Raw genomic sequence first — 115,343 nt, 5'->3', positions numbered from 1 at the left:
TTTTTCTCCACTAGCATTGAATTTATTGCTGAAAAAGCTTCGCTTTCTGTATTACATATAACCACCCCTTTTCCTGCTGCAATTCCATTTGCTTTCACTACAAGTGGAAACTTTATTTTATTGCTACGTACAAAATCTTTAGCTAACCCTTCATCAACAAAACACTCGTACTTGGCAGTTGGTATACCATATCGTTTACATAGTCCCTTGGTGAAAGACTTCGATCCCTCAAGTTTTGCAGTTGCTTGACTTGGAGCAAAAACATTTATTCCCTCTGCAACTAAATCATCAGCAAGCCCATCAATTATTGGTTGTTCTGGACCAATAACAACCAACTCTATATTTTCTCTCTTGCAAAATTGTGTAACATCCACTGAATTTTGAATATTTACATCCACAAGAACTCCCACATTTTCCATGGCCTGGCGACCAGGAGTTACATATAACTCAGTCAAGATAGGAGATTTTTTTAGAGCCCAAAGTAGAGCGTGCTCACGCCCACCAGAACCTATAACCAGAACCTTCATCTTTATTTCCTCGCTTTTCTATATGTCAAAATTATTATTTGCTTATAACAGTATCATTACTCATGTATTTTTGCAACACGTTTGGTATTGCAATCGACCCGTCAGAATTTTGATAATTCTCCATTATGGCAATAATCGTTCTTCCTATAGCTAAAGCTGAGCCGTTTAAAGTGTGAACATATTTTTTTATCTTTTTATCAGTTTCTGAAGAGTATTTAGCGTTCATCCTTCTTGCTTGAAATGCACCACAATTTGAGCAGCTTGATATTTCTCTATATTTATTTTGCCCAGGTAACCATACCTCTATGTCATAAGTCCTTTGTGCAGCAAAACCCATATCGCCACTGCAAAGCAGCATTACTCTGTATGGCAATTCTAATTTTTTTAATATCTCTTCAGCAACACTCGTCATACGCTCAAGCTCATCATTTGATTGGTCTTCAGTTGTGATGCTTACCAACTCCACTTTACCAAATTGGTGTTGCCTTATCATGCCCCTGGTATCGCGACCTGCACTACCTGCTTCTTTACGAAAGCACTCCGAATATGCAGTAAAGCGAATAGGCAGTTCTTTTTCTTCCATTATTTTGTCAGCAACTAAATTTGTTAAAAACACTTCACTTGTGGGAATCAACCTCAATTCGTCGGTAGTTAAATACGAATCGTCAGAAAATTTCGGTAGCTGACCAACATTATACATAGCCTCGTTTTTCACCAAAGTCGGGTGGTACACCTCAGTATAGCCAAATTCATTAACATGCATTTCAAGCATAAAATTTATTAGCGCTCGTCCAAGCTTAGCTAACTGTCCTTTTAATATCGTAAATCTTGATCCGGAAATTCTCGCCGCTTGTTCGAAGTCCATTAAACCTAATTTTTCTCCGAGTTCATAATGAGATTCTGGTACAAAATCAAACTGTCTTTTTCCTCCATATCTTCTCACCTCTAAATTAGAGTTCTCATCTGCGCCTATTGGCACATCTTGCGCAGGAATATTCGGCAAGTTAGATAAAACATTCACTAACTTATCCTTTTCTGCTTGTTCTTTTAAGCTGATTGCCTCTATCTCATTTGTGATGCTTTTTGACAACTCTATTTGCTCTTCACAGGGGCTCTTGCTCATTTTAAGCTTTTTTATTTCCTCTGTGATTTCATTGCGCTGCCTATTCAAATCCTGCAGTTTAGTGGTTAATGATCTTTTTTCGTAATCGATTTCCAATATCTCTTTCGCAGTAAATTCTCTAATTCCCCTGCTTTTTATTACCTTCTCAAATTCTTCAAAGTTCTTACGTATATATTCTATATCGTGCATATATTGTGCTATTACTAACATTGTTACTGTACTCCAAAAGCTCTTAATATTCAATATATTCTCATACTACTAAAATTATTATGGTTGATTTTTTTGTTAGAATTTGTTAAAATTTAATTAACTTAGCGTTCATAGGGTGTAGTATGTTGGGCATTACAAAAAATAATCAGAAAGAGAGCACTTACTTTGCTGGTGAGGAATTCGTTATCTACGCTACTTGTGTATGCCTAGCAGCCACATTCGCTGCTGGCTGTTTAGGGGCGGTAATAGGATCCCCTCTATTGACCTTTCCACTTGCTATGCTCATCTCTAACCCCGTAGTTTGGGTTTTAATGGGAATAATTCTTACAGTAGCATACAAAATGGTTGTTGAACCTTTATTTTACTTAGCGAAGAACTATATTAATGGAAAAAGAGCTTCAAAGGGGGAAAAGAGTGAAGAAAAAGATACAGAACTACAAGATTTGCAAGGCAAGACTCCAGAAAAGCAAGCAAGACCGAAAACTCCTGATAGGGATAGTGGTATTTTTGACTGCAAAGAAAATAAGGATTCTTTTGTATATAAGACAAATAAAAAAGAAGATTATAAATTTTGGTTAAGTAATTTTGATATTGCAGAGATTGCAAAAAGTTACTATGGATGGATGCCATATCGTAAAAAAGGTCACAGGGAATTTTCCAAAGGAGTGTTCTTTTCTTGCCTCGATAATCTTACATCTTTTCTGGGGAACCGATTGCAAGAATATAAAGATAAAGTAAAAGGGGATAACAATTTAGTATTATCTTCAATTCTTAACTTAAATAACAATCATTGGGTAACATTGGTTATTTCTCATGATGAAAAGAGTAAAAAGTTTAGAGCATATTATTGCGATTCATTTGGTGAACCATTACCAGAAGAGGTATCAAGTGCGCTACAGAAAACTCTAGGAATAGACAATAGTAGTATTAGAAACTCAAAAGCTAAACAACAAGATGATAAGTATAATTGTGGAATATTTGCCTTAGAGAATGCTAAGAAAATTACAGATATGCTGAAAGCAGGCAAATCGTTTGATGAAATTGATGATCAGCTAAAATATGAACTTAGTTCAGAGCAATTAATAGAGAAGAGAAAAGAATTTGCAAAAGCGTTGAAAAAGGATGAACAAAGCAGGGCTGGCACGCCAAGCCCTGTATTAGGTGGTCCAGGAAATATAAGTCGTAAAGATAGCGGAGTAAGTTTAGATTCAGTAGAAAGTAAGCAAACAAAAATTGTTCAATATAATACTACAGGTGATGGCAACTGCTTTTTCCATGCGGTATTTGGTGATAATAGCTCTGGTCAATATAAAACTGAAAAAGCACAAGATATGAGAATGGAATGGCACAAATTTTTAAGTCAATTTAACTCTTTGAATGATCCAAGGATGCCTGAGTTATTGAAGGGACAGATGCAGAAAGTTTTTGGTGCATTCTTAGAAAATCCAAATCATTTGATTGGTATGTCGGACTCAATAAAAGATTTGGTTCAGCATACAAACAGACGGGTAGAGAAGATCACAAAAAAGACTAATAAATTAATAAAAAAGTTATGTTGTCTTACGACATTAAAAGAAAATGAAGTTATAGGTGATTTAAGAAGGATTAGTGCTAGTAATCTCAATATTAGTGAAAGAAAATATGATAGAAATTATAATAGTGATACTGCAGCAAATTCTTTTCTCAATGGCAAATCCATTTATAGATCTTATCTAGAGGCAATCAGCAGCCAAAGTTACCATGTTTTCATAGAAGAAATTTCTATCTTAGCTTCGCTGGCTAATATTGAAATTGACGTCTACTATAAAAATAATGGTAATGATGTAAATACATTGTTTCTGCCAAATGCGGGAATGATAAATGAAGGTTATCAGCAGAACAACGAGCTATGGGGAAATAAAGAACAAGAAACGGTATACTTGGCACCTGGTCATTATGAGAGAGCTGAGATAGTAGAGGTAGAGCCTTCTCTTATGGAAAAAGTAAGTTCGGCTATACAAAGTGTTGTAACAGTATGTGTAAATGCGCTAGGTTTGAACACATAGAATATATGTCCCTACAAGTAGGAAATTTGACAATTGATTCTCCAGTTATTTTAGCTCCAATGTCTGGAGTGACTGATTATCCGTTTAGAAGTATTGTGAAGAAACTTGGTGCAAGTTTGTTAGTTTCAGAGATGATTGCAAGCAGAGCTATGATTATGCAAACTCGCCAGAGTTTGCAAAAAGCAAAAGTCGATGCATTAACTGCTGTGCAGCTTGCTGGGTGTGAGCCAGATGTTATGGCGGAGGCTGCAAAATTAAACGAGGACATGGGAGCAAAAATTATAGACATAAACTTTGGTTGCCCTGTTAAAAAAGTTGTAAACGGTTATGCAGGATCAGCGCTAATGCGTGATGAGAAAAAAGCCGCTGAGATAATTGAAGCTGTGGTCAAGGCAGTGAATGTGCCAGTTACAGTGAAAATGCGCACCGGGTGGAACGATGAAAATCGCAATGCACCGAGACTTGCGAAAATTGCCGAAGACTTAGGAGCAAAGATGATTACTGTACATGGAAGAACAAGGGCACAGCTTTATAACGGTCAAGCAGATTGGAAATTCGTTAGAAATGTTAAAGAGCAAGTAAAAATCCCAGTTATAGTAAATGGCGATATTAAAAATTTAAATGATATTCAGAATGCTCTCAAAGAATCTGGAGCAGACGGAGTGATGATAGGTCGTGGTGCCTACGGTAAACCTTGGCTGATTAATCAAGCAATGAACTTTCTCAGTGGAAGTGAAACTTCTGAGCCAACAGCTTCAGAGAGATTAAGCATCATACTCGAGCATTACGACAATATTCTTGAGTACTATGGAAATGACACAGGAATAAAGATGGCCCGCAAACACATAGGTTGGTACAGTAGCGGGCTTCAAGGCTCATCTGAATTTCGTGTGAGAGTAAATAACATGACAGATAGCACAGAAGTGAAAGAAAATATTATTGGCTTTTTTGGTCAAGAGACACACTAGCTGTACTCAATTCGACTGATCGTATGCCACTACGCTCTCTTCCTCACCAGAGTGTAAATGACAACCATTATCCATCAACCATTCCTCGTCATAAGTTTCAATATCAAAATATTTTTCATATTTATCCACATTATCACAAAGTGAAAGTGCTCTGATCTTATTCATAATCAAACCTGTACCAGCAGGAATTAATCTTCCTACTATAACATTTTCTTTTAATCCACTTAAAGGATCACTCTTCCCGCAGAATGCTGCTTCTGTAAGTACTTTTGTTGTCTCTTGGAAAGAGGCAGCAGAAATAAAGGAGCTAGTTTCAAGACTTGCCCTAGTAATCCCCTGCAGAATAGGAAGATAATGAGTAGGCCGTTTGCCAGAGTTACTCATAGCATCATTTTCCCTATCAACTTCCAGCTTGTCAATGCTTTCGCCAACCAAGTACATAGTATCACCAGGATCAGTAATTTCCACTTTTTGTAGCATTTGTTTTAAGATCACCTCTAAATGCTTATTGTCTATACGAACACCCTGCAATCTATAAACTTGCTGTATTTCAGAAATCATATAGTGCGCTAAAGCTTCTAACCCAAGCACACGTAAAATATCATGGAGATCAGGGTCACCATCCATCAATAGATCACCTTTACGTACAAAATCACCTTCATTGACTATTACATGCTTACTTCTTGATACCAAATATTCAACTGGAGAAATTTGTTCATCTACAGGTTTAATTAATATACTGCGTTTTCCTCTACGGTCTTTTTCAGAAAACGCTACATAGCCATCTATCTCACTAACAATAGCATGCTCTTTAGGACGACGTGCTTCAAATAACTCTATAACCCTCGGTAAACCACCAGTAATATCACGAGTTTTAACTGACTCTCTTGGTGTTCTTGTAATAACATCACCTGCATGAACCTTCTGGCCATCTTGTACATTGAGCACTGCACCGATTGGTATAAAATAACATGCTTCAACGCCACTTGCGAGTGTCATTACTTTACCATTATCGTCAAGCAGCACAATACGAGGACGTAAATTAGCTCCACCAGAATGCAATTTCCAGTCTTTTACTACTTTGCTTGATATTCCTGTAGATTCATCCATCACTTCAGTGATCGAAATTCCATCTTTTAAGTCCTGATAAGACACTGTACCAGTCTTCTCCGTGATAATAGGCAATGTATAAGGATCCCATTCCGCAACTTTATCGCCAATTTTTACTGACCCACTCTCATCTACATAAAGCTTAGCGCCGTAAGGTACACTGTGCTTCAACTTCTCACTACCAAGGCTATCAATCAACACGACTTCACAGGAACGGCTTATCACAATTTTATTTCCGTTTCTATCTATAATTATATTACTATTGTTTAACTTTATTTTAGCATTAATAGAAGCTATAATATTCGAGGATTCAACGCCTCTAGTCATTACTCCACCTATATGAAAAGTACGCATCGTTAACTGAGTACCTGGCTCTCCAACAGATTGAGCAGCTATAACACCAACTGCTTCACCTATTGAAACAATTTTACCAGTTGCAAGGTCTCTTCCATAACATAAAGAACATACACCAGGACTTATTTCACAAGTTAAAGGCGATCTAATTTTTACAACATCAAGACCTGCAATGCTGATTTGCTTTACTTTATCCTCATCAATTAATTCCCCTGCTTTTACTAATAATTCTTTTGTCACTGGGTTATATATATCATTTGCAGCTGTTCTACCCAGCACAACACTCTCTAGAGATGCAACTATAGTACTTCCTTCAACTGTAGCTCTCACAACAAGACCATTTTTTGTTTTACAGTCATGCTTTGTAACTATGCAATTTTGAGATACATCAACTAAACGACGAGTTAAGTATCCAGAGTTTGCAGTTTTAAGTGCAGTGTCAGCTAAACCTTTACGCGCACCGTGAGTAGAATTAAAGTATTCAAATACGTTCAATCCTTCACGGAAATTAGAAATTATAGGTGTTTCTATAATCTCACCAGAAGGTTTGGTCATGAGCCCTCGCATTCCTGCTAGCTGTTTCATCTGTGAAGTAGAACCCCTTGCACCAGAGTTAACCATCATATACACTGAGTTGTACTTACTATTTCCATCATATATAGATATTGCTTTTAACATATCATTAGCTATCATATCCGTACACTTAGACCATTCATCTATAACCTTGTTATACCTCTCACTTCTAGTTATTAGCCCATCTTGATATTGCATAGAGAATTTCTTAATTTCACCCCTCGCGTGATCAACATGTGTAGCTTTAGTTTCAGGTATAACCATATCACAACGACCAAAAGAGACACCAGAAAATGTGGCATACTCAAAGCCAAGTACCATTAATTTATCAGAAAATGCCACTGTAGCACTTTGACCACAGTTACGATATACCAAATCAACTATACCAGTTATTTCCTTGACTGTTAATATCTGATTTATTAGATCGAAGCCTAGATTCTCATGCTTAGGAAAAATTTGCCATAATATTAAACGGCCAGGAGTTGTACAAACAGTTTTGTAGTGAGTTTCACCGCTGCTATTAATATACTCCATCCTATACTTTATACTAGAATGAATATGTAAAGTACCATCACTCAAGGAATGCTCAACTTCACAAAAAGCACCAAAAGATGGTAAATTATCTTCCTTAGGTTCTTGTAAAGTCAGATAATATATACCAAGTACTATATCTTTACTAGGAACTATAATCGGTCTGCCATTAGAAGGACTTAAAACGTTATTAGTGGACATCATCAACACCCTAGCTTCAAGCTGAGCTTCCAATGAAATTGGCACATGCACTGCCATTTGATCACCATCAAAATCAGCATTAAACGCCGTACAGACAAGCGGATGAAGCTGTATTGCTTTGCCTTCAATAAGGATTGGCTCAAAAGCCTGAATACCAAGTCTATGTAGCGTAGGCGCTCTATTCAACAAAACAGGATGCTCTTTTATTACCTCTTCAAGCATATCCCAAACTTCTGATTTTTCTGCTCTTATCAACTTACTAGCAAACTTAATAGTTGGAGCCATACCATACATCTTAAGCTTTGAGTAAACAAAAGGTTTGAATAGTTCAAGAGCCATTCTTTTTGGTAATCCACACTGATTTAGTTTCAAAGTTGGACCAACAACTATTACAGAACGTCCAGAGTAGTCTACCCTTTTTCCTAAGAGGTTCTGGCGAAAACGACCCTGTTTTCCTTTTAACATATCACTAATGGACTTTTTATATCCAACAGCACCAGCTTTATTTACCAAAGTATTACGACGACTATTATCAAAAAGAGAATCAACTGCTTCTTGTAACATCCTTTTTTCATTACGAATCATAATCTCAGGAGGATTTAAGCTCAACAATTTCCTCAACCTGTTATTTCTATTAATAATAGTCCTATAATGATGATTCAGATCAGAAACTGCAGGACGACCACTCTCAAGCGATACCAAAGGACGCAAATCAGGTGGTAAAATAGGTATAGTTGTAAGTATCATCCACTCAGGCCTATTTCCAGATTTAATGAAGTTTTCAACAATACGCAATCTCTTTATAATTTTCTTTCTTCTTATCTCAGAAGCAACAGATTCTAATTCTAGTCTTAAATCCTTCCTAATTTCATGTAAATCAAGGCACGTTAGCAACTCTCTTATAGCTTCAACACCTTGCATAGCTACAAAACTATCGATCCCATAGCTATCTTTAGCTTCATTATAAGCTTTTTCACTAATAATCTCACCTTTTTCAAAAGGCGAAACAAGAGGATCTATTACGATATAATTATCGCTATATAAAATATTCTCAATATCTCTGAGAGACATATCCAATAATGCTCCAATTCTTGAAGGAAGCGATTTCAAAAACCATATATGAGCAACAGGAGATGCAAGCTCTATATGACCCATCCTTTCTCTTCTTACTTTAGAAGATGTAACTTCTACTCCGCATTTTTCGCATATGCGACCTCTGTGTCTTCTTTTTTTGTATTTTCCACATAAACATTCATCGTCATTGACAGGGCCAAAAACCTTAGGGCAAAATAATCCACCTTTTTCAACTTTGAACGTACGATAATTTGCAGTTGAAACATCTTCTATCTCACCACAAGATATACGCTTAATACTTTCAGGGCTAGCAATCGATATGCTAACCTCATTAAAAGGTTGTGCAATGTTAGTGTGAGATATATCTTCAATCACTACATCATTTTGCTTTAAATCTACATTTAAACATAAAGAACGTAGTTCTTTTATCATCACATTAAAGGATTCAGGAATTCCACATTCAAAATTACTGTCACCTTTTATTATCGATTCATAAATCTTAACTCTACCATTAATATCATCAGACTTCACAGTTAACATTTCCTGCAAAGTATAAGCAGCACCATAGGCTTGTAATGCCCAACATTCCATTTCACCAAAACGCTGACCACCAAAATGAGATTTTCCTCCAAGAGGTTGTTGAGTAACCAAACTATAAGGCCCTACTGAACGCGCATGAATTTTACCATCAACCAAGTGGTGCAACTTAAGCATGTACATGTAACCAACTGTAACCTTGCGGTCGAATTTTTCACCACTGCAACCGTCATATAATACAGCTTGTCCAGAGTTATCTAAACCAGCAAGTTCAAATAATTTTGCTATTTGTTCATCTTTTGGACCCTCAAATACAGGTGCAGCAACAGGAACGCCATCACGTAATTTGCGTGCAAATTCAATGAGATTATTATCACTAATATTACGAATATCATTACAGATAGATACGTTACTGCCATAGCTATAAACCTCAATCAGGAAGTTACGTAAATTGCTGTATGAACTTTTACAAGAGTTCAAATAGTTCTCTACTAACTCATTCAACTCGTCATTTAGTGCATTCTTATTAGGTGTATTTAAAACAGAAGCCGTTATTTCATCATCATCAATATTTTCAATTTTTTTATTATCAAGGTATGCTACTGCAAATTGTGTAAAATTATCATCGTTAAGGGACCTAATTCCCTTGCAAAAAGCACTTTTGATCTTATTGATCTCATCGAGAATATTACTTACCTTTTCCCCTAATTTTCTACAAGCCCAACCTACATGCGTTTCCAGTATTTGCCCCACATTCATTCGTGAAGGAACACCAAGAGGGTTAAGAATAATATCAACAGGAGTACCATCTTCCAAATAAGGCATATCTTCCACTGGCACAACTCGAGAAATCACACCTTTATTTCCATGTCTACCAGCCATTTTATCCCCTGGTTGCAGACTATGTTTCACAGCAATGAAAACTTTTACTGACATCGACACACCTTGAGGCAGGTCATAACCTTCATGTAATTTTTCTACTTTTCGCTTAAACTGTGCTATTGCATGTGATACTTTTTCATCAAAATCTTTTTTTAAGCTCTTAACTTGCTCAGAAATGGATTGGTTTTTTAATCCTATACCCCACCATTGCTCACGTTCAATAGAGTCAAATTTTTCTCGATCTTGAGAACCAGAATTAATAAGAAGTTTCTTCAGTTCATCATAGAAATATTCACTAGTAACATTGATTATATAATCTCGCTCTTCCTCAAAGTCATTTATCTCTTTTTGTTTGATGAGTAATGCCCTTTCATTTTCTTCAACCCCCCTGCGTGTAAAGACTTGTACATCAATTACTGTCCCTTCAACATCTGGAGATGTATATAAAGAGGAATCCGCACAATCGAATGACTTTTCACCAAAAATTGTCATTAATAACTTCGTTTCAGGAGGCAATGAAAGAGAAGGTTTAGGTGTAACTTTACCTACCAGAATATAGCCTGGACCAACTCTTGTACCAATTTTCACTATACCACTATCATCCAAGTGATATAGATTTTCTTCATTAACACCAGGTATAGCACGAGTTATTTTTTCTGATCCTAAAGGGGTATCATGTACAACACAGTCAAATTCTTCTATATGAATAGAAGTAAAGAGATCTTTTTTAACAACTTCACTAGAAATAATAATAGAGTCTTCAAAATTATAACCTTGCCAAGACATAAAAGCGACTAGCAAATTTTTACCAAGCGCCAACTCACCACTGTTAATTGCAGGACCATCAGCTATTACATCACCCTTTTTAACATAATCACCTACGCACACTAGCGGTCTTTGATTAATACAAGTATTATGGTTAGAACGCTGAAATTTCCTTAGATGATAAATATCTACGTCCAAGTAGTTAACCCTTTCTTTATCAAAAGCACGTATAACTATAGAGTTACTATCAGAACTATCAACTATGCCATCGCGTTTTGCTAAAACTACAGCACCAGAGCCAGAAGCTACAAAAGACTCCATACCAGTAGCAACCAGAGGAGCGGTAGGCTTCAATAAAGGTACGGCCTGACGTTGCATATTTGAGCCCATTAATGCTCTATTAGCATCATCATTTTCTAAAAATGGAATCAAGGAAGCTGCAACTGATATTACCTGCTTAGGAGATACGTCAATGTAACTAACTTGGTCGCTACTTACCATGACGAAGCTACCAGCATATCTACAGTATAGCATATCATCAACAAAGCAATTATTTTCATCAAGCTTTACGCTAGTGTCAGCTATATGATGTGAGCCTTCGTCTATAGCAGAAAGATACTCAATTTGATCAGTAACAACCCTATTGACTACTTTTCTATAAGGGCTTTCAATGAAACCATATTTATTAATACGCGCGTATATAGCTAAGCTGTTGATTAACCCTATATTTTGCCCTTCAGGAGTCTCAATAGGGCAAATTCTTCCATAATGAGTTGGATGAACATCACGCACCTCAAATCCTGCCCGTTCTCTTGTTAAACCGCCAGGACCTAACGCGGATAACCTTCTTTTATGTGTTATTTCAGATAACGGATTAGTCTGATCCATAAATTGAGATAATTGAGAAGAATTGAAGAAATCTCTTAAGACATTAGTTAACACTTTTGGATTAATAAAATCAGATGGAGAAACTTTATCTAAACTAGAAGTGGACATAGAATCAACTATTGCGCGTTCCAATTTCAACAACCCAGTTCTAAATTGATTTTCTATAAACTCTCCAACTGATCTTACTCTTCTGTTTCCTAAATGATCAATATCATCTATAGATCCTTGACCGTCACGTAACAATACTATTTTTTTCACAATTTCAATAATATCTTCATGCGTTAAAACAGTTAAATCCTCATCATAATTTAATCCAAGGTAAGAGTTAAGCTTCAACCTACCAATGTTAGACAAATCATAATATTCCGGACTGAAGAAAAGATTACGGAAAAACTCTTCTACTATCTCTAAAACAGGAACTTCACCAGGACGCAAAACTCTATATATTTCATATAGTGCATCCTGATAAGACATGTTTTCATCTAAGAAAAGCGTATTTAATATATAAGGTCCAACAAACAAATTATCTATGTTCAACACTGATATTTCATCTACAGATAATAACTCAAGCTTCTTTATGTCTTCCAGCTTTATAGATTCACCAGCAGATAAAATTTTCCTAGAGCTAGCACTATCCATTAAATCTTCTGCGAGGAATAAACCACATATAGAATTAAAAGGAACCAGATACTCTTTCAATTCATTATCATATAGCTTTTTAGCTAGTCTTGAGGTAATACGAACGTTAGCTTTAAGCAGCACATTACCTTCAATATCCATTAAGTCGAAAGGCAGCCTCACTCCTTTAAATTTATCAGGAACAAAAGGCACTTTCCAACCATCTTTATGTTTTACATACTTTATTTTCTCATAAAATCTATCGAGTATATCATTATTTGATAGACCCAACGCCTTTAATAAAACTGAAATTGGCAATTTTCTTTTTCTATCAACACGAAAATACAAATGGTCTTTAACATCAAATTCAATATCAAGCCAAGAACCCCTATAAGGAATAATTCTAGCAGAATAGATCAATTTACCAGAATTGTAAGTTTTTCCCTTATCGCTATCAAAAAATACACCAGGAGACCTATGCATTTGTGAGACGATAACTTTTTCCACACCATTAATGATGAAAGTGCCCTTATCAGTCATCATAGGCAACCCACAAAAGTGGACTTTCTGCTCTTCTATAGATTTTACAATGGTTGCAAGTTTAGAATGATCTCCACTCTCTTTAATCGATTTATATTCATCAAGAGAAATACCATCCTGCATAACAACAAGACGTATAGAAGCAATAACCTGAGCAGAAAAAGTTACACCACGCTTTATACACTCAGATTCATCATACTTAGGATCATCTACCCTACAACTTATAAACTCAATAGTAGCCCTACGCAAAGGATCATTTATTGGAAAGATTGTATGAAAGATAACTTCAAGTCTTTCATTACCCTTATTCTTAGGAGTAAAAGAATCATATGATTCTTTTTGAACCTTAACCAAATCCAATAAAGAATCTTTTAAATCAATCGACCTAGAATAAGAAACTCTAGGAACAAAAGCACCAGAAGCGTACATATAAGAAGAATCAACCATTAAAATACCCCAAACTAATTAAAAGAGCTATATCAATATAAAATTAATACATTAAATATTATTCAAGCTCCACTTTAGTTGCTCCTGCTTCAATAAGTTTTTGCTTGATTTTTTCTGCTTCGTCTTTAGGAACATTAGCAGTCAAATCTTTAGGTAAAGATTCAACCAACTCTTTTGCTTCTTTTAAACCCAATGTAGAATTAACCTCTCTCACAGCTTTAATAACTCCTATTTTTTTACTCGCATCAATTTCTTTAATCACAACTTTATACTCAGCTTTTTCTTGAGCAGCAGGAGCAGCAGCATTATCACCAATAGGCGCACCAGCACCAACAGCTCCACCAAGAAAAGAACCAGCAGGCAACCCTATTTTCTCTTCTAAAACTTTTACAAGTTCAGAAGCCTCTAATAGGTTTAAAGATAATATTTTATCAACCAAATCACTTGTTACATTACTCATAATTACCACCTTACTTAACAACAAATTTATTTTTTAGAACTATAATAATCCAAAACTCTCATAAGCCTCATAGAAGATGAATTAATAGACAACGCTAACCGAGCAGGAATATCATAAGATATTAAACGCATAATTTTAACACGCAATTCATCCAGAGAAGGCAACTTAGCCAGTTTATTAACATCTTCCACTGTTAACAATTCATTTAAATGAGCTGCGCAAATCACAGACATTTTTTCTTTGTTAGCATTAGTAAAATCAACTATTAATTTTGCAGCTTCTACTATGCCACTAGAGTATATAATAGCAACAGGACCGGAAAATTTGCCTGATAAATAAGAGAATTTACCAGTCCTTTCCAAAGCCAAGCGCGCTAGAGTGTTTTTAACTACTAATACCCCACCTGCTATAGACTTCAGACTATTCCTCAGAGTTAATGAATCATTAGCATTTATAGATTTAAAATTTACTAATATCAAGAAATCATTATTTACAAATACGTTTATTGTGCTCTGTATAAATTCATCCTTATCTTTACGCTTCACGGTATCACTCCCTTAAATTATATCTTCCACTTTGCCTATCTTATAAGCTTTACCCATAGTTGAATTTAAAAAAACACCCTTAAAGTAAATTCCTTTCGCAGAAATAGGTTTATTATCTTTAATTACTTTAAGAAAGGCTTTTAAATTTTCTAGCAAGTCATCAATATCAAATTTAATATTTCCTAATTTACCATGAATAACACCATTTTTATCTGTTCTAAATTTTACCTGACCAGACTTAATGGTTTTAATAGCTTCTGCAATGTTAGAAGTCACAGTACCAAATTTAGGGTTAGGCATCAGCCCTTTAGCACCCAATACTTTTGCAATAGGAGTGATTTTTGCCATAAAATCAGGAGTAGTAATGCACCAATCAACATCTAACTTTCTACCTTTTTTTATTTCTTCAACTAAATCCTCTCCTCCTGCAATATCAGCACCAGCTTTTTCAGCTTCTAATAAATGTTTATCTTGAGCGAAAACAGCTACTTTAATATTCTTCCCGATACCTTTAGGCAAAACTACTGTACCACGCACCTGCTCTTCAGATTTACGTGAATCTACGCCTAAATTGACCGCAATATCAACTGATTCATTAAATTTTGCTGAAGCAGACTCAACAATCTTCTTCAAACACTGCTTAGGATTATCATTATATGTATTCATTTACCTAACCTTCCACAACTTCTATACCCATAGATTTTGCAGTGCCTACAACCATTTTCACTGCTGAATCTTCATTATCCACTTTCATATCAACCATCTTGCACTTTGCTACTTTAATTATAGCAGACATAGGTAATTTAGCCACTAATTCTTTACCAGGATTACCAGAACTTTTACTTAATTTAGCCTCCTGCTTAAGTAAATAAGCCACAGGCGGACCGCTGACAGTAAAATCATGAGAGCGATCATCCTTTATGGAAATTCGCACTGTTACTAAATCGCCTACTTTATAATTAGCGTTAGCAGCACTAGTAACTTTATTAAAAGCTTCACAAAACTTAGGAACAGGTATACCACGTGGACCAAGTACTGAAGCAATTTTCGGTCCTGGAACTGCTTTCCCAGCTTCCATAAGTAAGTTAATCTTAGCAACTATAACACTCATAATTAATCCTCTATTTTCTCTACTTGAGCCAGATCAAGCTCTATTATTGTCGGCTTACCTAAAATCGATACTTCCACATTAATAATTTTTTTCTCATCGTTTACCATATTTACCTTACCAGTAAAATTTTGAAAAAGACCATCATTAATTTTCACTTTTTCACCTTTTTCATAACCATAACCTAACTTCTTTGTCTCTTGAGCATTATAAAGTGCATTACACATTGAGTGAATCTCATCATCCAAAATCACCTTTGGAATATTACCGTTTTTCAAAAATCCATAAACCTTAAGAGATTTTGGTATATTATTGATAAAATTCAATACTTCATCGCATAAATTCACGTATAAAAAGACATAACCAGGAAAGCATTTCCTTCGTGTAGCAATTTTCTTAGATTTCAACTCTACTTCACTTAGCTCTTCATATGGAATAAAAACTTCCTTAAAGTAATCATTAACACCCAATCTCATAGAATTTTCCAATATATGTTGGCGCACTTTCTCTTCACAATTAGAAGCAACTCTCAAGATATACCATTTATACCTATTAAATTCTTTACACTTTAAACTTATCTCATCATCTAAAATCATCTCAAAATTACCAGATTCGCCACTGCAGAATCCAGGCGTTTGATTCAAAATATTTTTGCTTTCATCACACAGATGCATATATACATACACTTCACATAATTCTTTTATATCAGACTTTGAATTACATACCGTTTGATAAGGAATAAACACTTCCTTAAAATAAACAGCATTACTTACCAATTCGCGTATACCTTGCTCATATCCATAATCAACTTTAATGATATACCATTTATATTCACATTCCATAAATAATTCCAAATAAAGCCTTAATTACGTAAAGAGACATAAAATCCACAAAACAGAAGAAAATCGAAAAGCATAATATAACAATCATTACAACAAATAGAGATGACAACACCTCCTGTTTCTTTACCCAAGCAATTCTTCGTATTTCTTGCTTTATATCACAGAAAAAACCACACAAACTTTTTAACATTTCCACCACAAGATTAATGCAGGAGCGATAGGAATTGAACCTACAACCTCTGGTTTTGGAGACCAGCGCTCTACCAATTGAGCTACACTCCTATAACTCAAACTCTCACTCCAAAATTTCAGAAACAACACCAGAACCAACAGTTCTACCGCCTTCTCTTATCGCAAAACGCAATCCCTTATCCATTGCTATCGGTACTTGCAATTCTACTTCTACACTCACATTATCTCCTGGCATTACCATCTCCTTCCCATCTAGCAATTTTATGCTCCCAGTTACATCCGTTGTCCTTAAATAAAACTGTGGCTGGTAATTCGCAAAAAATGGTGTATGCCTTCCTCCTTCCTCTTTCTTTAATATATAAACCTCCGCCTTAAACTTTCTATGCGGCGTTATCGTCCCCGGTTTTGCCAATACTTGCCCTCTCTCTACTTCTTCTCTTTTTGTTCCTCTTAACAATACTCCTACATTGAGTCCTGCACTTCCCTTATCCAGCAACTTCTTAAACATTTCTACACCTGTGCATATCGTCTTTTGCGTTCCCTTCAGACCTATTATCTCTATCTCTTCTCCCGTCTTTATCTCTCCCTTCTCTATCCTTCCTGTTACCACCGTTCCTCGCCCCGATATCGAAAACACATCTTCGATTGGCAATAAAAATGGTAAATCCACAGGCCTTGGTGGAACCGCTACATATTCATCTAACTTTTCCATCAATTTGTCTATTGATTTCTTTCCATATTCGCTGCTGTCATCCTCCAGCGCCTTGAGTGCTGAACCAACCACCACAGGCACTTCATCCCCTGGAAATCCGTATTTACTCAGTAATTCCCTCACTTCCATTTCTACTAAATCTATCATATCAGCATCAGCAACATCAGCTTTATTTATATACACCACGATATATCCAACACCTACCTGCTTCGCCAGCAATATATGCTCTCTCGTTTGTGGCATTGGCCCATCAACCCCTGACACTACCAATATCGCCGCATCCATCTGTGCTGCACCTACTATCATGTTCTTTACATAGTCAGCGTGTCCAGGACAATCAACGTGTGCATAATGCCTTTTTTCCGTCTGATACTCAACATGCGCTGTTGCTATCGTTATCCCCCTCTTCCTTTCTTCTGGCGCTTTATCTATCTGATCGTACGCTACAAAATTTCCATAATGCTTCGTTATCGCCGCTGTTAACGTCGTCTTCCCATGATCCACATGTCCTATTGTTCCCACATTTACATGCGGCTTTCCAAATGCTTCCACTACTGCTGTCATAATTATTACCCTTAATTATACTCTAACTTTAACTCATCAACCACATATTGTGGCACTTGCTCATAACAAGAAAAATGCATACTATACTGCGCCCTTCCCTGAGATATAGAACGCAAAACGTTGATATAACCAAACATATTTGCAAGAGGTACCGAAGCAGTAATTATTTTACTATTATTACCTAAATCGAGCATATCAGCAACATTTCCTCTTCTACTATTTATATCACCCATAACATCACCCATATATTCTTCAGGAGTAATGATTTCAACTTTCATTATAGGCTCCAGCATTTTTGGACCAGATTTATTTGCCATCTCTTTAAAAGCACCTTTAGCAGCAAGTTCAAAAGCTAAAGGACTAGAATCAACCTCATGAAAAGCACCATCAAGAAGGGTAGCCTTAAAATCAATCAACGGAAATCCCGAAATTATACCACCTTCTTTTATCAACTCCAAGCCATTTTCTACCCCAGGAATATACTCTTTTGGAATAGCACCACCTACAATTTTACTTTCAAATTGAAACCCAGAACCAGGCTCAAGAGGTTCAAATTTTATTTTAACCTTAGCAAACTGACCAGCTCCACCAGATTGTTTTTTATGAGTGTAATCAATTTCAACAGATTTAGTGATAGTTTCACGATATGCAACCTGAGGAGCACCGACGTTAGCCTCAACGTTAAATTCGCGCTTCATTCTATCAACAATAATCTCAAGATGGAGCTCACCCATGCCTTTCAATATAGTCTGGCCACTTTCCACATTTACTGACATTCTCAAAGAAGGATCTTCTGCAACCAACCTATTTAGAGCAATACCTAATTTTTCCTGATCTGAAGTGGTTTTAGGTTCCACAGCAATTTCAATAACAGGCTCAGGAAATTCCATACGCTCCAATAATATAGGAAAATCAACAGAACATAAAGTATCTCCGGTGGTTGTTTTCTTTAGCCCAACTAAAGCAACTATATCTCCAGCCCTAGCCTCAGTTATATCTTCTCGGTTATTTGCATGCATAAGTAACATTCTGCCAATCCCTTCAGTTTCGTTTTTTAACGCATTTGAAACGGTAGATTTAGACTTTAATTTACCAGAATAAATACGGATAAACGTCAAGCTGCCTACAAATTTATCCGTCATCACTTTAAATGCAAGAGCAACAAATTTCTCTTTTTCTGAAGGTTTGACCTCAATTTTCTTTTCTGAATCTTTAGGATCAATTCCAACAATTACATCAACATCAATAGGAGAAGGTAAAAAGTCAACCACACCATCTAAAAGTGGTTGTACGCCTTTATTTTTAAAAGCTGATCCACATAACACAGGAACAAATTTTCCTTTAATGGTCGCATTTCTCACGCATTTTTTCAGTAAATCCACTGGCAGATCATTAGACTCAAAGTAAGTATTCATCGCTTCATCATCCATCTCAGCTGCAGCATCTAATAAAAGATTTCGATATTCTTGAGCCTTATCAAGCAAATCAGAAGGAATATCTTCATAAGAAAATTTAGCGCCCAACGTTTCTTCTTGCCATATAATGGCTTTCATAGAAATAAGGTCAATTATACCTTTGAAATCTTTCTCACTCCCTATTGGTAAATGAATAACTAAAGGTGCTGCACCAAGCTTCGTCTTTATCATATCAACACATCGATAAAAATTTGCCCCTATTCTATCCATCTTATTAACAAAGCAGATACGAGGAACGCTATATTTATCAGCTTGACGCCACACTGTCTCAGATTGAGGTTCAACTCCAGCAACTCCATCAAATACAGCAACTGCACCATCCAAAACCCTTAAAGATCTCTCAACTTCAATAGTGAAATCAACGTGACCAGGAGTGTCTATTATATTGACCCTATGATCATTCCAAAAACATGTTGTTGCAGCAGATGTGATTGTAATACCACGCTCTTTTTCCTGCTCCATCCAATCCATAGAAGCTGCACCATCGTGCACTTCACCAATTCTATTTTGCTTACCAGTATAAAATAAAATACGCTCTGTTGTGGTAGTCTTACCAGCATCTATGTGAGCCATTATCCCTATATTTCTGTATTTAGATATTCCAATTTCCATATCACAATTAATTAGCTAACATTAAAAACGAAGATGAGAAAATGCCTTATTAGCTTCAGCCATTTTATATTTTTCTTCGCACATCTTAAACGCACCACCGCGTTTATTATAAGCATCCAGTATTTCAGATTGCAAACAATCAACAGTGGTTTTTCCACTCTTTTTTCGAGCAGCAGAAGTTGCTTTAGCAATCCACCTTAACGCTAAAGAAACCGCCCTGTCTTGTCGAACTTCAACAGGTACTTGATAAGTTGCACCACCAATGCGTCGAGAACGCACTTCTATAGAAGGAGTAACATTTCCTACTGCTGTCTCAAAAATTGATAACCCACCTTCGCCTATTTTCTTTTCAGCTAAAGACAAAGCGTCATAGATAATCTTTTCTGCAGTAGATTTTTTACCACATTTCATGATTGTATTAATGAAACGCATCAGCAAAACACTGCCGTAACGCGAATCAGGACTTATTTCTCTTTTTTTTGCTTTATTCCGACGAGCCATAAACTTTAACCAGATTTCTTTACACCATATTTTGAACGAGCTTTCTTTCGATTTTGCACACCACGCAGATCAAGGGCACCTCTTATTATGTGATAACGCACACCTGGCAAATCTTTAACCCGCCCACCACGTATCAAAACAACAGAGTGTTCTTGTAAATTATGACCTTCACCAGGTATATAAGCCGTCACTTCACCATACCCACTAATTTTTACTCTGGCTACTTTACGGAGTGCTGAGTTAGGCTTTCTAGGAGTTGTAGTATACACCTTAGTGCAAACACCTCTCCTTTGAGGGTTGCTTTCTCCCAAAGCTGGTACCTTTTTCTTATGGGTCAATCCTAATCTACCCTTACGTATTAATTGATTTATCGTAGGCATATGTTATAAACTCAAGCTCATTAAAATAACTAAGTTTTTAGTTATAAAATAATAAACCTCAATAGTCAATATAAAAATAAACATTACTACTCTAATAATTAAGCTCAACTGCCTTGAAAGCCATCAGTAGACTTCTTGCACTACCTCCCAAGCCACAACTGTCATTCAGTAGAAACGAAAAAACTTACTTGACACCCTTCGCCAGCCCCATTATCATGGTACTGGAGGTATTCATTTATCTTCAATCTGTGCAGATTAAATGACAACAGTATTACGTAATTGGCGTCTTATTTTTAATTTTTTGCACTATGCACACTTTACGTCTTCACAACATTTCTGGGTTTTTACCTATATAAGCTGAAACGCGCTTATAAAGCGTTTAAGACAGTATAGTACGCCAATTTGCAGGATTAGAGAGTGACAACTAGCTAATACAGGATATCTTTTGCCTTTTTTTCTACTTAGTAAATTTCTTAAACATTTAAACTAAGGTGAGTTGCATTTAAAATGCAGCTAAATTGCAGTGTTTAAGACTTAAAAAACGCCAATACTGAAAATAGACAATGACTAGGGCTTCTTTTGCCTTTTTTTTGCTTGGTAAATTTCTTAATATTTATGGCAACATGAACTGGGCAGGAAGGTGTCATTCCAGTGCTTGACACTGGAATCCAGTTTTCCATATAATCTCATCGAAAATGTTGTAACCACTTTCTGTGCTAGTTTGCTTGCTTACAAGCAAACTTTTCTGGATCCCAGTGTCTGGGCACTGGGATGACAGGGGAGGGAGGCTACTTGGATGACACCATTCTTTTTCCTGGATCCAAGTAGTCAGGGCACTGGGATGACAGGAGAAGGTACTAGGATGACACCCTGACCTCGTCGTCCCGCTACGTGTTAGCGGAATCTAGAGATACCGTGACGGTTCGTGGCGGTATGACGTAAAGCTCGCGTTAGCTATACTTTTATGCTCACCAACTTAGCTGGATCCAAGTAGTCAAGCTACTTGAACCTGCAAATTGCAATATCCGTACAGATGTGTGCTTGACACTGGGATTTAGTGCAGCTACCCTAAATTGGAATTGCTATTCTTGGCTGAAAGGAACACATTTTTAGAATAATGAAAACAATCAGCACTTTAATTCAAGAAGGATCGGAGTTATTATCGTCACATAAAGTTGAATCACCACATTTGGATTGTGAAATCATCATGCAGCACGTACTTGGAGTGGAAAGATCATTCATAATTATGAACCATGCTGATCAAGTGCCGATGGAGAAAGAACTTTTATTTTGGAAATTAACAAAAAAAAGAGCGGAAAGATATCCAATATCACAAATAATAGGTAATCGTGAATTCTGGGGTAAAAATTTTATAGTTAACCAGCATGTTTTGGATCCAAGACCAGATAGTGAAACAATAATCCTAGCAGTGTTAAAATATTACCCAAACAAAAAACAGAAACTAAAAATTGCAGATTTTGGTACAGGCACAGGTTGTTTATTGATATCCGTACTTAGTGAGTATGAATATGCCGTTGGTATCGGCTTTGAAAAAAGCTTGGAAGCATACAAAGTTGCCTATCAGAACATAAAGAAACATAATCTCCTCAGCAGAGCCAAAATATTTCCAAGCTCATGGACAGAGTGCAGCGATTTATTTGATCTGATAATTAGCAATCCTCCATATATTAAAAGAAGCAAGTTGAAAGACTTGCAAGCCGAAGTGCAAAGGGAACCAAGAATTGCCCTTGATGGTAGTATTGATGGTTTGAGCTGTTATTTGAGTATTTTTCCAATATTGAGAAAGTGCCTTAAAAAAAATGGGTTTGCGATATTGGAGATAGGTGAAGATCAAAATGATGTTGACAAAATAATCCCCTCATACGAATTAGCTTTTCAGGAATATGTATATGACTTAGCGGGAATGAAGAGATGCATTGTTATGCAAAAAACATAGCTAATGTTTTCTTGTATTATCTCCTTCATCCCATATTATCCTATGTCATCCCAGTACCCTCTACCTCGTCATCCCAGTGCGTGACACTGGGATCTATATTTAACTAGATCCTATGGTCAAGCCATAGGATGACAGGAACGGTTTTATGCATTTTTTAAAGGGCAACATGTTTAAGCTTTACTAGCAAAGTGGAAAGTAAGGCCAGCCTCTATGCCGTGTGTATGAAAAAAGCCGTTCTGTATGGTAGTAGATACTTGATTATCACCTGTTTGTTCAGCCATTCCACCTTTTGGCTTACCTGGACCATTATCAAAGTTGGGATCCCATTTTAAGGTGTCTAGTTTATACTCACTGCTACCAATAGCACCAAAACCTCTATATCCGATATGCATATTTACATCTTCGTTTATGCGATAATCAAGGCCAGCTTTTAATTGACCTGCGGGTCTTATTGACGATTTTTCAAACATTGTCATTCTTGTTGCACCGACTCCAACCCCAACATAAGGAGAAAAAGAGAAACGGTCACTTTTCCAATGATGATAAACATTTGCCATTACAGATATGTTCTCAATTTGGTCATGATTAATAATTGATCCATATTTATCGCTGCCTTCTGTGTACGATATTGTCATCTGGCCGCTTGTTAAACCAATATTATCCACTTTTACAGAAGAATACATTCCTTCCAATTCAGCTCTGTAGCTATTGCCATTCAATTCCCCTGTATAACCCAATGCTACATTTGCAGCAAAAGGCGGATTATAATCTCCTTTATACTTACTTAGTAATTGACCTTCTGTATTCTGAGCATCCCTGTCATTTATAGATACCTTATTAGTATCTGCAGCATCCTTATCTCCAATTTTTGCTTTCAACTCACCCATGCCATTAAAAAATTGACCATAATACCCACTACCAAAGTAAAATCCTTCTGTTTCACTCGCAAAAGATTGTTGTGACAACAGCAAAGCAAGTGCTGTAACCGCTAATGTTTTTTTACTAATCATTACTACTCCCCTAGTTAAAATAGCTAATCTAATACTAATTAATTAAAAATGGCTTAATATGAAAAGCCTAATTATTTGCATAACTTGCACTTTTCTGAGCTAAAAATAGGCAAAGTTAACCTTACTTCTCGTCATTTTTTAATTTATCGTCAATATCCTCATCTTCAAATTCATCCTCCTCTTCTTCGTCATCAAACCCATCATCACTCCTATCCTCCTCTTCCTCGTCATCATCATCTTCAAACTTATCGTCGATATCTTCATCATCAATATCTTCGTCTGCAAATTCATCTGATTCATCATATACTGCATCTTCGGTTTTAGTTTCAGCAGGATAATCAACTGAATTAGGTCCCTCAAGAACATTATTCCCCTCGTTATTAACCTTATCTTTGCTCGCAGCGGCAGAAAGAACTTTGTTTGGGTCATATGGTTCTTGTGTAGGCACACGAGTTTGTTTGAGCAGCCTTCTTGTGAAGGTGGTATCACTGTAGTACAAAATTTTCTTTGATTTAATTGGGTAAGTCGATTCTATTAAAATTATCTGATCGTCACGTGGCAACATAATAACTTCTTGAGGCAATAGCAATGCTCTTTGTATTTCAGAGATATGTAATGACCTTGAAGCAGGATTTAAATCTAAAAATTTAGGCTTATTCAACGATTCTTGTTGTACAGTTTTGTTTCCTATAAGTTGCGATATTAAATTAGCTGTTTCAATATTATTGGCTGCAAAAGTTATTCTGTAAGTCGAGTTTGACAAAAAGGAGTTCATCCCTGCTTCTTCGTATATTCCTTTGAGCTGCTCAGTATCTTGAACAATTAAGAATAACCTAACTCGATAACCACGAAAATATGCAATACCTGTTTGAAATTGCTCCATTTTTCCAAGTGTAGGAAACTCATCCATTAAAAACAATACGCCATAAGGCTCGTCATCCGATGGCAATTTTCTACATAAAAACTCAGTTGCCTGTTGGTAAAAAACCTGCATTAAAGGCCTGAGCCTAGTCAAGTTGTCAGGAGTTAAACCAACATAAACTGTAATTTTCTTCTTTTTAAAATCTAGAATATTAAAATCACTTGACGCAGTTGCAGTATCAATCAATGGGTTTGCCCACAATTCAAGTGATGAGTTCATGGTTGATACAACACCTGACCTTTCTTTATCAGCTTTTTGTAAAAAAGCTGCAATATTCATATATGCTACAGGGTGTAGTATTTTACCCATTGTATCAAGAGCAACAGCAAGATTATAAACCACGTCATCACTACGCATCGTACGCACAACTTCACCAAAAGATTTAACTTTCTCTGGTGCAGCAAGTAAGTATAATACCACTCCAACAAATAAGCTTCTTGCTTCATTCTGCCAAAAGTCTTGTTCAGGCATGATTAGGTTAGCTATTTTCTGCACATCGTCAACCATCTGCCCAGGTTTTTCACTAATCCATTGTAATGGATTGTAACAGTGACTTATTCCATCTGGCTGCGCTGGATTCCATACGTATACTTTTTGTCCTTGTCGTTCTCGCCAACCACTTGTTATTTCATAGTTTTCTAATTTTATGTCGTGTACAATTACCGAGTCAGTCCAAAATAATAAATTAGGAATTACAAAGCCAACACCCTTACCAGAACCTGTAGGTGCAAATAACAATGCATGCTGAAACCCATCAGAAATGAAGTATCCTCTTTTATCTTTACCAAGCAATAATCCCTTTTTGCTTCTTAATCCTGCTTTTCGTATGTCTTTCTCTGATGCCCACTGCGAATCTCCATGAAGTGATTCTTTCTTTTTAAATGGTCGCCACTCAATTATCCTTTCTCTTAAATTCCACAAAATAATCATTAAAACAACGATAGGCAGTGCAGAAGATATAATTAATTTGATTTTGAGCTCACGGCTATATAACTCTGGATGATGCCAACAATATTGTATATGATCAAAGATTGTTGGCCAAAGAGCTTGAGGGAAAGGCGTCAAACTAGGATTAATTGCCTTAAAATCCACAGCATCCGGACCGTCAACTAATAGAAAGAACAATATACCAGATAGATAGAAGCAAAACTCAAGTACGCTAAAAGCTACTACACCTCCTATGAGAATATTACGTAGGTGATTTCCATTACTCATAAACTACTCTTCCTTAACTTATGTATAAATTTAAGCATTTTCGCTCGCAGATCTAGTAAATAATATCTCAGAAATGCTTCTTTTGCCCCCACCGGTTCTTTTTAGCTGAATAACAATATCAATCACATTTCTAATGTATGGTATAATTTGGTCTGGAGGAATGCCAAGATTTGCCTGCATAACCATCAATTTTATTTGCTCAAGGGCCATTGTTGGACTATCCCCATGAAGGGTTGATATTGATCCAGGGTGACCAGTATTTATCGCCCTAAGAAAACTAAAAGCTTCCGCTCCACGGAGCTCACCAACTATTATTCTGTCTGGCCTTAAACGTAAGCACGCTTCTATCAAATCTTGAGTGGTTACTTTTGCTCTGCCCTGCCCTCCTTTAGAGGCAATTAGATGGACTTTATTGGGATGATCGTTCAAAACGATTTCCCTTGCATCCTCAACAGTAATAATTCTTTCCTCAGCTGGAATAGCACGCAAAGTAGCATTAGTAAAAGTAGTCTTACCAGTGGAAGTTCCACCACTAATTATAATATTTTTCTTACTTATTACAGCGTATTCTAAAAACTCTTTTATTTTTTTTTGCCTTAACAATAAATCCAAATGACGGTCAACTGGATTATCAGTTGCTTCTGTAACAGTTTCAGAAAAAGCCCCCATTTTTTCGTAATCATCGAGTGCTAACTGCATGCTAGAAGGCTTACGAATCGACATGACTACTTTATCAGGTTCACATGCTGGCGGAAATACTATCTGTATACGATAACCATTTGATAATGTTCCCGAAAGTAACGGCGCTTCTTCGCTAAGTTTTTGTTCTGTAGCTTGAGCAATCAGTCTGCCAAGAGATTTCAAATGGTTAAGATCGAATACTTCTAATTTTTCACACCTTATTTCACCGCGATTTTCAATCCATACTTCCTTTGGCTTATTTATTGATATTTCATTTACGCCTTCTTCTTGAAATATGCCTTGTAATGGCTCCAAATATGTATCAAGTGCAGCATAGTTCATTTCATTGATTTAATATTGCCTGTGGAGGAAATACTATATCTTGGTTAACAAATACTTTCAATGCAGTGCCTTGATCAACATAAATAGTTGGTTTTTTATCTGTATATCTGCCCACTACATCTCGCATATCTTTAGAAAAATCCTCGATTGATTTCCCGATTGCTTCTTCATAGACAGATTTGCTCCCTTGTCTCCGCAATAATTCCTTTACATCTTCCAAAGTAATTTCATCAACCTTATTATCGTCAATTGAAACCAAACCTAGGTCTTTTACTACTTGCTTAAATATCTCAACTAAGCTCTTTTCATTAGACGCATTCTTAATTTTCCTAATAGCTCCAAGCCCAAGTTTCCACTTATCATTCTTTGCATCCTTTCCATCTTCCTCAGATATACTCTTCTTACCAATAATATCCTTAAGGGGAGAGATATCTATTTCAGTTGTAGTGATGGATCTCACCGCATCCATAGGAGTTAGCGTATCAATAAGATTAGAAGCCTTTTGCCCTATAACAGCAGAACCAATCGAAACACCAGCAAGTGTCACTGAAGAGAATAACGCACTTACTATTTTGTTATCAACTATTCCTGCTATCCCTGCTCTACCAAGCTCGTCAGTACCAAGTGATGAGATTGCAATATCTATTCCATGTGGCAGAATCACTCTATTCCAGTTTATACTTACACAAGATTTAGCAACATTCGAGTCAAATGAATAACTGCCTATCAATCTTGAGCCTTTAGGTATTAAAACTGTATCACCAGTTTCTGCATAAACATCTCTACTCACCATAGCACGCAGCATTCCTTGCAGATCAGAGTTTATTGCAGTTTCAAGAACAGCATCAATAATTTTACCTTGAGTAATCATTAAACCAAGCTTTCCTACCCTGGTAGCTTTGCTCGATTGTGCTGAAGTGTCGGATAAAATAGCATCAGCAGCCTTGTTCTCTCCACTACCACCTGAAATTGTTAACATTTGTGCACTACGTCTGTCTCTAGGATAACCGCCACCCCCTATTGTAGGAAATGAGGTAGGTAAATTGCCCATAACATTACTAGAAGGAAAATTTTGCTTTGGCAAAATAGGTATATTTGACACAGGAGTTTCTTTTGGTTTCTCTTCTTCTTTTTTCATCACTTCTTCTTTTCTAATTTGTTTTATTTCTGGTATGATTAGTGGTGTAGGAAGAGGAGGTAAGGATGGTAAGGGATCAGTTATTATTCTTTCAGGAACCATTACATTATCTGGAACTTGTTCCAACTTTCCTTTCAATTCTTGAACGTTTTGCTTTGTTTCCTCTTTTTTAATAACTTCTGAACCCTCTTTATGAGAAGGACTAAAATAGAGATAATACACTCCACCAACCAGAAGTACTAAAATAATGACCATCAATGCCCTATGACCTTGATTAGAGCCAACTGTTACTACCTTGTTCTCTATTTCTGACTCATCTTCTGAATTGTTACGCCTTTCTTTATTCATATTGCATGTACCACAGCTAAAGTGACCTATTTATAATTTCAACTTCACCATCCTCATAACGCATAAATAGCTTTTTATGTACCCCTTTTATTATAACATAATCATCAAATAACAGCCTTTTACAAGGTTTATCCTCCTCTTCTACAAAAATCTGAGGTATTTTATTATTATTTCTAAATTTTAAATAGGTTAAATAACCATCATCAAATAACTCAATCGGAACTATATCCGCATTACCACCTTCATCAATATATGTATAATTATACTTCGTATCATTTTCTTGTATTATTTTTTCTGGCTTGTCTGTAGTATATTGCATTTGAGTAGGTAAAGAAACCTCATCTAAATCAACATCAAATTCACCTTCTTCTTGAGGATAATAAAAACGTACTACGTAAGATATATCCTTTTCAGCAGAATAATCATGATCCACTTTTTTAGCATCAGTATCTGGGTATTTATCGTAATTTGGCCTTGAGATTAAATCAAAAATGTAATTTCTTTTTTTAGTTGTCGTAATAATCATGTTAGTGCGGCTACTAACTTCAAATGGCATGATAAGCAATTTATTGTCATAAGGATTAATTTTCCAACTTGATGCATCACCAACAGCGATATTTTTAACTTTTTCTCCTTCCGCAAATTCAATATAAGAATAGTAACCCTGACTAAAAACCACCGTAAATACTTCATTAGGGCTATACACAAAAGTCTTTATTCTACTATCTACAGAAATAGGTTCATTATAATTAATGGATGCGTTTAAATTGCTACTTACAAGTAAAACTAAAACTAATAATATTCTATACATATTCATCATCTACTCTATATGAAATAACTTGAAACCCTAATGGGTTAATATATCTTTGCTGATCATTCATTTCAAGCGATGCATATCTATATGACATAATAACTATCTTATTTTTTCTTGTGGAACTTCCATCTTTCCGTATAAATTCCACAAAAAACCTCACCTGAAGAGCATCGTTACCCAATTTTTGAATCGAGCGAATTTTAAATTCATTTTTGGTATCTGAATATAAATTAAAAAGATCATCCATATTCTGCGATCCTATATAATTTCTAAATTCATTATACACATTAGGCGAGGAAAACAACCTCACCTTTGTATAATAGTTATAATTATAATGATATGGATCAAAAACTTCCCTTGCTTTTATATACTCTGAAATAAAATAATTGTTCAGCGCTTCATCTGCAGAATACTGCTTTACTGTGACAGGATCAACCAATTGCACTATTCCTGATTTCTTGTCAATTTCTATAACAAATGGCTCAATAGTGCTACTTGTGCTAATTTTAAATATGACTAATATGCTGATAGAGATCGTTGCTAATAATATTAATGCAAATAAAAGTAGAATATTTCTTTGAGCAATAACTGTGCTGTAGCGGTTTGAATTCCAATTTATATCCTTATCTAAGGATTCAGTATTTTTTTCTCGTTTAAAAAATCTTAGCATTTTAGTATTCCTAAAAATCTTAACTTATGTTAATAAACATAGCAAATTAACAAAGTAGTTACAGCAAAAAAGCTAAAAAACTCTTAATCTATGGCCTAATTTACCAAATTTTGTCTCCATATATGAATCGTTATATTTATTACGTTCCACAATAAGTGGTAGACACTTTGTAACTCCTATACCACTACTTTCCAATTCTGATAATTTTCTATCATTGTTTGTAAGTAATTGGATTTTGTTAATGTTCAATTTCTTAAGCATTTTAGCTGCAACAGCAAAACTCCTTTCATCATCTTCAAAACCCAATGTTCTATTTGCATCAACAGTATCAAGATTATGTCCTCTTTGCATACTGTACGCTCTTAACTTATTAGTTAAACCAATGCCCCTTCCATCTTGCATCAAATACAATATAATACCACTTCCAGAGTCAGCTATCATTTGAATTGCTTGATGTAACTGACTTCTGCAATCGCATGACAAGCTATCTAACAAGTCACCCGTATAACACGAAGAATGAATTCTTACTAATGGTTCGCCATCTTTATCTGGATTGCCAATGATAATTGCATGATGTTCTCTTCCACCACTTTCGGTTCTATAAGATATGATATTTACTTCTTGAGTCTGTTTTAAAAATAATGATGTTTTGCACACTTCATATACATCCTGATTTTCTTGAAAATTATTTATGAATGACGTGTCCAGTGCAATAACGTCATTTTTCTCGCACCAATTTCGCATTTCATGATTATTCTCAAAAGTCATATCAGCCACTAACGCGTATGGCAATAATTCTGAGAACTTAAGCAAGGCAATAGCACATTCATCTATTGTCTTTGAGCATTGCAACTCTTTTATGCAATCTTCCTTTGAACAGTTTATTAAATGGAGCAGTTCATCAAAATTATTCACCAACAGACGTTTGCTGTTATGTTCTTTATTCTGAGATATGTATTTTACCTTACTTGAAGTTAAAGTAACATATACATTGCTTGATATAAGCTTGTATTGATTAAATAAATCTCTTTCTAAAGCCTCAGCAGCAGCAAACAATAGGTAATTACTTTCATCATATATTACAATTGGCCGACCGCGCCTGATTTCGCTGATAGCTCTTTCTACCTTATTGCTACTCTGATTTCCTATAAACATTTTTACCCATATTAAACAGCGATAAAAACTGGTGCGGCCGAGAAGACTTGAACTTCCAAGGCCTTATGAGCCACAGCGACCTCAACGCTGCGTGTCTACCAATTCCACCACGGCCGCACTATATTCTAGTTTTTATATAATTATTTTAAATTACTTAATCATTTTAGAATTTTTCATCTAGAGTGTCAATCTGATACTAGAATAATTTAGAAATTGTTTGTATAATTTGATTATGAATTTTGTGATTATAAATTTTAATCATTTAAGATAACCTTACTACTAATTTTTAACTTAGGTTTTTATACAAATGAATATAGCTAATATCTTTATTTTTTTAGCTCTCTCTCTTATAACTAGCTTTCATTTCGTCCATGCACAAATATTATACACATGGTCTCAAGTTATCCCAGAAAATAAACTAAGCATACGCGCAATTACGGACAATGACATGTGTCCCATTGTTTATGTTGATGGCGAGGAAACAGAAATGCTGAATCGCAGCTCAATTAATAATGGTGATCATAACGAAACAGTTTGTGAACTGACAGTACAAACAAGTGCCAAAAACATTAGTATTGAGGATCTACGGGTTCCTATATTACCAAAAAAGGTTAATAAAATTGCTTTCATTGGTGACACGGGCTGTAGAATAAATGTGTTATTTCAGCAGGAATGTAATTCGGTAGATAGCTGGCCTTTAAAAAAAAATTTAGATTCAATCGCCCTTCATAAACCAGATTTAATTATCCATGTTGGTGATTATCATTATAGACAAACAAAATGTAGAAATACAAAAAAGTGTGGCGATATTTATGGATATAATAAAGAAGTTTGGTACGCTGATTGGTTTGAGCCTGCAAAGGATATTTTATCACAATCCCCTTTCCTTTTTGTTCGTGGAAACCATGAGAGTTGTGATAGAGCTTATGAAGGATGGTTCAGGTATCTAGATTCATACCCCTTTTCGTCTGAAAAATGTGGAAACTTCCTTTCTAGTTGGTCCTTAGATGCTGGACCGATGAAATTTTTTATCTTCGACTCTTCATCCGGTGAGGATATTTTTACAACCCAAAGCACAATTGATGCTTTTGAGAGGCAATTTGATAAATTGATACAAAATAGTTCTGACAAGCCCATGTGGTTTTTAACTCATAAACCGCTTTGGAGATCTCCAAAAAAAGAATTTTTGACATTAAAAAGCCATGGTAATCTTACACAAATCGAAGCTTTTGGAGATAAATTTCCAAGCAATGTTACAACCATAGTTTCTGGCCACATTCATATAGCCCAGATTTTATTAATGGATAATGTTCCAGACCAAATTATAGTTGGAAACGGTGGTGCATCATTACACGCTCAAGATCAAGAATCTGTTTATCAAAATGTAGAATTTGACTATTCAAATGGTAAAAACTACTTAGCACACGAGGTTAGAAACTTTTTTGGCTTTGGCTTTGCAATACTAAATTTAGGTGATCACGAATTTACCTTCTATAATCAACACAATAAGGAAATGTATTCTGCGAAGCTAACAGAAGATTTTAAACTTAAACGGATTAAAACTATAGTCGATTCATTTTAGGATTTGTTATTAGCTATTTTAAAAACGCTACTTAAACATTTTTTTTAATCGATTGATTTCATCAGCAAATTTTGAGTCGGTCTTTATAAAATTTTCTACTTGTTTTACTGCATGTATAACAGTAGCATGGTCTCTGCCACCAAAGTTTCTCCCAATATCTGGTAGGCTTTTTTGCGTAAATTTTTTGGCAAAATACATAGCTATTTGTCTTGGCCTTGCAAGACTGCGAAGCCTTCTATTGGATTGCATATCTGCAACCTTTATATTGAAAAACTCAGCTACTTTCTTTTGTATTTCTTCTATTGTGACTGACCTATGATTTGACCTAAGAAGATCGATTAGGGTTTCACTAGCTGATTCTACCGTCATACTTCTTCCAATTAATGAGGTATGGGTAACCTTATTTAATGCTCCTTCTAATTCTCTTATATTAGATTTTATGTTCCTTGCTAAAAACTCTAGGACATCTTTCGGAACATACATATTCATCTGCTCCACTTTTGCCTGCAATATACCAAGCCTTAATTCAAAAGTTGTTTCATTAATATCTGCCACCAACCCCCAACCGAGTCGTGATTTTATTCTTTCTTCCACTCCATCAAGATCACTAGGAGACCTATCAGCTGATATAACCAATTGTTTATTTTGGTCTATCAATGCATTGAAAGTGTGAAAAAATTCTTCTTGTGTACTATCTTTACCACTGATAAATTGCACATCATCTACCATCAATACATCTACTGATCTAAATTGCTCTTTAAATAACATAATATCTTTGCTTCGCAGCGCTGTAATATATTGGTACATGAATTTCTCTGCTGATAAATACACCACTTTTCTTTTTGCTGATGGGGAATTGACTATGTGCCAAGCTATAGCATGCATTAGATGTGTTTTACCAAGTCCCACTCCACCATATAGAAACAAAGGATTGCTGCCTAATATTGGATCTATAGATTCTGCCACACGCTTTGCCGCCGTAAATGCTAATTCATTTGGCTTTCCCACTACAAAATTATCAAAGGTGAACCTTGGATCCAGCGGCGAACCAAGATTATGATTACTTTCCTCTCTGTTTTTTAGTATAACATTAAAATTTGAATTCCTCTCCTCAATTACTTGAATATCAATAGAACGTATACTTTTATCTTCGCTTTGCCATAATGATAATATTTTTTTCATGTAATGAACTGTAATCCACTCTTTTATAAACCTTGTTGACACGGATAAAAGAACTTCCCCATTTCTGCTACTGACAAATTTTAGTGAACTCAGCCAGCTATTATATGTTGCTTCTCCATAAAGATTATAAAGACAATTTTGGATTTTTTCCCAAGTAACATTGTGATCCGTTACTGTAATAATCTGATCAAAAAACATAGTAGAAACCTTAGGGCTAGTTAAGTTCATATACCACACCAAGAAAAAAGCAATAATTAGAAAAACATAAGATAATCAATAGCTTACTGCAAAATGAAAAGCTAATACTACTTAATACATACTAAAAATTATGGTGATTTTTTGATGGGTTGTAAAGGGTATAAAAACATTAAAATTGATCATTTTTATTTCAAAAAAATGAAAAATTTGTAAATGTCGCTTGTATCGAGGATTAGAAGCATGCTATTAAAAACAGTAATACATTATGTATAAATAAGATGTTAAATTTACTGGCAAATAAGTAAAGTATTGATATAAATATAGCTAACCTAATATAGATTTACTGAAACAAATTTATGATTATATTAAGTGATTTGAGTTGTTATGCTGTATTCGGTATTGAACTAGAGTTTTACATTGAAGGAATAGAAAAAGAATACTTATTTCTGAATAGCATCAAAAATAAAATAGCATCTCTTGAATTTTCTTGCGAGAAGGAGAATTCTACACATCAGTATGAGATAAAAAGTGGTTGTTATACGAACTCCGACAATTTAATTAAGCATTTTGAGTTAGCAAAACAATCACTTACTGAAACAGCACAAAAACTAGGTGGGAATATTTCTTTTAAAGCAAAGCCCTATTTGGATAGAGCAGGCAGTGCATTAAATGTGCATGTTAATCTCGTGAATTCAAATAACGATAACTTATTTTATATCAATGAGCAAAAGTACAGTGACTATCTGATTCACAGTATTGGTGGATTATGTGCAATGATGAAAAAACATATGTTGTTTTTCGCTCCAAATGATGATTCATATTTAAGATTTCAGTACCCGGATATTTATACTCCAACTACGATTAGTTGGGGGGTAAATAACAGAACTGCTGCGATAAGAATTCCCTATTTTGGCAACGATTCCAAAAGATGCCGCCTAGAGCACCGTGTTCCTGGAGCAGATTGTAACCTTGAAAAAGTACTCACAGCAATAATTGAAGGTATAGTTTTTGGTATAGAGAACAAAATTGCTCCGCCAAATAGAGTGTATGGCATTGCATCTGATCCTCAATATAAGATGGAGAGTTTGATATAGCAACTACATCTAAAACCCTAACCCGTTAAATGGCTGTTGGATAATTGGCTGTTTTAGCACTTCCCTCACATCATTATTTACATTCCCGCACTGTAATAGCCACTCTGCAGGAGATAGTTTTCTCTCAGGTTTAGATTCTATACTAATATTTGCACTTGGTCTTTCAGGAAGTGGATTACCAAGCGCATCCATGTGTTTAGGTAAAGGTTCCATAACAATATTTGTAGCACTAGAAACGGAATGACTATCTTTAGTATCAGCGCTTTTAGAAAGTGAATTACCTTTGAAATCCATATGTTTAGGTAGTCCATTTTTCATTTCTTCTTCTGCTCTTTTATTTTTTAATTCTTCTTCTAGCTCAGTTTCAGTTCTTTTTGGTTCTTTTACGGTATCTTTTTCTTCACCTTCATCAACACTGCTATACCCTTCATCTTCTGAAACTTTATCTCCTGAAACACGAGTAATTTCAGCTTTAGTTCTTATTTTATGAATCAGCGAAAGTAATAAGTAAGTAACTGCAGCGGCAGAAACGATAATGGCTATCTTTGCGGCAATGTGGATTGCTGTTAAAAATATTAAAGCTGATAAAGCTCCAGCTAATCCAGACACAATAACTTTATTTTTGCCCTTTGTTACATTTAGAATTGCCACCATAATAACCTCTCAAATACTGTTCTAGAATTATTATACAGGAATTTTCTTATACTTGCAATTTTGTGAAAATTTTAATTATTTGCATAAAGTTTTAAAGCTACACAAGGATTAATTAATATGCAATGTATCTCGACTATAATATTGTACAAACACACATATTCAGCTAACATTCAACATGCAGAGCTTACTCATAGAGCGAAACAGGGCGGTGGTATTATTACTTATAGTAATTTTTATCTTCGGTTCATACGTTTATGTAAAAATGCCAAGGGAAAGCAATCCTGATATACAGATTCCTATAATCAGCGTGTTTGTTGGACTTCCTGGGATTTCTGCTCAAGATAGTGAAAAGCTATTAGTGCTTCCTATAGAAAATGAACTAAGATCCATCGAAGGTGTAAGAGAATTGAGAGCTTTTGCAACTAATGATGGTGCTCACATGATACTCGAATTTGGAACAGAGTATGATAATAAAGAAGTGCTCGATAATGTCCGTTCAAAGCTTTCAAACATAAAATCGAAGTTACCTGTTGAAGCAGAATCTCCGATAATCAATGAAATAAACTTGAGCTTATTTCCGATACTCAATGTCGGCTTAATTGGTAATTTGCCAGAAAGAGCCTTAACTGAAATAGCACGCAAGCTAAAGAAAGAAATAGAATCTCTGCCAAATGTTCTCAAAGTTGAAGTGGCAGGTATGCGTAAAGAAACAGTGGAAGTGATAGTTGAGCCCACAGTTCTAACAAAATATAACATTCAATCAAACGAAATATTCCAAGCTATATCAAGCAATAACAGACTAGTGGGAGCTGGGTCACTGGAAAATGATACCGGTAAATATTCGATTAAAATATCAGGGTTATTAAAAGATATAGAAGATATTATGAATATTCCTATTAGATCTCAAGGCGATGCAGTTTTGAGAATCAAAGATATAGCAAAAGTATACCCTAGGTTTGAGGATCACCAAGGATTTGCTCGCATTAATGGATTACCTAGTGTCGTGCTAGAAATTTCAAAACGTAACGGAAAAAACATAATAGACACAGTAAATCAAGTAAAATACTTAATGGATAAGGCAAAAGATCAATTACCTGAAAATTTAAAAGTGGTGTACTTAAACGACCAGTCAAAAAACGTCCGCGATGTGCTTGATGACTTGGAAAACGGCATAATATTTGCTGTGTTGTTAATATTGATCATAATGATGCTTTCTATGGGAACAAGGATTGCTATTCTTGTGGCACTCTCGATACCCGGTTCCTTTCTCATTGGGATAATAGCTCTTTACTTTATGGGTATAACCTTAAATATCGTTGTGCTCTTCAGTTTAATTATGGCTGTTGGCATGCTGGTTGATGATGCAATTGTGATCAGCGAATATGCCGATAGAAAGATGATCTGCGGAATGGACAAAGTAGAAGCTTTTTACACTTCAGTTCGTGATATGTTTTATCCGGTTCTATCATCAACGTTAACTAAATTAGCAGTGTTTTTTCCTCTATTATTCTGGCCTGATACTGTTGGTAAATTCATGCAGTACATACCAATTACAATAATCCTAACTTTGACTGGATCGCTCATTATGGCTTTGGTTTTTATACCAACACTTGGTGCAATATTTGGTAAGCCTTCGATAACTTCAAAAAAAGAAATAAAAAAAATGAGTGCTATAGAAAGTGGTGAAATAAAAAATGCTGGGCCTATAATAAGAGCTTACGTACGCATGCTAGAGAAGGTTTTGGATCATCCTAAAAAATTCGTATGTGCTACTGTATTCGTTTTGTTTTCATTTAGTGTGCTGTACTTTACTTTTGGTCCTGGAGTAAAGTTTTTTCCGAAAGTGGATTCAGATAATATTTTAATCAGTGTTAAAGCAAAAGAAAGCTTATCAGCCAAAGAACGAGATCTGATACTCAAAGAAGTGGAAGAACGCATTTTGAGCATTGAAAAAGAAATTCATGTTTCTTATGCTAGATCAGGAGCATTTTCAGACAACGTTATCGCCAGAATACAACTAGAACTTATGGATTGGCGCTTCAGGCGCAAAGCTAAGCACATACTAAATGATATAAGGAGCAGTGTGCAAGACATGAAAGGAATAATAATTAATGTTCAAGAGGAAAAGCCAGGACCGTCGGCTGACAAGCCAATACAAATCAACCTCAGCGGGAGTGCATCCAGTTTGAATTTAGCAGCAGAGAAAATTCTAGAAATTATGAACCAACCTTCATCCGGGTTTATAAATATTCAAGATAGCAGATCAGCACCTGAAATAGAGTGGAATATGAGTGTTGATAAGAGTAAGGCTACAAGCTCTGAAGTAAGTGTTGCAACCATTGGCGATTTTATAAAGATGGTTACAAATGGAGTGTTGATTGGAAAATATAGACCAAATAACACGGATGAAGAAATCGATATTGTACTCCGTTTCCCCAGAAAGGACCGCAATATGAAGACTATAGACAATCTTTTTATCAATACAGTTAATGGCTCGTATCCTATGAGCAACATAGTAAAATATGCTCCCGAAAAAAAGGTAAACAAACTAAACAGGATTGATGGATTACGCACAGTGACAATCTCTGCTGACGTTGATACTGGCTATCTTGTTGATGAAAGAGTAAAGTTCATTCAGAATTCTATTGCCCAGGATTGGGACAAGGGAGTAAAAATTGATTTTAAAGGCGACAAAGAAGATCAACAAAAATCAGGAGCATTTTTGTTAAAGGCTTTTATATTAGCGATTACACTAATGATATTGGTATTAGTGACACAGTTTAATAATGTATACCATACATTTATCGTAATGACAGCAGTGTTTTTATCCACAACATGTGTGTTTTTTGTTTTCTTTCTTATCCAACAAGTTTTCGTAGTTGTTATGTGTGGAGTGGGGATAATTGCTTTGGCAGGAATTATAGTGAATAATAACATACTATTGCTTGATGCCTTTCATCATCAAATTAAGGTACACAAAAATGACATCAAGCGATGTGTAATAAACGCTGCAATTTCTCGCGTTAGGCCAATATTGCTTACCGTTGCAACCACAGTTCTTGGTTTAATACCGATGATTACCAGGTTAAATATCAATTTTTTTACGCTACAAATCACATATGATGCTCCATCAAGCCAGTGGTGGGTTGACATTTCAACAACCATAGCAAGTGGAATATTGGCTGCAACAGTTTTAACTTTATTCTTTACTCCTGCGTTGCTTGTTATGCAAAGACACGAAAAAACTTGACTTAAATTAGCAATTATTTAACATTTAGGATAGCGTTCTTTGCCCGTTGAAGCTATAATTATAACTAATTACATTGGATTTATTTATATGATTGCTAATCGTAAAAGCAGTGTTAAGCAGAAAAGTAACAAGAATAACATAGTTGGAAACCTTGATGTAATAAAAACAGCAGGAGAGCTTTCACTTCAAAAAGGTTTAGATTTTGATGTTGTAATAAAGGCACTGGAAAGTGCTATAGAAGCAGTGGCTCATCAAAAATATGGTAGCAAAAGTAAAATTGTAGTTGATATAGATAGAAACACAGGCAAAGTTACTTCATATAGAAAACTAAAAGTTATTGATGATGAATCAAATGAAAAAGAGAATACTGAGTGTGAATCAATTACGCTTACACAAGCTAAATTAATAAAAGGAGATGCAAAAGTTGGAGATACTGTTAGTGAATTGCTCTCTCTTAACACTGATCTTGCTTCAGCAAGAATTGCCCAGCAAAAGATTGCTCAAGTAATTAAAGATGAAGAGTCAAAAAAGCAATATGAGGAGTTTAAAGATAAAGTGGGAGAAATAAGGTATGGTATTGTTAAACAAGTAGAATATTCAGATCTTATTATAGACATAAATGGCACTAGGGCATATCTTCCATTGCGAAATTTAACTGGTGGTGAATCATTTCGTGAAGGTGATAAGGTTAAAGCTTACATACAGACTGTTAAGCGCTCTGATGATGGACGTCAAATTATTCTTTCTAGGACTCATGAAGGCTTTTTGGAGGCATTATTAAATCAAGAAATACCAGAAATTGCTGACGGATTAGTGACAATTAAAGGTATAGCTAGAGATGCTGGTTCAAGGTCTAAGGTTGCTGTTTTCTCTCCCGACAAGAACATTGATCCAGTAGGTGCTTGTGTTGGAGTTAAGGGAGATAGAATAAAAACTATTATACACGAATTAAATGGTGAAAAAATTGACGTTATAAATTACTCCTCAGATTTGGGTCAATTTGTTATTAAAGCCATTACTCCTGCAGAAGTATCAAAGGTTATTATTGATGAAAATGAAAATTGCATAGAGTTAATAGTTGCTGAAGATCAATTGAGTTTAGCGATAGGAAAAAAGGGCCAGAATGTAAGATTAGCTTCAGAGCTTGTTGGATGGAAAATTGAGATATTAAGCACTCAGCAAGAATCAGAAAGGCGAAGTAAAGAACTTAGTCAATGTTCAGCTTTATTTGCTGAAGCTTTAAACTTAGAAGAGATTATGGGTCAGCTATTGGTAACAGAAGGTTTTTCAAGTGTAGAAGACATATCTAGCGCTTCAATTAAAGAGCTTGCTTCAATAGAGGGCTTTAATGAAGATATTGCAAACGAACTTCACAATAGAGCAAATAAGTACCTGAAAGCAGAAAATGATAGAAAAATAGAAGAGCTAAAAAGTTTAGGTATGGAGGATGATGTAATCAATTTAACTTTATCAATAGACAATAAAATTGCTCTTAGTAAGCATGATATTAAGACTTTAGAGGACATAGCAGATTTATCAAGTTATGAGTTTTGCAGCATACTCTCTTCCTCATCCGATAGCAAAGAAGATCTAAAAGATACAGTAGATTCAATAATCATAGAAGCACGTAAAAAGCTTGGATTAATATAATAAAATAATATGAATAATGAAGATATCAGTGATAAAAAATTAACGCTCCAAGGTTTAAGCAAGCTTAAATTAGACCTCAATTTAAACTCTTCAGCTAGCCCAAGTACTGGAGCTACAGTAGTAAAAAAAAGAAGAAAAAAATCTCATGATGCAGAAGAACATAATTTATTTGACGAGAGTAAATTATGTTCTTTAACAGAGAAAGAACAAATTTTTCGCATTAATGCTGTGCAGAATGCTGCTTTGCTGAAAGAAAGAAATCAGAGAGAAGAAAAAGAGAAAACAGCAAAAGAAGACAGCAATAAAGAGATTGACGAGAAAAATGAAGCGGACGCTTTATCTAAGGAAATAAATAAGCAAGTTTTAAGTAATACCCACTTAGTTGAACCAAAAGAAGATAGTATTGACCATGAGGACAACGATAAAAAGTCTTTTAAAGTCAACAAAGATATATATTCTAAGCATTCTAAACTGGTAATTGCACAGGCAATAGATGAAAAAACTGAACAACCCCCTGTATTTAAGCAAAGGTTTGGTATAAGAGGTAGAAAGTCAAAGTTTACTAAGGGTAAAAATATATCAAGAGAAGTTATTATACCAGATAAAATAACTATCAGGGAGTTATCTATTCGCATGGCAGAAGATAGCAAGAGTGTGCTAAAAATGTTCAAAGAAGAAGTCGGTGAGAGTTATAGAGTAGATGATCTGGTGGATCCAGATATAGCATGTGAAATAGTGAAAAAATTTAATCATACGGCCAAACGAGTGAGCGATACCAACAGAGAAAAAGATTTATTTTTTATAGAAGGCAGAGAAAGCCTGCCTAAAAAACCTAAACCACCAATCGTCACTTTTATGGGACACGTCGATCATGGTAAAACCTCATTGCTCGATGCATTTCGTGAATCTAATGTTGCAGAAAGAGAGTCAGGTGGCATAACTCAACACATAGGTGCTTATCAAATAACGACAAAAGATAAGCAAAAAATTACCTTTATTGATACACCAGGACATGAAGCGTTCACTGCGATGCGTGCACGTGGTGCCAATATTACTAATATAGTTGTAATAGTAGTTGCAGCTGACGATGGAATCATGAAACAAACAGTTGAAGCAATAAATCATGCAAAAGCAGCAAATGTTTCTATTATAGTTGCTATTAATAAAATTGATAAATCTGAGCCTGGTGATGTAGAAAAAATAATTAATAGTTTGCCTCAATATGATCTCATTCCTGAAGAGCTTGGTGGTGATGTTATGATTATGCCAGTATCAGCAAAAAAGAAAACTAATTTAGATAAACTAGAAGAGGCGATTTTGTTAATCGCTGAATTAATGAAGCTAGAAGCAATAGAAGATTGTCGAGCACTTGGATGGGTAATAGAATCCAAAATAGATAAAGCGAAAGGAATATCAGCCACATTGATAGTTGAGGAAGGAACGTTAAAGGTTGGTGATATATTGGTAGTTGGTACAACATACAGCAAAGTACGTAGTATGGTTAATCACCTCGGTCAAAGAGAAAAAGCAGCACTACCCTCCGCTCCAATTGAAATTACTGGTCTAAATGGTGTGCCAAATGCTGGAGATAAATTTGTTGTTATAAATTCTGAAAAGCAGGCGCGTGAAATTGTTGAATACAGGCTAGAGTTAATCAAGAAAAAGAAAGAAGATTTGGGCGACAATAATTTAGATATATTCAGTCGTAATAACAGCGAAAAAGAAGAACTATCTGTAGTTTTAAAGTGCGATGTAACTGGTTCTATTGAAGCAATATCAAGTTCAATTGATAAACTCGGTAAAGACCAAGTGAAATTAAATATCCTACACAAAGCAGTAGGAGGGATAACAGATTCAGATGTGCTGCTTGCAGAAGCATCAAGTGCAGTAATTTTAGCTTTTAATGTAAAAGTGGACTCAAAAATAAGGGACTTGGCAAAACAAAAAGGTGTAGAAATACATACTTATAACATAATATACGAGCTCATTGACGACATGAGAATGTATTTAACTAAAATGTTAAAGCCTGTTACACGAGAGGTTCGTGTTGGCTTTGCATCTGTGAGGCAAATATTTAACGTATCTAAAGCTGGTAATATCATTGGATGTTACGTAAGTGATGGAGTCATAAGAAAAGATTCTTTAATTAAGGTAATGCGTGGCGGCAAATTGGTGCATGAAGGAAAGTTAAAAGCACTACGTAGATTTAAAGATGATGTTAAAGAAGTAGGTGTAAACTTTGAATGCGGAGTATCACTAGAGGGTAATATCGATATTAAAGTTGGAGATATTTTAGAAGCTTATCAATTAGTGCAAGAAGAAAGGGTGTTATAGTAGCTGGATATGAAAAAGGAAATTAGAAACCTAAAAATAGCATCGGTATTGCATAGAGCGATATCAAGAGTCCTAATGGAAGGTAAGGTGTTCAATAAAAATGTAGCGGTATCTGACGTAAAATTAAGTAAAGATTTGAAAAAAGCAGATGTATATATTGTGTTATCTTCATTGAATATTCAAGTAGCTGACTACTTAGATCCAGAAAAAAGACGCACTGGAGATCCTTCTGAGAATAATTGTGATATTAACACTGTTGTTAATGAAATGAACCAGTCTGCATGGTCAATACGTAAATCTATATTGTGTTATGTTGATTTGCGATTTATACCTGAGTTAGTTTTCAAGCCTGATTTAGCGTTCGATAATTTTGTTAATGTAAGCAAAATATTACATAATCACACTTAATTAATGTATTTCAACCATTACTTTTCATTAATGAGGTTGCACAGTTTAACAGGTTTGTGGCTTGTGCTATTTCCCAGTTTGAGCGGTATTCTTTTAGCCTCAACTTCTCTATCATATCAGGCTCTTTTTCTCCTTGTTTTGTTTACTATAGGTGCATTTTTAATGAGACCCGCAGGGTGCATAATCAATGATATCTTCGATAGAAAAATAGATGCGCACGTTGAACGAACAAAATATAGGCCACTTGCAAGTGGTACATTAAACATAAAGCAGGCTTTGGCTTTACTTTCACTGTTACTGTCTATTGCCCTGGTAATCTTATTATTAACTAATAAAACTACACTTATACTTGGAATAATCTCAATGTGTATGATAGCTACTTACCCTTTATTAAAGCGGTATGTTTGGTGGCCACAATTGTTCTTAGGGTTTACCTTCAATATGGGATCGCTCATGGGCTCAGCAGCAATAACAAACCAGATCAGTATAGAATCCTTGCTGTTTTATATAGGATGCGTCTTCTGGACACTTAGCTATGACACCATATACGCTCATCAAGATAAAAAAGATGATGAAAAACTCGGAATGAAATCTACCGCATTATATTTTGGTGATACAACAAAATCTTGGTTGAAAAGATTTTATTTAATATCTCTTATGACGTGGCTATATGCTGGTATCTTATCATCATTAAATAACATTTTTTATATTGCTCTACTTGCTGTAGGGTTCATATTTCACCGCCAATACAAAAATTTCAATCCTGACGATCCCAGTCAATGCATGTCCATATTTAAAAATAATTCCTACGTAGGGTTGCTTCTCTTTTTTGGCATCCTTTTAGATAGAATTATCACCTAGGTCTCAAGAGTTTTGGCTCTAATGAAGTCAATAAACTCAGGTACTCGCAGAAACGAAAAACTTGCTTGACACCCTTCGCCAGCCCTCTTATCATGAAACTGAAGCTATTTATTTATCTTCGCAATTTCTGCAGTGGATTAATGACAAAAAACTTAATGTATTTGGCGTAAATCATGCTTAATTTTTTGCACTATGTGCACCTCATGTCTTTATAAAACTTTTAGGTTTCTACCTATACAAGCCGAAACACGCTTATAAAGCGTTTAAGACAGTAAAAGACGTCAAATAGACAAGGGAGAATTTGAATACTAGCTACCCTAGGGTTTCTTTGCCTTTTTTTCCACTCAGTAAATTTCTTAACGTTTATAATTTAGGTTAATTGCGGCTTAAAAGCAGATGAATCGCGGTTACTAAGCGTTTAGAATAAAAAAACGCCATACTTGAAAGTATAATGTAAGTAATTAGCCAACCACGGGGCTTCTTTTGCCTTTTTCTCCGCTTGGTAAATTTCTTAATGTTTATAGCTAAAAGAGCCCAAGAGAGGTGTCATTCCAGTGCCCCTGTGATGTCATTCCAGCGCGTGACGCTGGAATCCCAAAAAAGGATGATGTCATCCCAGTCTGGGATCCAGAAAACTTAACTTTAAATAAGTGGCTGCATAATAAAGACTAGATTCCAGTGTCAAGCACTGGAATGACAGGAGAAGGAGGCTACTTTCATGACGCCATTCTTTTTTCTGGATCCCAGTGTCAGCTACTCGGATGACGAGAAAGGAGCACTGGAATGACATCATAGGGGCTTGTATCTTGTAAAAAGCATCTAATGTTTTAAGCTTAAGCATTAGATGGAGAAGGGAAGCACTCTGTAATGGGGCTTAGATATAAAATCTGTCAAGTAGATAAGAGCTCCCTTCTCAAAGGTATAGGCTGGACGGTATCGTAGAAAAACCTAAATGGTTCTCATTCTGTATTCACAAGGCTAGCCTTACTTTTCATTTTTAATGGTAACGTATGGGGTTATATATGATCAACAACTTTCTGGGCATAGATGTATCAAAAGATCGCTTTGATGTTTTTCTCTCATTTATAAGTAAAAAAGGAAAACGTGAAACTAGAAAAAGGAGTTTTAAAAATGATGATCATGGATTTCAAGGTCTGCTGAGTTTTCTACAAAAGCATAACGTAGAAGAAGTAAAAGCCTGCATGGAAGCTACCGGTTGTTATAGTGAAGCTCTGGCTGAATTTCTGCACAATGCTGGATATTTTGTTAGTGTTGTAAATCCTTATTGCATAAAATCTTACGCAAGGAGTAAGCTTGTACGACAAAAGAATGATCAGACCGATGCAGAAATTATTGCTGATTATTGCCAAAGACAGGAACCTGCTCGTTGCTTCTCCTGAACTGAAAAAATTAAGACATCTTTATCGTTGTTCGGCTGCGTTAAAAGATGAATTGACATTAGTAAATAACCACCTAGAAAAAAAAGAGAGACTGCCTAAAGAAGTTGCAAATGCTTGTCGCAATGAATATAGCTCAAAAAATAGAAATAATAAAAAACTCCATACGTGAACTATTAAAGCAACACAAAGAGTTGTTGGAAAATTTTCAACTTCTACTCAGGAATAGGAGAGAATAGCTATTTTAGCTCTGACATAAAAGCTTTTAGAGATGCCAGGCAATTGGCAGCATATGCAGGAGTTATACCGAGAAATATAACATCAGGTTCCTCTGTATATGCCAAACCCAGATTAAGTAAATCAAGTTCACGAACACTACGTAAGGCAATGTATTTTCCTGCTATAGTAGCTAAAAATCACAATCCTATTATTATGACTTTTTGCAAGAGATTAAAAGAAAAAGGCAAGCATAATATGGCCATTGTGGGAGCTGCGATGCGTAAGTTACTCCATATTGTTTTTGGTGTTCTAAGTTCAAAGAAGGCTTTTGATCCAGATCATATCAAAAACTACAGGGCAAAGCTGTTGGAGGAAGGTTTACTTAGCTGATTGTTAAAAAAAATACTTTCAATCTTATATGAAATATTGCCTTATTTTGTAATTTTCTTGTTGACTAACGAGACGGTATCTACTCGGATGACAAAAAAAAGGGCACTGTGACGGACTTAAATCACAATTATCAGTTAATACTAATCGCGGCATTACAAAAAACGCCAAACTTTTTTCTGCTTTTATGCAAGAAGCCTAGTCCATATATTCTTCCCACTTCTCCGTGACTTTTCTTACTATTTCCTCACTCATCCCAATTTTCTTTCCCCACTCTCGTTTGGTTTCAGGCGGAATTTTGTTTGTCGCATCAAATCCCATCTTACCTCCCAGGCCACTTTCAGGGGAAGCAAAGTCTAAATAATCAATAGGTGCATTTTCTATCATGATTGTGTCACGCACAGGGTCCATCCTTGTTGACATTGCCCACATCACTTCCTTCCAATCACGTATATTTATATCATCATCAACAACGATAATAAACTTCGTGTATAAAAACTGCTTTAGGAAAGAAAGTATGCCCATAACAATTCTTTTTGCCTGCCCTGGATAGGATTTTTTTATCGACACTACCGCTATTCTATATGAGCAACCTTCCGGCGGCAGATAAAAGTCCACTATCTCTGGAAATTGATTAATAAGAATGGGCACAAAGATTTCATTGAGTGCTTCACCAAGAATCGATGGTTCATCAGGTGGCTTGCCAGTGAAAGTGCTGAGATAAATTAGATTTTTGCGCATAGTAATTGCAGTAATATTAAATTCTGGAAATTGCTCAACAGAATTATAGTAGCCAGTGTGGTCTCCGTATGGCCCTTCGTCTTGATATCTATCCAAACTCACATAGCCTTCCAGAACGATTTCCGCGTGAGCTGGCACTTGAAGTGGAATAGTCTTACAATTTACAAGCTCAAGCGGCTTCTTTCGCAGTAGTCCAGCAAATTGGTATTCTGACAATGTTTCTGGCACTGGAGTTACTGCAGCAATAATCGTTGCAGGATCACTACCGATCACAGCAGCAGCAGGAAATTTCATATTTTGTTCCTTCTCTTTCCATCGTTTGTGGTGACCTGCACCACCACGATGTGCAAGCCAACGCATTAGAGTCGTTTTTTTATCTATGACCTGCATACGATATATTCCAAGATTGAAATTATCTTGTTTGTCTCTCGTGGGGCCTTTTGTTACCACAATCGGCCAGGTGATAAGTGGTGCAGGTTCATTTGGCCAGCATGTTTGAATGGGCAGTAGACTTAGGTCCACTTCATCTCCGGTTAGCACTACCTCTTGACATGGAGCCTTGCTCACGACTTTACTTCGCATCGATAACACGACTTTTAGCAGAGGAAACATCTTCATAGCATCTTTAAAGTTTTTTGGCGGCTCAGGTGATTGCAAAAATGCTAAAAGTTTACCAAGATCTCTTAGCTCACCAGGATTTATGTTCAGTCCCAAGGCAATTCTTTCAATAGTACCGAATAAATTCACTAAAACTGGAATCGAATTTTTGCCGTTTTCTGTGACAACATTTTCAAAGATGATAGCTGGTCCTTTGTTTGACAAAACTCTGCGGTGAATTTCTGTCATTTCAAGAACAGTTGAAACCTCCTCCTTAATCCTAATCAGATCTTTTTTTTCCTCTAAGGCTTTAATGAAGTCACGTAAGTTGTTGTACATATTACAGTTTTTAAAATTTTAAGTTTACATTTAGTTTTCAAGCACTTTATTGAAATTTGACCTATGCACTACTTTCCTGCCTAGCGAGCTTTCAGTTAATTTGAGATCAAATCCTCATATTGCTTACTAAGTTTGTATTTCCTTCCTCTATTGGAAAAATCTACAATCTTGATAAACCCCATTTCCACCCACTTTTTACAAAGTTGCGCACTGGTACGAGGCTTAAAATTAAATAGTTCGCCAACCTGACTAGCTGTAATAGCGGAAAACTCCTGGAAGAGCTCAAGAGCTTTGCGTTGTTTAGGATCAAGCTTACGTATAAGATCAGTCTGATCAGTGTGGTATTCTTCTTCATTTATACGTTGTAAAACGTTCTCAAATGAATTTGCCATACCTTCTACGAAATACTCCACCCACTTAGTGATATCTGCTTCAGCTCGTCCCATGTAATAATTGTGCGATGTTATTGCTTCATAATAAGCCCCTAGATTTTTAGCATAATATTCTTCCAATGAGTAAAGCCCTTTTAGGTCATATCCACCAAGGTGTAAAATTAATGTAGTCAACAATCTTGCAGTACGACCATTACCGTCATAGTAAGGGTGAATTGTTACAAATTGGTAATGAGCAATACCTGCAATAACTGGGCAAGGCACTTGCTCACTGTCACGAATCCAACCAATCATACTGCTCATGAGCTTTCTTTGCTTCAGGTGGCATATAAATTATTGCACGTGTACGGCTATCACGAATAACGTTTTGACCATCACGATAAGGGGTTGGCTTCACTTTAGATTTTCCACTCGCCATATGAAGCTTTTGAATGGCTTTCTCAGTAATAGGGATCATTCTCGCTGCCCATTGTTCAACTTGGGTTAAAGCTGCATAATATCCTTTAACCTCATTTTCATCTCTCCTATATTTTGGAAAGTGGCTTTTACCACTTAAAACCTCTTCAATCTGTTTAGGCTTAAGTCGATTTCCTTCAATCATAGTAGAATAGTGTGTGGTATAAAGCCGTGCAGTTTCACGAAGGGACGAGAGCATCGATACAGTGAGTGGCAAATGTAACACTTTTTCTTTTGCTGCTTCAATCTTCATAAGGCAATTAGCAATTTTAGAAGTAATCGTATAATTTGGCATCGGCATAATATCTGCATTACATTACTTCTATATTATGCTGATAAAATGCAGATAATACAACATTTACACGACGCCGACCATAAACAGCAATAAATTCGGCTGATTGAGAAAGAAGTTTGTCTTGTAGAATAGCTATTTCTTTTTCTCTACCAATTATTGGCTCGTTCATATGTTTATTCCGCGGAAAATTATACACAGCGGAAACAACTTAAATCTACGCTCCGCGCGCCTCTGCTACCAAGCCTTCTGATGAGCTTTTCAGTAATGTGCTTGAGTTTCATTGTACGTAAAGTTTGTACTTGCAGCAAAATTGGCTATAAAATACACTTGATATAAGTGTTTTCATACATTAATATTAGATGCTTCTTTTAATATACAGATAAATGTGTACTAAAAGTTTTATGTTGTAGGTTTTTAAATAAATTGTATGTCTAGAATATCGTTTTTATTGATCCTTATACTGGCAGTAGCAAGTTTACCAGTAATAAATAATTGGCTTTCAAATCGCAGCCAAATGCTAAGCGATGATTATATAGGTGAGAAATTAGATAATTATATAAGTAGAAATTTTGATAAGATCATAAAAACTCTCAAAGAGGAGTCGATTAAAAGTAGTTACGCTGCTCGAGATAATGTAACCAAAAGTAAAATTTCACAATACAAGGATCAAATATTTGACCTTACTTATCCTTACTCCGGAAATGAAAATAGTAATGTTATAGCTGCAGGCTTCCTTGACTATTCTTGTGGATATTGCAAAGCTATAAAGAATGATATAAAGCAGTTAATTAACGATGGTAAAATTAAGTATATCTTTAGGGATGCTCCAATACTTGGTAATGACTCTTTAAGGGCAGCAAAAAGCGCTTTAGCTGTTTACTTTATTGATAAAGAAAAATATTTCGACTTTCACTATTCTGCTTTAAGTCACAAAGGAGAATTTTCAGACGAAAGCATATTGGATATAGTGAAAAACATAGGGATTGATGAGGACGATTTTAATGATTCCATAAAAGATAACGCGGACAAAATTGAGCAAATGATAAACAACAGTAAGCTCCTAGTAAGAGATTTGGGAGTAGGCGGTACACCTTTTTTGATAATTGGAGATAGTCTGTTTGTAGGAGCAACTGATTTAAATATACTACGCAAAAAAGTAGATGAATTAAGTCACAAGCAAGGCTAGTTTCAATTTGCCATAAAATTTTATTTTTTTGCTTGACAACGCAAACGAATCTGAGTACAGTAATTATGAGTATGACAGCAGTTCAACTCAGTGGTCTCATCCACTTTCCATAGCGTCATTTGCTATATGAAACGCTTTCAAATTATAACATTTTCTTCAACCAAACTATTTTACTTTCATAGGAGGACATATGTCATTCACAGAAATTAGATTTCCAGAAAATATATCTTATAGTTCCGCTGGAGGACCGGAATTTTCCACTGACGTTGTAACAACTCATAACGGTTGTGAACAGCGCAACATCAATTGGTCTCATGCACGTACTAGATACAACATAGCTTACGGGGTCAGATCAAACGAGCAGCTAACAGAACTCATAACATTTTTTCATGCACGAAAAGGTAAAGCAATAGGGTTTCGTTTTAAGGATTGGTCGGATTTTATAGCCATTAATCAAGAGATTGGTATAGGAGATAACAAAAAAACGACTTTTCAGCTAATCAAAACTTATGTAAGTGGGGAAGATAAGCATATACGTATGATCAAAAAGCCAGTACATGGAACAGTAAAGATTTATTTAAATGGTAAAGAAGAGAGTGAATATTCAGTAAATTATTCAACGGGAGAAATAACATTTATGAAGCCACCAGTAAAAGATGCGATAATCACTGCGAGCTTCGAATTTGATGTGCCCGTACGCTTTGATACAGATTACTTAAACGCTTCGATTGATGACTATGGAAGCAATAGCTGGAATAATATCCCCTTGGTGGAAGTGAAATTTTAGTTATAAGCGAGCATAGATCCACATCATAGTAGGGCTACTAGTCACCATCAATTGAAAAAATTAAGCACCACTGAGGCTCTATATTTAAATGAGCCTTAGAACCTGTCTTGAAAGGAGTTAAGCAGCTAATTTAGTAAGCATAGAAGTAATCATATTAAATAAGATATTGTTTTTTGAAGTAAGAGGAGAATGCTCGTAATCCTTGCTCATGCGTCTAAAATTGGAAAGCCAAGCAAAGGTTCGTTCTACAATCCAACGTTTAGGAATAACCTGAAATCCTGTATCAACCAATTTCTTGGTAATCGTTAGCAAACATCCAGTTTCCAACAAACATCGATTTTGTAATTTACCTTTGTATCCTTGATCAGCAAAAAACTTACGTAATGTTGGAGCTTTGCATTTAGCTTGAATAAAAAGATTGGTAGCACCATCACGATCCTGAATGCTTGCGCTGTGTACCTCTGCAGTAATTACAAGACCTAGTGTATCTACAATAATATGGCGTTTTCTACCCTTTATTTTTTTACCGGCATCATATCCTCTTGATCCCCTTTTTGAGTCGTTTTCACTGATTGACTGTCAATTATACCTACTGAAGGTGTTTCATTTTTACCAACCATTTTTCTTACCTCTTTTACTAGCATGTCATGTATTTTTTTCAATTTTCCATTATTACGCCACCTGATAAAATAGTCATACACCGTTTTCCATGGGGGAAAATCCTTTGGTAGCATTCTCCACTGGCAACCACCCCTCATTATATACCTTATTGCATTAATAATTGTTCTGATGTTATGTTTTCTTGGTCGTCCTATCGCTCCTTGTGCAACATAGGGCTCTAAAATTTCCCATTCCTTGTCACTTATATCACTTGGATACAATTTACCCTCCTATTTTTTGCTTACCTCATCATACTCTTTTCTTTATTCCCTTTCAAGACAGGTTCTTAGTATATGCAATTATTTTAAACTTTATCACCAGCTATATACTACAATGTTGCTGAGCTTTGCTAACATTTACACTTGAAGCTTGGGGAGATTCTAACTCAGTGCTTTTTTCTTCCTGCAAAATAGAAAGCTTCAACAACTCCTTTAGAGTTGATTTTGCAAGTGTTGTATCATCTTTGTTTAAGATGTAGTCTAGCATGCCGTTTTTCTGTAAGAGATTAACAAAATATCTATCTCCCTCATTAAGAACCTCTATCTTGTTAATACAAGATAATACTAAATCCGAATTCTTTGTTGCTAAAATTCCATTCAAAAAGATATCTAATTTTGTTTTATCTTCAGTTAAGTCTTCAGCTAACCTATTTCTGATATTCTCATTGTCAAACACAATGTACTCGAGGTACGAGGAAGGCTCAATAAGTATAAAGTCCTCTAAAGGCACTAGTTCTGGATAGGTGCCAGCGTAATCAAGTATGCCACACTCAGTAATACACCCTCCTTTTCTTATAACACAGCAATTGAGACGACCATGATACATTGATAACAAAGAAAAAAGACGTATTATACTTGTACCTCTATCTTTCATTTCCTCGAAAAGCTTCCTATCATTTATTAATTTGTGCAAAATGTAATCCATAGCAGGACCTGATTTGCGGAAACGAAACATATTATTCTTTTCAAAAATGGCCTCAGCTAATTCGATAGACTTTTTATCCTCATCTATGAAAGCCTTTTCGTTTCTATTTAACTTTATGATCTCAGCTTTGCTATTGCTGCGTAGACTAGTTTGCCCTATTAACCTCTCAAATATTTCTGTATTCATATATATCTTATATTAATTAAAGTAAATATTAATGATATTTACTTTTTAAATAAAAATAAATGAAAATTTTAATAAATATTGTAGCTTTTTAATAGAATGAAAGTATCTGTTCAGATGCATGGCTAATGTACAAATATTGAAGCAAAGTGCGTGATACACAACTGTACGAACATTTGTTTGCAAAGGCAGTATGTTAAGTGTTATAGCCGATTTTGCCTCAAACACAAAGGTGTCATCCCAGTGCCCAGACACTGGGATCCAGAAAAATTGTAAACAAACGCACTATACAACATTTTCGATCAAAAGCTGGATCCCAGTGTCAAGCACTGGGATGACACCATTTATTGTAAGGACTTACCTCACATTTACTCTATGGTCTTGCCGCTATCCTGAACAGATACGAATGAAAGTCTTTTTATATTTGTCTGAGCATCAAAGAGGTTTGATTGGTGTGATACGTTTTCTATCGCGCCTGGCTGCAGTGCCCAGCGTCAAGATCTGATGAACAATGTTCGCTTGCCAGCTTTCGCTTCAATATTTGCACAATTGTGCTAGATCCCCTGCATAACCTGCTTTAAAATTTCCTCCTGCTGCTGAGTGTGAACACTAACATAACCACATGCAGGAGATGCAGCAGCAGGTCTTGCGATACACTTAGGTCTTTTTGCTTGAATATTGAGATTGGATAACACTTCCTCTATCAATGGGTTGACAAAAAACCATCCTCCCATATTTTTTGGTTCTTCTTGACACCATATAATTTCAGCGTTCTCGTATTTCTCAAGTTCACTGCTTAGTTTATCGGCCGGAAACGGATAGAATTGCTCCAAACGTATTACTGCTATATCGTTTATTTTTTGTGCTTCACATACTTCAATTATGTCGTAGTAAACTTTACCACTGCATATTACAACTTTACGTATTTTATCATTTAGAACCAAATCTGTTCTATATTCTGGGATTACCGTGAGGAATTTTCCTTCAAAGTCAGATAGGTTAGAAACTGCTCTTTTATGACGCAATAGTGATTTAGGTGTAAACACTACTAAAGGCTTGCGAAAGTCTCTGTGGATTTGCCTGCGTAAAGCATGAAAATAATTTGCTGGAGTAGAGCAATTAACAACTTGCATGTTATCTTCTGCGCAGAGTTGCAAAAATCTCTCTATACGCGCGGAGCTATGCTCAGGTCCCTGTCCTTCATAACCATGAGGCAGCAACAAAACTAGACCGCTTGATCGCAACCACTTTGTTTCTGCAGATGCAATAAACTGGTCGATCATAATTTGTGCACCATTTGCAAAATCACCAAATTGTCCTTCCCAGAGCACCAGTGAATATGGGGAATCAAGGCTATATCCATATTCAAAGCCCATTACAGCATACTCTGATAAAGCGCTATCTATGACCTCAAAGTGAGCTTGCTTTTCATTTATATTGTTTAGCGGAATAAACGCTTCTTCTGTTACCTGATCAACAAGCCTTGAATGACGGTGCGAGAAAGTTCCACGACCAGAGTCTTGTCCTGATAAACGCACTCCTATTCCTTCTGTGAGCAGTGATGCAAACGCAAGACTTTCGGCAGTTGCCCAGTCTATATTACTACCGGAATTTATGCTGTCTATTCTGCCATCAAGTATTTTTCTAACCTTATTGTTAATGTTAAAGCTACTTGGGATGTTGCTATTTATATGTACACCTAATTTTTTCAACTCATCTGGCGGAACACCAGAATCTGTATAGTATTCGCTCAAATCGTTCAACCTTGCCTTTCTTAATTTTGACCATACTCCACAAAACCAGTCAGCTTTTTTTGGAGTATAAGCCACTGATTCAGCAAGACTTTTATCCAATCTTGCCCTGAACTCACTGCGCAATTTATTTACCTCATCACCACTTAATACTTTCTCTGCGATCAACTTCTCTTCATACAGTGTTCCTGGAGTTTTATGCTTTGATATTACCTTATACATGAGTGGCTGAGTGAAATTCGGTTCATCACCTTCATTATGGCCATATTTGCGGTAACATATTATATCAATCACTACGTCCTTTTTAAATTTCTGCCTATATTCCATCGCCAGACTTGCAGCAAAACTCACAGCTTCCGGGTTATCTCCATTAACGTGAAACACTGGAGCTTCTATTGATTTTGCTACATCAGTGCAATAAAAAGAGGACCGCGCACAACACGGATTAGCAGTAAAACCAACTTGGTTATTAATGACAATGTGCACAATGCCATCCACCTTATAGCCTTCAATATTGCTTAAGGTTAGAGTTTCAGCAACCACTCCTTGACCGATGAAAGCCGCATCACCATGAATTGATATTCCAAGCACAGATCTTATATTCTGTTTTGCTCTTATTCTTCCAGCCAAAACCGGATTTACCGCTTCAAGGTGAGATGGATTAGGGCATAAACTTAAATGTATTTTCTTGCCACCGGCAAGTGTTCGATCAGAAGAATAACCAAGGTGATATTTAACATCACCGGACACCTCAAGACCACTTGGGTATGCAAGATTGCCTTGAAATTCAGATAGCATTGCCGCATATTCTTTGCCCATAACTTTGGTCAGAACATTGAGCCGTCCGCGGTGAGCCATACCAAGAACTATTTCCTCAATGCCAAAAACCGTAGAATCACTAATAATTTTTTCAATTGCAACGATAGCTGACTCTCCACCTTCGATAGAGAAACGCTTATACCCAGGAAATTTCATATGGAGAAATTGCTCGAACATCTCAGATTCGATCAAGTGCTTCAGTATTTCCTTTTTATCTTGTGAACTCAGCGTATAGGTTTGATTTTCGATCTTTTCCTGCAGCCACACTCTCTCCTCATAAGAGGAAATATGCATAAATTCAAAACCGATGTTCTTGCAGTAAATATCTCTATAGATTCCACCGTCACTTGCCGGATATAGATTCGAATATTTCTGATAATCTACTTCCTTATTCACATTGGGTGATAACGGATTAAGATCCGCAAAAAAATGACCGTAAGATCTGAAAAAATTTGCTAAACTAGAAACTGAATCATCCACCTTAGTTACATGTTGTGCACCGCAGGTCTCCGCTTTATTAACTTCTAAATTGCTTGAAAAAATTCTATACCAATCCTCCCCGATTGATTTATCACCCTGCAAATAACGGCTATACATTTCTTCCACAAATTCTGCATTATCACCATAAAGGCAGCTTAAACTCGACATAATTACTATATAAGATATCAAACACTTATAAGTATAACTTAAGTTTTTTAAAAAAGAACTCCTTTCGTTTCTAATTATTAAGTTGCACTTACAACTATTGTAATATGGCACAAATTACATAGCAAATAGTGTCATCCCAGTGCGTGAAGGTGGAATCTAGTTTCACTTTATTATGGTGTCATCCGAGTAGCCGACACTTGGATCCAGATTGCATACTGAGTTGGTGAGTATAAAAGTATAGCTTCTACGTCATACCGTGATTCATTCGCGGTATCTCATCAGCTAACACGTAGCGGGATGACGATTGTCGGTGAACCTAAGTTACTTTAGCCATAAATATTTAAGAAATTTACCAAACGAAAAAAAAGGTAAAAAAATCCCGTGGTGCTGGTTTTGACTCTCTAATACTGTAAATTGGTGCTGTAATAATGTGCTGACGCTTAGTTTAAGCGCGGTTTGGCTGAATGTAGAAAAAATTTAAAAGACATGCAGCCGCTATAATTTTATGTAATCCGCCAAAAAATGCCCTAAGTTTTTTACTGAATTTTGTCATTGAGCCTGCAGGTCAAAAACAAGTTTTGAGTCATAAATACCCTTAATGCCATAATAAGGGGGCTGGCAAAATGTGTCAAGTAAGTTTTGCATTTAATCCGTTTCTATGAGCCACTTGGATGACGAGGAAGGAGCACTTACATATTTATGGCAACCTCTTACCTCCGCTCAAAAAGTTTTTCAATATCACTGAGTTTCATTTCTATATAAGTTGGTCTTCCGTGGTTGCATTGCCCGGAATATGGGGTTTTTTCCATTTGTCTCAGCAGCTCATTCATTTCATCTAACCTCATTTTTCTACCCGCTCTAATTGATCCATGACAAGCGATAGTGGCCAATATTTTGTTCACTTTATCTTCTACTGGCAATGTATCTTCTATTTCCGTTAATCTATCGACTATATTAATTAGCATCTCTTTCACATCTATTGCTCCCAAAATTGCAGGGATTTCTTTTACTATCACTTTATTTTCTGATTTAATCTCAATATCAAAACCCATTTCAAATAACTTATCTTTATAAACTTCAATCATCTCCATTCCGTCTTGATTTTTGATTTCAACCGTTTCAGGAAGAAGTAGTTTTTGTCTTTTTACACTTGATTTTTGTTTTAAGCATTCATATACTAACCTTTCGTGGGCTGCATGCTGGTCGACTATAATCAATTTGTCTCTTACCTCGGCAATAATGTAAGTATTATAGACCTGACAGCGTGCAAACCCGAGCGGGTGGCTCTCTATCAAATCAACTTGCTCTAACACCTTTTTTTCTAGAACCATAGTCTCCGCTTGTGATGGTAATTTCTGTATGCCGGTATAATCAAACGATTTTGACTGTTCTGATAAGCTTTTTACTCTTTCATTTGGAGAAGCAAATTCTTTTATTAGTTGATTTTCAAAAGGACTTGGCCTTCTTTCATTTTGAACATTAGGTTTATCAAAAGGATCTGGCAATGTTGAATCCATTTTCTGGTCATGCGCTAGAAAGGTGCCTATCCTTCTTGACAATGCTTTAATTAATCCTCTTGTCACTATCTCATATATGAGCTTCTTATTCTGAAACCTTACTTCTGACTTATTTGGATGCACATTTACATCTACTTGATCATAAGGTATCTCTAAATGTAACGCTGCGAAAGGATACCTATCGCTTGGAATAAAATCATGATATGCATACCTAACTGCGCCAATAAGTAGATTATCTTTGATTGGCCTTCCATTAACAAACGTATAGATCTGAGTTGACTTACCACGATTGACGGTCGGTTTACAGATGTGTCCCGTAAGTTTAATGCCGTCTTCTTCTTCATTAATCTCCAGAGAACTGCCCTGAAATTCTTCTTCTACTTCACACAATCTATGAAATAACGAAGTCTGCTTAGCGTATTTTAAGAGCTTTTTATTACCTGAAGTGAGAGTAAACCCTATATGATAGTTAATCATTGCTAGGTTGTTTACAATATCAACAATGCTTTGAGTTTCTGCTCTTTCAGTTTTTAGAAATTTTAGTCTATTTGGAGTGGCAAAAAATAAATCTCGTACTTCAATATGTGTGCCTTGTGATAAAGAGTAAGGAGTTTGCTCCCCTATTTTCTCTCCACCCTCATAACTTATAGACCATGCTTCATTTGCTTCTCTTGCCTTAGACGATAATTTTATCCTACTTACTGCTGCTATTGAAGGCAGAGCTTCTCCTCTAAAGCCAAGATGCTTGATTTCTATCAACTCATTGTCGCTCAATTTTGAAGTAGCATGGCGCATAAACGCAAGTTCTAAATCGTTTTTTTCTACTCCGTTACCATCATCTGTCACAATAATAAGGTTACGCCCACCACTTTCTATTTTAATCTCTATTTCTAAACTTCCAGCATCTATTGCATTTTCCACTAATTCCTTTACTACACTTGCTGGCCTTTCTATCACCTCCCCCGCTGCTATACGGTTTATGGTTTTTGTGTCTAAAAGAATTATTGCCATAGATTTATTATGAAACTGGTTTTTCTTTTACTTCTTTGGTCTGTTTCTCTCTCCACTTTTTTAACCTACCTGCAATTTCACTGTTGGAAATTGACAATATAGATACGGCAGTAATGGCAGCATTATATGCTCCATTTTCTCCTATAGACATGGTTGCAACTGGAACACCCTTTGGCATTTGAACTATAGAGAGTAGACTGTCCAGCCCATTTAATTGTTTACTATGCACAGGAACGCCGATAACTGGTAAACAAGTTAGTGACGCAACCATACCAGGTAAATGAGCTGCACCTCCTGCACCAGCTATAATAACCTTAAAACCTTCTTCTTGTGCAGATTTAGCAAAATTGAAGAGCCTTTCTGGTGTTCTATGTGCAGATATTATGAATATATCATGTGAAACTTCTAATGCTTTTAACATATCAACAGTATGGACCATAGTGGTGTAATCTGACTCACTTCCCATAATAACAGCAACATCTTTTTTTATTTTTGTCATATTCAACACAATTTTACTTACTAACTAAATAATGTTCCAGCTAAAAAGCAACAAATATTTAAATTATATTATAAATATAATATATAGAATTCTCGTTAAAATAGAAATTTTAAAAATTTAAATAAATATTTATATTAAGATATAGAGATATAAACTTCTTATGTAAGATAAATTTATAAAATAATTATTTTTGTATTTCAAGCTTTGTAATCTTAGCTTGTTCTTTCTATAAATGGTTTTTTCAGATAGACTGATGGTAAAATGGTAATTTAAAATTACTAGAAATTTGATAAAAATATTAATATATAATCAACTTAAAGTTTTAAATATTGATATCATATAATTATTGACAAGTTACATGATATTAATATCTTGGTATATTAAATATTATGTTATAATATTTAATAAAGTTAATTGATATGTGAGTGTAAGAATTATGGAAATAATATCGTTAAATAACTTAGACAGTGCAGGAATAAAAACAAAGTTGCTTTATATAATAAATAAAATTATAGAAAAAAATGCTTGGACTCAGGCTTTTGCAGCTGAGAAACTTGGTATTGATCAGCCAAAGGTATCGCAAATTAAAAATGGTAAAATAGATGGTTTTTCTTTAGAGCGATTGTTAGGATTTCTAAAAAAACTTGATCATGAGATAACAATCACGATAACAGAAAGCCAAGAAATAAAATCTGAGGCAGAAAAAGTAAAACATGAAGTTGAATCGCAATAGATACAAAGTTGACAACTTGTTTTTTGTGATATAGTATAAAACTTATTAAGGTAGTATCTTATGGCTGAGTCTATTGTAGAAAAGTGTATAGAACGGGTAAGTAACCGTTTCAAATTGGTTCTGTTGGCAAGTCAAAGAACACATGATTTAAATACAGGGGCAAGTAATCCAATTCAAGCAGCTAAGTTTAAAGGTCATAAAAATACCATAGTTTCCTTACATGAAATAGCAGGAAAACAGGTGGATACTCATGAGCTGTTTAGCCTTTTGGTAGGTAGATGCAAGGAATACATGAAAGGAAATATGAATAATGTTTACAGCAGTAATACAAGTAAGCTAGCGAATTTATTAAATTTTTCTGATAACACAGATCTTGATGCAAGTCAAGAAAGCCAAGATTATGAAGTGGATGGTGAAATAGATGATGAAATAAATGATCAAGATGGCGATGAAGAAGTATCCGTTTAGAAATCTACTGAAGTTACATAGTCTTTAAATGATTTGCATTGCTATCTATACACTGTTGTTCTGTATGAGTGTAATGTTGTGTTGCATAGTGTCTAAGTCAAATGATGTGTACAATAAGGTTTTAGCGTTCAATAATTTCTCAACGCAAGTAGTTGTACTTATAACAGCAATATCAATCATTCTGAATAATTTTTTTTTAATTGATATAGCATTGTTGTATGCTAGCGCTAGCTTTATATCAACTATAGCACTAATGAGATTAATGTTGTTTTGATAATTTATGATAGGATCCATTTTCATATTTTTAGGTATTTGTTTGATAATTATTTCAAATATAGGGGTGATCAGATTTCCTGATTTCTATACTAGGTTACATGCAGCAGGTATTACAGATTCTAGCGGTGCAACGTTATTGTTAATTGGTTTTGCTTTGCAGAATGGATTTTCAATCAATACTGTTAAAATAGTATTATTAATTTTTATAATATGGGTAGCTAACTCAACTAATAGCTATATTTTAGCGCGCACTCATTATAAAGTTAAGAAAAAAACTGTTAAAGAAGGCTAAGGTGTTAGAAATATTAAATGTAGTGTTACTTTTGTTGTTACTAACAGTTACGGTTTTTATAGTTTTCTCGCGACATTTAGTCGTAAGTGCTGTTCTAATGTGTGTATTTAGTTCACTGATTGCGCTTATATACTTAATTATGAATGCACCTGATGTTGCAATTACTGAAGCTTCTGTTGGTGCGGGGCTCAGTACAGTTTTTACGTTTGCAGCACTCTCCTTGATAAAGAATCATAAAGTAAATCTATCTCATAACCCTATAACGCTTTTTTTTATGTTATTTCTGGCTGTATGTTTGTCATATTTTATGATTCAATTGCCAGATTTTGGCAGCCACAATGCTCCGATCCACTTGCATGTTGCTCCTTATTATGTGGAAAATACCGAAAAAGCTACCGGTATTCCTAATATAGTGACAGCTATTTTGGCAAGCTTTCGTGGTTATGACACGTTTGGAGAAACTATAGTAGTTTTTACTGCTGCGCTTTGTATAACGTTGATATTAAAAGAAGAAAAAGAAAATGATTAAAGATCCGATATTAAATGCAGTAACATTTTTGATGATACCTTTTATCATTTTATTTGGTTTATACATACAATTTCACGGTGATTACACTCCGGGTGGAGGTTTTCAAGCAGGAATAATTATTGCCTCCGGGATAATATTATATTCAATGCTATTTGGTGTATCTACAACTCTAAAAGCAATACCTTATTCTGTGATTAGATTGACTAACGTGTTAGGTATTTTAATTTATGGAGGAACGGGCGTTGCAACAACTTTACTTGGCCAAAATTTTTTATCTTATGATATCTTGTTAACCAATAATAGAACCGGTCAAAAATTAGGTATTTTTTTGGTGGAATTAGGTGTAGCATTTACTGTCTGCTCCTCTATGTTAATTATATATATAAATTTTGCTTGTAGGAAAAAACAATGACTTTATATAATTATACGATTATTATTGTATTAATGGTGCTAGGTTTATATATTATTATAAACGATAAAAATTTAATCAAGAAAATGATAGGGGTAAGCGTCTTCCAAGCATCTGTTTTGTTATTTTACATATCTCTAGGATATATAAAAAGTTCCTTGCCTCCTATATTGGTTTCAAATTTTTATTCATATAGCAATCCTATACCCCATGTTTTAATGCTTACTGCTATAGTGGTTGGAATTGCAACATTTTCAGTTGGATTATCCATAGCAGTAAAAATGGAAGAAAAGTATGGAACAATTGATCAAGACAAGTGTACATAAATTAACAGTATCTTAAACTATATGAAGTAACAAATAGCCACAATAAAAGTAAAATTATAGACTTGCTCGTTGTAAGTTTGTTTGTTAATAAGAAATAAAATTATAAACTATAAAGGTAATGATGTCAACTATTCATGATGCAGAAGATAAGAAAAAAATTATCAAAGATCTGGTAACTAAGAGTATAAAAAAGGGTGGTTTTATCACCTTTGATGATATAAATGATAAATTATCAGATGAAAATTTTTCGTCTGACTTTATAGATGATGCTATATCTTTATTGCAGGATTCCGGAATTAATGTGCTTGAAAGTAGCGAAGATGAAGAAGATATTCCTTCCAACAGTGATGATAGTAAACTTGATGATGATGACACATCGCCAAATGTTACTGCAACTTTAGTACAAAATGATGATCCAGTGAGGATTTATTTACAAGACATGAGCTCCGTAAAGCTTTTATCAAGGGCAGATGAAATCGAGATAGCAAAAAAAATTGAATCTGAAAAGCATAACATGTTACGTGCAATAATTGAAACATCAGTAACATTAAAGGTGATAAAAGTATGGCGTGATGATTTAAGTAATGGAGCTCTCTTACTGAGAGAAATTATAGATCTGGATGCAATTTATAACTCTGATTTTAATGTGGTACCCAAAGAAGAAAGTGAAGAGAGTGAAGAAAGTGCTGAAGATGTTGAGGATTCTGAGGATGTTTCTGAAGATGCTGAGTACTGTAGTGATGATGAGAAAGATAGTAAAAAAAGCGATGATGAGAAAGACGGTAATAATGAAGATATAACTTCAGTCAATTTAAATGTTTCTATTCTTGAAATGGAAAGTGACTTATTGCCAAAGGTCATAGTTGCATTGGATGAGGTAATTACTTTAACAAATGAAGCGTTGATATTAAGAAAAAATTCTAAAAATTTCTCTAATGAGCTAGAAAATTTGTATAATCAAATATGGTCTATAGCATTACAAATTAAGTTAAATGATGCTGCTGTTGCCAGAATTACACAAGAACTTTATAAGATAAATAGATCCGTCATGCTTGAAGAGGCTAATCTTATTGCTGAGGCTAGAAAATACGATATCGATAGAGAAAGTTTCTATAAAGTTTATGATGACGTGCTTTTAAAGCACGAATTGAAAAAGATAAGTCTTTTAAAGATCAATGAAAATCAGTCCTCTTTTACAGGTGAATTAAAAAACAAATTTTTAAGGTTTATAGACGATAACTCTGAACATATAGCTAGTACCTTGAACGGTATTAAGCAGCATATACAGGAAGATAACGTACAAGAATTTAAGGAGCTAATCAAGAGAATACAAAAACACGAACGAGAAGTCTCTGAAGCAAAGCAAGAAATGATTAAGGCTAACTTAAGGCTAGTAGTTTCCATTGCTAAGAAGTATTCAAAAAGAGGCCTTGATCTGCTTGATTTGATACAAGAAGGCAATATTGGTCTTATGAAGGCCGTGGATAAGTTTGATTACAAACGTGGATATAAATTTTCAACTTATGGCACTTGGTGGGTAAGACAATCAATCACTAGAGCAATACCTGAGCAGTCTAAAGTAGTTAGAATACCAGTTCATATGGTGGAAATTATCAGTAAAATCAACAGAGCATTAAGAAAGATGACTCATGAGATGGGAAGAGAGCCGACGTTAGAGGAATTGAGTGTAGAACTGACAATGCCACTGGAAAGAATACGCAAAGTTATGAAAATAGCAAGGGATCCAGTAAGTCTTGAAGCTCCAACAGGAAAAGATGATAGTAGTACCTTTGGTGATTGTATAGAAGACAAGCGAGTCTCCAGGCCAGAGGATGCTGCAATACTTGCTGACTTGCGTGGCATTACAACCAATGTTCTTGCAACTTTAACACCAAAGGAAGAAAGAATTTTAAGAATGCGTTTTGGCCTTGGTAAAGATGGGAAGGAACATACCTTAGAAGAAGTAGGAAAAATTTTTAATGTAACACGTGAGAGAATTAGGCAAATAGAGGCAAAAGCACTGCGCAAGTTGAAACATCCAAGCCGCGCTAGAAAACTTAGAGGGTTCTTTTAAGTATACGTGTCAAGTTAAGAAGAAGCTAATTTTGCCCGGAAAAAATGGAGAGAAAGTTAGGCCAAAGTTGTATAATTTCACCGCTATTTTTCTTTTTTTATGAATCTAGTGAAACAACATGCTAATCTACGGTAAATATTATGACAAACAAAAATGACAATTCTAATTCACAGTATAGAAATTTTTATGTTCTGGGTGATAGTTTATCCGATAATGGCGCAATCATTGGAATTTTAAATAACTTATCCTTTGCAAAAAGCATAAAGTTTGATGACCCTTTTTATCAAGGAGGATCTTTTAGCAATGGCCCTACTGCTGTTGAATATATAGCAAAATATTTAGATTTAGACGAATTTAAACCTGGGTGGAGTTATTCATTTTTTGGTAGATGTCACGAACAGCAAGGTCAAAACTATGCAGTTTCATGTGCAACAGCGTCTGAAATTTTTGACCCTATTTTTTCTTATTTCTTCAATAAATTTCGTTTAGCTAACCAGCTAGATGCGGTAATTAAACATCATCCAGATATAGGTAAAGAAGATTTATTTTGCATCATAATCGGCGGAAATGATGTTATGGTTGCCACTGCTTATGACAATACTAAAGCGGAAGAAGTGTTGGAACAAGCAGTGAGTGAAATATGTAATGCACTTAAGGTTCTAAATGAACATGGTGTTAAGCATGTAGTTGTTGCAAATGCACCTGAAGTTGGCTCAATACCAGCTTTTAATAGAGATGAAGAAGCAAGGGAACTAGCTACAAAGCTCACGGAGAGTTTCAATGCAAAATTGGCTAAAGGCTTAGATTATATGAAGAAAAGTACAAATCTTGAAATAAAAGCATTTGATCTTAACTCTAAAATGAAAAGTATGCTTAGCGAATACAAGAGCAAAGGTTTAAATTGTCAAGATGCATGCACATCGAACATTGCAGACCAAGTTGGGAGATTTAAAGAAAATATAAAAATACTCTTAAAGTTGATATTTAAAGGGGAACTTGACGTTCACTATAACCCTGGGTGTAGCAAAGAAACACTAAAGGATTATTTCTTTTTTGATTATTTCCATCCAACTGCGGAACTTCATCATGAAGTTGGTAATGAAGTGTATGAGTTGATTTGACACAGTTTTTTTGAACATATCCTTTTAAATAGTAACCAGACTGCATTCTGTGATTTTTAGCAAAACACGATCTTTCATTTGAGCTTTCTTCAATTTAAAATAAATACAGAAAATTGCTGCCTATAGCTAAACTGACTTAGATTTACCGACAATTTGAAAAACCGTCATCCCGCTACTATATAGTTATTGATATATATTTTCTTTTAAGCTCTTGGTTTTGATCGATAAATGTAATCATTTCATCTTCTAAAGTTTTAATTTGATTACGTAAAATTGCAAGAAGTTCCTCTATTTGTTTGATTATAGATGTATCAGTTACCTGTTGGATTTGGGTTTTTTGTATTTTTGCTATTTCTACAAGTTGGTTTCTACGAGATAATTTTTGTTTCAAGCAATCAATATTACCATTACTAACTGTTAAAGGAGTAACACGCATATCTGTATTATTAATATAACGTGAGATGATACTGCAGTCTATTTTATCAGTTTTTGTAGTAATACCAAGGCTTTTAGCATAGTCTCTCCCACCTTGGTTGAATGACGTACACCTCAAAACCATTGCTTAGTAAAGTATAGGCACATAATTTTTCGTATCCACCAGTTGCCTCAAGACCAATTTTGGTTACATTATGCAAACGTAAAAAGTCCAGCATTTCATCAATGGATTGTACATTGTTTTCAAATATTTTATAATGCTCAAGTGGGTGAATGTGGAGATCTAATTTACTTTTGCTAATATCAATGCCAGCAATAATGTTTGATGAATTCATAATTCCTCCGTAATAATAACATATACTGCATTTTCCAGCCTTATATACGAGCCTAAAAGCTCAATCAGTTGTTCGGAACTTTCAGTATAATAAACCAGAGAAGAGAACCTTGCTGAACAACGATTCTTATAATCAAGGGGCGTGACGGTTCCTCTTCTCTGTGTGTCTTTAATATCACTACTTTGATATTTATAAAGACTTGTTCTTAACATATAAGGGAAGTGTCCTCTAGGTAAGATTGTGGAGTATTCGTTGTAGCATTTGGCTGTTCAATTACGCTAGTTGATTCTTTAGGTATACTATTTCCTTCAAAATTTCCATCTTTTTATTATGTTCTCTTTAGCATTTTGAGAGTGAATTATTCTAGTTTTGATATTTAAACGTTTTGTATCTGCTGTAATGATTTCACTTCCAATTTGCTATTCTTTACATATTGAATTGCAAGCACTAACGCTTTACTCCCAGAAGCTGTGGTACTGTAAGCTATATTTTGCAAAATAGCAGTTCTCCTGATATCTTTGCTATCTGAGACTGATTTCACACCTTTTGAAGTATTGATCACTAGATTTATTTTTCCATCTTTGAGCATATCAACTATGTGGGGTCTGCCTTCTCTCACTTTATTTACAGTTTGTGCAGCAATGCCATTATTATTCAGATAAGAAGCTGTACCTTTGGTTGCATATATTTCAAAACTCAGTTCTTTCAACATTCGTACAACAGGCAATATATACTCTTTATCATCATCTTTTACTGAAACCAGAGCTGCTCCTTCTGTTGGTAACTTGTATCCCGCAGCCATATGCACTTTTGCAAGTGCAGCTTCGAAAGATGAGTCAATTCCCATCACTTCTCCTGTTGATTTCATTTCAGGACCAAGTAGAATATCAATTCCCGAAAAGTGCGTGAATGGAAAAACAGCAGCTTTAACTGCAAAATGATTGAAAGGCTCGTTTTCCTGATTCAATTTTTTACCCAAAATAACTTGAGTGGCAAGTTTTGCAATAGGGATGTTAATTACTTTGGAAATAAAAGGAACTGTGCGACTAGCCCTTAGATTCACTTCAAGTATGTATACATCACTAGACCTCTTGCATAACTCGATTTCTGAAGGCAATTTTGTCGTCAAAGCTTGTCTGCGCTCCTCAAATACATTCGAGTATTCTGTGGTGCTCATCTGCACTTTTTCTAAAAATTTCTCATCACAAACAGGTTCTGCAAGAGGTCTATTCTCTTGAACAGCAAACTGAATGTTTATCAGACCTTTCACTTCTAGTGCAAGAGCTATTCTTTCAGTTTGTAGCTTAATCTCTTTTATTACTTCGTCACTCAATGTATTTGTCGGTATTGAGCATGTTGAATCACCAGAGTGGATACCAGCTTCTTCAATATGCTCCATGACCGCTGCAATGAAAACTTTTTCCCCATCACATACAGCATCAACGTCAACCTCAACTGCATTGACTAAAAATTTATCAAGAAGCAGCGAACCATGCTCAAAGATTTTAGTTTGATCCAAGACGTACTCTTTAAAGCTCTGAGTATCGTGTCTAATCGACATAGATTGACCGCCGAGGACATATGATGGCCTGACTACTAGTGGAAACCCCACCTTTTCTGCGTTGGTTAACGCTTCTTCTACTGAATGGCAGATAGAACTTTCAGGTTGTTTTAAATTAAGTTGCAAAGCAAGATTTTTAAATCTCATGCGATCTTCTGCAAGGTCAATAGAATCAAACGAAGTTCCCAGAATTTTGAAACCTCTCTCGTTAAGCACTTTGGCTAACTTTAAAGGTGTTTGACCGCCTATTTGAACTATTACACCAACCAGTGTGCCATTTTCTTGCTCTTTACTTAGTATTTCAAGCACATCCTCTGCAATGAGTGGTGCAAAATATAAACGATCAGCGGTATCGTAGTCAGTTGAGACAGTTTCGGGATTACAGTTGATCATTATTGTTTCATACCCCATTTCTTTGGAGGCAGAAGCTGCATGTACGCATGCATAATCAAATTCAATACCTTGACCAATGCGATTTGGACCACTTCCTAAAATGACAACCTTTTCTCGGTCAGAAATATTCGCCTCACATTCCATTTTATTTTCAACATCACCCTCATAGCAGCCATACATATAAGCAGTGCTTGATTCAAATTCAGCTGCACAGGTGTCTACGCGTTTATAAACTTGTTTAATGCCAAATTTTTTTCTTATTTCTTCGATTTGTTTTACTCGATCTCCAGCGTGTAACGCTGGCTGGATCCCAGTGTCACGCACTGGGATGACATTAGAGGGTACTGGAATGACAGAGGTAGGTCTATTACTTAACTTTGCTAATCTTGCATCTGAAAATCCCATTTTTTTCAGCTCTAACATTTCGTACGCAGTTCCAGGAAATCCATTTTCCTTGATTTTTTGTTCAGTTAATATAATTTGCTGTATATTTTGCAGAAACCATAAGTCATATCCTGTAATCGAATTTATTTCTTCTATGCTAATTCCGTGGCGCATTGCGTCAGCAGCAATCAGTAATCTGTTTGGTAGCAATTTTGCTAATTGAGATTTTACGTGATCAATATCAATGTTCTCAGGAAACACTTCATCAAGTCCTGTAAGATCAGTTTCAAGTGAACGAAAAGCTTTCTGTAGTGACTCATTAAAAGTGCGGCCTATAGACATTACTTCTCCCACTGATTTCATGGAGGTTGATAGTTCACAATTCGTTCCTTTAAATTTCTCAAACTCAAATCGAGGAATTTTAGTGACGATATAATCAATCACTGGTTCGAATGCTGCTGGTATTATTGGAGCACAGTCGTTACGTATTTCGTCGAGCGAATAGCCAATAGCAAGTTTAGTTACAACTTTTGCAATAGGATAGCCTGTTGCTTTCGAAGCAAGTGCAGAAGAGCGAGAAACCCTTGGATTCATCTCAATCACAACGAGGCTTCCATCTTCTTTAGGATTCACTGCAAATTGAACATTTGCACCACCGGCACTAACATCAATTTCTCTCAGCACTGCTATAGATGCATTTCTCATCTGTTGGTATTCTACGTCACGCAGAGTCAAAGCAGGAGCAACAGTTATGCTATCCCCAGTGTGCACTCCCATCGGATCAACATTTTCTATCGAACAGACTATTATGCAGTTATCTTTACAATCGCGGATAACTTCCATTTCATATTCTTTCCAGCCGATAATTGATTCATCTATCTGAACTTCATTTATTGGCGAAATTTTGAGAGCACTTTCTGCGATATTGAAAAACTCCTCTTTATTATATGCTATGCCACTACCTGCGCCACCAAGAGTGAATGATGAACGGATGATTGCTGGTAATCCAACGTAGTCCAAAGCCTTTTTTATTTGTTCTTGATTTTTTATAATGATACTTTTGGGGTATTTCAGTCCTATTCTATCCATGGACTGACGGAATAACTCTCTATCCTCTGCTTTTTTTATTGCTTCTCTATTTACCCCTATTAATTCTACATTGTATTTGTCTAACACTCCATCATCTGCAAGTTTTATTGCGCAATTGAGTGCTGTTTGCCCGCCCATTGTTGGCAATATTGCGTCTGGCCTCTCCTTAATTATAATTTTCTCTATGATTTCAGGCAGTACCGGCTCAATATAAGTTGCATCAGAGAATTCAGGATCTGTCATTATAGTTGCGGGGTTGGAGTTAACCAAAATGACTTTATAACCTTCACTTTTTAATACTTTACAGCTTTGCGTTCCAGAATAATCAAACTCGCATGCCTGACCTATAACTATTGGGCCTGCTCCTATTACTAATATAGATTCTATATCTGTGCGTTTCGGCATAATTACAATAACGGTCTCTATTCAAGTAATGTTACCAATCTTTCCTGTATATGTGAATTTTTATTAAACCTTTTAGCTAATAACTTGTATCTTCAAGGAGTAGGGCATTGTAGCTAAAATGTCTTGCAGGGAAGGTGAAGCCGATAAATTACTTATGCCAAAAAGGCTGACAAAAAGATTTTGCTCCCTTCCCATATAGAGTTAAAAGACAGAACAGTATCTTTGGAATTATATCCCGTATCACAAGGTTAGTCTAACTCTCAACTTTATTTATAGTTTTGGAGGCTGGTTTATGCAAGCAAATGTTATTTTAGGTGTAGATATTGCTAAAAAAAAATTTGATGTTTGTTTATTGATAGGCAGTAAAGAGCGACATAAAGTTTTTCGCAATAACAAGGAAGGTTTTGAAAAGCTTGTAGCTTGGTGTAATAATCACGGAGCAGTCCTTATTCATCTCTGCCTAGAAGCGACTGGTTGTTACAGTGAAGATATAATTATTTTTATGTATGACCTTGGACATAATGTAAGTGTGGTAAACCCTGCTCAAATCAAGGCTTTTGGCAAAAGTGAGCTACTCAGAAACAAAACAGATAAGTCAGATGCTGCCATGATTGCTAGGTTTTGTATTGCTAATAAACCTAATCTTTGGAAACCTGCTCCTACTGAAATCAAGCGTTTAAGAGATCTCTATCGTTGTTTGCAAGCACTTAAAGACGACAAGTTACAACAGATGAATCGCTTGGAAAATAAAAATATGGATTACCGTTGTAAGCAAGCCATACTTGAAGTAGTTGCTACAATAGAAACAGAAATTTCTGCTATAGAAAAAGAGATTTGTGAGCATGTTAATAACCATTCACACCTAAAAAATATGATAGAAAACATCAAGACTGTAAAAGGTATAGGACATCTTACTGCTGTTGCTATCGTTGCAGAAATGCCATCTGTTGATAATTTTGATAATGCTAGACAATTTACAGCCTTTGCCGGTCTAAATCCTGAATATTACCAATCAGGTTCATCTGTCAGTAAAAAAAGTAGAATATGTAAAATAGGATCCGAGCGTATCCGCAAGGCTCTTTATATGCCAGCTATAGTAGTCAAAAACCGTAATCCTCACTTTCAAAAATTTTGCCAGCGTTTAGCAAATAAAAGAAAATGTTCAATGGTTATAATTGTTGCGTTAATGAGAAAACTAATGCATATATTTTTTGGTATTCTTAAAAAGAATCAACCATTCAATGGTGATTTGGTAAAATAATGTTAACAGTTATACTCAACACTTTTGAGCACTTAGTATAGAGCACCATGCCTAAAGTGTTGGTACTATAGTAGATTACATTGTATCATTTTACTTTGACTTTAAACAAAACTGCCTGGTGAATAGCTAGTGTAACTGTGTATAAGTACGCCTACACAAACTCAAAGTACTTATACACAGTTACATTGATGTATAGAAGGCTAAATTAAGTTTTTTGTTGTTTTTTATCCTTTTTAGCTAAATAATTTATTGACAGTAAAGACAGTATCTTTTTGTTTGAGTAGCTAAAAAATCCTGTATTTTGTCTGGATCTTCTTCACTTATCATCTTATATGCCCTTGCGAGGTTCATTAATTCACTTCTATTTTTTTTATTGCTTACTTCAGTAATAGTAAAAAATTGATCAAAATGGTCTAAGAGGTCTTTATTTTTTATTGAAGACACAATATCGTCAATTTCTTTCACATATAATGCAAGTTTGTGTGCTTTACTACGATCTTCAAAACAAAGATTAACAAGCACGTTGTGAAACCTATCTTTCGTAGTACTTCTCACTTCTGCTAATAAGGACTTAATATTTTCTTGGCAATGCACTCTCTTTACCGATTCAGCCGGTTCAACCATACCAAAAACATTCTTTACCAAAGATTTTTCTTCACAACTAAATATGAACATGTAATAACCCATCGATAAAGTGAAGAGCAAGAACATAGCCGGAAGTAAAAACGGAGCTAATACATTTTGTGACGCAGGGAAAATAAACCAGGTAACAGCTGCTATTGACACAGTTACAAATAATCCTGATAAACATAATTGTGCTTTTCTTCTATAATTCTGATCAATAACTGTACTTACACCAATAGAAGCTATATCAATCATTACTCACACCTCATTAAACATTAATACTAACTGAATGATAGCATTATTGTGATGAAAATGCAATATTATGAATATTTTAATACAATTTATATTGACAGTTACAATTCTGAATGTTTTATTGCAGCGTTAGCTGATTAGCATTTTTAAGATGAGGTCAACTCTCATAGAGAGAGGATTTTTTTATTTTCTCATTCTTCTCATTTTCCTCTCTAACAATTTTTTTTCCATTTAATATGTCCTTTATTTCATCTCCTGTTAAAGTTTCAAACTCCAGTAGATTTTCGGCAATGAGATCTAAGCCTTTCTTATGCTTGGTCAAAATCTCTTTTGCTTTTTCATAGCAAAAAGACACAACTTTCTTCACTTCTTCATCTATAAGTTTTAACGTATCTTCAGAAATTATGTCAGAACCATGCATGGTTTGTTCGCGATTGTGATAGATCGGACCTATTTTGTCGCTCATTCCCCATTTTGTTACCATAGAACGTGATAAATCTGATGCTTGTTTTATATCCGAAGATGCACCGCTTGTGACTTTATCGTAGCCAAAAATTAGCTCCTCTGCCACTCTTCCACCCATAGCAACAGTAATATCTGCTATCATCTTTTCTCTTGTGAGGGATACTCTATCTGTTTCTGGTAGTCTCATAACTAAACCAAGTGCTCTACCGCGTGGAATAATTGTTGCCTTGTGTATAGGATCAGAAGCAGGCATATTAACAGCAATCATCGCATGACCAGCTTCATGGTATGCAGTGAGCTTTTTTTCTTCCTCTGTCATAACTAGGGACCGTCTTTCCACACCCATCATCACTTTATCACGTGCATATTCGAAATCATCCATGGTAACAATCTTCTTGTTTCTTCTTGCAGCAATAAGTGCAGATTCGTTCACTAAATTTGCTAAATCAGCTCCAGAAAAGCCTGGTGTTCCTCTTGCAACTGTTTTCACGTTTACATCTGGTGCTATTGATATTTTCTTTATATGAGTATTTAATATCTTTTCACGCCCATTTATATCGGGTAAAGAAATAGTAATCTGTCGGTCAAAACGACCAGGCCTAAGCAGTGCTGGATCTAAGACATCCGGACGGTTAGTCGCAGCAATTATTATTACACCTTCATTAGACTCAAAGCCATCCATCTCAACTAATAACTGATTTAATGTTTGTTCTCTTTCATCATTGCCGCCACCAAGAGCAATGCCACGATGCCTACCCACCGCATCTATTTCATCTATAAAAATTATACAAGGAGCATTTTTCTTGCCTTGATCAAACATATCACGAACACGACTTGCACCAACACCCACAAACATTTCAACAAAATCAGATCCAGAAATACTAAAGAATGGCACATTAGCTTCTCCTGCAATTGCACGAGCAAGTAAAGTTTTACCAGTTCCAGGAGAGCCAATTAAAAGGCACCCTTTTGGTATTTTTCCACCTAATATTTGAAATTTTTGCCTTTGTTTAAGGAAATCAACGATCTCTACTAGCTCTTCTTTTGCTTCATCAATTCCGGCAACATCATCAAATGTTACTTTTTTTCCACTAGTCATGAGTCTAGCTCTTGACTTGCTAAAGCTTATAGTTCTGTTGCCCCCCGCTTGTGTTTGTTTAAGAAAGAATAGCAAAAAGCCAATAAAGATAAATGTTGGGACCCATGAGATAAGTAATCCACCAATTACGCTCATGGCAGAATCTCCAGTTGAAAAGGAGAACCTCACTTTTCTATCATGTAAATTTTTTATTAGGTCGCTATATATGACACCGTTTGAATTGAAACTTGAACCATCCCTGAACTTGCCTTCAATGCTCTGGTTTTTTATAATAATATTTTCTACATCATTGTCTTCTAGTCTAGTTAAAAATTCCGAAAAAGGTATAATTGTTTTACTTTTACCTACATTTCCGCTGAACTGAATATAAGCAACTGAAATAAGAACAATAATTACTAACCAGATCAATAAGCCTTCTAAAAATTTTTTCATTTCTATTTCTAACTAAATACTAATCAAGCTTACCAAATTTTGTTTTATCGTGCTATTAATAATGCATTGAGCCTTATCGTCATTGGTATTTTTTTCGTTATAATTTACATCAGGATAAGCAAGCACCTTTCCATCTTTTAGCACTACAGGCAAAGAATAGAAAACTTCAGGGCAGCAGCTGTAATCCTTCAGAAATTCAGGAACTTTTTGTGTTTTTTTTAATGGAGCGATGATAACTGAACACTCTTGATTTCCGAGTATTGTGCAGCTAAATCTGTTATCCCATTGAGTAGGTTCATTTAAAGGTAGGTTTACGGTAATTTCTTGTATCTTTGACGATTCTCTAATTATCAAGATATTTTCTCCATACTTTCTTATTTTGCACCCAGAAAGTGTACAGTTAACATTACTATCCTTTTGCAATATTTTATTAAATATTACGATAAGGCTATTATACCTTGGTTTATAGTGTTTACTGGCAATTGCCATTATAGAGTAAAGAAGAAGCCTCAAGGCTATTTCCTCTGGCAATTGATAAAATTCACTTAGTTTAATTTCAATATAACCAAGATCATGCACATTAACGCAGTCATTAAACGCAAGGCGTGTGTAGTGCATCAACGCTTTTGCAGCTCTTTTCATATGAAGGGCTGTGAGGCATATTCGCTCTGTTAAAATCTCTTGATTGTTACTTGCTTTAAGTAAGTTGCGGTATAAAGTTCGTCTGTATTTTAAGTCATGATTGCTTCTATCTTCGATCCACTTTAACTGGTGAAGCTTAGCGTACTTTTCTATTTCACTACGACTAAAATTTAACAATGGCCTAAATATATAAATACCATTTAGGAAAGACTTGTAGTCCATTGATGATAATCCATCTACGCCGCTACCTCGCTCTAATCTTAATAAGAACGTTTCTGCTTGATCATCTTTGTGATGAGCGACGAGCAAACATTTAACATTATTGTTTTTACACCACTCTGCTAGTAACTTATACCGTGCTTTTCGTGCCTGTAACTGAATATTGCCTTTAATATTTTGCTTTTCCCAATTTAATATGAACGATTCCTTTGCTCCAAGTTCCTTTGCATAACTTACAACAAAATCAGCTTCTTTTTGAGACTCTGGACGTAATCCATGATTTACTGTTAATGCTATAGGAAGTGAAAGCTTGTTTTTTTTTGCCCAGTTAGTCATTAAGTGCAGTAAGACTATACTATCTACACCACCTGATACTGCAACTGCAACTTGATTATTATAGAAAGCAAAACTATTAACCACATTTTGAAATAATAACTCTAATTCCATTATATCTCTTGATGGCCAGATAGTCTCTACGTCATACAGCGACTTATTTGTGGTATATATAGATCCCGCTAACAAGCAACGAAATATGACAAGTTTGTCCTTTTTTGTCCACCCCAGTGCCCTTTCTTTATGTCATCCCAGTGCTTGACACTGGGATCCAGGTTTTAATCTATTTCTTTATTCCAGAAAATGAAAATTCCACTCTACGATTTTTAGCATGCTCTTTTTCATATTTAGAATTTCTAGAATCATCTTTTACATTAACCAAAGGCTCAGTTTCACCTTTAGAAGCAGTTTTTATTCTGTTTTCTATGTAGGGTGTACAACTAACCATAAATTTTTTAGCTGCATCTGCCCTTCTAGCGCCTAGCGCAAGATTATATTCATGAGAACCACGGTTGTCAGTGTGACCAGTTAAAGTAACCTTCGCGTCAGGGTTATCTTGTAACACTTCCATTACGTCAAGTAATGCATCTGCACTTACTTCAGCAATACTAGATTCATCATAACCAAAGAAAACTCTTTTATCACCTATCTGCTTAACAACAGAATTCATTTTATTTGTTGTATTTGCTCCTTTTTTTGGGCAAGAACTTACACCAGTAAGTAATAAACAAAAACAGCACATTATAACCAGTCTACTCCACATTACTAAACCTCCATAAATTTTAAATAGTGCGTAACTTTAATTTCAGTAGCTAATATCTCTCCATATTGTAATATAGTCAAGAGAAATAAAATACTAAATACTTTTTCTACAACCTTACAATTAATTTTCCTATAATATGCTGGACTCTGAGTAGAAAAATCCAATAAAAGAATAAAAAGTACAATTTTTTATTGTACTTTAAGCAAATATACTTTTAACTTTATTATTAATCTATCACGATGTTAAACAGATGTTTTCTAAAATAATGAACAAATATGAAATCTTATAAGTTTTTAGAGGAAGTATTATATAGGGTAAAGAATATCGAAAATACGCTAAAAGTACTAAACCAAAGCCAATTGAATATAGAGGACAAAGTTGAACAAATGAGTCTTCTAGAAGAAATCAGACATGAAATTATCTCTCATGACGCAATAAAGGAATCATTAGCAGATGCTCTTGGTAACAAAAAAAGTGCAAATACTCAGCAGCTAAAGTTAATAGAGAGAATACATAAAAGCAACAGTGCTGTTCCTATTGATTTAGTAAAGTCTTTATCCAAAGCTAAGGTTGAATGCCAAAATTTATGGAAGCTATCTCATTCTGAAACCAGTAACTTAGAAAAACTAAAAGAACGTTTTACTGATTTAATCACACTCATTCGCGAAGTAGCTTCTATAAAATCGCGGCAATTAAAATGCTCAAAATACGACTCACTGCTTGCTGACTATGACTCTGATATCACAGAAAAGAATATAAGGGAAGTATTCCCCAAGGTAGGCAAATTTTTTAGCGAAAATGTAGATAAAATAATTGAAAAGCAGAAAAAGGATAAGGTTACTAATATACAAAAAGTTGCTACTCAGAAACAGATTGAACTTGGCTCATTATGTTTACAGCAAATGGGTATTGCACTAAATGAGATTCGTACTTCTTATTACTATCCTATAGATTATGATGAATCTGATTTTTGTTATGGTTTATTTTCACTTTTACGGCATAGTGGTTATGCAATTTATCAAAAATGTTTAGCGCAAAATTCTATAAGTAGCCCAATTATGAGACATGTTATGTATGAAACTCAAGGGTTATTCATGGAAAGGATGATTGGAACATCCAGAGAATTTATTGAGTTCATTCAACCACACATAAAAGAGAAGTTTGCTATAAAAGGCAAAACTAATAGCAGTGTTGAAAATTTGTACTTGGTTTTCAATGAAATAAACCTTTCTTCTTTTTTAAAAAATGCAGATGAATTTAGTCTGTTAGCTCATATTATGTTGAGAACTAAGTTAGAACAAGATATAATAAATGGCACATTGGAAGTCAAAGACCTGCATGATGCGTGGTTGGAAGGTATGAAGCACTATAAAATTCCAGTAAAAGCTAAAAATGAGCTAAACACTTATTTTCAAGATGAATATTGGGCAAGCGGTGTTATGGGCTACTTTCCTATAAAAATTATTGCTTTAATTGCTGCTGTGCAGATTTTCTCTTTCGTTAAAAAGAATCATTACGAATCATTAAGTGCTATAATAAAAGGAGATTTTAGTTTACTTATCAGTTGGTTATCTCAAAATGTATACAGTGCAAAGTGTGGCCTGGAACTGCTAAAAAAAGTAACAGGTAAGGGTTTAGACGTTGAGTGTGTTACTTACTACTTATCTGAAAAGTATAATTTGTCTTAATAAATGGTTTTCTTGAGTTATGTATGAATTTTGTTCGAAAATTAACCGGAAAGTTTTATAGCCTTTTTACTTTCAAAGGTTTGTTTGCTAGCGATATTGCTATAGACCTTGGTACTGCAAACACTTTAGTTTATCAGAAAAATCAGGGAATAGTGCTTGATGAGCCTTCAGTTGTAGCAAGAATAAAGGAAAAAGGAAGCTACGTTCCTTATGCTTTTGGTAAAAAAGCTAAAATGATGCTTGGGAAAACGCCTGGAGAAATAGAGGCGATAAGGCCCTTAAAGGATGGAGTTATTGCTGATTTTAAAAGTGCGGAAGAAATGCTAAAATATTTCATACGCAGTGCAAACACAAAATTCACTGTTAATAAACCTAATATTATCATATGCGTTCCATCTGGATCCACGCCAGTTGAAAGGCGTGCTATACAAGATGCAGCAGAAAGTGCTGGTGCAAATGAAGTATTTTTAATTGAAGAACCAATGGCTGCAGCAATCGGAGCTGGGCTCCCGGTTACTGAACCTGAGGGTTCTATGATCGTTGATATAGGAGGCGGTACAACTGAAGTTGCAATTATTTCTTTAGGCGGAATTGTTTATTCACGTTCTGCCAGAGTAGGTGGCGATATTATGGATGAAGCAATAAAATCATATATTCGTGAAAATCATAAGTTATTAATCGGTGAAACAACCGCTGAGAAAATTAAGAAAAGCATAGGTTCAGCCAGTCTGCCAGGTGAAAATAACAAAGAGGGAATGATAATTAAAGGCAGGGATTTAGTGAGTGGCATGCCAAAAGAAATGCTTTTATCAGAATACCAAGTTGCAGAGAGTTTAATAGAGCCTGTACATCAGATAATTTCTGCTATTAAGACTGCGCTGGAGAGCACTCCACCTGAACTTTCTTCTGATATAGTCGATAGAGGAATAGTTTTATCCGGTGGTGGTGGATTATTACGTAATCTAGGTAAAGTTATCAGTGAAACAACAAAATTACCGGTTCGTGTTGCAGATGACCCACTTTGTTGTGTTGCCTTAGGTAGTGGAAAAGTGCTTGAAAACATGGATTATTTTGGCCATGTTTTATTCAAGCAAGATTAAATTGTTTTTGAAGGTAGTTTATCGAATTGTTTTGATGGAATTATGTAATATAAATGAGATCCCAGTGTCATGCACCAAGTAATTTGAAGGCAACTTCTAGCAGAAAAGGGTGTCATCCGAGTAGCTAACACTGGGATCCAGGAAACTTGATTACAAATAAATATGCTGTTTTAATGAATTTGTGTAATAGAAGCTAGATTCCAGTGTCAGCTACTTTCATGACATCATCTACTATGTAAATTGCCCCCAAATCAAAACGTTTGCACAGTTGTATGTTGGAATGACACAAGATTTGCGTTTATAAATTAAGGCGATTATGCTAAAAGAATTTGAAATTGAACCTCTGCTAAAAGATAAAGCTCCGCACCAGACCAAGGCTGTTGTTGCAATGTCCGGTGGAGTTGATAGCTCCGTTGCTGCAGCACTGCTATATAACTTTGGGTACCAGGTGATAGGTGTGACTCTTCAACTCTATGGCACCGACGGTAATGCTAACGCAAGAAAGGGCGCATGCTGCGCTGGACAAGATATTTATGACGCTAAGCGTGTGGCTGAAAGTGTTGGCTTTCCTCACTATATTTTAAACTATGAGGAAATATTCAAAAAGGAAGTAATAGAGGATTTTGCGAGTACCTATATGCGTGGGGAAACTCCCATACCATGCGTGAGATGTAACCAAACGGTAAAATTTCGTGATCTATTGCAAGTTACAAAAAATCTTGGTGCGGATGTGCTCGTAACAGGACATTACGTGAGAAGGTTAGAAAAAAATGGTGAGGTAAAGTTGTGCAGAAGCATTGATAAAAGTAAAGATCAAAGTTATTTTTTGTTTGCTACAACTCAAGAGCAGTTAAAGCTTTTGCGATTTCCGCTAGGTGGGTTCTATAAAAGTGATATAAGAAAATTAGCAAAATATTTCAGTTTACAAATTTCTGAAAAGCCAGACAGTCAAGATATATGCTTTGTTTCCGAAAGCTATAGTAAAACAATAGCTAAATTAGCTCCACAATCTGTACAGAAAGGTAAAATTGTGGATGTGAATGGAAAAGTGCTAGGTGAGCACAGTGGCATAGTAAATTTTACAGTAGGGCAAAGAAAAGGCTTAGGTGTTGGGTACAGTGAACCTCTTTACGTGATAAAAATTAATACAGAGAATAATGAGGTTATAGTAGGTCCGATCAACGCATTAATGCAAAAAAAAATATTGATCAAAGAGTTAAATTGGTTAGAACAACCAAAGGAAGGTATGGAAGTAACTGTGAAGCTGAGATCATCACATGCGGGAAGTTTAGCAACAATACATTCAACTGACGAAAAAAATAAAGCCTGTGTCATTTTAAACGACGATTACTTTGGCATCAGTCCAGGTCAAGCCTGTGTAGCGTATAAAGATGAGCAAGTTATCGGCGGTGGATGGATATGCTCTTAACTAAAAGCTTTAATGCAGAGTGTAAACATACAATAGACTTCTTGCATAACCATATAACAGAAACGAAAAAACTTCCTTGACAAACCTCGCCACCCCCCTTATCATGAAACTGAAGGTATTCAGTTATCTTCATCTGTGCAGATTAAACAGCAAGAAAACAACGTAGTTGGCGTCTTATTTTTAATTTTTTGCACTATGTGCACCTTATGTCTTCACAACATTTCTGGGTTTTTACCTATATAAGCTGAAACGCGCTTATAAGTCGTTTAAGACAGTATAGTACGCCAATTTGCAGGATTAGAGAGTGACAATTAGCTAACACGGGATTTCTTTTGCCTTTTTTTCTGCTTAGTAAATTTCTTAAACATTTATAGCTAAGGTTAGTTGCATTTAAAAGCAGCTAAATTGCAGTGTTTAAGACTTAAAAAAACGCCAATACTGAAAATAGATATTAATCGGGGCTTCTTTTGCCTTTTTTTCGTTTGGTAAATTTTTTAATGTTTATGGCTAAAGATTACACGAATGTTGCAATTACAAAAGCGATCTCTACTAGGAGGATGTCATTCCAGTGCCCCTGTGATGTCATTCCAGTGCTCCTTTTTTTGTCATCCCAGTGCTTGACACTGGGATCCAGGAAAGTTTGCTTGTGAGCAAGCAAATTAGCATAGAAAAACGTTTTCGATGAGATTGCAGAAAGGCTGGATCCCAGTGTCAAGCACTGGGATGACAGGGGAGGGAGGCTACTTTCATGACATCATCATAAAGTAAAATGAGATCCCAGTGTCTGGGCACTGGGATGACAAAAATAAGGAGGCTACTCGGATGACACCTTTTTTCTGCTTAGTTTAGGTTATGCAAGAAGTCTAATAACATTTATTGCTATTTTACCCTATATCGCTTATACTATAAAGTAGAACATTATAGGTTTTAGCAATGGTTAAGGAAGTTGAAGAACTAATAAAAATTATTGGCAAGGGTAATTTATTAGAGACTTTGTTTATTTTTTTAGGTGGCTTTCAACATGCTGACTTAGATCGTTCTATGGACCGCAGAAATCATTTTGGTTTGTCTGAATTCATTAGAAAAGAAAATGAACTACTAGATAAGTATTTTAACTTAAAGTTTAGTCTACAAGGACTGTTTTTAATTTATGCTCAAGCTTATCAAATTCTAAGTGAAAGCAATAACCTGAATACTAAAGATGTCATAGATGAAATATATAAAGTTATTAAGGAGTCTAAGTTAGGTAAAGATGTCAATGAAGTGGTAGATGGAAGGAAATTAGATTTACTTAATATCTTAGCAAATCCAAAGAGAGAACTAATATTTAAAACAGAAGAAGATTTTGAAAGTAAGGTACTTACTGACGTTAAAAAATTATTAAATGAAAAATCTGACAAAAAGTTTTATTTTAATAAACTTGTTATCGACTGTTACTATTCTATTCATCAAGATATAAAAGTAGATAGGGATGTAGCTTTATTGTTTTCTCTATTATCTTCTTTTAGCGGTAGTTATAAAGAACCTTTGTCACCTGATAAAATAGTAAAAAGAGAAGTATTAGAGATATGTGAGAATCAGTTAATAGAGAGCTATATAATGTTCTTAGCTGGCAAACTACACATGATCAGATTATCAAGTAGAGATGGAACCATCAAATATACAATCAACCATGAGAATGTGGATCGACAAGAGAAAGAATTAAAAATGGATGGATTAATATATCCTATAAATACAAAAAACACCCTAGAGCAACTGTTAGAAAACCAAAATAGTGATGAATTTGAACAATTAGTAACAAGCCCTAAAAATATATACTACTCAGTGCCACAAGAAGAGAATAAATGTAGGCCAAATTTCATTGTCAGCAAGAAAAATCATAAAAACACAGTCTGTAAACTTATTTTAGGTATGTTTGTATTGTCTGTTGGGTTATATGTTGCTGATTATTTCTTTATGGAGCAAAAATTATTTAATCCAATAAAAGGTGTCCTACCACAGGATAATTTTGTTAATCTAGTAATTGCTGCAGTGCTTACTATCGTAATAGTATATGCTTTATTTCAATTATCACAGGAACCACCACTTTCAACAGTCAATAAGATGACGAATGAAAATTTAGGACAGCCCGTGCAAAATAAGTTTAGAATTACATAAATGTAGCAACTTAAAAGCATATATTGTATAATGCTTATTCTTAAGTTAAGAGGTAATTTATGGATTTAAGTAAAATAACAGCGGGACCAAATGCGGTGAATGTGGTAATTGAAATAAGTGCGAATGCTGAGCCTGTAAAGTATGAATTTAATAAAGAGTTTGGGTTGTTACAAGTTGACAGATTTTTATCTACCTCAATGACTTATCCTTGCAATTATGGGTTTTTACCAAATACCTGCGCAGGTGATGGTGATCCTGTGGATGTTTTGGTGCTAACTCAGTTTCCCTTAGCATCTAGTGTTTTAATATCGGTGCGTCCAATAGGCGCATTACTCACTAAAGATGAAAAAGGAGAAGATGAGAAAATATTAACAGTGCCTGTTTCCAGTGTTGATAGCTATTATGACAATATAAAGAACTATTCTGATTTATCTAAAAATCTACTAGATAAAATTGCTCATTTCTTTTCTCATTATAAAGATCTAGAAAAGGGAAAAACGGTAGCAGTTGGAGAATGGGTTGGTGTAGAAGAAGCAAAACAAATTATTGCAAGCTCTATTAAAAGCGGAAATTAGTTTTTGTTGATTTAGCCTGGAATTACAGTTATTCGGAAAAACGTGGTTGTTTTTAATGGGTAAATATTGGTATCCGTTTAGGATAGCGGCAAGGTAGTATAACCATAGAGTAAAAGTGAGTTTACAACAAATGGTGTCATCCCAGTGCTTGACACTGGGATCCAGTCCTTTCGCACAGTTCCATCAAAAACGTTGTAAAGGATTAACCGCTTTCGTGTTTACCAACTTAGTGCCCAATCTGGATCCCAGTGTCAAGCACTGGGATGACAAGAAAGGGAGCACTGGAATTTTTGTTTCAGCATTAGCCATGCATCTGAACAGACAATGGCGTCAACTTAAGGACACATTTTAGACTTCTTTGTTGAAATAAAACAGAAACAAAAGTGCTGTTTATTGCAGCTTTTGGGTAATTTAATGGTAAAAATTTTAGAGAGAAATTTTATACACAATCACTGATATTTTTCCTTAAGTTGACGCCATTGTCTGAACAGATACAAATATTGCAATTAAAAGCATTAGACAGGTGGTAGAGGTCTTGGTATTATATAATCTTTAGGTTCTAAATTTGGAAGGGTGGCCGAGCGGCTGAAGGCGGCGGTTTGCTAAACCGTTATACGACCCAAAAGTCGTATCGAGGGTTCGAATCCCTTTCCTTCCGTATACTGTTTTTAGCACGGTCTAAATTCGCTATATTGGCATGTTTTTAGCCTGTTTACCTGATCTTGTTGCAATGGTTTTTATTTCCGTCTTTAACTATTAAAAAGTTGGCTAGCATTGACTCAGTATTTATTATAGAATTGGTTATTAACTAAACAACTTTACTTGTATGTATAGAATACTAATTTTACTATTGATAGTGTTGCCACTTAGGTTGCTTGCAACCGAGATTGAAATTGTTGCAGATGTAAATGGTGAACCAATTTCAAATTTAGATATCGAAAAACGCATCAACTTTATAAATTCATTGTTTGGCACTCAAAGTGTTAATCAAAAAGAAGCAAAGCCTCAAGTGCTTAGGGAGCTAATAGACGAAATTATCATTATCAATGAAGCACAGAGGCTGAATATAAAATTGAGCAACGAGGAGTTAGATAATGCTATTATGTTATTTTTAACCCAAAGTTTTAAACTTAAGGCTAATGAAGTTGATCAATACATAGAGAAGCATAATATAGATCTTGGTATTTTAAGAAAACAAATAAAATGTCAGTTACTGTGGAGCAAAATTATTGAAGTAAGAATTGTGCCATTTATTAATATAAGCGATAAAGAAGTAAATGATGTAAAAAGGCAAACAGAAAAGCCGGATTATCTTATCACGTTCCAAGAGTTTATAATTCCTGATCAAAAAGACAAGGACGTTTATGGTATAGCTGAAGATTTAGTAGAAAAATTACGTAATAGTAATAACCCAGAATCTCCAATAAAGATGCGTAAAGCAACAGTTAATTTAAGTCAGCTAAAAGGAAAACTCAAGAACGTTTTAGAAGGATTAGAAGCCAGCGACATAGCAGGTCCATTCAGTTTCAGTGAAGGTTACTCTGTTATAAAAGTAATAGATAAAGTACAACTTAATCATGCACTGCTGGAAAGCACTTTAAAATTAAAACAGATTGTGGTTGAAGGTTCAGAAAGTTTATTGGATAATTTCAAGGAGCAAAAAGTTAATTGTTTAAATTTTGATAAATTGGCAGATAATTTTAAGCTGCCAAACGCAAAAGAATTTGAAATAAAAATGCGAGATTTAAATCCTGATTTACAGATTTTATTTAGTAAAACAAGTGTGAATGAAATAGTAGAATTGAGAGAAAATGGCACTGCAAAGTTGATGATGTTGTGTGATATCAAGAGTAATGTAGCGGGTATAGAAGCAATCAAACAGAAAATGTACCAACAAAAGATTATGATACAAAGCAACTTGTTATTAGATGATATGCGTAAAAATGCAGCTATCAGTTATCGGTATAGTTGAAGTCAGAGAGTGTCCTTGTCTCTGTCTTTGTGTATAGAACTATATAAATTACTTTGTTCTATAAAATTTCAAAAAATTTGAACAAATGTAGTTAAAATAGCACATGAAGAATATAATGCTAATTGGTGGTGGAGTTGGAAATGCAGTGTTATTTTCGATAGGGAAGGCATGTCTTGAAAATAATAACAAGGTTTTGTACTTCGCTGGCTATAAGAAATTAAGTGATGTATTTAAACGAGCACTGATAGAGCGTGCATCAAATGCGGTAGTTTGGGTATGTGAAGAAGGATTGATAGAAACAAGCAGAGATCAAGATAAATCCTTTCATGGTAATATAGTTGATGCAATAGTCTCTTATCAACAAGGAAGATTAGGTATTAATTTGAACGCCATAGATAAAATTATCACTATTGGTTCTGATAAAATGATGAAAGCTGTGAATGAAGCTAGAAAAACAATTTTAAAGCCATATCTGAAGTCAAGTCACATAGCGATATCGTCAGTTAATTCTCCTATGCAGTGTATGATGAAAGAAATCTGTGCTCAATGTGTTCAGCAACATATGAATAAGGAAACAGGAGAAAGAAGTTTTGTTTATAGTTGCAGTAATCAAGACCAGGATATGGAGTGTGTTGACTTTGACTTTTTAAGTGAGCGCTTGAAGCAAAATAGTTTACAAGAAAAACTTACTGCAAAATGGATAGATCATGTTCAAAGATATTAAACAGCACAAAAAGGAAATAAGAGAGCAATATAGAGCTATAAGAAAAGATATTGATGAAAGTTATTCCAGTTATGCAGCAAGTTCCCTTATTAATCTCTTTAATCAGAACTTAAGTTACGTTAAAGGCAAAACAATAGCAGCTTACATTCCAATGGATGGAGAAATAGATGTTGTGCCTTTGATGCATAGTTTACTCGATTTAGATTATAAAATAGCAATTCCTAATAAAAATAAGTTACTAAAATTTGAGAAATGGAACAAAACAAATGAAGACGTAATTCCTGACGTAATCATTACTCCTGTTATTGCTTTTGATGATCATTTTAATAGATTAGGTTTTGGCGGTGGTTGGTATGATACAATGATAGAAAAACTGCGGCCGCTTGGAAAAATATTTATAGGTGTAGCCTATGAGAAACAATATTGTAAAGATTTACCTGTAGAAAAACATGATCAAAAATTGGATATTATAATCACTGAGATGTGTGTTAGATTTGAAAGTGGATTGCTCAAAAAAGTGGATAGATAAGGAGTAGCGTAATCCCACTTTCTAAGGGAATGTTCAAAAAAGTGTGTCAAACCGAAAAAAAAGTAATAAATTGATATAAAAAAATGGAGGTGTGACAATGAGTCAGAAAGTAGTAAACAGAACTAACGGATTGGTAGATTATAAAGAGTTGGAAACAAATATCCTGTCGTCTATACGAGAAGGAAGACCGTTGACAGGAAGGGAGGGAGCATTAACACCATTTATAAAAAAGCTGCTGGAAGCAAGTTTGGAAGGTGAAATAGAAAACCACTTATTAGCTGAAAGTGAAGAGAATAATCGAAGAAATGGGAGAAATGGAAAGACTTTACGGACAAGTGCCGGTTCATTTGAACTTTTGACGCCAAGGGATAGAGAAGGAAGTTTTGAGCCGCAAATAGTCAAAAAAAGGCAAACAAGCTTACATCCAGAGCTTGAAACGAAGATTTTGAGCACATTTGCCAGTGGTATGAGCTATAGAGATATAGCGTCACACGTTGAGGAAATTTATGATCACAAAATATCGGCGGCAGAGATATCAAGTATTACCGACAAATTACTGCCTATAATCAATGAATGGCGTAGTCGTCCACTGCAATCAGTATACCCGATAGTATTTATGGATGGGATGTTCTTTAAGGTCAAAGAGGATGGACATTGCGTAAGTAAATGTATGTACAATATATTGGGCATAGACCAAAATGGCAGAAAAGAAGTCCTGGGCTTTTATTTGGCTGAAAGTGAAGGAGCTAACTTTTGGTTGGGAGTGCTAAATGACCTCAAAGAAAGAGGAGTAGAAGATATTCTGATTGCATGTGTAGATGGGCTAAAAAGCTTTCCTGCAGCTATAAATAGTGCGTTTCCTAAAGCAGAAGTACAGCTATGTATAGTGCATCAGATAAGAAATTCACTAAAATATGTATCCAGCAAAGATGTGAAAGTTTTCATGAATGATTTGAAAAAAATATATCGTGCTACAAGTAAAGAAATTGCTGAAAATTACTTACTTGAGCTGGAAGAAAAATGGGGAGAAAAGTATCCTTTAGTTATAAAATCGTGGCAGAACAATTGGGAAAATTTATCTGGTTATTTCAAGTATTCTAGCCCAGTTAGAAGGCTAATTTACACCACAAATCCAATTGAGGGGCTGCACAGACAGATCAGAAAATTCACTAAAACCAAGGGCTCATTTACCAGCACAAATGCCTTGTATAAACAGGTATATTGTGCTATAAAGAAGGTAGAGCAAAAATGGACTATGGCTCTGCCTAATTGGGCTTTAACTATGTCTCAACTTGATATTTTCTTTCCAGATAGATTGAAAATTGAGTTGAACTAAAAATGCGCTTTGACACACTTTTTTGAACATTCCCCTTTCTAATAGTAATTTTTGCGTCAAAACGCTCCTCAAATGCATCAACTCGGTCCTGTGATTCCTTCTTCACTAACTCGTGCAGCACTTGAAATACCTAAGTGAGAATTTGGCTTCATTTCCTGAGCTTTCTTATTAACTTTTTGTTCTACCTCTTTTATGTCACTACCAATTGCCATAATTGCAGGTTGAAATTCGCTCATAAAATCTACAAGTTTCTCCATGTCTTCCTCATGAGTACTAGTACCCTTGCTCATAAGATTGTTCAAAAGACCAGCCTTATCTTCCCTTATTAACTGTCCTATGGCTGCTAGTTGCTCTTGATTCTGAAGCATTTTTATTATTTTTATTTCATTACTAAGCATTGTTCTTTCTCCTTCATCAGCTTCAAGATTCTTTTCTATTAAATTACTTATTAACTTTTCAAAATTATTTTCTCTTCTTTGAACCTCAGGTAATTTATCTATTAAATCCTTATATGAACTTTTCACTGCTTTTCCTGCTTCAATCGCTCCTTCTTTTATTTTTTCCCCTGCCTTTCCTATACCTATTCCTACATAACGCGCTCCAATAGCTACAAGCGCTATTAATGTAGCAAGCACAATAAGCGGAGAAAATGCTACTCCTAATACTATTCCAGCAGAAGCTATTCCAATTTTTTTATTTGCAGATGCTGATTTAAAATAATTGACTAGATTGTCCAGTGGACCTTTATTATTATTTATAACATTACTTATTGCTTGCTGATTAACAGATTTTAACGCCTCTTCTATTATTTTTGAGTCAACATTTTCAGAAGTTAAACCTTTAAGTGCTTCTTCAATGAGTTTTATAAATAATTCTTTATTTACCTCCTTTTGCAAGCCTTGGTCATTAATCGCTAAACCTAAATCTTTGAGGTTCATCTCTTTAACTTGTTCTGATAGGGTTGTAAATAACTCTTTTTTCCCCTCTTGTGAGGATTGTGCAATACTTTCTATTATATCTGAAATAGCTTTTCTTAGTTCTGGATAGTCAGTGTCAAAAAACATACTATTGCTAGATTCCATATTCAGCTTCGTTGATTATAAATATGCCTAATTATACATACTAATCATTAATTATATTATAATTGATATAACATACCCCTTTCCAAATATAGAATTTGTATTAAAATATCTAGATTGTATGAAATCAAGGTACTTTATGGGTGAAAAAAAATTAAAAGCTGCTGTGGTTTTATCAGGGTGTGGTCACCTTGACGGTGCAGAGGTAAGAGAAGCGGTTTTAAGTCTGCTTGTGCTTGATCAGCAGGAAGTGGATGTTAAATGCTTTGCACCTTACATCAATATCACACAAGTTATGAATCATAAAACAAAGGAGGCAGTGAAAGAAAAAAGGAATGTGCTTGCAGAATCAGCAAGAATCGCAAGAGGCGAAATATATGACTTAAAAGAAGCCAAAGCTGAAAATTTTGACATGCTAGTTGTACCTGGTGGATACGGGGTTGCGAAAAATTTATCTGACTTAGCTGAAAGTAAAGACATGGTAACAGTAATGCCTGAATTTGAAAGATTAGTTTCAGAATTTTTTGTTACAAAAAAGCCAATAGGAGCGATATGCATATCTCCAGCCATCATTGTTTCAATTTTAAGTAGCAAGATAGGTAAAGAAGAAAGTAAGGTTAAGGTAACTATAGGAGATGACAGAGAACAGTTGATAGAAAGGCTTGGCGGCGAGCACATAAAATGCGATACAGGGTTATCAATAGAAGACGAAGAACATAATGTATTTTCCTGTTCTGCTTATATGCGTAGCGACGAAAGTATATACTCTGTATATCAAGGGATAAAGCATATGATTGACAGCATGGTAAAAAAGATTAACAAAAAAACTAAATAGCCATTCTTCTAAGATGTAGTAATTTAGACTTCCTTACACAATTAACTGTTGAATTTTACATTCCTAGCTGTATTATGGTTATATAGCTAAAGTGCTCTAGGTTTACGACTATTACTTGTTAGCGGCGTGGCGTAGGGCTGCACTAGCTATATATATTTAGCTCTTTTTTTATAAACGCAAGGTGTTTTATATGTCAGACCTTTTCTATATTGAAACTACGTGTTGTGTGGACGGTCAGTGTGATGTCTATGCAGGGGAAGTAAGTTTTAATGATGTCATGTTAGGCAAGTTCAGTCTAAATTCGTGCAGCGGGAAAGAAGCTATGATAAATCTAGACGTTATTACATTCGATATTAATATCGCTATCGATGGTCAAAATGGAAAGACAATAAAAAGAAATCTTAAAGGTCTTGAATTTGTAACTAAAGATGATGGTTCTTGGTATATTAATAAGGGTTTTGGTAATGATAGATTTGAAGTTATAGTAAAGCAATCATAATTTTACATCTCAGGTGTAACATTTAGTATAGGTGCTATTCTATTTATAATGTTCTTTACTATAGGCGCAGCAATTATTCCCCCGGTATGGTGTATCCCTTGAGGTTCATCAATAGCAATTAGCACTATATACCTTGGGTCAAGCATAGTTAGCACTCCTATAAATGACGCTATGTTTGCATCTTTGCTATATTTACCATCTACAACTTTTTCCGCCGATCCAGTCTTTCCCCCTATTGAATATGCCTTTATTTTTGCTTTTCTGCCAGTGCCATCTGTTACTGCTGCGCGTAATAATTTTCTCATTTCCCTGGAGGTTTTTCTTGAGATAATTTGCTCTCCTATACTTCTTTTATTCAACATCAAGGTTGCGTTATGAAATATCCCATTGTTGATTAATGCTGCTGCAGTTTGTGCAAGATGTATAGGAGTTACAGCTATGCCATAACCATAAGATGCTGTTATTAAAGTGTTTTCACTCCATTTATCCGGGATTATCGGTGTGGATTTTTCTGGTATTTCTATTTTCAAAGGAGAAAATAGCTTCATAGCTTTAAAGTATTCTACCTGTTTTTCAATACCTAGTTTGACTGCAATTTTTGCTGCACCAATGTTGGATGATTTTACAAATATATCTTGCACAGTAATTTTTGGAATTTTAGATTTATGAAAATCCTGAATTTTATACTTTCCAATGGTGATTGGTGTTGATACGTCATATAAATCGCTAGTTTTTGTAGCGTTCGCATCAAGCGCTGCGGCTATTGTAAAGTATTTTAATACCGACCCCATCTCATATACCCCAAGACTGGCGCGATTAAACTTTTGTACGTCTTCTGTCTTATTCTGTAAGTTGGGATTAAAATCAGGTAGGCTGACCATCGAGATGACTTCACTATTTCTCACATTTAAAACAATTCCTACTCCGCCAAGTGCCTGATATCTGCTTACAGCTTTAGTTAGCTCTTCATGCACTATGCTTTGCACTCGTGTATCTAAGGATAGTTGAACATATTGATCAGCAGAGCGTGACCATCCCTGTCGGATGACAGAAGATTGTGCAGAAGCTTGGTCTGGTGTCATTCCAGTGCACTGACACTGGAATCCAGTTTTATGCGCAATTTCATCACAAACATTGTTTTTGACATATGTTTCTGGAATCCGTTGTTCATCACGTAATTTGTCAGTATTTTTATATCTGGATCCCAGTGTCACGCACTGGGATGACACCATCTGTTGTGTGGGGAATTGCTGTGCAGGAATTGCTTTCAAGTTGCAACATTCATACAACTGTATATCAGGTACTTGGATAACAGAATGTTGTTTGTTTTTACTTATATATGCCTCAACTCCTGCAATACCGTTGCCATCTATGTCAGTGTAACCAAGCACGTGTGAAAATAAATTACTGTGAGGATATATACGTTTTACATCGTTATAGAAGTTTATTCCTGGCACGCCGGCGTTTTTTATTGCTAACAGTTCTTTTGGAGTTAAGTGCCGCTTTATCCAAGCAAATTTCTTTTCTGAAGTAAGTACTCTATATAAGTTCTTGTATTCGAGGTCATGCAAAGTAGAACACAGTTGTGTTGCTATACTTTCCGGATTCTTTACTTTGGTTGCATCTATATATAGTGATGTTGTGGGCACATTTGTTGCTATTACCACTCCATTTCTATCTAAAATATCGGGTTGTTTATGTACTATATTATCTTTTCTAAAATTTTCTGAAGTAGTAAGTTGATCAAATGTGAAAGAGAATATGCGAAAAATAATTATTATATAAAATATAAATAGTGGTACTATAAAATACAGTGAGCGGAGCTTATTTTTAAGTAATGCTTGCATATTTACTTGATTTGACAAAAATGGAAATCATCTTAGCTGAACCACGAGGTTTTTGTGCCGGGGTAAAAAGGGCTGTGGACATATTAGCTATTACTTTAGAAAAATACAAAAACGAGCGCCAAGTTTATGTGCTACACGAAATTGTTCACAATAAATATATAGTAGAGGACTTTAAGAAACAAGGAGTGGTTTTTGTAAGCAGTATCGAGGAAATTGAAGATAATGAAGGAATACTGATCTTCAGCGCGCACGGAGTATCAAAAAATATAGAAGATGAGGCAAAAAGAAAGGGTATTCAAGTGATTGATGCAACATGTCCTTTAGTCAGCAAAGTGCATAAAGAAGCAAAAAGGTATGAAAACAGTGGTAAAGAATTAATTCTCATTGGGCATGAAAACCATCCAGAAGTTAAGGGAATTAGGGGAAGAGTAAACAATCCTATCACTTTAGTGCAAACTTTGCAGGATGTATATGATTTAAAGGTTAAAGATCCAGATAATTTGTCTTATGTTACACAAACTACGTTAAGCATCGACGATACCCGTGACATTATTGCTGCCTTGAAATTAAGGTTTCCAGGCATAACAGGTCCAGATTTAAAGGACATATGCTATGCAACGCAAAACAGACAAAATGCTGTTAAAAAGCTAGCTGAAATTGTAGACATGATATTAGTTGTAGGAAGTAAAAATAGCTCAAATTCAAACCGCTTATTAGATCTGTGCACTGCCAGAGGAAAAAGAGCCTACTTGATTGATAATTACAGCTGTGTGAATAAAAGCTGGTTTCAGGGCGTAGAAAAGATAGGAATCACCGCAGGTGCTTCCGCTCCTGACATATTAGTTGATGAATTAATAGACTACCTAAAAGTAAACCTGAGTGTAAAAATTTCAGTTATGCCAGGTGATATTACTGAAAATGTTCAGTTTAAAATACCAAATCTGGTTTAAAACACAACTTATCTACTAAGCTTCTCTTGAAATCACACAAATCAGCATCTATAGCTAAGACGTCACACCGCGATTCATTAGACCTCTTGCATAACCATATAACAAACTTTTATTGGGAATAGAAACGAAAAAATTACTTTACAAGCTTCGCCAGCCCCCTTATCATTGTACTGAAGGTATTCAGTTATCTACATCTGTGCAGATTAAACAGCAAGAAAACAACGTAGTTGGCGTCTTATTTTTAATTTTTTGCACTATGTGCACCTTATGTCTTCACAACATTTCTGGGTTTTTACCTATATAAGCTGAAACGCGCTTATAAGTCGTTTAAGACAGTATAGTACGCCAATTTGCAGGATTAGAGAGTGAACACTAATTACCACGGGGTTTCTTTTGCCTTTTTTTCTGCTTAGTAAATTTCTTAAACATTTAAGCTAAGGTTAGTTGCACTTAAAAGCAGCTAAATTGCAGCGTTTAAGACTTAAAAAAACGCCAATACAGAAAATAGACAATGACCAGGGCTTCTTTTGCCTTTTTTTTCGTTTGGTAAATTTCTTAAATATTTACGGCTAATATGAAGCTAAGTACGAACTTTGTTAAACACAACAAATGGTGTCATTCCAGTCTGGAATCCAGGAAAAAGAATGGTGTCATCCCAGTGCCCAAACACTGGGATCCAGTTTTCTTTACAAATTCACCAAAAGTGTTTCATTCTATAACATAAAACCCATACTCACCAAATCCAATGCATTACTTGCAATTAAGTTTCCTGGATCCCAGTGTCTGGGCACTGGGATAACAAAGGAGGAGGTTATTCCAGTGCCAAGCACAGACCATTTCTGGTCTCTTAAATTGCAACTAATCTAAGTATTAAAAAATTTACCAAACGAAAAAAAAGGCAAAAAAAGCCCGATGGTTGGCTAGTTACTTACATTATACTTTCAAGTATGGCGTTTTTTTATTCTAAACGCTTAATAACCGTGACTCAGCCGCTTTTAAGCCGCAACTAATCTAAATTATAAACGTTAAGAAATTTACTAAACAGAAAAAAAGGCAAAGAAACCCTAGGGTAGCTAATTATTCACTATCCATTTTTTAAGTTGGCGTTTTTTGATGTTTTAAATAGCGTATTTCAGCTTGTGTAGCTAGAAATTTGATAAAGACATGAGGTGCACATAGTGCAAAAAATTAAGCATGATTTACGCCAAATACATTAAGTTTTTTTGTCATTAATCCACTGCAGAGATTGCGAAGATAAATAAATAGCTTCAGTTTCATGATAAGGGGGCTGGCGAAGGGTGTCAAGGAAGTTTTTCGTTTCATCCAATGCGCTGCCAAAAGTTTGTTATGCAAGAGATCCCATAAATTGGGTGTCATAATAACTACACCCACATTAATTTTGGTGTACGTGACCTTGAAAGATCGTGATTCAATACTTAAATTATTAGGGTAGTAGGCAAATAATGGAGCTCAAAATGCATAATGTACAAGAAACTGAAAATTTAAAATTTGACGCTGAGGTAGGGAAAGTACTGAATATAGTGATTCATTCACTTTACACCAATAAAGACATTTTTCTGCGTGAATTAATATCAAATGCATCAGATGCATGTGATAAGTTGCGCTATGAATCTCAACTAAACCCTAATTTGCTAGATTTGAGTGACGAATTAAAAATCACTATCAGCTCCAATAAAGATAAGAACGAGCTATATATCACTGATAATGGCATTGGAATGAATAGACAGGATTTAATAGACAATCTTGGTACAATTGCAAGCTCTGGTACGCAAAAGTTCTTGGATGCGATTAAGAATAGCAAGGATTCAAGCCAAACTGTGGAGCTGATTGGGAAGTTTGGTGTTGGTTTTTACTCAAGCTTTATGGTTGCATCAGAAGTAATAGTAGAATCGAGAAAAGCTGGAGAAGAGGAGTCTTGGGTCTGGAAATCCAAAGGAGATGGGGAATATTCAATCAGCAAGTCAGATAATCAAGTCCCTCGCGGAACCAAAATTACGCTCATTATGCATCCTGAAGAAAACGAGTTTTTAGATAAATTTCGTGTTGAAAATATTGTCACTACTTACTCTGATCACATAAATTTTCCTGTTGAATTTATAGACGAAGAAGGAAAAAGTGAAAAGTTAAACAGTAAGGCTGCAATTTGGACTAAGCCAAAAAATGACGTTACTCAAGAGGAGCACAACGATTTTTTCCGCAGTGTTGCCCACGTTGGCGGGGAGCCCTGGATGATATTGCATAATAAAAATGAAGGTGCAATAGAATATACGAATTTGCTTTATGTTCCTTCTATAAAACCTTTTGATTTATTTCATCCAGATAGACGTTGCTCTGTGAAGTTATATGTAAATAAAGTATTTATCACTGAAGATAACGTACAGATTATACCACAATACTTGCGTTTTCTGAAAGGCGTGGTTGATTCACCGGACTTGCCTCTTAATATCAGCAGAGAAACGCTGCAGAATAATCGCGTTGTTGAGCAAATTAGGAAATCCCTCACTAAACGCGCGATATCAGAGCTCGGTAAAAAGGCAAAAGAGAATTTGGAAGAGTACACAAAATTCTGGACCAATTTTGGTGCAGTATTAAAAGAGGGTCTTTGTGAAGCTATGCCAACTGATGAGAGAGAGGCGCTGCTCTCAATTTGCAGATTTCATAACACTGGTGATGAGAAATTAGTCAGCATTGATGACTATATAAGCAGAATGAAGCCTGAGCAGGAGCATATCTATTATCTCACTGGAAATAGCTTGGATTCAGTGAAAAACAGTCCACAACTTGAAGGATTCGTCAGTAAAGGACTAGAAGTGCTCCTATTTGTTGATCCAGTTGATGATTTCTGGACTAGTGTAATTCATGAATACAAAGATCAGAAAATCAAGTCTGTAACCCGCACAGATGTTGATTTGGAAAAATTCTCTTCAGAAGAAGATAAGACAGATGAAGAAAATAAATCGAATGGAGAAAAAACTGAGGAAAATACGGATCTTATATTGCAATATTTTACCACAGTGCTCGGAGATTCAGTAAAAAGCGTAAAAATTTCCAAAAAATTGACTGATAGTGCCGTATGCCTAGCGGTTGATGAAGGTGCTATGGATCTTCGCATGGAACGTTTTTTGCGTGAACAAAAGCAGCTAAACTACTGCACGCCAAAGGTGCTGGAAATTAATACTAAACATCCTGTAATAAAGAGTATAATGAAATCTTATGCTGAAAGTGGTGAAAACCCAACATTGGAAGACATGATTCATTTATTATTTTACCAAGCTTGCATCGTGGAAGGTGAAGAGATGGATGATGTAAGTCTGTTTGCTAAGAGATTGAATAATTTGCTTGGCAAGATTTCTGTTTAATGCTATACTTAGCTTAGCTATTAATTAGGGGTAAAACATGTTTGGTTCCAATTTTAGAAGCTTTGTATCAGAGGATGCAGCTTTGCAAGATCAATCAAGTTCGAAAAGATTAATCAAAAGTTGGCATGGTTCTGAAAAACAAGATTTTGGAGATTCAGGTCATGGTTCAGATGCTGAAGAAGAACAAAATACTAACAGAGCGACTAGATCAAAATTTCAGCTAACACAATCTTTGCTCAGTCAAGTAAGGGCAGACAAAAATGATGCCGATGCAAATTCTGGTAAGCAAGCTTATAAAGACTTACATAGGATGGATTTTCTTGTAATCAATGGTCAAGCTATAGGTAATAGTTTCATTAAAGGGTTGTATGATAAATACAATCAGGAGAATGATAAACGTCTGTTTGCAAAGCATGTTTTCACAGAAATGTTTAAACATGCTAATGCACAGGTTCCTGTTGATCCCATTATGGAAGAATTAATCATAAATTGTAATCAAGCAGGGTATGACGGCTCTTTGCTCATGCAGCTCTTTCCTATATTTCTTGAGCATACCCTACAATTGCCTGACGCTAACGATAGAAAGATAAGTATTATATGTAATAGCCAAGATTCCCTAAATATTCAGTATTGTCCAAATATGCCTGTTAAGCAACAGGATACAAATATAGAGATATGCAGGCTTGATGCTATTTTAGAGTTCACGCTTAAATCTCAGGATGGTAAGGTAGAGTATGAAAACGGTACAGTAACACTTACCATTCCTGAGCAGTTAAAAACTGGTAGAGAAAATTTACTAGATGATATCAATAAGTATTTTAAAGGTGCCGATAATGCAGTTGTTGCAGGTTCGCCAGCAGAGGTGGATTCAGATGTTGATAATTCATTTGATATCATTCCTAAAAATTTCACTTTTGATAGAATATTAAATATTCTAAATAAAGCAAAAAATGGTGATTATACGGATTTGGATGAAGTTATGGGTGATATAAAGAAAGAGAAAGATTACATACCTATTAACCCTGATCTTAAACATCTGAAGGCTTTTTGCTCACAGCAACTTAATTTGACGGCACAAACAGATCATGAGCGCGTGCGTGAAGTGCTCATAGAAAAAATGTATAAAGGAGAGAATGGTACGGTAAAAGGACTTGTACTTCTAGCCATTGCAGCTAGTGATATGTTTACAAAAAGATATGCAGAAAAGCATAAAGATGTGTTATTCCAGCAAAGTGATGAAGACTTAGATAGGTTACTCATTGGTGCTGGTAAGGGATGCTATATTGAATTTTTGTTAGAGCATTTAGAAAAAGAACTAGATTCTATTCTATCTTGGCGTGGTATATATGAAAAGCTTAAAAGGGCGTCGTCAATTGGCAATCAGGAATGCGTGGAAGCGATACTAGATAAATTTAAAGATACTGAGAGTAGAGATCCTGCTATAAAACTTTTGCACTATGCTGTAGAAAAAGACGATTATGATTTAGTAAACTCACTTATTAAAAATGGTGCTGATGTTAATATTCAAGATAGGGATGACAAAACAGCTTTACATTATGCCGTTTCCTCTTATGGTGACATTCAGAATGTTAATAAAATGGTAATGTTGCTTGTTGAAAGTGGTGCTAATATTGATATTCAAGATAGCGATGGCAAAACAGCTCTACATTATGCTGCTGCTGCTTCCAATAAGGATGAAATAGTAAGGTTGCTTTTTAAAGAGGGAGCTAATGAGGAAATTAAAGATAAATCTGGTAAGACATTTTTAGACATGGTAGCTTCAGGAACTAAATCATTCCTTCTTAGCGCTACTACAAGTAGTCACGAAGCTCCTGTTAATATTGATGATGAGAAAAAACAAGCTCATGCTCAACCTGCTGAACATGTACCAGAAGAAAGTGCAAAACTTAAGGCACAGCCTTCTAATACTCAAGAGCAACAAGAAGTTTCTGAGACTCCAGTTCCAGAACAAACGGATGATATTGAAAGTTTAAGTACACAGGACGCTCTTGTTCTTCAAAGTAAAAGTGCTACCGTGTTATCAATTGATGGTGAGGATAAACAAACTCCTGTTCAACCGGTAGAGTCTGAAAGTAAAGGTGATCAACAAGGTTCACCACCACTTTCACCACATAGTTCTGCGAGTGGTGATGTTGAAGGTACAGAAGCCTCTGCTAATGCAGCAGTAACTACGCCTGAAGAAGCACGTAGTCTTGTGAGTGATGGTGAGCATGATAAAATCATGTCTAAAGAGCACCAAGATGATGCACTAGAAAAAGATTTAATAGATTTTTCAAGTGATGATGGCAATAGTCCTCTAGGAGATCCAGTACCTACATCAACTAACGAAATCCCTGGACAAGAAGATGGTACTCAAACTACCACCAGGCAGCAAGAACCGAATCCAATTCCAATACCTACGCCGGCGCCAACACCACAACCAACACCGGCACTGAAGCCAACACTAATACCTTCAGTAGCTAACAACAAATCTGAGCAGGTGAATGATACTAAAACCAATGGCAAGCTGCCTAATAATCCAGGAAATGGAAGTATTACTGCAACACAAAATACGCAAAAGAGTAAGTGGCCTACCGTAGCTACATGGACGTTCGCAGTAGCTGGAATACTTGCAGGGGCTGCTGCACCGGCTGCATATTTTGCTTTTAGTGTTAGCTTGCTGACAACAGGAATAATAGCAGGTGTTGGAGTTTGTTGTTTAGTTGCTGCTGTAATCATATATTGCCGTAACAGACCTTCAAGTTCACTTGAGGGTAGTAATGTTGAACCTGTAGCTAACGGAAAGCTTGTTGAACAACAGTAAGTTGAAGAATAAATATTGTAGTTTACCATTTAATAATTTATTATAATTATGTTAATTATTAGTGAATAAAAACTTGGTAAACTACGAAGAAATATTCTTAAATAAAATCAAAGATATAAAAGAGGAGGGGCGCTACCGTGAATTTACGCACTTTGCGTCATTGCCAGGTAGGCTCCCCCACATTATGGACTACGAAAGAAATAGGGAAGTAATTGTTTGGTGCAGTAATAACTATTTGGGAATGTCACAGAATGAGAGTGTTATTGCTGCTATTCAAAATTCATCTGTTGGTGCTGGAGGAACAAGAAATATATCTGGTACAACAAAAGAGGTTGTCGAACTTGAAAAATCCTTAGCTTGTTTGCATAAAAAAGAGGCTGCTTTAACTTTTGCTTGCGGCTATCTCGCTAACCAGACAACACTTAGCACTTTATCGTCTATTATCCCAAATGTAGTAATTTTTTCAGACGAGAAGAACCATTCTTCAATGATAGAAGGCATAAAATCAGGAAAAAGACCAAAACATATATTTAGACATAATGATGTTGATCACTTAGAGCAGTTGTTAAAGTCCGTAGACACAAAAACACCAAAGATAATAGCACTTGAATCCGTATATTCAATGGATGGCGATATAGCGCCGCTTGAAGCGATATGCGATCTTGCAGATCAACATAATGCAATCACCTATTTGGACGAGGTGCACGCAGTTGGCATGTATGGTTCACGTGGTGGCGGAATTGCAGAAAGAGAAGGCCTGATGGATAGAATAACCGTTATTCAAGGTACACTATCGAAGGCTTTTGGAGTGATGGGTGGGTATATAGCGTCTTCAAAGAGCTTGGTAGATGTAATAAGAAGTTCCGCTCCAGGATTTATTTTTACCACTGCTATGTCGCCTGTTTTAGCAGCGGCAGCAAAGGCAAGCGTTGAGCACCTAAAATCGAGCAACATTGAAAGGGAAAAGCAAAAGCAAGTCGTTGAAAAAGTAAAAAACTCACTGAGAAATGCAGGAATTAACTTCATTCCAACAGAAACTCATATAATTCCAATAATAATTGGCGACCCAGAGTTATCCAAAAAAGCATCAAAATTATTATTTGATGAGTATGGAATATACGTTCAACATATAAATTATCCAACGGTGCCAAGAGGAACTGAGCGTTTCCGTATTACCCCTACACCTTATCATACCGATGAAATGATAGAACATTTAACAGAATCTCTTGTAAAAGTTTTCGAAAAGTTGTCTATCTCTGTAGACTGTTTATCCTAGTTTAATATCGCCAGCAATAATCAATCCGTTGTCTTCTGTTAGCCTTCCACCGCTTTCTTGCAGAAAAAGTCTACCGAGCAAGGCTTTATATTTGTTAACTCCAGAGTAAACTGTTCCTCTGTGCCTTCCTGCTGCAAGGTATGCAAAGCCTAAAATTGTTGAACCGATGGAGCGTACATTACTATTGCCAGGCAGCAATTTATTTAACAAATTACCACTTACATCTATTAGACCCCCTTCACGGCTTTTCACCCGCATTTTTATATGACGAGATCTAAAATCCTCAAGAAAAGCACCTTTCTTTTCTTCTGCCCAAAAAGTTTCTCTAAGAGCCGGAGCATCAATTACAGCTGCCACAACTTTATTTTTATGAATGAGACAGACTGATACTGCAAAATAAACCATGCAACTAGAAAAATTCTCCCTGCCCTCTATAGGCATAATAAACCAGGTATAAGTGTCATCTTTTACTTCTTGGTCAGTATCATCTTCAAAAATAAAACCATAGTCTTGTTTGTAATCGTGCAAGCAATCGTATATGGTTTGCTTGGATTTTGAATAAGTTTTATTAATAAAGTCTGCTGATTTAACATTAGAAATTTGCAATTCATTAAAATCGCGCATAAGCTGCCTGGAAGCCTTACGCACAGAATCAAGCATCACATTAATTCGTGGTGGTGAGATGGACATTCTTCTTTTTACTCTTTCACTCTTTCATAATAGCTGTCACCTGGAGTATATACTACAATTTTATCCTCTTCTTTTATAAACTGAGGCACGTTAACGCGCATTCCGTTTTCCAAAATTGCAGGCTTATAAGAAGCAGTAGCAGTTTGTCCTTTAATAACAGACTCTGTTTCTTTCACAGCAAGTGTAACATAATCAGGCACATGCGCAGAAATTATTTTGTCTTGATAAGCTACAACTTTAATTTTCATGTTATCCTGTAAATAAATTTTTTTTTCTCCCAATAAGTCCAAATTTATAGTGATTTGCTCGTAATTACTTGGATGCATAAGATTTACAATGTTTCCTTCAGTGAAAAGGTAAACATATTCCTCTTCATCTAAAATTGCCCTTCTGATTGTTGCATCAGAACGAAATCTTTCATAGTGTTTTGCTCCGGTCTTGATATTTTTCATTTCAGCTTGTATGTATGCACCACCTTTACCAGGTTGAGTATGCATAATACCTACAACCAAAAATAATCTGCCGTTATGTTCCAACACCTGACCTGGTCTGATATCGTTAGCTCTTTCTGCCATAATTACATTTTCATTTTGATCTTACAATTATAAATAGCTTTATATAAATATCAAAGTCTTTATTAGTCAATAAATTCTGGCATATTTAATACTATACACCTCCCCTTTATATTTATATGTGAAAATATCTCTTTAGTGAAAGATAGCATAATGCGTTTTTTTGTGCTGATAACTAAAATTTCTAATATATCCCCTGAGCCGAAATTATACACAGATTTTACATAGCCATATAATTCATTACTTTTCAGCCTTACTTCCATATCTACAAGGTCACTTTGGTAAAATTCATCCTCATCATTTAGCTCTGGTAACTTGCTTCTTTCTATATATAGCTTCTTATTCCTTAAAAGCTCTGCTTCATTACGGGAATTTACTCCGCTTATTGTAGCTATTACTAAATTATCACCTATGACGGATACTGAGTCTATTTTATAATTCTCATCACCACTGATTAGCTCACCATATAAGGAGATATTTTCAGGCTTTTCAGTAAAGGTTTTTACTTTAACAGCTCCTTTAATTCCGTGAGGAGAGGTAATAATTCCTAAGCATACCAGATTGTCGTTCATATTAATGCAAGTATCTAATCAGAAGATTTCTCAGATAAATATTGAGTCAAAATCTCGATGCCTTCATCAATCTCTTTTTCAGTGATAATGAGTGGAGGTAAAATTCTCACAACGTTATCTGATGTTACCCCAACAGTCAGCAAGCCGCGGTGACTTAATTCTTCTGCGAACTTTTTATTGTTTGCTTTCACCTTTATTCCAAGCATTAACCCTTTCCCTCTCACTTCTTCTATTATTGAAAATTTACTTGCTAAGTTTTCTAGTTTATTTTTTAAGTATTTACCTCTAATTTCAACATTTTTCAAAAAGCCGGGGCTGAGCAATTCTTCGAGCACAGCATTACCTACTGAGGTTGCAAGCGGATTGCCACCAAAAGTGGAACCGTGCATACCGACCGCCATATATTTAGCAGCATTTTCAGTCGCAAGACAAGCCCCTAGCGGAAACCCGCCGCCTATTCCCTTTGCAAGAGCACATATATCAGGTTCCACTCCTATATGTTCGTATGCGAATAATTTTCCTGTCCTACCAGCACCGCATTGTACGCAATCAAAAAATAACAATATGTCATTTTCATCACACAGCCTTCTTAGTTCTTTCATAAAGACTTCATTCATTACTTTGATACCACCTTGCCCTTGTATTGGTTCTATTAATATAACGCCTATACCACTTGAAATTGCTTTCTTTACGCTCTCAATATTGGGCTCGATGTTATCACACCAATCAATGTAGGGATTTAGTAATTCAGAAAATTTCTGTTTATCGTTTGTAGCACAAGTTAAAAAGGTTCTTCCATGAAATGCACCATGAAATGTTAAAATTCTGTGACGATTTTTATTGCCTTTTCCATTTTGATAGATCCTAGCAATCTTAAGCCCACATTCTACTGCCTCTGATCCAGAATTTGAGAAAAATACAGTGTCAGCGAAACTGTTGTTTATTAATTTTTCTGCAAAATTATTGGCAGCAGGTATATTATAGGTATTTGATATATGCCATAATTTTTCTCCTTGCAATTTAAGAGCACTAATTAATCGCGAATTAGTGTGACCTAAGCTACTAACGGCTATTCCGGAGTGAAAATCTACGTAGCGCTCACCATCAACATCATATAGGTAGATACCTTTGCCATAAGAAAAATTTATATTAACAGGAGAATAAACTGGCAAAATAGGAGAAATTGTCATAAAATATTATATGCTAAATTTTATTATTAATAACATAAAAACCGTTGTTTCACAATAAGAAGGATATGTATAAGCTAGGTAAATTGATGTTTTCTGCGTTGAAGAAAAACAAATACACAAAAGTTATTGTATTACTCTCATCGATCTTTATGATTTTATTCAGTGTGATATATTGTAATCATTTACTAAAGAGTAATTTCCTTTCTTCTTACCGTGATTCAAGTGTAAACTTAAAAAGCGTACTGGAAAATGGCATAATAAAAAAATACCATTATTTACTAATAGAAAAGCATCACATTAAATACAAAAATTTTGACTACATAAACCAACTAGTAAAACTACGTGCTGAATTATTACAATCAGTGAGCAAAGTAAAGGATTTCAGCTTAATACTGTATGATCAAAACGGCAGAATAATATTCAGTAATTTTAACACTCAAGATTATGATTATGAACAGTTACTTACAAACGATGAAATTGATAAACTATTAAGTAACCAAGAAATATTTTATACTACAGGAAATACATCAACTTCTATTTTCCCTATATTCCATGAAAATAGCGTTAAACCGTCGTTTTTTTTGAAGATTCTTCGAAACTACAATAATTCTTATGTTATAGCATATGGCCTGTTTTTAACATTTTTGGGCCTATTATTAATAATCTTAATATTAATAATGTTCTATTTGCACTTTTCTAATACCCAAATGCTAGCCAAGCAACATAAAACTAACATTGAATTACAGCAGATAAAAGAGACATTAGAGCAAGAAAATGCAAACAAGCTAAAGTTTTTTGCAAGCGTTACACATGAGTTACGCACACCTCTTAATGCTATTATTGGATTTGCAGAGTTGATCAAAAATGAAACTTTAGGTTCAATGGATAACTCTCAATACAAGGAGTATGCAGACGATATATATAATGCAGGGACGCATTTACTTGCTTTAATTAACGATATGCTCGATTTTTCTAAAGCTGAATCAAGTAGTTTAACAGTAGAAAAAGTGAAGTTTAACCTGAACAAAATAATAGATTCATGCGTAAATATGCTATTACCTAAATTAAAAGAAGCCGGGATTAATTTAAAAAAAGAGATGACTAATAAACAATTATTAGTCATTGCAGATCCCAAGAGAATGAAACAAGTTATAATAAATTTATTATCAAACTCAATCAAGTTTACTCCCAAAGATGGTTTAATAAGAATGGTGATAAAAGAAAATATAGAAAAAAACTTATTAACTATTGAGTTTCATGACAATGGAATAGGGATAATGCAGCAGGATATATATAAAGTTATGTCTGTTTTTGGCCAAGCAGATTCGGGATATAGAAACGAAGGTACAGGCATCGGATTACCGCTAAGCAAGAAATTAGTAGAGTTAATGGGTGGAACTTTTGACATTAAAAGTGAAGCGAAACTTGGTACTACGATAACATTGAACTTCTTTTATGAAGAACAAACATGTGAAGATTCGATTGATTTTTAATAGGATCTATTTGATATGGCCTTGCATCAGACGAAAACCACACTTTATCAAAAGCGGCAAGCCGAGAAGGCAGTTATCAATAAGCCCCCTATCAAGAATCTTATCTGTGTTAGCTATATATAAAATTTGATACTCTGATTACAATATACTACTATAGATAGAAGCGTTATTAATGGAGCAAGGTATGGATTTAGCAGTAGGAAATAATGCACCTGATTTTAGCTTACCAACAGATTCTGGTGCAAATTTATCATTGAATGAATTTTTTGATAAAAAAAACGTAGTTCTTTATTTTTATCCTAAAGACGACACTCCGGGTTGTACGATGGAAGCAAAAGACTTTAGAGATAAAATAGATGATTTTTCTTCCCTTGACACAGTGATAATTGGTGTATCAAAAGATAGTGTTAAGTGCCACACTAACTTCAAAGCAAAATACTCTCTGCCGTTTTCTTTAGTTTCTGATGAGAATGCTGAAATGTTGGGAAAATATGGTGTTTGGGTAGAGAAAAGTATGTTTGGCAAAAAGTATATGGGAATAGAACGCACTACTTTTTTAATAGATAAAAAAGGTAAAATAGTGAAGATCTGGAAAAATGTAAAAGTTAGTGGACATGTTGATGAGGTTCTGGAAGAAGTAAAGAGAATATAAACTAAAGAATAGGTTAATGGCTACCCATTGCTACATAAAAAAGCTGAAATTACATAATTTTCGTAGCCACTCAAACTTTGAACTGGATTCAGATGATAGCTCAGTTGTAATAACTGGCAAAAATGGTATTGGTAAAACTAATATACTTGAAGCAATCTCGTTGCTTGCTAAAAGCAATGGAATGAAAAAAGCAAAAGCCAGTGAGATACAAAATAGATTCAGTAATGAAGATTGGGCAGTGCACTATGATTTTTTTAATGGAACGGATTTTAATTCAATTGGTATCGCAAAGAGTTTTGATAAGAAACTAATACAAATTGATGGAAAAACGCAATCAAGTTATTCATCTCTGTATAAGATATCCAATGTAATATGGCTGATTCCACAAATGGACTATGTTCTTCTTAATTCTCCAAGTGACAGATTAAAGTTTTTAGACCGTATAGTTTCACTGTTTGAAGAAAATTACACTTGCTGCTACATGAAATATAGAAAAACTAAACATGAGCGAAGTAAACTGTTGAGAGAGAACACCTTGGACGAAAATTGGCTCTCTAGTCTTGAAAACATAATAGCTGTTAATGCAGTTAGTATTTTACGTATGCGATCGTCTGTTTTAAAAATATTACAAGACACAATTGATAACCATTCCAGTGAGCTTTTTCCGAAGGCAAGTTTGAAATTCAGCAGCCAACTAACTTTGAACGATACTGCAGAATATTTTCAGAATCGCCTAAAGGAAAACAGAGAAAAAGACTCATTGACTGGTAGAGTAACCTTTGGTGTGCATAACGATAATTTTCGGGTTTTTTGTCAAAAAAGAAACGTACCAATAAATCTGTGCTCCACTGGAGAACAAAAGTTATTACTGCTTTCTATTATTTTATCCAGTGTAAAAGCAAGGTGTATTCATTACAATAAGGCACCACTTCTTCTACTTGATGATATAATGTCTCATCTGGATAAACATTACAGAAAGGCGTTAATGGAGGAAGTGTTAAGTATTCAATGTCAAACTTGGATAACTGATGTAAATCAAGATAATTTCAATAGCTATCTTTATTCTTTCAAGTTTTTTGAATTATCAAATGAATAGTACCTCTTTCAAAGCTCATACAGGCAACTCCCAATTGTAAATTCCGGCAATTAAACCTCAAACCAAAACATTTCTGTTTTTTTTACTTTAAATTAAGTGCAAAAGTTACTTTACAAACTTCGCCAGTCCCCTTATCATGAAACTGAAGCTATTTATTTATCTTCGCAATCTCTGCAGTGGATTAATGACAAAAAACTTAATGTATTTGGCGTAAATCATGCTTAATTTTTGCACTATGTGCACCTCATGTCTTTATAAAACTTCTAGGTTTCTACCTATATAAGCTGAAACGCGCTTATAAAGCGTTTAAGACAGTAAAAGACGTCAAATAGACAAGGGAGAATTTGAATACTAGCCACCCTAGGGTTTCTTTGCCTTTTTTTTCGCTCAGTAAATTTCTTAATGTTTATAGCAACATGAACTGGGCAGGAAGGTGTCATTCCAGTGCTCCTTTTTTTGTCATCCGAGCCCCTATGACGTCATTCCAGCGCATGACGCTGGAATCTAGTTCTTATTGTACATTTACTTGGTGTAGAGTTAAGTTTCCTGAATCCCAGTGTCTGGGCGCTGGGATGACGAGAAAGGAGCACTGGAATGACATCATAGGGGCTTGCATGACATCATTCTTTTTCCTGGATCCAAGTAGTCAAGGCACTGGGATGACAAGAGGAGGGCACTGGGATGACAAGAAGAGAAGGCTACTTGGATGACAAGAAGAGAAGGCTACTTGGATGACGCTTCACCCTGTCATTCCAGCGCGTGACGCTGGGATCCAGACTTTAACTGATATGATTACAGAAAGAGAATTTATTAGGTATTCATAGACACTGAAAGTGGTAAAACTTACCACTTTTAAGTGAAGATGTAACAAAAGTTTTAGTAAAGGTTCATTAAACGCTACATTCGTTCTTAGTTGCATCCCAAGTTCCCCCATTAGAAGCACATCCTGTTGGGGTGCAAGTCGTATCTTTTCCTGTTATTGCTTTTACAACTGCAGGAGCGCCAAAAAACACAGCAGTAAATGCACCAAGTGCAAAAAGTGCTGGCCACGGCATTCTACCGAATATTGCAAGCAATGCTGCACCTATTATCACTATCGTAATCATCGGTCCACCTAAACCATGAGTATATTTCACTATTTTACATATTACTCCTGATGTTTCATCAGCATTTGCATCAAATGCAAAGGAGAGAATTAATGCCACAAGTAGAAGAAAATTTTTCATTACGCCTCCAATTATTTTTATTTTATGTTACTTCACTCTAGTTAAATTTAAGTAAACGATACAAGAAGCATCATTTACTCGATGCTTTTATTTACACTTATACTTCCCTGATCCTACAGGGTCCTCTTGCAATGTTTTAGTACCCGTACATGTCTCGCACCTACTTGCTGTGCCTGGTGCTATTTTTGAAACGACGGCAGGAGCACCAAAAAACACAGCAGTAAATGCACCGAGTGCAAAAAGTGCTGGCCACGGCATTCTGCCAAATATTGCAAGTAAAGCTGCACCTATTATCACTATTGTGATCATCGGCCCACCTATACCGTGAGTATAACCCATTATTTTGCATATCACTGCTGATGTTGCATCTAGATCAGCACGCGCATCAAACGCAAAGGAAAGAATTAAAGCCACAAGTAGAAGAAATTTCTTCATTACGCCTCCTATAATTTCTGTTTCATATTTGATTATCTATCACATTGATTAAGTTTAAGTAAATGGTGAGGATTTTTTGCTTAAAAGTATCCTTTATTTCATTTAGAATACTTTTCTTGGTTCGTTTATATTACAGTGCTACAGAAATTTTACAGCATCGTTTATTGCCTTTATCGTGCTTTGATTGACACAATTCATAATGATGGAGTGGAGCATGCAGGGTATCTATCATTTTTAATCCTGTTATCGATATTCCCTTTTCTTATTGTTTTAATGGCTGTGGCGTCAACATTCGCAAATTTCTTAGACCAGTATAACATTGGCTGGGTATTTATCATTGATAACATGCCACAGGATATTTTGGCATCTTTGATGCCGCGTATCAGAGAGATAATATCAGGCCCGCCGCAAAGCTTACTAACTTTAGCAATTGTAGGTGCTGTTTGGACCGCTTCATCGACAATTGAAGGGCTTAGAACAATACTCAATAAGGCCTATAAAGTTCCGGTTTCGCCACCTTATATATTAAGAAGGTTGTTAAGTATACTACAATTTTTAGTGATCACGCTTATTATAACTCTAACTATAGTGTTTTCTACATTAGTACCAATGCTAATTGATTTTTCCTATCAGGGGATTAGTTATACTAAATATCTCCTCATTGAATTTGTACTTTTCACAGTAGTCTCTTGGCTATATTTTATGTTGCCAAACATAAAACAAAACTTATCAGACGTATTTCCTGGAGCTTGTGTGGCTGTTATTCTTTGGACGATTTCCGCTTCAGCTTTCAAGCAATACTTAAAAGCTTCCTTTGATCAACTGAATTTGATATATGGAAGTTTAGGTGGTATGGTAGTGTCATTACTATTTTTTTATATGCTAAGTTTGATTTTTATATATGGAGCAAAATTTAATTTTCAGCTAAAATATTTCAATGAATCTCGCTAAGGAGAAAGAAATGAGTAAGTTAGAAGGTAAAGTAGCTTTAATCACCGGAGCTTCAGGTGAAATAGGCTCTGCTGTTGCAAAAAGGTTTATAAGAGAAGGTGCATGTGTGATTCTGATTTCAAGATCTCTTGATAATCTCAAGCCACTATATAATGAAATTGAAGAGCTTGAAGAATTTAAAGAAGGCTCTGTGAAACTAATTCAGCTTGACCTTTTAGACCTTGAGAATGTAAAGATACTAACAAACATGATAGAAAGTCTGAAATTATCAGAATCTGGAGCACTTGATATATTAGTTGCGTGCACTGGAATTTTAGGCAAATTGAACCCTATTCACGACTGTGAGATTGAAGAGCTACAGAACGTAATGAATACAAATTTTACTGCCAATTGGTACTTACTAAAAAACTTAGATCCAATGCTAAAAAAGTCTAATGCTGGAAGAGCGATATTCATGACCTCAGAGGTGACACTTTCTCCTTCCTCTTATCCATATTGGATGCCGTATGCTGCAAGTAAAGCTGCACTGGAAATAATGGTGCAGATATATGCATCTGAGACAAAACATACAAAATTATGTGCAAATGCTGTATATCCAGAAGGACCTGTGGGTAGTGAGCGGGCGTTTCCTGGATCTGAATTAGTGTCACCCGATAAACTAACAGATAAATTCGTGGAATTAGCTTCTGAAAACTGCAGCATATCAGGAAAAATCTTACCGCTCAGCAAATCTCCCGAATAAATTACCATAGTATCTGCAAAGATACCGTTAAGCCCACAACTGTATGAACATTGTGATTTGAGAGTAATCTCCACTAGGAAGGATGTCATCCCAGTGCCTCTATGGTGTCATTCCAGTCTGGAATCTAGTCTTTATTATGCAGCCACTTATTTAAAGTTAAGTTTTCTGGATCCCAGTGTCTGGGTACTGGGATGACACCTCTGGGCACTGCCGTCATAAAGGAACCAGTGTCAGCTACTTGAATGACATCATTTGCTGTGCAATTTACCTTCAAAAATGAATGTTTGTACAGCTGTGTGTCAAGCACTGGAATCTGCCACGCAAATTGCAATGTTCGTACAGTTATGCGTCAAGCCTAAAAGATACTGTCTTTACTGTCAATAAATTATTTAGCTAAAAAAGATAAAAAACAACAAAAAACTTAATTTAGCCTTCTATACATCAATGTAACTGTGTATAAGTACTTTGAGTTTGTGTAGGCGTACTTATACACAGTTACACTAGCTATTCACCAGGCAGTTTTGTTTAAAGTCAAAGTAAAATGATACAATGTAATCTACTATAGTACCAACACTTTAGGCATGGTGCTCTATACTAAGTGCTCAAAAGTGTTGAGTATAACTGTTAACATTATTTTACCAAATCACCATTGAATGGTTGATTCTTTTTAAGAATACCAAAAAATATATGCATTAGTTTTCTCATTAACGCAACAATTATAACCATTGAACATTTTCTTTTATTTGCTAAACGCTGGCAAAATTTTTGAAAGTGAGGATTACGGTTTTTGACTACTATAGCTGGCATATAAAGAGCCTTGCGGATACGCTCGGATCCTATTTTACATATTCTACTTTTTTTACTGACAGATGAACCTGATTGGTAATATTCAGGATTTAGACCGGCAAAGGCTGTAAATTGTCTAGCATTATCAAAATTATCAACAGATGGCATTTCTGCAACGATAGCAACAGCAGTAAGATGTCCTATACCTTTTACAGTCTTGATGTTTTCTATCATATTTTTTAGGTGTGAATGGTTATTAACATGCTCACAAATCTCTTTTTCTATAGCAGAAATTTCTGTTTCTATTGTAGCAACTACTTCAAGTATGGCTTGCTTACAACGGTAATCCATATTTTTATTTTCCAAGCGATTCATCTGTTGTAACTTGTCGTCTTTAAGTGCTTGCAAACAACGATAGAGATCTCTTAAACGCTTGATTTCAGTAGGAGCAGGTTTCCAAAGATTAGGTTTATTAGCAATACAAAACCTAGCAATCATGGCAGCATCTGACTTATCTGTTTTGTTTCTGAGTAGCTCACTTTTGCCAAAAGCCTTGATTTGAGCAGGGTTTACCACACTTACATTATGTCCAAGGTCATACATAAAAATAATTATATCTTCACTGTAACAACCAGTCGCTTCTAGGCAGAGATGAATAAGGACTGCTCCGTGATTATTACACCAAGCTACAAGCTTTTCAAAACCTTCCTTGTTATTGCGAAAAACTTTATGTCGCTCTTTACTGCCTATCAATAAACAAACATCAAATTTTTTTTTAGCAATATCTACACCTAAAATAACATTTGCTTGCATAAACCAGCCTCCAAAACTATAAATAAAGTTGAGAGTTAGACTAACCTTGTGATACGGGATATAATTCCAAAGATACTGTTCTGTCTTTTAACTCTATATGGGAAGGGAGCAAAATCTTTTTGTCAGCCTTTTTGGCATAAGTAATTTATCGGCTTCACCTTCCCTGCAAGACATTTTAGCTACAATGCCCTACTCCTTGAAGATACAAGTTATTCATATGAAATAATGTTACCTGAAATTGATAATTTTCTATCACAAGCTAGGTGATTTTATCAATAATTTCATTGTGTACGTGATTATCATTTTTTGTTTCAATTCCAGTGATAACACTGCACCTAACGGGCTCTTTTATGGCTATTTCCTGAAATCCTTTTCTGACCTTATTGTAAAAATTAACATCCATTTCTTCATATTTATTCTTGTCTTTTGCTCTATTTAACCCAACTTTAACATCAATATCTAGAATGAATGTAATATCTGGATATTTAATTTCCACTAGCTTATGTAAGTCCCTTATTAGCCCTAAGTCAACTCCAAACCCATATCCTTGATATGCAATAGTTGAATCAATAAACCGATCACAAATCACTATTTTTCCTTCTGCAAGAGCTGGTAATATTAATTTTTTCATATGTTCGCGCCTCATCGAGATAAGTAGCAAGAGTTCAGAAATAGAATCAATATTATTCGTTAACAATACTCCTCTTACCTTCTCTGCAAAGTTAGTGCCACCTGGTTCTCGAGTCAATACCACATTATTTTCGCCGCGAATTTGCTTAAAATGATTTGCAAGTAGCTTAGATTGTGTTGTTTTACCAGAGCCGTCTATTCCTTCGAAAGTTATGAACATAAGTTTTATAATTATAATACTAAAAAAGAATATGCAAACAGTATACATAGAAACCGTTTGACATTTAAATAATAAGACCGTAAATTACATGTGGTATAATAATAGTCTATGGTTGCTCTGAATACTCCTAAAGTCGATTTTAGTTTTACTGCAAAAGATTTTAATCTTTTGGGAGTAGACAATAAATATTATGCATTAAGTGACTGTTGTGGAAAAAATGGTCTTATTATAATGTTTATATGCAATCACTGTCCTTACGTTCAGTCAATTATTAGCAATCTGGTAAGCGATGTTGATCAATTGAAAAAAGATTATCAGGTAAACACCATTGCAATAATGCCAAATGATGTAAATGAATATCCAGAAGATTCCTTTGAAAATATGATTAATTTTGCCAAGGAAAATAAGTTTACATTTCCATATTTAATTGATAGTACACAGAAAATAGCTAAAGAATACGGGGCTGTTTGCACTCCTGACTTTTTCGGCTTTAATTCCAATTTAAACCTTTGCTATCGTGGACGTTTTAACGACACAAAAAAAGAAAAGGTTCAAAGCTATGAAGTAGGAAGTAGTGACTTATTTCAAGCTATGAAATTTATTGCAGAAACTGGTAATTCTCCAATTGACCAAAAATCAAGTATTGGCTGCTCAATTAAATGGTCTAATTCTACAGGTTAAATATCATGCACAGTGGCTCTCAGCATTTGTTTGATATTATAATTTTACTTTCTGCTGCTGTGTTTATAGTCATAGCATTTTGGAAAATGAATATTAGTCCAGTGCTTGGTTACTTCGTTGCAGGTGCAGTTATTGGTTCTCACGGATTTAATCTGATACACTCAGCTGAAGCAATGGATAATCTTGCAGAATTTGGTGTAGTTTTTCTATTATTCATTATAGGCCTTGAATTGACATTTGAACGCCTGATCGCTATGCGTATTCATGTATTTGGATTCGGTTCTCTTCAAGTTATAGTTACCATGGTAGCAATATGGTGCATCGCTCTTGCTTTCGGAGTGAATACGAATATAGCAACAGTTATTGGTGGTGGGCTCGCGCTATCCTCAACAGCAATAGTGTTGCAGGTTCTGCAAGAAAAAGGTTCTCAAGCAAGTCAGGTCGGTAGGTTGTCGATAGCAGTGCTATTAATGCAAGATTTTGCAGTGGTACCATTAATAGTATTGGTACCTTTACTTGCTGGCAATTCTGAGCACAGCCTGATAAGCTCATTGGCAGGCTCATTAGTGCAAGCAGCTATTGCGTTAGTGCTGATATTTATAACTGGTAGATTATTGCTTAGACCTTTATTTTCGGTTATTGCTAAAATGGAAAGTAATGAGGTCTTTATATCAACAACGCTTTTAATAGTATTAGGAGCAGCGTTTATTACTGAGCAATTTCATTTATCATTGGCATTAGGTGCATTTGTTGCTGGATTGTTAGTTGCAGAAACAGAATATAGACACTCAGTGGAGCACGCGGTATTACCATTTAAAGATTTGTTTCTTGGCTTATTTTTCATGACTGTTGGTATGTCCATCAATACCGAACTTTTACTCAATAAGTTACCACTAATTACTTTATTATCGATTATCCTTATCGTTTTAAAAACATCTATCATATATATATTGTGTAGATTTTTTGGGTTTAAGAGCGCACCTGCTATACAAGCTGGGTTACTGCTTTCACAAGGCGGTGAATTTGCGTTTATTTTATTTCGCTTAGCAGATGAGCTAAATGTGCTACCAAGTGAAATTGCTCAAGTACTTATGATGGTAACTACAGTAACCATGGCTTTCACTCCTCTTTTATCGGGGCTTGGAGATTGGATAGCAAACTCATTTAGCACTGAGAAAACAATATTAGATGATGAAGCTGTTGAAACAGATACACAAGATCTTTATAACCATGTGATAGTTGCTGGATTTGGTAGAGTGGGATATATGGTAACAAAAATGCTTACGGCAGAGCATTTAAGTTACGTTGTTGTAGATATTCAATCGAAAATAGTCAAAGAAGGAAAAAGTGATAGTTTTCCTATATATCTTGGAGATGTTACAAGATGTGAAATTTTAAAATCGGTAGGAATAGAAAGAGCTCAAGCTCTCGTTATTTCAATAAAGAATGAAGTTACTATAAAAAAAGTTGTTTCTTTAGTTGCAGCAAATTTTCCGCATGTAAATATTGTAATACGCTTACCAGATCTGAGTAATGTGGAGGTTTATAGAGATCTAGGAGCTAGTAAAATTATTCCTGAAACATCTGAGATAGGATTGCAGCTAGGTGGAGCTGCACTGAGCCTTAGTGGTATTAGCGAAAGTGGAGTTACGTCTTTAAAAAGTAGATTCAGAAAAGGCAATTACAGTATGTTAAAAGACCTTGGTAGTGATAAAGATGAATAACTACTTCTCTAATTTTATGTACAGAAAGCTTCAAGCTTTATTGAGGTTTTGCCTATAGTAAATTACGCACATAATCAACCAAGTTAAGGAAAGTGCAAACCAAGTGATTGCATATTCCAAATGCTTCATTGGCTGTATAGCTACTTTGCTGCCAAAATTGTTCGGCCACAATACACACTTCTCTAGCTTAATACCTAACTCATTGGAAATTTCTTCTGTACTCAGGGTAAACCATGTATTCGAAGCAGTATCGTTCTTGATAAACCAATTTTTACTTTTATTGCTATCGCAATATAAAATTCCATCTGCAACTACTTTTTCAATTTTTACTTTTTTCTCCTTTTTTTCTCTGACTATTCCTTTATTCACCAACATGTAACGTCCAGTGGTGAGCAACATAGGAGACAGCACGTGATAGCCGTGTTGTCCTGCAAAAACATATAGTTCTATGTCACTTAGAATCCCATCAATCTTGACATGCCTATAGTTAAATTTTTCAAGGTCGTTATTGGGCAATAGATGAACCACTGGAAGACTCATACTTTTAATAATATTATTCTTCCAGTTCAATCTGAATATTTGCCATAACCCTAATAAAAAAAGAAGTGAGCAAGGTATAATTAAAATAAATACTATCTTTTTTAACACTCTATATTTGTGTTCTTAAATAGTTTTCAACACCCATTAGTTCAA

Annotated in this window: 95 protein-coding genes, 3 tRNA genes and 2 pseudogenes (2 of these 100 cut by a window edge); 49 read left to right on the top strand and 51 right to left on the bottom strand. The window is 35.2% G+C overall.

Annotated elements, in window-relative coordinates; all coding sequences use genetic code 11:
* On the bottom strand, positions 1 to 527 hold the 5' portion of the coding sequence (gene purD / locus OPR49_RS02105; RefSeq protein ID WP_265027318.1) for a phosphoribosylamine--glycine ligase. 745 nt of this gene lie to the left of the window's left edge; only the first 527 of its 1,272 coding nucleotides appear in the window; the start codon lies at positions 525 to 527; its stop codon lies beyond the left edge, outside the window.
* Positions 528 to 561: 34 nt separating this feature from the next.
* Positions 562 to 1,839, bottom strand: a complete 1,278-nt coding sequence (serS, locus tag OPR49_RS02100; protein WP_265027500.1) for a serine--tRNA ligase — start codon at positions 1,837 to 1,839, stop codon at positions 562 to 564.
* A 143-nt stretch (positions 1,840 to 1,982) separates the two neighbouring features.
* Between serS and OPR49_RS02095 the strand changes: the two genes are divergently transcribed.
* Positions 1,983 to 3,905 carry a C48 family peptidase gene (locus OPR49_RS02095; protein WP_265027317.1) on the top strand — a complete coding sequence of 641 codons (1,923 nt, stop codon included), beginning with the start codon at positions 1,983 to 1,985 and terminating at the stop codon, positions 3,903 to 3,905.
* Positions 3,906 to 3,910: 5 nt separating this feature from the next.
* Entirely contained in the window at positions 3,911 to 4,873 is a 963-nt protein-coding gene (gene dusB / locus OPR49_RS02090; protein ID WP_265027316.1) for a tRNA dihydrouridine synthase DusB, read from the top strand.
* Positions 4,874 to 4,879: 6 nt separating this feature from the next.
* Here dusB and OPR49_RS02085 read toward each other — a convergent pair whose 3' ends face one another.
* The 12 genes from OPR49_RS02085 to rpsL form a co-directional block, all read right to left on the bottom strand.
* Positions 4,880 to 13,393, bottom strand: coding sequence for a DNA-directed RNA polymerase subunit beta/beta' (locus tag OPR49_RS02085; RefSeq protein ID WP_265027315.1), 8,514 nt, complete (start codon positions 13,391 to 13,393; stop codon positions 4,880 to 4,882).
* A 58-nt stretch (positions 13,394 to 13,451) separates the two neighbouring features.
* A complete protein-coding gene (gene rplL / locus OPR49_RS02080) occupies positions 13,452 to 13,853 on the bottom strand; it encodes a 50S ribosomal protein L7/L12 (RefSeq protein ID WP_007551887.1) in 402 nt (133 codons plus the stop codon).
* Positions 13,854 to 13,879: 26 nt separating this feature from the next.
* The gene (gene rplJ, locus OPR49_RS02075; RefSeq protein ID WP_006279539.1) at positions 13,880 to 14,398 is read right to left on the bottom strand and encodes a 50S ribosomal protein L10; all 519 of its coding nucleotides are present in this window, start codon (positions 14,396 to 14,398) and stop codon (positions 13,880 to 13,882) included.
* A 12-nt stretch (positions 14,399 to 14,410) separates the two neighbouring features.
* Entirely contained in the window at positions 14,411 to 15,064 is a 654-nt protein-coding gene (rplA, locus tag OPR49_RS02070) for a 50S ribosomal protein L1 (protein ID WP_065094732.1), read from the bottom strand.
* A 4-nt stretch (positions 15,065 to 15,068) separates the two neighbouring features.
* Positions 15,069 to 15,509: a 50S ribosomal protein L11 gene (locus OPR49_RS02065; RefSeq protein WP_006279541.1), complete on the bottom strand. Its 441-nt coding sequence runs from the start codon at positions 15,507 to 15,509 to the stop codon at positions 15,069 to 15,071.
* 2 nt (positions 15,510 to 15,511) lie between these two features.
* On the bottom strand, positions 15,512 to 16,348 hold the full coding sequence (nusG, locus tag OPR49_RS02060) for a transcription termination/antitermination protein NusG (protein WP_065094731.1): 837 nt from the start codon (positions 16,346 to 16,348) through the stop codon (positions 15,512 to 15,514).
* Positions 16,338 to 16,538 (bottom strand): preprotein translocase subunit SecE, encoded by a 201-nt coding sequence (gene secE, locus OPR49_RS02055; protein WP_022626186.1) that lies wholly within the window; start codon positions 16,536 to 16,538, stop codon positions 16,338 to 16,340. The genes nusG and secE overlap by 11 nt, the downstream gene beginning before the upstream one ends.
* A gap of 19 nt (positions 16,539 to 16,557) precedes the next feature.
* A tRNA-Trp gene (locus OPR49_RS02050) sits at positions 16,558 to 16,630 on the bottom strand.
* 13 nt (positions 16,631 to 16,643) lie between these two features.
* Entirely contained in the window at positions 16,644 to 17,816 is a 1,173-nt protein-coding gene (gene tuf / locus OPR49_RS02045) for an elongation factor Tu (RefSeq protein ID WP_265027314.1), read from the bottom strand.
* An 11-nt stretch (positions 17,817 to 17,827) separates the two neighbouring features.
* Positions 17,828 to 19,903: an elongation factor G gene (fusA, locus tag OPR49_RS02040; protein WP_265027313.1), complete on the bottom strand. Its 2,076-nt coding sequence runs from the start codon at positions 19,901 to 19,903 to the stop codon at positions 17,828 to 17,830.
* 21 nt (positions 19,904 to 19,924) lie between these two features.
* The gene (gene rpsG / locus OPR49_RS02035) at positions 19,925 to 20,404 is read right to left on the bottom strand and encodes a 30S ribosomal protein S7 (RefSeq protein WP_007549313.1); all 480 of its coding nucleotides are present in this window, start codon (positions 20,402 to 20,404) and stop codon (positions 19,925 to 19,927) included.
* Between the two features lie 5 nt (positions 20,405 to 20,409).
* Positions 20,410 to 20,784, bottom strand: coding sequence for a 30S ribosomal protein S12 (gene rpsL / locus OPR49_RS02030; protein WP_006279787.1), 375 nt, complete (start codon positions 20,782 to 20,784; stop codon positions 20,410 to 20,412).
* A 1,117-nt stretch (positions 20,785 to 21,901) separates the two neighbouring features.
* Here rpsL and prmC point away from each other — a divergent pair.
* Positions 21,902 to 22,741, top strand: a complete 840-nt coding sequence (gene prmC / locus OPR49_RS02025) for a peptide chain release factor N(5)-glutamine methyltransferase (RefSeq protein ID WP_265027312.1) — start codon at positions 21,902 to 21,904, stop codon at positions 22,739 to 22,741.
* Positions 22,742 to 22,911: 170 nt separating this feature from the next.
* Here the strand turns inward: prmC and OPR49_RS02020 are convergent, their stop codons facing one another.
* The 8 genes from OPR49_RS02020 to OPR49_RS01985 all read right to left on the bottom strand — a co-directional run bounded on the left by OPR49_RS02020 (position 22,912) and on the right by OPR49_RS01985 (position 31,153).
* On the bottom strand, positions 22,912 to 23,751 hold the full coding sequence (locus OPR49_RS02020; protein WP_265027311.1) for a P44/Msp2 family outer membrane protein: 840 nt from the start codon (positions 23,749 to 23,751) through the stop codon (positions 22,912 to 22,914).
* A 121-nt stretch (positions 23,752 to 23,872) separates the two neighbouring features.
* Positions 23,873 to 25,888 carry a type IV secretory system conjugative DNA transfer family protein gene (locus tag OPR49_RS02015; protein WP_265027310.1) on the bottom strand — a complete coding sequence of 672 codons (2,016 nt, stop codon included), beginning with the start codon at positions 25,886 to 25,888 and terminating at the stop codon, positions 23,873 to 23,875.
* A 30-nt stretch (positions 25,889 to 25,918) separates the two neighbouring features.
* A complete protein-coding gene (gene virB11 / locus OPR49_RS02010; RefSeq protein ID WP_265027309.1) occupies positions 25,919 to 26,911 on the bottom strand; it encodes a P-type DNA transfer ATPase VirB11 in 993 nt (330 codons plus the stop codon).
* A 1-nt stretch (position 26,912) separates the two neighbouring features.
* Positions 26,913 to 28,397 carry a TraB/TrbI/VirB10 family type IV secretion system protein gene (locus tag OPR49_RS02005; RefSeq protein ID WP_265027308.1) on the bottom strand — a complete coding sequence of 495 codons (1,485 nt, stop codon included), beginning with the start codon at positions 28,395 to 28,397 and terminating at the stop codon, positions 26,913 to 26,915.
* 16 nt (positions 28,398 to 28,413) lie between these two features.
* Positions 28,414 to 29,214, bottom strand: coding sequence for a P-type conjugative transfer protein VirB9 (virB9, locus tag OPR49_RS02000; protein ID WP_265027499.1), 801 nt, complete (start codon positions 29,212 to 29,214; stop codon positions 28,414 to 28,416).
* Positions 29,201 to 29,881 carry a VirB8 family type IV secretion system protein gene (locus tag OPR49_RS01995; RefSeq protein ID WP_265027307.1) on the bottom strand — a complete coding sequence of 227 codons (681 nt, stop codon included), beginning with the start codon at positions 29,879 to 29,881 and terminating at the stop codon, positions 29,201 to 29,203. The genes virB9 and OPR49_RS01995 overlap by 14 nt, the downstream gene beginning before the upstream one ends.
* Before the next feature lie 72 nt (positions 29,882 to 29,953).
* Positions 29,954 to 31,036, bottom strand: coding sequence for a GTP cyclohydrolase II (locus OPR49_RS01990; RefSeq protein WP_065094641.1), 1,083 nt, complete (start codon positions 31,034 to 31,036; stop codon positions 29,954 to 29,956).
* Positions 31,037 to 31,065: 29 nt separating this feature from the next.
* Positions 31,066 to 31,153: transfer RNA gene (locus OPR49_RS01985), tRNA-Leu, on the bottom strand.
* A 190-nt stretch (positions 31,154 to 31,343) separates the two neighbouring features.
* On the opposite strand from OPR49_RS01985, the gene OPR49_RS01980 reads away from it, so the two are divergent.
* Complete coding sequence (locus OPR49_RS01980; RefSeq protein ID WP_265027306.1) at positions 31,344 to 32,618, top strand: metallophosphoesterase; 1,275 nt, start codon at positions 31,344 to 31,346, stop codon at positions 32,616 to 32,618.
* A gap of 27 nt (positions 32,619 to 32,645) precedes the next feature.
* Here the strand turns inward: OPR49_RS01980 and dnaA are convergent, their stop codons facing one another.
* Positions 32,646 to 34,028 carry a chromosomal replication initiator protein DnaA gene (gene dnaA / locus OPR49_RS01975; protein ID WP_010962298.1) on the bottom strand — a complete coding sequence of 461 codons (1,383 nt, stop codon included), beginning with the start codon at positions 34,026 to 34,028 and terminating at the stop codon, positions 32,646 to 32,648.
* 326 nt (positions 34,029 to 34,354) lie between these two features.
* On the opposite strand from dnaA, the gene OPR49_RS01970 reads away from it, so the two are divergent.
* Positions 34,355 to 35,092 carry a type I glutamate--ammonia ligase gene (locus OPR49_RS01970; protein WP_265027305.1) on the top strand — a complete coding sequence of 246 codons (738 nt, stop codon included), beginning with the start codon at positions 34,355 to 34,357 and terminating at the stop codon, positions 35,090 to 35,092.
* Between the two features lie 9 nt (positions 35,093 to 35,101).
* On the opposite strand, the gene OPR49_RS01965 is transcribed toward OPR49_RS01970, so the two are convergent.
* Complete coding sequence (locus tag OPR49_RS01965; protein ID WP_265027304.1) at positions 35,102 to 35,746, bottom strand: hypothetical protein; 645 nt, start codon at positions 35,744 to 35,746, stop codon at positions 35,102 to 35,104.
* Positions 35,747 to 35,921: 175 nt separating this feature from the next.
* On the opposite strand from OPR49_RS01965, the gene OPR49_RS01960 reads away from it, so the two are divergent.
* The 7 genes and pseudogenes from OPR49_RS01960 to OPR49_RS01930 all read left to right on the top strand — a co-directional run bounded on the left by OPR49_RS01960 (position 35,922) and on the right by OPR49_RS01930 (position 46,255).
* Entirely contained in the window at positions 35,922 to 38,996 is a 3,075-nt protein-coding gene (locus OPR49_RS01960) for an efflux RND transporter permease subunit (protein ID WP_320157607.1), read from the top strand.
* Between the two features lie 87 nt (positions 38,997 to 39,083).
* Positions 39,084 to 40,646 carry a transcription termination factor NusA gene (gene nusA, locus OPR49_RS01955; RefSeq protein WP_182365899.1) on the top strand — a complete coding sequence of 521 codons (1,563 nt, stop codon included), beginning with the start codon at positions 39,084 to 39,086 and terminating at the stop codon, positions 40,644 to 40,646.
* 9 nt (positions 40,647 to 40,655) lie between these two features.
* The gene (gene infB, locus OPR49_RS01950; protein WP_265027302.1) at positions 40,656 to 42,980 is read left to right on the top strand and encodes a translation initiation factor IF-2; all 2,325 of its coding nucleotides are present in this window, start codon (positions 40,656 to 40,658) and stop codon (positions 42,978 to 42,980) included.
* A 9-nt stretch (positions 42,981 to 42,989) separates the two neighbouring features.
* Complete coding sequence (locus OPR49_RS01945) at positions 42,990 to 43,388, top strand: ribosome-binding factor A (protein WP_006279769.1); 399 nt, start codon at positions 42,990 to 42,992, stop codon at positions 43,386 to 43,388.
* Positions 43,389 to 43,391: 3 nt separating this feature from the next.
* On the top strand, positions 43,392 to 44,249 hold the full coding sequence (gene ubiA / locus OPR49_RS01940) for a 4-hydroxybenzoate octaprenyltransferase (protein WP_265027301.1): 858 nt from the start codon (positions 43,392 to 43,394) through the stop codon (positions 44,247 to 44,249).
* Between the two features lie 514 nt (positions 44,250 to 44,763).
* Positions 44,764 to 44,889 (top strand): hypothetical protein, encoded by a 126-nt coding sequence (locus tag OPR49_RS01935; RefSeq protein ID WP_259348838.1) that lies wholly within the window; start codon positions 44,764 to 44,766, stop codon positions 44,887 to 44,889.
* A 382-nt stretch (positions 44,890 to 45,271) separates the two neighbouring features.
* Positions 45,272 to 46,255, top strand: a pseudogene (locus tag OPR49_RS01930) (IS110 family transposase).
* A 195-nt stretch (positions 46,256 to 46,450) separates the two neighbouring features.
* On the opposite strand, the gene OPR49_RS01925 reads toward OPR49_RS01930, so the two are convergent.
* From OPR49_RS01925 to OPR49_RS01910, 4 genes are all read right to left on the bottom strand, one after another.
* Positions 46,451 to 47,929 carry a UbiD family decarboxylase gene (locus OPR49_RS01925; RefSeq protein WP_265027300.1) on the bottom strand — a complete coding sequence of 493 codons (1,479 nt, stop codon included), beginning with the start codon at positions 47,927 to 47,929 and terminating at the stop codon, positions 46,451 to 46,453.
* A gap of 95 nt (positions 47,930 to 48,024) precedes the next feature.
* Entirely contained in the window at positions 48,025 to 48,615 is a 591-nt protein-coding gene (locus tag OPR49_RS01920; RefSeq protein WP_265027299.1) for a Fic family protein, read from the bottom strand.
* Positions 48,596 to 49,072, bottom strand: a complete 477-nt coding sequence (locus OPR49_RS01915) for a Fic family protein (protein WP_265027298.1) — start codon at positions 49,070 to 49,072, stop codon at positions 48,596 to 48,598. Before OPR49_RS01915 ends, OPR49_RS01920 begins: the two co-directional genes overlap by 20 nt.
* 16 nt (positions 49,073 to 49,088) lie before the next feature.
* Positions 49,089 to 49,241, bottom strand: a complete 153-nt coding sequence (locus OPR49_RS01910; RefSeq protein ID WP_010081826.1) for a hypothetical protein — start codon at positions 49,239 to 49,241, stop codon at positions 49,089 to 49,091.
* A gap of 258 nt (positions 49,242 to 49,499) precedes the next feature.
* Between OPR49_RS01910 and OPR49_RS01905 the strand changes: the two genes are divergently transcribed.
* Both OPR49_RS01905 and OPR49_RS01900 read left to right on the top strand, forming a co-directional pair.
* Positions 49,500 to 50,258 carry a DsbA family protein gene (locus OPR49_RS01905; RefSeq protein ID WP_265027297.1) on the top strand — a complete coding sequence of 253 codons (759 nt, stop codon included), beginning with the start codon at positions 49,500 to 49,502 and terminating at the stop codon, positions 50,256 to 50,258.
* Between the two features lie 190 nt (positions 50,259 to 50,448).
* On the top strand, positions 50,449 to 51,045 hold the full coding sequence (locus OPR49_RS01900) for a TIGR02217 family protein (RefSeq protein ID WP_265027296.1): 597 nt from the start codon (positions 50,449 to 50,451) through the stop codon (positions 51,043 to 51,045).
* A 117-nt stretch (positions 51,046 to 51,162) separates the two neighbouring features.
* Here the strand turns inward: OPR49_RS01900 and OPR49_RS01895 are convergent.
* Both OPR49_RS01895 and OPR49_RS01890 read right to left on the bottom strand, forming a co-directional pair.
* A protein-coding gene (locus OPR49_RS01895) for an IS5 family transposase (RefSeq protein ID WP_156518237.1) occupies positions 51,163 to 51,926 on the bottom strand; the annotation gives its coding sequence in 2 pieces (ribosomal slippage) (positions 51,163 to 51,572 and positions 51,572 to 51,926; 765 coding nt in all).
* A gap of 100 nt (positions 51,927 to 52,026) precedes the next feature.
* Positions 52,027 to 52,815, bottom strand: a complete 789-nt coding sequence (locus OPR49_RS01890) for a GTPase Era family protein (RefSeq protein ID WP_265027295.1) — start codon at positions 52,813 to 52,815, stop codon at positions 52,027 to 52,029.
* 190 nt (positions 52,816 to 53,005) lie between these two features.
* Between OPR49_RS01890 and OPR49_RS01885 the strand changes: the two genes are divergently transcribed.
* On the top strand, positions 53,006 to 53,317 hold the full coding sequence (locus OPR49_RS01885) for a hypothetical protein (RefSeq protein WP_265027294.1): 312 nt from the start codon (positions 53,006 to 53,008) through the stop codon (positions 53,315 to 53,317).
* A 49-nt stretch (positions 53,318 to 53,366) separates the two neighbouring features.
* On the opposite strand, the gene OPR49_RS01880 is transcribed toward OPR49_RS01885, so the two are convergent.
* From OPR49_RS01880 to purE, 3 genes are all read right to left on the bottom strand, one after another.
* Complete coding sequence (locus OPR49_RS01880; RefSeq protein ID WP_265027293.1) at positions 53,367 to 56,030, bottom strand: 2-oxoglutarate dehydrogenase E1 component; 2,664 nt, start codon at positions 56,028 to 56,030, stop codon at positions 53,367 to 53,369.
* A gap of 710 nt (positions 56,031 to 56,740) precedes the next feature.
* On the bottom strand, positions 56,741 to 58,558 hold the full coding sequence (gene mutL, locus OPR49_RS01875) for a DNA mismatch repair endonuclease MutL (protein ID WP_265027292.1): 1,818 nt from the start codon (positions 58,556 to 58,558) through the stop codon (positions 56,741 to 56,743).
* Between the two features lie 7 nt (positions 58,559 to 58,565).
* On the bottom strand, positions 58,566 to 59,057 hold the full coding sequence (gene purE, locus OPR49_RS01870; RefSeq protein WP_006280351.1) for a 5-(carboxyamino)imidazole ribonucleotide mutase: 492 nt from the start codon (positions 59,055 to 59,057) through the stop codon (positions 58,566 to 58,568).
* 436 nt (positions 59,058 to 59,493) lie between these two features.
* Between purE and OPR49_RS01865 the strand changes: the two genes are divergently transcribed.
* From OPR49_RS01865 to OPR49_RS01825, 9 genes are all read left to right on the top strand, one after another.
* Positions 59,494 to 59,790: a helix-turn-helix domain-containing protein gene (locus tag OPR49_RS01865; RefSeq protein ID WP_265027291.1), complete on the top strand. Its 297-nt coding sequence runs from the start codon at positions 59,494 to 59,496 to the stop codon at positions 59,788 to 59,790.
* A 60-nt stretch (positions 59,791 to 59,850) separates the two neighbouring features.
* Entirely contained in the window at positions 59,851 to 60,258 is a 408-nt protein-coding gene (gene rpoZ / locus OPR49_RS01860) for a DNA-directed RNA polymerase subunit omega (protein ID WP_007548528.1), read from the top strand.
* A gap of 28 nt (positions 60,259 to 60,286) precedes the next feature.
* Entirely contained in the window at positions 60,287 to 60,532 is a 246-nt protein-coding gene (locus tag OPR49_RS01855) for a monovalent cation/H+ antiporter complex subunit F (protein WP_320157606.1), read from the top strand.
* 6 nt (positions 60,533 to 60,538) lie between these two features.
* The gene (gene mnhG, locus OPR49_RS01850; protein ID WP_006279703.1) at positions 60,539 to 60,826 is read left to right on the top strand and encodes a monovalent cation/H(+) antiporter subunit G; all 288 of its coding nucleotides are present in this window, start codon (positions 60,539 to 60,541) and stop codon (positions 60,824 to 60,826) included.
* A 1-nt stretch (position 60,827) separates the two neighbouring features.
* Positions 60,828 to 61,355, top strand: a complete 528-nt coding sequence (locus tag OPR49_RS01845; RefSeq protein WP_015589497.1) for a DUF4040 domain-containing protein — start codon at positions 60,828 to 60,830, stop codon at positions 61,353 to 61,355.
* Positions 61,348 to 61,767 (top strand): Na(+)/H(+) antiporter subunit B, encoded by a 420-nt coding sequence (locus tag OPR49_RS01840; RefSeq protein ID WP_265027290.1) that lies wholly within the window; start codon positions 61,348 to 61,350, stop codon positions 61,765 to 61,767. The genes OPR49_RS01845 and OPR49_RS01840 overlap by 8 nt, the downstream gene beginning before the upstream one ends.
* On the top strand, positions 61,764 to 62,090 hold the full coding sequence (locus tag OPR49_RS01835; RefSeq protein WP_253307288.1) for a cation:proton antiporter subunit C: 327 nt from the start codon (positions 61,764 to 61,766) through the stop codon (positions 62,088 to 62,090). Before OPR49_RS01840 ends, OPR49_RS01835 begins: the two co-directional genes overlap by 4 nt.
* 121 nt (positions 62,091 to 62,211) lie before the next feature.
* Entirely contained in the window at positions 62,212 to 64,164 is a 1,953-nt protein-coding gene (gene rpoD, locus OPR49_RS01830; RefSeq protein ID WP_265027289.1) for an RNA polymerase sigma factor RpoD, read from the top strand.
* Between the two features lie 140 nt (positions 64,165 to 64,304).
* The gene (locus OPR49_RS01825) at positions 64,305 to 65,285 is read left to right on the top strand and encodes an SGNH/GDSL hydrolase family protein (RefSeq protein WP_265027288.1); all 981 of its coding nucleotides are present in this window, start codon (positions 64,305 to 64,307) and stop codon (positions 65,283 to 65,285) included.
* A gap of 181 nt (positions 65,286 to 65,466) precedes the next feature.
* Here the strand turns inward: OPR49_RS01825 and OPR49_RS07755 are convergent.
* Both OPR49_RS07755 and carB read right to left on the bottom strand, forming a co-directional pair.
* Positions 65,467 to 66,055, bottom strand: a pseudogene (locus tag OPR49_RS07755) (IS110 family transposase); the annotation flags it as partial.
* 376 nt (positions 66,056 to 66,431) lie between these two features.
* Positions 66,432 to 69,887, bottom strand: a complete 3,456-nt coding sequence (gene carB, locus OPR49_RS01810) for a carbamoyl-phosphate synthase large subunit (RefSeq protein ID WP_265027286.1) — start codon at positions 69,885 to 69,887, stop codon at positions 66,432 to 66,434.
* A gap of 292 nt (positions 69,888 to 70,179) precedes the next feature.
* On the opposite strand from carB, the gene OPR49_RS01805 reads away from it, so the two are divergent.
* Complete coding sequence (locus tag OPR49_RS01805) at positions 70,180 to 71,148, top strand: transposase (protein ID WP_265026710.1); 969 nt, start codon at positions 70,180 to 70,182, stop codon at positions 71,146 to 71,148.
* A 246-nt stretch (positions 71,149 to 71,394) separates the two neighbouring features.
* On the opposite strand, the gene OPR49_RS01800 is transcribed toward OPR49_RS01805, so the two are convergent.
* The 4 genes from OPR49_RS01800 to OPR49_RS01785 all read right to left on the bottom strand — a co-directional run bounded on the left by OPR49_RS01800 (position 71,395) and on the right by OPR49_RS01785 (position 75,977).
* Positions 71,395 to 72,027 (bottom strand): hypothetical protein, encoded by a 633-nt coding sequence (locus tag OPR49_RS01800; RefSeq protein WP_265027285.1) that lies wholly within the window; start codon positions 72,025 to 72,027, stop codon positions 71,395 to 71,397.
* Between the two features lie 154 nt (positions 72,028 to 72,181).
* Positions 72,182 to 74,020 carry an ATP-dependent zinc metalloprotease FtsH gene (gene ftsH, locus OPR49_RS01795; protein WP_265027284.1) on the bottom strand — a complete coding sequence of 613 codons (1,839 nt, stop codon included), beginning with the start codon at positions 74,018 to 74,020 and terminating at the stop codon, positions 72,182 to 72,184.
* Positions 74,021 to 74,032: 12 nt separating this feature from the next.
* Positions 74,033 to 75,328, bottom strand: coding sequence for a tRNA lysidine(34) synthetase TilS (tilS, locus tag OPR49_RS01790; RefSeq protein ID WP_265027497.1), 1,296 nt, complete (start codon positions 75,326 to 75,328; stop codon positions 74,033 to 74,035).
* 169 nt (positions 75,329 to 75,497) lie between these two features.
* A complete protein-coding gene (locus tag OPR49_RS01785) occupies positions 75,498 to 75,977 on the bottom strand; it encodes an OmpA family protein (protein ID WP_065094437.1) in 480 nt (159 codons plus the stop codon).
* A 275-nt stretch (positions 75,978 to 76,252) separates the two neighbouring features.
* Here OPR49_RS01785 and OPR49_RS01780 point away from each other — a divergent pair, with 275 nt between their 5' ends.
* The 10 genes from OPR49_RS01780 to OPR49_RS01735 all read left to right on the top strand — a co-directional run bounded on the left by OPR49_RS01780 (position 76,253) and on the right by OPR49_RS01735 (position 87,487).
* Positions 76,253 to 77,665, top strand: a complete 1,413-nt coding sequence (locus OPR49_RS01780; protein WP_265027283.1) for a gluzincin family metallopeptidase — start codon at positions 76,253 to 76,255, stop codon at positions 77,663 to 77,665.
* A 23-nt stretch (positions 77,666 to 77,688) separates the two neighbouring features.
* A complete protein-coding gene (locus tag OPR49_RS01775; protein ID WP_007548791.1) occupies positions 77,689 to 78,765 on the top strand; it encodes a rod shape-determining protein in 1,077 nt (358 codons plus the stop codon).
* A 316-nt stretch (positions 78,766 to 79,081) separates the two neighbouring features.
* Entirely contained in the window at positions 79,082 to 80,194 is a 1,113-nt protein-coding gene (gene mnmA, locus OPR49_RS01770; RefSeq protein ID WP_265027282.1) for a tRNA 2-thiouridine(34) synthase MnmA, read from the top strand.
* Positions 80,195 to 81,127: 933 nt separating this feature from the next.
* Entirely contained in the window at positions 81,128 to 82,351 is a 1,224-nt protein-coding gene (locus OPR49_RS01765) for a WD1261 family protein (RefSeq protein ID WP_265027281.1), read from the top strand.
* Between the two features lie 59 nt (positions 82,352 to 82,410).
* Complete coding sequence (gene ppa / locus OPR49_RS01760) at positions 82,411 to 82,926, top strand: inorganic diphosphatase (protein WP_265027280.1); 516 nt, start codon at positions 82,411 to 82,413, stop codon at positions 82,924 to 82,926.
* 567 nt (positions 82,927 to 83,493) lie between these two features.
* Positions 83,494 to 83,584: transfer RNA gene (locus OPR49_RS01755), tRNA-Ser, on the top strand.
* A 168-nt stretch (positions 83,585 to 83,752) separates the two neighbouring features.
* A complete protein-coding gene (locus tag OPR49_RS01750; RefSeq protein ID WP_265027279.1) occupies positions 83,753 to 84,898 on the top strand; it encodes a SurA N-terminal domain-containing protein in 1,146 nt (381 codons plus the stop codon).
* 103 nt (positions 84,899 to 85,001) lie between these two features.
* Entirely contained in the window at positions 85,002 to 85,622 is a 621-nt protein-coding gene (locus OPR49_RS01745; protein WP_265027278.1) for a ferredoxin reductase domain-containing protein, read from the top strand.
* Positions 85,606 to 86,151 carry a 5-formyltetrahydrofolate cyclo-ligase gene (locus tag OPR49_RS01740; RefSeq protein ID WP_265027277.1) on the top strand — a complete coding sequence of 182 codons (546 nt, stop codon included), beginning with the start codon at positions 85,606 to 85,608 and terminating at the stop codon, positions 86,149 to 86,151. The genes OPR49_RS01745 and OPR49_RS01740 overlap by 17 nt, the downstream gene beginning before the upstream one ends.
* Positions 86,152 to 86,248: 97 nt before the next feature.
* Positions 86,249 to 87,487 (top strand): IS256 family transposase, encoded by a 1,239-nt coding sequence (locus OPR49_RS01735; RefSeq protein WP_265026724.1) that lies wholly within the window; start codon positions 86,249 to 86,251, stop codon positions 87,485 to 87,487.
* A gap of 77 nt (positions 87,488 to 87,564) precedes the next feature.
* On the opposite strand, the gene OPR49_RS01730 is transcribed toward OPR49_RS01735, so the two are convergent.
* Positions 87,565 to 88,569, bottom strand: coding sequence for a hypothetical protein (locus OPR49_RS01730; protein WP_265027275.1), 1,005 nt, complete (start codon positions 88,567 to 88,569; stop codon positions 87,565 to 87,567).
* Between the two features lie 136 nt (positions 88,570 to 88,705).
* Here OPR49_RS01730 and elbB point away from each other — a divergent pair, with 136 nt between their 5' ends.
* Both elbB and OPR49_RS01720 read left to right on the top strand, forming a co-directional pair.
* Positions 88,706 to 89,401 (top strand): isoprenoid biosynthesis glyoxalase ElbB, encoded by a 696-nt coding sequence (gene elbB / locus OPR49_RS01725; RefSeq protein ID WP_265027274.1) that lies wholly within the window; start codon positions 88,706 to 88,708, stop codon positions 89,399 to 89,401.
* Positions 89,402 to 89,591: 190 nt separating this feature from the next.
* On the top strand, positions 89,592 to 89,900 hold the full coding sequence (locus OPR49_RS01720; protein ID WP_265027273.1) for a hypothetical protein: 309 nt from the start codon (positions 89,592 to 89,594) through the stop codon (positions 89,898 to 89,900).
* A 2-nt stretch (positions 89,901 to 89,902) separates the two neighbouring features.
* On the opposite strand, the gene OPR49_RS01715 is transcribed toward OPR49_RS01720, so the two are convergent.
* On the bottom strand, positions 89,903 to 91,747 hold the full coding sequence (locus OPR49_RS01715; protein ID WP_265027272.1) for a peptidoglycan D,D-transpeptidase FtsI family protein: 1,845 nt from the start codon (positions 91,745 to 91,747) through the stop codon (positions 89,903 to 89,905).
* A 20-nt stretch (positions 91,748 to 91,767) separates the two neighbouring features.
* Between OPR49_RS01715 and ispH the strand changes: the two genes are divergently transcribed.
* The 4 genes from ispH to hemA all read left to right on the top strand — a co-directional run bounded on the left by ispH (position 91,768) and on the right by hemA (position 100,177).
* Complete coding sequence (gene ispH / locus OPR49_RS01710) at positions 91,768 to 92,697, top strand: 4-hydroxy-3-methylbut-2-enyl diphosphate reductase (protein WP_265027496.1); 930 nt, start codon at positions 91,768 to 91,770, stop codon at positions 92,695 to 92,697.
* 1,475 nt (positions 92,698 to 94,172) lie between these two features.
* Complete coding sequence (gene htpG, locus OPR49_RS01705; RefSeq protein WP_265027271.1) at positions 94,173 to 96,077, top strand: molecular chaperone HtpG; 1,905 nt, start codon at positions 94,173 to 94,175, stop codon at positions 96,075 to 96,077.
* Positions 96,078 to 96,114: 37 nt separating this feature from the next.
* Positions 96,115 to 98,901: an ankyrin repeat domain-containing protein gene (locus OPR49_RS01700; RefSeq protein WP_265027270.1), complete on the top strand. Its 2,787-nt coding sequence runs from the start codon at positions 96,115 to 96,117 to the stop codon at positions 98,899 to 98,901.
* Between the two features lie 73 nt (positions 98,902 to 98,974).
* Positions 98,975 to 100,177 (top strand): 5-aminolevulinate synthase, encoded by a 1,203-nt coding sequence (gene hemA / locus OPR49_RS01695; RefSeq protein WP_265027495.1) that lies wholly within the window; start codon positions 98,975 to 98,977, stop codon positions 100,175 to 100,177.
* Here the strand turns inward: hemA and OPR49_RS01690 are convergent.
* The 4 genes from OPR49_RS01690 to OPR49_RS01675 form a co-directional block, all read right to left on the bottom strand.
* Complete coding sequence (locus tag OPR49_RS01690; protein ID WP_265027269.1) at positions 100,169 to 100,867, bottom strand: inositol monophosphatase family protein; 699 nt, start codon at positions 100,865 to 100,867, stop codon at positions 100,169 to 100,171. The two genes, hemA and OPR49_RS01690, sit on opposite strands and share 9 nt — an antisense overlap.
* Positions 100,868 to 100,875: 8 nt before the next feature.
* Entirely contained in the window at positions 100,876 to 101,442 is a 567-nt protein-coding gene (gene efp, locus OPR49_RS01685) for an elongation factor P (RefSeq protein ID WP_265027268.1), read from the bottom strand.
* 62 nt (positions 101,443 to 101,504) lie between these two features.
* Positions 101,505 to 102,011, bottom strand: coding sequence for a ribosome maturation factor RimM (rimM, locus tag OPR49_RS01680; protein ID WP_265027267.1), 507 nt, complete (start codon positions 102,009 to 102,011; stop codon positions 101,505 to 101,507).
* A gap of 14 nt (positions 102,012 to 102,025) precedes the next feature.
* Positions 102,026 to 103,201 (bottom strand): aspartate aminotransferase family protein, encoded by a 1,176-nt coding sequence (locus OPR49_RS01675; RefSeq protein ID WP_265027266.1) that lies wholly within the window; start codon positions 103,199 to 103,201, stop codon positions 102,026 to 102,028.
* 65 nt (positions 103,202 to 103,266) lie between these two features.
* Here OPR49_RS01675 and OPR49_RS01670 point away from each other — a divergent pair, with 65 nt between their 5' ends.
* From OPR49_RS01670 to OPR49_RS01655, 4 genes are all read left to right on the top strand, one after another.
* Complete coding sequence (locus tag OPR49_RS01670) at positions 103,267 to 104,694, top strand: sensor histidine kinase (RefSeq protein ID WP_265027265.1); 1,428 nt, start codon at positions 103,267 to 103,269, stop codon at positions 104,692 to 104,694.
* 184 nt (positions 104,695 to 104,878) lie between these two features.
* Positions 104,879 to 105,346, top strand: a complete 468-nt coding sequence (bcp, locus tag OPR49_RS01665) for a thioredoxin-dependent thiol peroxidase (RefSeq protein ID WP_265027264.1) — start codon at positions 104,879 to 104,881, stop codon at positions 105,344 to 105,346.
* Positions 105,347 to 105,362: 16 nt separating this feature from the next.
* The gene (recF, locus tag OPR49_RS01660) at positions 105,363 to 106,442 is read left to right on the top strand and encodes a DNA replication/repair protein RecF (protein ID WP_265027263.1); all 1,080 of its coding nucleotides are present in this window, start codon (positions 105,363 to 105,365) and stop codon (positions 106,440 to 106,442) included.
* A gap of 371 nt (positions 106,443 to 106,813) precedes the next feature.
* A complete protein-coding gene (locus OPR49_RS01655) occupies positions 106,814 to 107,152 on the top strand; it encodes a hypothetical protein (RefSeq protein ID WP_265027262.1) in 339 nt (112 codons plus the stop codon).
* A gap of 180 nt (positions 107,153 to 107,332) precedes the next feature.
* On the opposite strand, the gene OPR49_RS01650 is transcribed toward OPR49_RS01655, so the two are convergent.
* Together OPR49_RS01650 and OPR49_RS01645 are read right to left on the bottom strand one after the other, a co-directional pair.
* Positions 107,333 to 107,668 carry a TrbC/VirB2 family protein gene (locus tag OPR49_RS01650; protein ID WP_265027261.1) on the bottom strand — a complete coding sequence of 112 codons (336 nt, stop codon included), beginning with the start codon at positions 107,666 to 107,668 and terminating at the stop codon, positions 107,333 to 107,335.
* Positions 107,669 to 107,755: 87 nt separating this feature from the next.
* On the bottom strand, positions 107,756 to 108,103 hold the full coding sequence (locus OPR49_RS01645) for a TrbC/VirB2 family protein (RefSeq protein ID WP_265027260.1): 348 nt from the start codon (positions 108,101 to 108,103) through the stop codon (positions 107,756 to 107,758).
* 135 nt (positions 108,104 to 108,238) lie between these two features.
* On the opposite strand from OPR49_RS01645, the gene OPR49_RS01640 reads away from it, so the two are divergent.
* Both OPR49_RS01640 and OPR49_RS01635 read left to right on the top strand, forming a co-directional pair.
* Positions 108,239 to 109,054, top strand: a complete 816-nt coding sequence (locus OPR49_RS01640; protein WP_265027259.1) for a YihY/virulence factor BrkB family protein — start codon at positions 108,239 to 108,241, stop codon at positions 109,052 to 109,054.
* Entirely contained in the window at positions 109,041 to 109,796 is a 756-nt protein-coding gene (locus OPR49_RS01635) for an SDR family oxidoreductase (RefSeq protein WP_265027258.1), read from the top strand. The genes OPR49_RS01640 and OPR49_RS01635 overlap by 14 nt, the downstream gene beginning before the upstream one ends.
* Positions 109,797 to 110,426: 630 nt before the next feature.
* Here the strand turns inward: OPR49_RS01635 and OPR49_RS01625 are convergent.
* The gene (locus OPR49_RS01625; RefSeq protein WP_265026710.1) at positions 110,427 to 111,395 is read right to left on the bottom strand and encodes a transposase; all 969 of its coding nucleotides are present in this window, start codon (positions 111,393 to 111,395) and stop codon (positions 110,427 to 110,429) included.
* 259 nt (positions 111,396 to 111,654) lie between these two features.
* A complete protein-coding gene (gene tmk / locus OPR49_RS01620) occupies positions 111,655 to 112,245 on the bottom strand; it encodes a dTMP kinase (RefSeq protein WP_010081998.1) in 591 nt (196 codons plus the stop codon).
* A 108-nt stretch (positions 112,246 to 112,353) separates the two neighbouring features.
* Here tmk and OPR49_RS01615 point away from each other — a divergent pair, with 108 nt between their 5' ends.
* Positions 112,354 to 112,926 carry a thioredoxin family protein gene (locus OPR49_RS01615; protein ID WP_006279694.1) on the top strand — a complete coding sequence of 191 codons (573 nt, stop codon included), beginning with the start codon at positions 112,354 to 112,356 and terminating at the stop codon, positions 112,924 to 112,926.
* Between the two features lie 5 nt (positions 112,927 to 112,931).
* Positions 112,932 to 114,650: a monovalent cation:proton antiporter-2 (CPA2) family protein gene (locus OPR49_RS01610; protein ID WP_182319809.1), complete on the top strand. Its 1,719-nt coding sequence runs from the start codon at positions 112,932 to 112,934 to the stop codon at positions 114,648 to 114,650.
* 30 nt (positions 114,651 to 114,680) lie between these two features.
* Here OPR49_RS01610 and OPR49_RS01605 read toward each other — a convergent pair whose 3' ends face one another.
* Positions 114,681 to 115,298 (bottom strand): SURF1 family protein, encoded by a 618-nt coding sequence (locus tag OPR49_RS01605; RefSeq protein ID WP_182321165.1) that lies wholly within the window; start codon positions 115,296 to 115,298, stop codon positions 114,681 to 114,683.
* Position 115,299: 1 nt separating this feature from the next.
* A protein-coding gene (gene bfr / locus OPR49_RS01600) for a bacterioferritin (protein WP_265027257.1) crosses the window boundary here: on the bottom strand, positions 115,300 to 115,343 show its 3' portion. 433 nt of this gene lie beyond the right edge of the window; 44 of the gene's 477 nt are visible here — the last part of the coding sequence; its start codon lies off the right edge, out of view; its stop codon occupies positions 115,300 to 115,302.

Source organism: Wolbachia endosymbiont (group A) of Bombylius major, from assembly GCF_947251895.1.
Lineage (GTDB): Bacteria > Pseudomonadota > Alphaproteobacteria > Rickettsiales > Anaplasmataceae > Wolbachia > Wolbachia pipientis.
This window is presented reverse-complemented; position numbering and strand designations above follow the sequence as displayed.

Coding starts and splice junctions, on each gene's coding strand:
- serS (WP_265027500.1), bottom strand. CDS start 1,839: ATGCACGATATAGAATATATACGTAAGAACTTTGAAGAATTTGAGAAG.
- OPR49_RS02095 (WP_265027317.1), top strand. CDS start 1,983: ATGTTGGGCATTACAAAAAATAATCAGAAAGAGAGCACTTACTTTGCT.
- dusB (WP_265027316.1), top strand. CDS start 3,911: ATGTCCCTACAAGTAGGAAATTTGACAATTGATTCTCCAGTTATTTTA.
- OPR49_RS02085 (WP_265027315.1), bottom strand. CDS start 13,393: ATGGTTGATTCTTCTTATATGTACGCTTCTGGTGCTTTTGTTCCTAGA.
- rplL (WP_007551887.1), bottom strand. CDS start 13,853: ATGAGTAATGTAACAAGTGATTTGGTTGATAAAATATTATCTTTAAAC.
- rplA (WP_065094732.1), bottom strand. CDS start 15,064: ATGAATACATATAATGATAATCCTAAGCAGTGTTTGAAGAAGATTGTT.
- OPR49_RS02065 (WP_006279541.1), bottom strand. CDS start 15,509: ATGAGTGTTATAGTTGCTAAGATTAACTTACTTATGGAAGCTGGGAAA.
- nusG (WP_065094731.1), bottom strand. CDS start 16,348: ATGGAATGTGAATATAAATGGTATATCATTAAAGTTGATTATGGATAT.
- secE (WP_022626186.1), bottom strand. CDS start 16,538: ATGTTAAAAAGTTTGTGTGGTTTTTTCTGTGATATAAAGCAAGAAATA.
- tuf (WP_265027314.1), bottom strand. CDS start 17,816: ATGACAGCAGTAGTGGAAGCATTTGGAAAGCCGCATGTAAATGTGGGA.
- fusA (WP_265027313.1), bottom strand. CDS start 19,903: ATGGAAATTGGAATATCTAAATACAGAAATATAGGGATAATGGCTCAC.
- rpsG (WP_007549313.1), bottom strand. CDS start 20,404: ATGGCTCGTCGGAATAAAGCAAAAAAAAGAGAAATAAGTCCTGATTCG.
- rpsL (WP_006279787.1), bottom strand. CDS start 20,784: ATGCCTACGATAAATCAATTAATACGTAAGGGTAGATTAGGATTGACC.
- prmC (WP_265027312.1), top strand. CDS start 21,902: ATGAAAACAATCAGCACTTTAATTCAAGAAGGATCGGAGTTATTATCG.
- OPR49_RS02020 (WP_265027311.1), bottom strand. CDS start 23,751: ATGATTAGTAAAAAAACATTAGCGGTTACAGCACTTGCTTTGCTGTTG.
- OPR49_RS02015 (WP_265027310.1), bottom strand. CDS start 25,888: ATGAGTAATGGAAATCACCTACGTAATATTCTCATAGGAGGTGTAGTA.
- virB11 (WP_265027309.1), bottom strand. CDS start 26,911: ATGAACTATGCTGCACTTGATACATATTTGGAGCCATTACAAGGCATA.
- OPR49_RS02005 (WP_265027308.1), bottom strand. CDS start 28,397: ATGAATAAAGAAAGGCGTAACAATTCAGAAGATGAGTCAGAAATAGAG.
- virB9 (WP_265027499.1), bottom strand. CDS start 29,214: ATGAATATGTATAGAATATTATTAGTTTTAGTTTTACTTGTAAGTAGC.
- OPR49_RS01995 (WP_265027307.1), bottom strand. CDS start 29,881: ATGCTAAGATTTTTTAAACGAGAAAAAAATACTGAATCCTTAGATAAG.
- OPR49_RS01990 (WP_065094641.1), bottom strand. CDS start 31,036: ATGTTTATAGGAAATCAGAGTAGCAATAAGGTAGAAAGAGCTATCAGC.
- OPR49_RS01980 (WP_265027306.1), top strand. CDS start 31,344: ATGAATATAGCTAATATCTTTATTTTTTTAGCTCTCTCTCTTATAACT.
- dnaA (WP_010962298.1), bottom strand. CDS start 34,028: ATGAACTTAACTAGCCCTAAGGTTTCTACTATGTTTTTTGATCAGATT.
- OPR49_RS01970 (WP_265027305.1), top strand. CDS start 34,355: ATGATTATATTAAGTGATTTGAGTTGTTATGCTGTATTCGGTATTGAA.
- OPR49_RS01965 (WP_265027304.1), bottom strand. CDS start 35,746: ATGGTGGCAATTCTAAATGTAACAAAGGGCAAAAATAAAGTTATTGTG.
- OPR49_RS01960 (WP_320157607.1), top strand. CDS start 35,922: ATGCAGAGCTTACTCATAGAGCGAAACAGGGCGGTGGTATTATTACTT.
- nusA (WP_182365899.1), top strand. CDS start 39,084: ATGATTGCTAATCGTAAAAGCAGTGTTAAGCAGAAAAGTAACAAGAAT.
- infB (WP_265027302.1), top strand. CDS start 40,656: ATGAATAATGAAGATATCAGTGATAAAAAATTAACGCTCCAAGGTTTA.
- OPR49_RS01945 (WP_006279769.1), top strand. CDS start 42,990: ATGAAAAAGGAAATTAGAAACCTAAAAATAGCATCGGTATTGCATAGA.
- ubiA (WP_265027301.1), top strand. CDS start 43,392: ATGTATTTCAACCATTACTTTTCATTAATGAGGTTGCACAGTTTAACA.
- OPR49_RS01935 (WP_259348838.1), top strand. CDS start 44,764: ATGTTTATAGCTAAAAGAGCCCAAGAGAGGTGTCATTCCAGTGCCCCT.
- OPR49_RS01925 (WP_265027300.1), bottom strand. CDS start 47,929: ATGTACAACAACTTACGTGACTTCATTAAAGCCTTAGAGGAAAAAAAA.
- OPR49_RS01920 (WP_265027299.1), bottom strand. CDS start 48,615: ATGATTGGTTGGATTCGTGACAGTGAGCAAGTGCCTTGCCCAGTTATT.
- OPR49_RS01915 (WP_265027298.1), bottom strand. CDS start 49,072: ATGCCAAATTATACGATTACTTCTAAAATTGCTAATTGCCTTATGAAG.
- OPR49_RS01910 (WP_010081826.1), bottom strand. CDS start 49,241: ATGAACGAGCCAATAATTGGTAGAGAAAAAGAAATAGCTATTCTACAA.
- OPR49_RS01905 (WP_265027297.1), top strand. CDS start 49,500: ATGTCTAGAATATCGTTTTTATTGATCCTTATACTGGCAGTAGCAAGT.
- OPR49_RS01900 (WP_265027296.1), top strand. CDS start 50,449: ATGTCATTCACAGAAATTAGATTTCCAGAAAATATATCTTATAGTTCC.
- OPR49_RS01890 (WP_265027295.1), bottom strand. CDS start 52,815: ATGAATACAGAAATATTTGAGAGGTTAATAGGGCAAACTAGTCTACGC.
- OPR49_RS01885 (WP_265027294.1), top strand. CDS start 53,006: ATGTTAAGTGTTATAGCCGATTTTGCCTCAAACACAAAGGTGTCATCC.
- OPR49_RS01880 (WP_265027293.1), bottom strand. CDS start 56,030: ATGTCGAGTTTAAGCTGCCTTTATGGTGATAATGCAGAATTTGTGGAA.
- mutL (WP_265027292.1), bottom strand. CDS start 58,558: ATGGCAATAATTCTTTTAGACACAAAAACCATAAACCGTATAGCAGCG.
- purE (WP_006280351.1), bottom strand. CDS start 59,057: ATGACAAAAATAAAAAAAGATGTTGCTGTTATTATGGGAAGTGAGTCA.
- OPR49_RS01865 (WP_265027291.1), top strand. CDS start 59,494: ATGGAAATAATATCGTTAAATAACTTAGACAGTGCAGGAATAAAAACA.
- rpoZ (WP_007548528.1), top strand. CDS start 59,851: ATGGCTGAGTCTATTGTAGAAAAGTGTATAGAACGGGTAAGTAACCGT.
- OPR49_RS01855 (WP_320157606.1), top strand. CDS start 60,287: ATGATTTGCATTGCTATCTATACACTGTTGTTCTGTATGAGTGTAATG.
- mnhG (WP_006279703.1), top strand. CDS start 60,539: ATGATAGGATCCATTTTCATATTTTTAGGTATTTGTTTGATAATTATT.
- OPR49_RS01840 (WP_265027290.1), top strand. CDS start 61,348: ATGATTAAAGATCCGATATTAAATGCAGTAACATTTTTGATGATACCT.
- OPR49_RS01835 (WP_253307288.1), top strand. CDS start 61,764: ATGACTTTATATAATTATACGATTATTATTGTATTAATGGTGCTAGGT.
- rpoD (WP_265027289.1), top strand. CDS start 62,212: ATGTCAACTATTCATGATGCAGAAGATAAGAAAAAAATTATCAAAGAT.
- OPR49_RS01825 (WP_265027288.1), top strand. CDS start 64,305: ATGACAAACAAAAATGACAATTCTAATTCACAGTATAGAAATTTTTAT.
- carB (WP_265027286.1), bottom strand. CDS start 69,887: ATGCCGAAACGCACAGATATAGAATCTATATTAGTAATAGGAGCAGGC.
- OPR49_RS01805 (WP_265026710.1), top strand. CDS start 70,180: ATGCAAGCAAATGTTATTTTAGGTGTAGATATTGCTAAAAAAAAATTT.
- OPR49_RS01800 (WP_265027285.1), bottom strand. CDS start 72,027: ATGATTGATATAGCTTCTATTGGTGTAAGTACAGTTATTGATCAGAAT.
- ftsH (WP_265027284.1), bottom strand. CDS start 74,020: ATGAAAAAATTTTTAGAAGGCTTATTGATCTGGTTAGTAATTATTGTT.
- tilS (WP_265027497.1), bottom strand. CDS start 75,328: ATGGAATTAGAGTTATTATTTCAAAATGTGGTTAATAGTTTTGCTTTC.
- OPR49_RS01785 (WP_065094437.1), bottom strand. CDS start 75,977: ATGTGGAGTAGACTGGTTATAATGTGCTGTTTTTGTTTATTACTTACT.
- OPR49_RS01780 (WP_265027283.1), top strand. CDS start 76,253: ATGAAATCTTATAAGTTTTTAGAGGAAGTATTATATAGGGTAAAGAAT.
- OPR49_RS01775 (WP_007548791.1), top strand. CDS start 77,689: ATGAATTTTGTTCGAAAATTAACCGGAAAGTTTTATAGCCTTTTTACT.
- mnmA (WP_265027282.1), top strand. CDS start 79,082: ATGCTAAAAGAATTTGAAATTGAACCTCTGCTAAAAGATAAAGCTCCG.
- OPR49_RS01765 (WP_265027281.1), top strand. CDS start 81,128: ATGGTTAAGGAAGTTGAAGAACTAATAAAAATTATTGGCAAGGGTAAT.
- ppa (WP_265027280.1), top strand. CDS start 82,411: ATGGATTTAAGTAAAATAACAGCGGGACCAAATGCGGTGAATGTGGTA.
- OPR49_RS01750 (WP_265027279.1), top strand. CDS start 83,753: ATGTATAGAATACTAATTTTACTATTGATAGTGTTGCCACTTAGGTTG.
- OPR49_RS01745 (WP_265027278.1), top strand. CDS start 85,002: ATGAAGAATATAATGCTAATTGGTGGTGGAGTTGGAAATGCAGTGTTA.
- OPR49_RS01740 (WP_265027277.1), top strand. CDS start 85,606: ATGTTCAAAGATATTAAACAGCACAAAAAGGAAATAAGAGAGCAATAT.
- OPR49_RS01735 (WP_265026724.1), top strand. CDS start 86,249: ATGAGTCAGAAAGTAGTAAACAGAACTAACGGATTGGTAGATTATAAA.
- OPR49_RS01730 (WP_265027275.1), bottom strand. CDS start 88,569: ATGGAATCTAGCAATAGTATGTTTTTTGACACTGACTATCCAGAACTA.
- elbB (WP_265027274.1), top strand. CDS start 88,706: ATGGGTGAAAAAAAATTAAAAGCTGCTGTGGTTTTATCAGGGTGTGGT.
- OPR49_RS01720 (WP_265027273.1), top strand. CDS start 89,592: ATGTCAGACCTTTTCTATATTGAAACTACGTGTTGTGTGGACGGTCAG.
- OPR49_RS01715 (WP_265027272.1), bottom strand. CDS start 91,747: ATGCAAGCATTACTTAAAAATAAGCTCCGCTCACTGTATTTTATAGTA.
- ispH (WP_265027496.1), top strand. CDS start 91,768: ATGGAAATCATCTTAGCTGAACCACGAGGTTTTTGTGCCGGGGTAAAA.
- htpG (WP_265027271.1), top strand. CDS start 94,173: ATGCATAATGTACAAGAAACTGAAAATTTAAAATTTGACGCTGAGGTA.
- OPR49_RS01700 (WP_265027270.1), top strand. CDS start 96,115: ATGTTTGGTTCCAATTTTAGAAGCTTTGTATCAGAGGATGCAGCTTTG.
- OPR49_RS01690 (WP_265027269.1), bottom strand. CDS start 100,867: ATGTCCATCTCACCACCACGAATTAATGTGATGCTTGATTCTGTGCGT.
- efp (WP_265027268.1), bottom strand. CDS start 101,442: ATGGCAGAAAGAGCTAACGATATCAGACCAGGTCAGGTGTTGGAACAT.
- rimM (WP_265027267.1), bottom strand. CDS start 102,011: ATGAACGACAATCTGGTATGCTTAGGAATTATTACCTCTCCTCACGGA.
- OPR49_RS01675 (WP_265027266.1), bottom strand. CDS start 103,201: ATGACAATTTCTCCTATTTTGCCAGTTTATTCTCCTGTTAATATAAAT.
- OPR49_RS01670 (WP_265027265.1), top strand. CDS start 103,267: ATGTATAAGCTAGGTAAATTGATGTTTTCTGCGTTGAAGAAAAACAAA.
- bcp (WP_265027264.1), top strand. CDS start 104,879: ATGGATTTAGCAGTAGGAAATAATGCACCTGATTTTAGCTTACCAACA.
- recF (WP_265027263.1), top strand. CDS start 105,363: ATGGCTACCCATTGCTACATAAAAAAGCTGAAATTACATAATTTTCGT.
- OPR49_RS01650 (WP_265027261.1), bottom strand. CDS start 107,668: ATGAAAAATTTTCTTCTACTTGTGGCATTAATTCTCTCCTTTGCATTT.
- OPR49_RS01645 (WP_265027260.1), bottom strand. CDS start 108,103: ATGAAGAAATTTCTTCTACTTGTGGCTTTAATTCTTTCCTTTGCGTTT.
- OPR49_RS01635 (WP_265027258.1), top strand. CDS start 109,041: ATGAATCTCGCTAAGGAGAAAGAAATGAGTAAGTTAGAAGGTAAAGTA.
- OPR49_RS01625 (WP_265026710.1), bottom strand. CDS start 111,395: ATGCAAGCAAATGTTATTTTAGGTGTAGATATTGCTAAAAAAAAATTT.
- tmk (WP_010081998.1), bottom strand. CDS start 112,245: ATGTTCATAACTTTCGAAGGAATAGACGGCTCTGGTAAAACAACACAA.
- OPR49_RS01615 (WP_006279694.1), top strand. CDS start 112,354: ATGGTTGCTCTGAATACTCCTAAAGTCGATTTTAGTTTTACTGCAAAA.
- OPR49_RS01610 (WP_182319809.1), top strand. CDS start 112,932: ATGCACAGTGGCTCTCAGCATTTGTTTGATATTATAATTTTACTTTCT.